The sequence below is a fragment of the Serinicoccus kebangsaanensis genome (genome assembly GCF_008919445.1).
GTDB classification, from domain to species: domain Bacteria; phylum Actinomycetota; class Actinomycetes; order Actinomycetales; family Dermatophilaceae; genus Ornithinicoccus; species Ornithinicoccus kebangsaanensis.
This window is the reverse complement of sequence record NZ_VSLG01000009.1, coordinates 1-113363: the sequence shown is the minus strand read 5'-3', so window position 1 is coordinate 113363 and position 113363 is coordinate 1. Positions and strand designations below refer to the sequence as shown.

The following is a 113363-nucleotide window of genomic DNA, read 5'->3' as shown; positions in this document are numbered from 1 at the left end:
GCAGCCGGATCGGGCTCCCCAGCTCGATCTGGCCGGCGTCGAAGGCCATCCGCGCCTCGGCGACGGAGCCGAAGCTGCGCAGGTGCTGCTCGCCGTCCTCGTCGACCAGGTAGGCCGAGCCGGCCTCGCCGCGGGAGCTCTCCGAGGTCAGGTGGAACAGGCCGATGATCATGTCCTGGGTGGGCATGGTCACCGGTCGACCGTCGGCCGGCTTGAGGATGTTGTTCGAGCTCAGCATGAGAATCCGCGCCTCGGCCTGGGCCTCGGCCGACAGCGGCACGTGGACCGCCATCTGGTCACCGTCGAAGTCGGCGTTGAAGGCGGTGCAGACCAGCGGGTGGATCTGGATCGCCTTGCCCTCGACCAGCTGCGGCTCGAACGCCTGGATGCCCAGACGGTGCAGGGTGGGTGCGCGGTTGAGCAGCACCGGGTGGTCGGTGATGACCTCCTCCAGCACGTCCCACACGACCGAGCGCCCACGCTCGACCATGCGCTTGGCGGACTTGATGTTCTGCGCGTGGTCCAGGTCGACCAGACGCTTCATCACGAACGGCTTGAACAGCTCCAGCGCCATCTGCTTGGGCAGGCCGCACTGGTGCAGGCGCAGCTGCGGGCCGACGACGATGACCGAACGGCCGGAGTAGTCGACGCGCTTGCCGAGCAGGTTCTGCCGGAAGCGGCCCTGCTTGCCCTTGAGCATGTCGGACAGCGACTTCAGCGGTCGGTTGCCCGGGCCGGTGACGGCGCGGCCGCGGCGGCCGTTGTCGAAGAGGCTGTCGACGGCCTCCTGCAGCATCCGCTTCTCGTTGTTGACGATGATCTCCGGCGCGCCCAGGTCCAGCAGCCGCTTGAGGCGGTTGTTGCGGTTGATGACGCGGCGGTAGAGGTCGTTCAGGTCGGACGTGGCGAACCGGCCACCGTCGAGCTGCACCATCGGGCGCAGGTCCGGCGGGATGACCGGCACGCAGTCGAGCACCATGCCGGCCGGCTCGTTCTTGGTCTGCAGGAAGCTGGTGACCACCTTGAGCCGCTTGATGGCACGGGTCTTGCGCTGACCCTTGCCGGTGGCGATGGTCTCGCGGAGGGACTCGGCCTCGGCGTCCAGGTCGAAGTTCTCCAGCCGCTTCTGCAGCGCGGCCGCGCCCATCCCACCCTCGAAGTACATGCCGAACCGGTCACGCATCTCGCGGTAGAGGATCTCGTCACCCTCCAGGTCCTGGACCTTGAGGTTCTTGAAGCGGTCCCAGACCTGCTCCAGGCGCTCCACCTGGGCGTCGGCCCGGCGGCGGATCTGGTTCATCTCGCGCTCGGCGCCGTCCTTGACCTTGCGCTTGGCGTCGGACTTGGCGCCCTCCGCCTCCAGCTCGGCGAGGTCGGTCTCGAGCTTCTTGGCCCGCTCCTCGACGTCGGCGTCGCGACGGTTCTCCAGCGCCTTCTTCTCGGTCTGGATCTGCGCCTCGAGGCTGGGGAGGTCCTGGTGACGGCCCTCCTCGTCGACGGAGGTGATCATGTAGGCCGCGAAGTAGATGACCTTCTCCAGGTCCTTCGGCGCCAGGTCGAGCAGGTAGCCCAGGCGCGAGGGAACGCCCTTGAAGTACCAGATGTGGGTGACCGGTGCGGCCAGCTCGATGTGGCCCATCCGCTCACGCCGCACACCGGCGCGGGTCACCTCGACGCCGCAGCGCTCGCAGATGATGCCCTTGAAGCGGACCCGCTTGTACTTGCCGCAGTAGCACTCCCAGTCCCGGGTCGGGCCGAAGATCTTCTCGCAGAAGAGGCCGTCCTTCTCGGGCTTGAGGGTGCGGTAGTTGATGGTCTCCGGCTTCTTGACCTCGCCGTGGGACCAGGCGCGGATGTCGTCGGCCGTGGCCAGGCCGATCCGCAGCTCGTCGAAGAAGTTGACGTCGAGCACGTGATTCCTTCTCTCGTGATCTCGTGAGAATCGTTAGATCTAGATGTGCGGTGGAGGGTGCGCCGGGTCGGCGCGTGCAGCGCCGACCCGGGGCGCAGACCTCAGACTTCTTCGACCGAGCTGGGCTCGCGCCGGCTCAGGTCGATGCCGAGCTCCTCGGCGGCGCGGAACACCTCGGTGTCCGACTCCCGCAGGTCGATCTGGCTGCCGTCGGAGGACAGGACCTCGACGTTCAGGCAGAGCGACTGCATCTCCTTGATGAGCACCTTGAAGGACTCGGGGATGCCAGGCTCCGGCACGTTGTCGCCCTTGACGATCGACTCGTAGACCTTGACCCGGCCGGTGACGTCGTCGGACTTGATGGTGAGCAGCTCCTGCAGCGCGTAGGCGGCGCCGTACGCCTCCAGGGCCCAGACCTCCATCTCACCGAACCGCTGACCGCCGAACTGGGCCTTACCGCCCAGCGGCTGCTGGGTGATCATCGAGTACGGACCGGTGCTGCGCGCGTGGATCTTGTCGTCCACGAGGTGGTGCAGCTTGAGGACGTACATGTAGCCCACCGAGATCTCGTCCGGGAAGGGCTCGCCCGAGCGACCGTCGAACAGCTTGGTCTTGCCGCTGGAGTCGATCAGCCGCTGCCCGTCGCGGGTGGGCGTCGTCGAGTCGAGCAGACCGGCGATCTCCTCCTCGCGGGCACCGTCGAAGACGGGGCTGGCCACCCGGGTGCGCGCCTCGGCGCTGCGGGCGTCCTGCGGGATGAGCTCGGCCCACTCGGGCTCGCCCTCGATCGCCCAGCCCTGCGCCGCGGCCCAGCCGAGGTGCAGCTCGAGGATCTGACCGATGTTCATCCGGCCCGGGACACCCAGCGGGTTGAGCACGACGTCGACCGGCGTGCCGTCCTCCAGGAAGGGCATGTCCTCCACCGGGAGGATCTTGGAGATGACGCCCTTGTTGCCGTGCCGGCCGGCGAGCTTGTCCCCGTCGGTGATCTTCCGCTTGTTCGCGACGTAGACGCGCACCAGCTGGTTGACACCCGGGGGCAGCTCGTCGCCCTCCTCGCGGTCGAACACCTTGACACCGATGACGGTGCCGGTCTCGCCGTGCGGGACCTTCATCGAGGTGTCCCGCACCTCACGGGCCTTCTCGCCGAAGATCGCGCGCAGCAGGCGCTCCTCCGGGGTCAGCTCGGTCTCGCCCTTGGGCGTCACCTTGCCGACCAGCAGGTCGCCGTCGCGGACCTCCGCGCCGATCCGGATGATGCCGCGCTCGTCGAGGTCGGCGAGCACGTCGTCGGAGACGTTCGGGATGTCCCGGGTGATCTCCTCCGGCCCGAGCTTGGTGTCGCGGGCGTCGATCTCGTGCTCCTCGATGTGGATCGAGGAGAGGACGTCGTCCTGGACCAGCCGCTGGGACAGGATGATGGCGTCCTCGTAGTTGTAGCCCTCCCAGGGCATGAACGCCACGAGCAGGTTGCGACCCAGGGCCATCTCGCCGCCGTCGGTCGCGGGACCGTCGGCGATGAGCTGCCCGGCGTCGACGTGGTCACCCACGTCCACCCGGACCTGCTGGTTGTAGCAGTTGCCCTGGTTAGACCGGGTGAACTTGTTGATCTTGTAGGACTGGTAGGTCCCGTCGTCGTTCGCGACCGTGACCAGGTCCGCGGACACCTCCTGGACGGCGCCGGCCTTGGCGGCCCGGACGACGTCGCCGGAGTCGAGCGCCGCACGGTGCTCCATCCCGGTGCCGACGAGCGGTGCCTCGGCGCGGACCAGCGGCACGGCCTGCCGCTGCATGTTGGCGCCCATCAGCGCACGGTTGGCGTCGTCGTGCTCGAGGAAGGGGATCATCGCGGTCGCCGCGGACACCATCTGGCGCGCGGAGACGTCCATGTAGTCCACCTCGGACGCGGGCACGTCGACGGCCTCGCCCTCGCGCGCCCGGACCAGAACGCGCTCGTCGAGGAAGGTGCCGTCGTCGTCCAGCTGCGCGTTGGCCTGGGCGATGACGAAGCGGTCCTCCTCACCGGCCGACAGGTAGTCGACGACATCGGTGACCTTGCCGTTCTTGACCCGGCGGTACGGCGTCTCGACGAACCCGAACGGGTTGATCCGGCCGTAGGACGCCAGCGAGCCGATGAGGCCGATGTTCGGCCCCTCGGGGGTCTCGATCGGGCACATCCGGCCGTAGTGGCTGGGGTGCACGTCGCGCACCTCCATGCCGGCGCGGTCACGGGACAGACCACCCGGGCCCAGCGCGGACAGACGACGCTTGTGCGTCAGCCCGGAGAGCGGGTTGTTCTGGTCCATGAACTGGCTCAGCTGGCTGGTGCCGAAGAACTCCTTGATGGAGGCCACGACGGGGCGGATGTTGATCAGCGTCTGCGGCGTGATCGCCTCGACGTCCTGGGTGGTCATCCGCTCGCGCACGACGCGCTCCATCCGGGACAGCCCGGTGCGCACCTGGTTCTGGATGAGCTCGCCGACGCTGCGCAGGCGACGGTTGCCGAAGTGGTCGATGTCGTCGACCTCGGCGGGGACGTCGCCGGTGGGGCTGGAGACGGTCTCCTCGCCGGCGTGGAGCGCGACGAGGTACTTGATCGTCGCGACGACGTCGTCGGTGCCGAGCACCGACTCCGACAGCGGCGCCTGCAGACCCAGCTTCTTGTTGATCTTGTACCGCCCGACCTTGGCCAGGTCGTACCGCTTGGGGTTGAAGTAGAGGTTGTTGAGCAGGGCCTCGGCCGCGTCGCGGGTCGGGGGCTCGCCCGGCCGCAGCTTGCGGTAGATGTCCAGCAGCGCCTCGTCCTGGTCGGTGGTGTGGTCCTTCTCCAGGGTGAGCCGGATCGACTCGTAGTCGCCGAACTCCTCGAGGATCTGGTCCGTCGTCCAGCCCAGCGCCTTGAGCAGGACGGTGACGCTCTGCTTGCGCTTGCGGTCGACCCGCACCCCGACCTGGTCCCGCTTGTCGATCTCGAACTCGAGCCAGGCCCCACGGCTGGGGATGACCTTCGCCGAGTAGATGTCCTTGTCGGACGTCTTGTCCAGGCTGCGCTCGAAGTACACGCCCGGGCTGCGGACCAGCTGGGAGACGACGACCCGCTCGGTGCCGTTGACGATGAAGGTGCCGCGCGGCGTCATCAGCGGGAAGTCGCCCATGAAGACGGTCTGGCTCTTGATCTCACCGGTGGAGTTGTTGATGAACTCCGCGGTGACGAAGAGCGGGGCGGAGTAGGTCATGTCCTTCTCCTGGCACTCCTCCACGGAGTACTTCTGCTCCTCGAACCGGTGGTCGCGGAAGCTGAGCGACATGGAGCCGGAGAAGTCCTCGATCGGCGAGATCTCCTCGAAGATCTCCTCCAGACCAGAGGTGTTGGGGATGTCGTCCCGGCCCTCGGCCTGGGCGTCGGCGACCCGCGCCTGCCAGGCCTCGTTGCCGAGCAGCCAGTCGAAGCTCTCGGTCTGGAGGGCGAGAAGATCGGGAACCTCGAGGGGCTCCCGGATCTTCGCAAAGCTCAGCCGGCCGGAGGGCGTCTGAGCGGTGGACACAGTCTTCTTCGCAGTGCGCGAGGCAGCCAAGGATGGTCCTTCCACGGGCCTAAGTGTGTGCGGCGGTCAGGCGTCGCCCGTCCTGCTCGCGGATGCAGCGCAAAGCGATGGTGCCTGGCGCATCGGCGGACCGGCCGGCGCACGCACCGATCTCTTCGGCGGGATCGAGGGCAGGTGTAGGGCAGCGCAAAGTACTACTCTACACGCCGCCGCCCCCATCGTCCAACTCGGCGGCCGAGGCTCGTCCAGCATCGATGGTGCGCCCTCGACGCCCCTTTCGTCAAGCACCGCACGCGTCACACGCGTGTCACGGCACCTCGGGGAGCACTCCCCGAGACGCACCGCGGGCGGGGCCGACGCACCAGTGGTGCGCGACCCCGCCCGCGACGGAGTGGAGCGGCCGGGACCCACGGCATACCCGTGGATCCCGCCGGGCTCACTTGAGCGTGACGGTGGCGCCAGCGCCCTCGAGCTGCTCCTTGGCCTTCTCGGCGGCCTCCTTGTCGACCTTCTCCAGGACCGGCTTCGGCGCACCGTCGACCAGGTCCTTGGCCTCCTTCAGGCCGAGGGAGGTCAGCGCGCGGACCTCCTTGATGACCTGGATCTTCTTGTCGCCGGCGGCCTCGAGGACGACGTCGAACTCGTCCTGCTCCTCGGCCGCGCCGGCCTCGCCACCGCCGCCGGCGGCGGGGGCTCCGGCGGCCGCGACGGCGACCGGGGCCGCCGCGGTGACCTCGAAGGTCTCCTCGAAGGCCTTGACGAACTCGGACAGCTCGATGAGGGTCATCTCCTTGAACTGGTCAAGGAGCTCCTCGGTGCTCAGCTTCGCCATGATGGGCGTTCCTTCCTGTTGTATGCCGTGAGTGGCGTTGGTGAATGCGCTGGGACGTGCGGCCGGGCGGCCCCACGCTCAGCTCTCGTCGCCACCCTCGGCGACGTCGGTGGTCGCCTCGGCGTCTGCCGCGGCGGGGGTGTCGGCGGTGTCGGCCGACGGGGCCTCGTCGGCAGCCGCCGACGTCGACCCGGAGAGCGGACCGCCCTGCTCCTCGACCTTGGCCCGCAGCCCCTCGACGACCCGAGCGGTCGACGACAGCGGAGCGGCGAACAGGCCGGCGGCCTTGGACAGGTTGCCCTTCATGGCACCCGCCAGCTTGGCCAGCAGGACCTCGCGGGACTCGAGGTCCGCGAGCTTGGTGATCTCGGCGGGGGTCAACGGCTTGCCGTCGAGCACCCCACCCTTGATGACCAGGGCCGGGTTGGCCTTGGCGAAGTCACGCAGACCCTTGGCCGCCTCGACCGGGTCACCGGTCACGAAGGCGATGGCCGTGGGGCCCTGCAGGTGCTCGTCGAGGCCGTCGATGCCGGCCTCGGCAGCAGCACGCCTGGTCAGCGTGTTCTTCACCACGGCGTAGGTGGCGTGCTCGCGCATGGAGGACCGCAGCTCGGTGATCTGGCTCACCCGCAGCCCGCGGTACTCCGTCAGCACGGCCCCACCGGAGCTGCGGAACTTCTCCGTCAGCTCGGCGATGGCAGCAACCTTCTCGGGCGTCGCCATACTGGCCTCCTTCACGTCGTGGTGCCGGCTACCCCCGGGCCCGGCACGACGAGAGCCCCGGCGCAGGCGCACCGGGGCTCGAAGGATCTGGGACGACTCACGCCGACCAGGTCTGGCTCGGATCACCTGCGCTGGCGCCCCGACGATGGTCGGAACCTTCGGCCGACGCCTCCGCGGTGCTCGCGCACCCCGGGCACGCCGACAACCGGCGGTCTTGGGTATGCCCCGATGCTACGGCATACCCCGGAGGTCACCCAAATCTCACGCCCCCTGGTCCGGTCGCGCCTCGTGGCCGGGCCGGCCGTCGGTGCGCTCCTCCTCCTTCATCCGCGCCTCGTGCAGGTGCCGTCTCCCCTGCGCGAGCTGCTGCCGCGCCCGTTCCTCCCAGGTCCGGAACCGGCTCCAGTAGCCGTCGTCGTACTCCTCGACGAGCTGGAAGGTCCACCTCCCCTGCAGCACGTTGCGCCCGAGCAGGTCCTCGCGGAGCTGGTCGGCGAGCTGCTCGTGGCCGGCCCGGTGCAGCTGGTCGATCGCCTCGCCCAGGGCCAGGTCGGCGCTCCCGGTGAGGCGGTGGAAGCCGTAGAGCAGACCCCGGGCGTGCTCCACCGTCTCCAGCGCCTCGCTCAGCTTGCCCAGGGCCTGCACGGTCGCGTCGTCCACCCCGGGCGGGGGCTGGTGCTCGGGGGCAGGCTGGTCCTGGCGCGCGTCGGGTGGCTGCATGTCTCGGCAGCCTAGGGGCGAGGATGGGGGTATGCCCGACGAGCCTGCCCCGCAGCGCATCTACCACCGCCTCGTGGAGCCGGACGCCGCGGCCGAGCGGGAGCTGGGAGGCCCGGAGCGGGTCGCCTCCGGCGGGCTCCGGCTGATCACGGCGGGAGCGCTGCAGAGCATCGGGGACCAGGTCGTCAATGCCAAGACCGTCCTGCCGTGGCTGCTCTCCGTGGTCGGCACCCCCGTCGCCCTGGTCGGCCTGCTGGTGCCCATCCGCGAGTCGGGCTCCATGCTGCCGCAGGCCGCCCTGACCCCGTGGGTGATGGCGCACCCGCGGCGCACGCGGGTATGGGTCGTTGGAGCGCTCGGTCAGGGGGTGGCGACGCTCGTGCTGGCGGCGGCTGCGCTCCTGCTCGAGGGAGTCCTGGCGGGAGTGGTCGTGCTGCTGGCCCTCGCGGCGTTCGCGCTGGCCCGCTGCCTGTGCTCGATGGCGGCCAAGGACGTGCAGGGGCGGACGCTGCCCAAGGGACAGCGCGGCCAGGTGACAGGTGCGGCGACGGCCGTCTCCGGGGTCGCTGCGCTCGGCATCGGCCTGGCGCTCGCGGTGCACGGACCGGACGTCCGGCCACCGGTGCTGGCCGCGCTGCTGGTCGGGGCGGCCACGATGTGGGGGTTTGCGGCCGTGGTCTACGCCGGGGTGCCCGAGCGTCCGCAGCCGCCGGCGCCCGAGCGCGGACCCTGGTGGTCCGAGACGCTCGCTCTGCTGCGCCAGGACCGGGACTTCCGGACCTTCGTCCTGGCCCGGGCGCTGCTGCTGGTCTCGGCGCTGTCACCACCGTTCCTGGTGACGCTCGCGGCGCGGGGCGGATCCGGCGACGGCGCGGCCGGCCTGCTCACCGGGCTCGGCGCCTTCGTCGTCGCGCAGGGGCTCGCCTCGGTCATCGGTGGCCGGATCGTCGGTCGGTGGGCCGACCGCTCCAGCCGACGGGTCATGTCCGTGGGGTCGCTGGTGGCCTCGGCCGTGGTGCTCGCGGTCGTCGTCGCGGTGGCCGCCCTGCCTGAGGGCTCCCCCGCGCTCACGTGGTCCCTGGTGACGGCATACCTGCTGATCAGCGTGGTCCACGTCGGTGTGCGGGTGGCCCGCAAGACCTATGTCGTCGACGTCGCGGAGGGTGATGAGCGGACCCGCTACGTGGCGGTGTCCAACACGGCGATGGGCGTGCTGCTGCTGCTCACCGGGGCCGTGAGCGCCGCCCTGGCGACGCTCGGGGCCGTGGCTGCCCTGCTCTTCCTCGCGGCACTGGGGCTGCTCGGTGCCGTGGTCTCGCGGCGGCTCCCCGAGGTCTCGCGCGGCTGAGCCGTCAGCAGGGGAACGACGCCGCCCCGGAGAGCCGACCACCCGCCCACCCCCCGACCGACCTGGGCAAGGTCATGCACCGGAGACGTCGTCGAGAGCCGTGCACGCGGTGCACAACCCTGCCCAGGCGCCCTCACCCCGCCCGCCGCGCCTCCGCACGGGCGATGGCGGCGAGGATGCGCTGACGGACCAGGTGCGGGCGCGCCAGATCGGCCCACCGGATGCGGACGACCTCGTAGCCGAGCGCGCGCAGTCGATCCTCACGGTCCTTCTCGGACAGCAGGTCGTCCAGCCCTGTGTACTTCCCGGAGCCGTCGAACTCCAGGAGCACCGGCCACCGGTCGAGCTTGAGGTCGGCATACCCGACGAGCACGTCACCGTCGCGCACGGCGAACTGCGGCGTGCACGGCCCCAGGCCGAGGAGCTGGACGAGCCACCTGCTCCGGCTCTCCCCCGCCGACTCGCTCCGCGCGTCTGCGGCCTCGACGACCTGGACCACGGAGGGCTGCCCGCGGCCGAAGCCCCTGCTCAGGGCATCGTCGATGTCGCGCTGGACCGCCGCCTGCGCCGACCCGCGCGTCACGATCGCGCGCCGGACGACCTCCGCGCCCTGACCCGCTGCCGCGGCATCGGCGAGCGCCGCGTCGTGGAGCACCCCGTCCAGGCAGACCACCCCGGCCGCCGGCCCGGACGTCGCGGCGACCTGCAGCGCGGCCAGGGCCGGGCGCACCACCAGCAGCCCGTCCTGCTCGGTGACCCAGGTCGGCGGCACCGGCGCGTGGACCCAGACGGCCCCCTCCCGTCGACCGCGCTGCCCGTCCAGGCGCGAGAGGTGGATGTCCTCGCCCCCGCCCTCGTAGGGGAGCCTCCACGCGGCGAGCGAGCTCTGGTGGCTCAACGCGTGGACCCGAGGATGTGCACCGTGCCGAGGGTGGGCCAGGCTGAACCCCACGGCGCGGGCACGCAGGGCACGTCGCTCCCACCGGGTGGTGGCTCGCAGGGCGCTGGCCAGCACCACGGCGTCCCGGCGGACGCGCACCACCACCTCGGTGCGGACCAGCCGCTCCACGGTCCGTCGGGAACAGCCCGCCCGGAGCAGCTGGCCGACGGCCCCCGCGCCGTCCTGGGCCTCGAGCAGCGCCACGACGTCCTGGTCCATGGGCCGAGTCTTGCTCTCCTGGGTCCTGCCTCGCTGAGGTTGTCCACAGCCTCGACCGACGGGTGGCCGACGTGAGGGTGCGCCTCCTGTCCCGCAGCACGACCTGGGCAAGGTTGTGCACCTGATGCGCCGTCGAGAGGCTCGCCTGCCGTGCGCAACCTTGCCCAGGTCGGGTGGCCCCGGGGGGACGACGGCTGAGCCGACGCCGGATGGAACGACGACGCCCCCGGAGAGCCGAGGCTCCCCGGGGGCGTCGCGACGTCAGCGGCCGGTCACTCGGCGGTGGCGGTCTCCAGGACGCTGCCGACACGGGCCGGGTCCATCGGGATGCCCGGACCCATCGTGGTCGACATCGTGGCCTTGGTGACGTAGCGGCCCTTGGAGCTGGCCGGCTTCAGCCGCAGGATCTCCTCGATCGCCGCCGCGTAGTTCGCCGCCAGGGTCGCCTCGTCGAAGGACGCCTTGCCGATGATGAAGTGGAGGTTGCTGTGCTTGTCCACCCGGAACTCGATCTTGCCGCCCTTGATGTCCGAGACGGCCTTGCCGGTGTCCATCGTGACGGTGCCGGTCTTGGGGTTCGGCATCAGGCCACGGGGGCCGAGCACCTTGCCCAGCCGGCCGACCTTGCCCATGAGGTCCGGGGTGGCGACGACAGCGTCGAAGTCGGTCCATCCGCCGGACACCTTCTCGATCATGTCGTCCGAGCCGACGTGGTCGGCCCCGGCGTCCAGGGCGGCCTGCGCCTTGTCGCCGTTGGCGAAGACGAGGACGCGGGCGGTCTTGCCGGTGCCGCCGGGCAGGTTGACCGTGCCACGGACCAGCTGGTCCGCCTTGCGCGGGTCGACGCCCAGCCGCAGGGCGACCTCGATGGTCGCGTCGTACTTCGTGGTGGACGTCTCCTTGGCCAGACGGATCGCCTCACGAGGGGTGTAGAACGAGCCCTCGGTGAGCTTCTCCGCTGCGGCGCGGTATGCCTTGCTGCGCTTCATGTGTCACTCCTTGGTGGTGATGGTGGAGCTGTGGTCGGACGGGCCAGCGCAGGCCCTGCCACAGGTGTCCCGGCCCGCGGGCCGGGAGGTCTCAGGCGGTGGTGATGCCCATCGAGCGGGCGGTGCCCGCGATGATGCGCTTGGCCATGTCGAGGTCGTGGGCGTTCAGGTCCGCCATCTTCATCTCGGCGATCTCGGTGAGCTGCGCATCGGTCAGCGTGCCGACCTTGGTCTTGTGCGGCTCGCCGGAACCCTTGCCGACGCCGGCGGCCTTCTTGATGAGCTCGGCGGCCGGCGGGGTCTTGGTGATGAAGGTGAACGAGCGGTCCTCGTAGACCGTGATCTCGACCGGGATGACATTGCCACGCTGGGACTCCGTCGCGGCGTTGTACGCCTTGACGAACTCCATGATGTTGACGCCGTGCTGACCCAGGGCGGGGCCGACGGGCGGGGCCGGGGTGGCGGCGCCGGCCTGGATCTGCAGCTTGATGAAGCCTGCGACCTTCTTCTTGGGGGGCATGTGCTCTCCTTGGTTCTGGGCCTACGCCATGGGCGATGACCCGGTTGCAGTGCCGGGACGGTGCCCCGGCGTGGGCGGACCGGACCGAGCGGTCCGGTCGGGTTCCTACAGCTTGGCGACCTGGTTGAAGCCCAGCTCGACAGGGGTCTCGCGGCCGAAGATGGAGACCAGGACCTTGAGCTTGTTGCTCTCGGGCAGGATCTCGGAGATGGTCGCGGGAAGGGTCTCGAACGGCCCCTCCATGACGGTCACCGACTCGCCGACCTCGAAGTCGACCTGCGGCTGGGCAGGGCGACCGCTGCCGAGGTCGGCACCATCGGTCGAGGACTCCCCGGACGCGGCCGCGGCGGCCGGGCTGGGGGTGTCGAAGACGGGCGCCAGCATCGAGACGACCTCGTCGATGGACAGCGGCACCGGCTGGTGCGCGTTGCCGACGAAGCCGGTCACGCCCGGCGTGTGCCGCACCGCACCCCAGGACTCGTCGGTGAGCTCCATCCGGACCAGCACGTAGCCGGGCATCCGCACCCGGCGGACCTGCTTGCGCTGACCGTTCTTGATCTCGGTCACCTCTTCCATGGGGACCTCCACCTCGAAGATGTAGTCCTCCATGTTGAGGCTCGTGATGCGGGTCTCCAGGTTGTGCTTGACCCGGTTCTCGTAGCCGGCGTAGGAGTGGACGACGAACCAGTCGCCGAACTTGCCGCGCAGCACGGAGGTGAACTCCTCCAGCGGGTCGACGGCCTCCTCGGCCTCCTCGGCCGGGGCGTCCTCGGTGCTCACCTGCTCGTCCTCGCCGTAGACGGCCTCCTCGGCGGGGTCGGCAGCGGGCTCGCCGTCGTGCCGCTCGGCGGCCTCCACGTCGGCGGCGCCGACGGACTGCTCAGCCGTGACCTCGTCGTAGTCAGGGGTCTGCTCGGACATGCCCTACTTCCTCAATGTCGTGTGTGCAGCACCGGGTCGGTGCCGCTGCCGAAACTGGCGGTCAGGCCCCGAAGACGAGGCCGACCAGCCACTGGAACAGCTGGTCCAGGCCGAAGACGAACGCCATCATCACGAGCACGAAGACGAAGACGACGATCGTGTAGGTGATGAGCTCGTTGCGCGTCGGCTGGACGACCTTGCGCAGCTCGGCCATGACCTGCTCGACGAAGGTCGCCGGGCGCCCCGACTGGCCGGGGCCAGCCTGGCTGCGAGCGACACCGTCGGTGTCGCGGGCGGGGTTCGCCACGGGTCGCCTTCCTGTTGCAGGTCTGGTGGTCGCGGCGGGCAGGCTGCCCGCCGGTCACGCAGGGCAAGAGGGACTCGAACCCCCAACCGCCGGTTTTGGAGACCGGTGCTCTACCAATTGAGCTATTGCCCTTCGAAGGCGGTCGCGGCGTCGGCTGCTGTTGGGAGGCAGGCTGGCGCACGGTGCGAACACCCGAAGGGTCAGTCTACGTGACGGCCGACAGGTTGGGCAAAGACGCCCGTGCCCGGACGGGGCCTGACGCCGCGTGAAGCGACGATGACATGATGGTCCCCGTGAGCGAGCAGACCCGCATCAGTGCCCGCATCGGCTCCATCGCCGAGTCCGCCACCCTGGCGGTCGACGCCAAGGCCAAGGCCCTCAAGGCCGAGGGGCGGCCGGTGATCGGCTTCGGGGCCGGTGAACCCGACTTCCCGACCCCGGACTACGTCGTGCAGGCCGCCGTCGAGGCCTGCGGCAACCCGGTGAACCACCGCTACTCCCCCGCAGGCGGTCTCCCGGACCTCAAGGCGGCGATCGTCGCCAAGACGCATCGCGACTCGGGGTATGCCATCGAGCCGGCGGACGTCCTGGTGACCAACGGCGGCAAGCAGGCGGTCTACAACACCTTCGCCGCCCTGCTGGACCCGGGCGACGAGGTGATCCTGCCCGCGCCGTACTGGACGACCTACCCGGAGGCGATCCGGCTCGCCGGCGGGACCCCGGTCGAGGTCTTCGCCGGCGCGGACACCGAGCACGGGGCATACCTCGTCACGGTGGACCAGCTCGAGGCCGCCCGCACCGAGCGGACCAAGGCGCTGCTCTTCTGCTCCCCGTCCAACCCCACGGGGGCCGTCTACCCGCCCGAGCAGGTCGAGGCGATCGGCCGGTGGGCGCTGGAGCACGGCATCTGGGTGGTCACCGACGAGATCTACGAGCACCTGCTCTACGACGGGGCGAAGGCGCCCTCGATGCCGGTCGTAGTGCCCGAGCTGGCCGACACCTGTGTGGTGCTGAACGGCGTCGCCAAGACCTACGCGATGACCGGGTGGCGGGTCGGCTGGATGGTCGGGCCGAAGGACCTGATCAAGGCCGCGACCAACCTGCAGAGCCACGCGACCTCCAACGTCGCCAACGTGTCGCAGCGGGCCGCGATCGCCGCGCTGGAGGGCTCCCTGGATGCGGTCGAGGAGATGAAGGTCGCCTTCGACCGGCGTCGCCGGCGGATCGTCGAGATGCTCGGCGCCATCGACGGCGTCCGGTGCCCGGTGCCGCAGGGCGCGTTCTACGCCTACCCCTCGGTCGAGGGGGTGCTCGGCCGGACCATCCGTGGCCGGACCCCGCAGACCTCGGTCGAGCTCGCCGCGCTCATCCTGGACGAGGTCGAGGTCGCGGTCGTCCCGGGCGAGGCCTTCGGGCCCAGCGGCTACCTGCGGCTCTCGTATGCCCTGGGTGACGACGACCTTAAGGAGGGCGTCGGTCGGATCCAGGCGCTGCTGGCCGAGGCCCGCTGACACGCTCCTCGACGCGGTCGCTCACGCAGACCGTGCGGCCGGTCGACGCAGACCGTGCGGCCGGTCGGCCCAAACCGTGCGGCCGGTCGACGCAGACCGTGCGGCCGGTCGACGCAGACCGTGCGGCCGGTCAGTCGGTGCCGAACTCCATCGCCGCCCAGTCCAGCGACTCCTCCTCGTCCTCGGTGGGGCCGACGCCGCCGGCGATGCGGTCCGCGCCGCCCGGCGTGAGCTCGCCCACGAGCGAGGTCGTCGCGAGGCCCAGGCGCGCGTGCTCCGCCGCGGCACCGTCGGCACCGGCAGCCAGACCCTGCGCCTCGGCGGCCGCGCCGACGCCCAGCAGGCCCATCGCGACGTACTGCTCCAGCCGGGACCGGGAGTCGGCGATGTCCAGGTTGCGCATCGTCAGCTGGCCGATCCGGTCGGTCGGGCCGAAGGCGGCGTTGGTCACCCGCTCCATGGACAGCTTGTCCGGGTGGTAGCTGAACGCCGGGCCGTCGGTCGCCACGATCGTGTAGTCCTCGCCGCGCCGCAGCCGCAGGGTCACCTCCCCGGTGACCGCCGAGGCCACCCAGCGCTGCAGCGACTCGCGGATCATCAGCGCCTGCGGGTCCAGCCAGCGCCCCTCGTACATCAGCCGACCCAGGGCCCGGCCCTGGGTGTGGTAGGCCGCGATGACGTCCTCGTTGTGGATCGCGTTGACCAGCCGCTCGTAGCCGATGTGCAGCAGAGCCATCCCCGGCGCCTCGTAGATGCCGCGCGACTTGGCCTCGATGATGCGGTTCTCGATCTCGTCCGCCATGCCCAGACCGTGGCGCCCGCCGATGGCGTTGGCCTCCATCACCAGCGCCACCGCATCGCCACCGAAGTCGTCGCCGTTGATCGCGACCGGGCGACCGTCCCGGTAGGACACGGTGACGTCCTCGACCTCGATCGGCACCTCCGGGTCCCAGAAGCGCGTCCCCATGATCGGCTCGACGATCTCCATGCCGACGTCGAGGTGCTCGAGCTTCTTCGCCTCGTGGGTCGCGCCCCAGATGTTGGCGTCGGTGGAGTATGCCTTCTCCTTGCTCGCGCGGTAGGGCAGGTCGCGCTCGGCCAGCCACTGGCTCATCTCGTCGCGCCCGCCGAGCTCGGAGACGAAGGCCTCGTCCAGCCACGGCTTGTAGATCCGCAGCTGGGGGTTGGCGAGCAGGCCGTAGCGGTAGAACCGCTCGATGTCGTTGCCCTTGTAGGTGGACCCGTCGCCCCAGATGTGGACGTCGTCCTCCTTCATCGCCCGGATGAGCATGGTGCCGGTGACGGCACGGCCCAGCGGCGTCGTGTTGAAGTAGGTGCGGCCGCCGGAGCGGATGTGGAAGGCGCCGCAGGCGAGCGCGACGAGGCCCTCCTCGACCAGCTCGGGGCGGCAGTCGACGAGCCGCGCCAGCTCGGCGCCGTACTCCTCCGCACGCCCCGGGACACCGTCGATGTCCGTCTCGTCGTACTGCCCGATGTGTGCCGTGTAGGTGCAGGGCACGGCGCCCTTCTCTCGCATCCACGCCACCGCGACGGAGGTGTCGAGGCCGCCCGAGAAGGCGATGCCGACGCGTTCACCGACAGGGATGCTGGTCAAGACCTTGGACATGATGACGAGTGTATGCGCTACCTTGCATAGATATGCAATCCGCAGGTCAGCGAGGCCTTTGCCCGGTGACGGTGCCGTGGTGAGATAGGGCATGACCACTCGCGGCCCGCAGGCCGTCCGGGACTGGGCCACCCAGGCCGGGCGTGCCCTGCTCGTCGGGTGGCGGCCGGACACGGTCAACCTGGTGCGGATGACCACCGCCGCGGTCCTGGCCTACGTCATCACCCGGGCGGTCACGGTCGGCCCCATCGACCTGACCTGCTCGCTGACCGCCATCCTCGTCACCCAGGCCAGCGCGACCGGGTCGCTGCGGATGGGCATGGTGCGCGTCGGCGCGGTGCTGACCGGCATCGGCGTGGCCCTGGTGGTCTCGATCTGGGTGGGCCTGACCTGGTGGTCCCTGGCCGTGGTCGTCTTCGCCTCCCTGCTCCTGGGCAGCCTCTTCCGCCTCGGTCCGCAGGCGCTGGAGACGCCGATCAGCGGGATGCTCATCCTCGGCGCCTCGCTGCAGAACACCGCCGCGGAGACGAGGGTGCTGACCACGCTCATCGGGGCAGGGGTGGGGATCGCCCTGCCGCTGCTCTGGCCCCCGGCCATCCCGGTGGGCCGCGCCGCGTCGTCCGTGCGGGACGTGGCCCGGCGCCTCGCCGAGGTCTTCAGCTCCTCGGCGACGGCCATCGACGAGGCGCCGGTCACGGCCGGGTCGGTGGCCGAGCACCTGCGCGCGGCGCGCGACGTCGAGGACGACCTGGGCCGGGCCGGCGAGCTCGTGGGTCAGGTCGGTGAGATGTGGCAGTGGAACACCCGGACCATCGGGCGCGCCGACGTCAGCCCGTTGCTGCGCTCCGGGCTGGACTCGCTGCAGGACTGCGCCGCGGCGACCCGGGCGCTCTTCGTCGCCCTGGGCCACGAGGTGCCTGACGAGCGTGGTGCCGGGCCGCAGGAGTTCTCCGACGAGGTGCGCGCGGCGGTCGCCGTCGTGCTCCGGGACGTCGGCTCCTGCATCGACTCCTTCGGGCAGCTGGTCGAGGCGGAGGTGTCCGGGGACCCGGAGCAGCGCCAGGCGTTGTTGGACGACAGCGTCGAGCTGCTCCGCGAGACCCGGGCGATCCTCACCGAGCTCATGCTGATGGAGTCCAGCAGGGACGACGGGTCCGACCAGTGGCTGCTGCGCGGCTCGATCCTGCGTGCGGTGGACCGGATCCTGCAGGTGCTCGACGCCCAGGCCCGCGCCGCGGCGCACGCCCGCTGGCGCACGGAGCAGGGTGCCCGCCCGCTCCCCGGCCCCACGATGTCGCAGGAGTTCGCGCCGCTGGACCGGGCCGTGCTGGCGTCCCTGCGTCGGGCCCGTGGTCGCCCGCGGCGCCCGGGACCCCGAGGGACAGGACCTACTCGTCGCCCCTGAGCTGGAAGCGGGTCAGCCGCCATCCCGCGGCCGCCACCCCGACCAGGAGCAGCACCGCGGAGGCGATGACGGCATACGTCAGCCCCATGTCCGCGACAGCGAGGTCCACGTCGGCGGCGGACTCGCCGAGCCGCTCGGCCACCGCCCGGACCGACACGAACCGGAAGCCGCCGAGGAACCGGCCGAGCAGCTGCTCGATGACCAGGACGTAGATCAGACCGGCGATCATGCCGTGCCGGGTCGCGGCGGCCAGCGCGGTGAACAGGGCGCAGTAGAGCACCGCTCCCCCACCGCCGGTGACCACCGCCACCACGGACCACCGGTCCGACAGTCCCCCGGCCAGGCTCGCCCCGAGCAGTCCGCCGATCGAGAGCAGCGCGGCGGAGCCGGCGGCGACGGCGAACTTGGACGCCGCCACGACGTACCGGCTCACCGGCGTCGAGAGCAGGTAGACCACCGAACCGTCGTCGATCTCCGGCCCCAGCACGCCGTTGGCGGCGAGCAGCGCCACCAGCGGCACCACCATCGCCAGGCCGACCTCGACGATCACCATGGTGGCGCTCACCGGCTCGCCGGTCACCGCCCGCAGCAGCGCCGCGAGACCGATCAGCAGGACGGGCAGGGCCAGCAGGATGACGCCGCGCCAGCCGCCGACGATGGCGCGCAGGGCGAGTCGCATGATCGTGAGGTTCATGACTGCACCAGGTAGGTGAACACCGACTCCAGGCTCTCGTCCGAGGGTGCGATCTCCCGCACCGTGATGCCGGCCCGGCGCGCCAGGACCGGCAGGGCATGGGTGAACTCACCGGTGTCGGTCACCTCGACGGTGATCGCGTCCCCGGTGCCGACCCGCCCCAGCGCGACGCTGCGGACGCCCGGCCGGGCCATCAGCGCCGCCGCGAGCGCCCGGTCGTCGGTGGACCGGACGAGGTAGTGGCTCGGCCGGTCCGTCATCAGCCGCCGGATGGCTCCGAAGTCCCCGCTCGCGGCGTGCCGCCCCGCGACGACGACCTCGATCTGGCGGGCGATCTGCTCGACCTCCTCCAGGATGTGGCTGGAGAAGAGCACGGTGCGGCCGGCCTCCCCCATCCGGGTCAGCAGGTCCATCAGGTGCATCCGCTGTCGGGGGTCGACGCCGTTGAAGGGCTCGTCCAGCAGCAGCACCTGCGGCTCGTGGACGAGGGCCGAGGCCAGCTTGGCGCGTTGCCGCATCCCCTTGGAGTAGGTGCTGATCGCGCGGTCCGCGGCGTCGGTCAGGTCGACCTCGGCGAGCGCCCGGGCGGTGGCGGCGCGGGTGTCGCGCAGCCGGTGCAGCTCGGCGCTGGCCTGCACGAACTGGCGCCCGGTGAGATAGGCGAAGCTCACCTCCCGCTCCGGGACCAGCCCCAGGTCCCGGTATGCCGTGACGTTGCGCCAGACCCGTTGCTCGCCCAGGCGGACCTCGCCGGAGGAGGGGGCCAGGAATCCCGCCATCATGGCGATCAGGGTGGACTTGCCGGCGCCGTTGGGGCCGAGCAGGCCGGTGACGCCCGGGCCGATCGTCATGGTGACGTCGTTGACGGCGACCACGTTGCCGTACCAGCGCGAGACGTCGGTCAGGGTCAGGTCGGTCATCACGCCCCCTTGCTGCGGTAGCGACGGATGAGCAGGAGCAGACCCACGGCCATCAGCGCGAGCGCGGTCGAGACGAGGAGCCACCCGGTGGCCACCGACTCCGGCGCGCTGGTGATCTGCGCGTCCGTGCCCCCCAGCACCGCGGTGACGGCGTCGACGAGCGCGAAGGGCGACAGCAGCGAGACCCAGTGCGCGGCGGTGTCCATGCCCTCGAAGAAGAGCGTCTCCTTCAGCGCCACGGTGACCCCCAGCCCGACCAGCAGCACCATGATCGTGCCGGCGATCGCCAGGCCCCGCCGCAGCGTCCAGGACGAGACCAGCGCGGCCACCGTCGCCACCAGCAGCGCGAGGACGACCGCCCCGGCCAGCGCCCAGGCGACGCGGGGCAGCTCCTCGGTGAAGGACGCACCGGCGGAGAGCCCACCGATGAAGAGCACCAGCAGCGGGGTGAGCACGAAGGCGAGGATGGCCAGCACGAGCGAGGCCCATCGGATGAGCGCGAAGGCGCTCGCCCCCAGCGGTCGGGCGAGGTAGAGGCTGATCACGCCGGAGCGCAGGTCCCGGCTGAACAGCACCGGCGCCTGCGCCGCCACGAACAGCACGACCAGGAACGAGCTGCCCGCGTTGTAGCTCGCGTAGTTGAGCAGCCCGGCGTCCAGCCCGATGAAGCTCATGATCCCCACCATGACGACCGCGGGGACCATGGTCATGCCGAGCAGGACGAAGGGCAGGATCTTGGCCTTGCCCGAGCGTCCGAAGCCGAAGACCGCGAGCACCCCCGAGGCGAGCAGCGACCCGGCGATGCCGGCGCTGCTCATCCGGGCACCGGCATACCGGCGGTAGCCGATGTCGTGGATCACCCCGGTGCGTTCGGCCGGTGCGCTCATGCCGGCACCTCCTCGCGGAAGACGTCCTCGAGCCGGCCGGTCTGCGCCTGCACCCGCACCAGGCCGACCCCGAGGTCCGCCGCGGTGTCGCGCACGACGTCGCGCAGCTGGTCGTGCGCCCGCGTGGCCGCCTCGCCGTCGGCGTCGTCGGGCAGCGTCACCGGGTCGATCTCGATGAGGCTGCCGCGCGGCCGGGAGACCAGGCCCCGGGCGGCCAGGGCCTCCCCCATCCGCTGCTGCGCGTCGGCCGCACCGATCACCTCGACCAGCACCACCCCGGTGTCGGCGAGGAAGGCCTGCGTCTCCTCCGAGCGCAGCAGCCGACCGGCGTCCAGGACGATCACGTGGTCGCTGACCCGCTCCAGCTCGCCGAGCAGGTGCGAGGTGACCAGGACCGGTATGCCGAAGTCGTGGCCGATCCGCTGGACCAGCGCCAGCATGTCGTCCCGGGCCGCCGGGTCCAGGCCGTTGGTGGGCTCGTCCAGCAGCACCAGCTGCGGGTCGTGGACGAGGGCCTGGGCCAGCTTGGCGCGCTGCTTCATGCCGGTGGAGTAGCCACCCATCAGGCGGTAGCGCTCCTCGGCCAGCCCCACGTGACGGAGCACGTCGGCGGCCCGCTCGCGCGCCGCGGCGGCCGGCAGCCCGGAGACCCTCCCCATGTGCACGACGAAGTCGATGCAGCGCATGTCCGGCGGCAGGCAGTCGTGCTCGGGCATGTAGCCCACCGCCCGTCGGATCGCCTCACCACCCGCGGTGATGTCGTGACCCAGCACGCTCCCGCTGCCGGAGGTCGGTGCCAGCAGGCCGAGCAGGAGCTTGATCAGCGTCGACTTGCCCGCACCGTTGGCACCGACCAGGCCGGTCACCCCGTCGGCGACGTCGACGGTGAGATCGGCCAGCGCCGGAGGCGCGCCGGAGCCGTAGCGCTTGGTCAGCCCTCGGGTCTGGATCACGGTCACAGGGCCGACTGTAGTGAGACGGTGCCGCCTCTCCCCAGGGGGATAACCCCCTGGTTAGGCTGGGTGGATGCCCGAGGGGACCCGCTCGCTGCTCGCGCTGCCCAAGGCCCACCTGCACCTGCACTTCACCGGCTCGATGCGGATCGAGACGGTCCGGGACCTGGCCGCCAAGCACCACCTGCGGCTGCCCCACGCCCTGACGACGCGGTGGCCGCCGGAGCTGTCCGGACGGGACGAGCGGGGGTGGTTCCGCTTCCAGCGGCTCTACGACGCCGCCCGCGCCGTCGTCCGGGACGAGGAGGACATGCGCCGCATCGTCCGGGAGGCCGCGGAGGACGACGCGGCCGAGGGGTCGCGCTGGCTCGAGATCCAGGTGGACCCGACGTCCTACGCCCCGTTCCTCGGGGGCCTGACACCGGCCCTGGAGATCGTGCTGGACGAGGCCCGCGCCGCCAGCGAGGCCACCGGCACCCAGGTCGCGGTCGTGGTCGCCGCCTCCCGGATGAAGCACCCGCTGGATGCCCGGGCCCTGGCCCGGCTGGCCGCCAGGCACGCCGGGGAGGGGGCCGGGGCGGTCGTCGGCTTCGGGCTCTCCAACGACGAACGCCGCGGCTGGACCGGCGACTTCGAGCCCGCCTTCCGGATCGCCGCGAAGGCCGGGCTGGCCAGCGTGCCGCACGCCGGCGAGCTGCTCGGCGCCGACCACGTCCAGGTCGCCCTGGACCACCTGCTCCCCGACCGGCTGGGTCACGGCATCCGCGCGGTGGAGGACGAGGCGGTGCTGGGGCGCGTCGTGGACGAGCAGGTGACCCTCGAGGTATGCCCCGGGAGCAACGTCGCGCTCGGCGTCTACCCGTCCCTGGCCGCGGTGCCGCTGCCGCGGCTGCTGGAGGTGGGCGCGAGGGTGGCACTGGGCGCCGACGACCCGTTGCTGTTCGGCAACCGGCTGGCCGACCAGTACGTCTCCGCCCGGGTCGACCACAGGTTGGACGACGCCGCCCTGGCCCACCTGGCGCGCAGCTCGATCGAGGGATCGACCGCACCGGCCGAGGTCAAGCGCGCCCTGCTGGGCGACGTCGACGGCTGGCTGCACGCCGTGCCGACCGGCTGACTACCCGGTCGAGAGCCGGGCATACCCCTCGGGCTCCTCGGTGCCGAGCGGCTGGGTGAGCGAGAAGGTGCCCCGCTCCCCCTGGTCCGGGTCGAAGGTGCCCACGCCGTAGTAGGTGGTGTCGGTCCACCGCACCTCCCCCTCGGTCTGCACCTCGACGTCGTCCCAGGAGAAGGCCCCGGCCAGCTCCGGGCCGGTGCACTGCGGTGGGTAGGACTCGGCGATGGGGCCGACGCAGAACTCGACCGGGGCGTCCGCGGAGGACTGCATGACGATCCCGGAGGCGAAGACCTCCTCACCTCCTCCGTCCGGCGAGCTCGACGGATCGGCGCCACCGGAGCCGTTCGTGTCGGTGCCGCAGGCGGCGAGCGCCAGGGCGGAGGCGACGAGCAGGGACAGCTGGACTGCGCGCATACCGTCATCGTCGCGCACGCCGGGGCGGGCCGCCCGCCGGGGGTGCCCGGTCCTAGATTGGGGGCGTGGACGCCGCCCCGACCGTGCTGCTCTATCCCCGCACGGTGCGCCCGGGTCGCGAGTGGCTCTTCGGCCGGGTGTCCCAGCTCGGCTTCACCCTCGGGCTGGTCATGCTGTGGGTCGCCCTCAGCCCGAGCCTGCTGCCGCGGACGTGGTGGATGACCACGGTCGGTGTCGGCTTCAGCATCGCCTACGGCTACCTGGTGGGCTCGCTCCTCGGGCGGGTGAGCGGGCTGCTCGCCCGGCTGATCGGCCTGCAGGTCCGGGTGAGCCCGCGGGCCGAGCGGGTGCTGACCGTGGCCTGGGACGTGCTGCTGGTCGGGGTCAGCGGGGTCGTGTGGTGGTGGAGCGTGCGCCAGCAGGCCAGCAACGCCGACCTCGTGGGGCTCGACACCGGTGGCAACGCCGGGATGGCCGTGGGGGTGGCGGGAGGTCTGGGGCTCGGTGTGCTGCTGGTCCTGGGCGTGCGGCTGGTGGGCTCGCTGTGGAAGCAGCTGGCACGGCTGGGCCGACGGTGGCTGCCGGGGGTGGTGGCCTCCACCGTCGCGGCGGTGCTGCTGCTCGTCGGCATCGTCTGGGTGAGCGAGGGGCTGGTCTACCGGCAGGCGGTCAACGCGGCGCTGGGGTCGGCCGCCCGGCTCAACGCCGAGACGCCGCAGGGGCGGGTGGCGCCCAGCCAGGCCGAGCGGTCGGGCAGCCCGCAGTCCACCCAGGCCTGGGCCGACCTGGGGCGGGACGGGCAGGCGATGGTCGCCGACGGTCCGCGGGCGGCGGACATCGCGCGGGTGACGGGGGCGCAGGCGCGTGAGCCGATCCGGCTGTATGCCGGGAAGCAGGACAACGACACGATCGAGGCGGCGGTGGCCGCGGTGATGAGGGAGATCGACCGCACCGCCGCCCTCGACCGCTCCGTGGTGCACGTCATCACCTCCACCGGGACCGGCTACGTGCAGGAGTGGTCGGTCGCGTCGCTGGAGTACCTCACCGGTGGGGACGTCGCCACCGTGTCCATGCAGTACTCCTTCTTCTCCTCCGCCCTGGCCTACGCCACGGACCGGGACTCTCCTCCCGAGGCGGGACGTGCGCTGTTCGAGGCGGTCGAGGCGCGGGTCGAGGCGCTGCCGGAGGGCCGGCGGCCGCGGGTCGTGGTGAGTGGGGAGTCCCTCGGGTCCTATGGCGGCCAGGGGGCCTTCTCCTCGGCGCAGGACATGCTCGACCGGGTGGACGGCGCGCTGTGGTCCGGCACCCCGTCGTTCACCCCGGTGTGGAGCGAGCTGACCGCGGGTCGTCAGCCGGGCTCACCGCAGATCGCCCCGGTGGTCGACAACGGGCGGCACGTGCGCTTCGTCACCCGCCCCGCGGAGCTGGGTCAGGACTTCTACGGCGGCCCCTACGTCGCCTGGGAGGAGCCGCGGGTGGTGTATGCCCAGCACGCCTCGGACCCCATCGTCTGGTGGGACCCGACCCTGCTGTGGCACGAGCCGGACTGGATGCGCGAGCGCGCCGGGCGCGACGTGCCGGCCGCCCTCACCTGGCAGCCCTGGGTGTCCTTCTGGCAGATCGGGATGGACATGCCGCTCTCGGTGTCGACGCCCGGCGGCCACGGGCACCACTACTTCCGCGAGATGGTGCCCTACTGGGCCGCCGTCCTCGGGCAGGACGACCTCCCGGCGTCCTACCTCGAGGCCGTCGCCGACGCCGTGGCCGCGGGGGTCCGCGAACGCTGAGTCGAGCCCGCCTAGAGGCTCAGGCCGACCAGCACCGGCTCGTTGACCAGGCGGATCCCGAAGGTCTGCTCGACCCCGTCACGGACCTCCCGGGCGAGGGTCACGACGTCCTGCGCCGTCGCCGCGCCGCGGTTGGTCAGCGCGAGGGTGTGCTTGGTCGAGAGCCCGGCGGGGCGGCCCGCCCGGGTGGCGTAGCCCTTGGTGAAGCCGGCGTGCTCGATGAGCCAGGCCGCAGAGGTCTTGACCAGCTCCTCGGTGTCCGTGGGATAGCTCGGGGGGATCGCCGACCGACGGTCCTGGCCGATGCTGTGCTCGGCCCTGGCGCGGACCTCCTGGAGCTGCTCGCGCGGCATGATCGGGTTCGTGAAGAACGACCCGCAGGACCAGGTGTCGTGGTCCTCCGGGTCGAGCACCATCCCGCGGCGCGCCCGCTGCTCCACCACCGCGGCCCGCGCCTGCGCCAACGGCACCCGCTCCCCCAGCTCGACCCCGAGCCCGTCGGCGAGCGCGGCATACCCGATCGGCTGGGAGAGCTCGGTGGGGCGCAGCGAGAAGGTGACGCTGAGCACGACGTGGCGCGGGGTCACCGCGCCCGGGGCGGCGCCCGCGCCGACCATCGACTCCTTGAGGACGGAGTGCCGGTAGGAGAAGTCGAGGTCGGCCGCGAACATCGTGCGGATCCGGCTCTCGACCCGGTCCCAGACCCGGACGCTGGCGATGGTCTGCGCGACCTCCTGGCCGTAGGCGCCGACGTTCTGGACCGGTGTCGCACCGGTCGCGCCCGGGATGCCGGAGAGCGCCTCGATGCCGGACCATCCCTGCTCGCACGCGTGGGCGACGACGTCGTCCCAGGTCTCGCCGGCCGCGATCGTGGCGCTCACCCCACCGCAGGCCGAGTCGTGCGGCACCTCGACCCCGCGGGTCCGGACCAGGACCACCGTCCCTGGGAAGCCCTCGTCGGCCACCACGAGGTTCGAGCCACCGCCGACGACGAGCAGCGGCTCCCCCGCGTCGTCGACCTCCCGGACGGCCTCGATCAGCTCGGCCTCGGTGGTCGCGGTGACCATCCGTCGCGGGGGTCCACCCACGCGCATGGTCGTCAGCTCGGCCAGCGGTCGCGCCGTGTCCGCCGTGGCCCCGTCGGCCGTCCCGGACGTCGGTCGGCTCACGCGTCGGTCCCCGCCCGCCGCACCACGGCCTGGCACCGACCGAGCACCTTCTCGCCGGCGCAGGTGGCCGTGAGCTGGAGGGTCTCGGTGCCGGCCTGCTCGTCGGTCTTGGTGACCTCGCCCTCGACCAGCACCTCGACGGAGCGGCCCTCGGGCACGACGACCATGCCGGTGAAGCGGGTCTGGCAGGACAGGACGCGGCCGGGGTCCCCGCCCACGTAGTCGGTGACCAGCTCCAGCGCTGCGCCCATCGTCCACATGCCGTGCGCGATGACGTCCGGCAGGCCCACCGACCGGGCGACCTCGGCGTCCCGGTGGATGGGGTTCTGGTCGCCGGAGGCGTCGGCATACGCCACCAGACGGTCGCGGTCGACGCTCACCGTGCGGCTCAGCCCGCTCACCGGCCCGCCCCCCGGACGACGATGGTCGAGGTCACCGTGGTGACCGGCTCGCCCGCGGTGTCCGCCAGCTCCACCCGGGTGGCGACCATGCCGTGACCGCCGGCCTCGCGCATGGTGTCCACGTGCAGCGTGCCGGTGAGCACGTCTCCGGCGACGATCGGCCGGTGGTGGGTGAAGCCCTCCTGGCCGTGGACGACGCGGGAGAAGTCGATGCCGGCGCCGGGGTCCTGCACCAGCTGGGCCTCGCACTGCTGGGCCAGCCGCACCGCGAAGGTCGGAGGAGCCACCACGTCCGCGTGCCCGAGCGCCCGAGCGGCCTCGGGGTCGCGGTGCGCCGCACCGGTGGCGCCGACGGCGTCGGCGAAGGCCGCGATCTGCTCGCGGGTGATGTCGTACGGTCCCGCCGGCGGGTAGGCCCGACCGGCGTAGTCAGGGTTGACGGGCATACCGCTCACCCTAGCGATCCGCGCCCCCATCCCGGACCAACGTCGGGTTAGCACAAGCTTCATCGGGAAGTATGCCGATGAGGGTTGTGCTATCCCGTGGTCACTCCCGTTGGGGCGGGGATGACGAAGGCCGCCACCCCTGGGGGTGACGGCCTGGTCGTGGCTGGCGGCGGTGCGTCAGCGGGTCTCGCGGTGCGCGGTGTGCTTGCCGCAGCGCGGGCAGAACTTCGCCATGTCGAGCCGGTCGGGGTTGTTCCGACGGTTCTTCTTGGTGATGTAGTTGCGCTCCTTGCACTCCGTGCACGCCATGGTGATCTTGGGGCGAACGTCGGTGGACTTAGCCACGGTGCAACCTGCTCTCGGGTGTGGATCTCTAGCTTCTGCGGTCCGTACCTGCGAGGTACGTGGTAGCGGAGGCGGGGCTCGATCCCGCGACCTCACGATTATGAGTCGTGCGCTCTAACCAGCTGAGCTACTCCGCCTCGCGGCGTCCGGCGAACCGGCTCACCAGAGCCCCCAAACGGAATCGAACCGTTGACCTTTTCCTTACCATGGAAACGCTCTACCGACTGAGCTATAGGGGCGGGCTGTGGGCCCTGCGCAACCGTGTGGCCCGCAGGCAGCGAGATGCAACTTTACACGAGGCCGTCGGACGATTCCAAAACGAGCAGGAGCCCTCCGGGGCGCGCTCAGCCCAGGTCCGTGACCTGCATGGACAGGTGCACCCTGGAGGCGTCCCGGTTGGTCACCGCGAAGGATCCCGGGCCCGGTGCCCCGGTGCCCCGGAGCACGATGACCGAGGGCAGCAGGATCGGCTTCGCGAAAGCCACGGTCACCTCGTACCGCTGCGGGAGCCGGCGCTGGAGCGCGGCCAGCACCTTGGCGTGCGTCCACATCCCGTGCGCGATCGCCCGGGGGAAGCCGAAGGCCTTGGCGGACAGGGCGGAGAGGTGGATCGGGTTGGCGTCCCCCGCCACCCTGGCGTAGGCGCGACCCTGGTCCGTGGGCACCCGCCACAGCGCGATCTGCCGGGCCGGCGACGCGTCGTCCCCGGCTCGGTCCCCGGCAACCGGCTCGGCGGCCCCGGGGTCCTCGGTCGCCGCCGACGTCCCCGGCGAGGTGTCACCGCGCACGAGATAGGTGCTGCGACCCTCCCAGACGACCTCGTCCCTCACCCGGGCCTCGCCGACGACGTCCACCGTGCTGCCCCTGCGGTGGGGCGCGAGGTTCTCGGCCCAGGACGAGAGCGTCAGCTCCTCGTCCACCCGCACCGGACGGTGCACCCGCATCTCGTTGGCGACGTGCACCATCCCGAGCATCGGGAAGGGGAAGTCGCGGGAGGCCATCAGCCGCACCTGGAGCGGGAAGGTGAGGACGTGCAGCCAGGTGGCGGGCACCGTGTCCTCGATCAGCCCGCCGGTGACCCGGCAGAAGTCGGCCAGCCTGGCGACGTCCTGCGTGACGCCGGTCAGCACCAGCCGTCGGCCGGGCAGCTCGCCACGCGCACCCGGGCGGCGCAGCCCGGTGGCCACGCCGGTGGCGAAGGCCGCGGCGATGCTGGGCGCCTCGGTGAGCAGCTCCACCTCGACGTCGGACGGGACATCCGGGGTGTCCGGTCGCGGTGACACGCTCATGCTCCGATCTGGCTCTGGCCGCAGACCCGCAGCACCTGTCCGGTGACGGCGGAGCTGGCCGGGTCCGCGAAGTAGCCGATCGTCTCCGCGACGTCGACCGGCCTGCCACCCTGCTGGAGGCTGTTGATCCGCCGGGCCACCTCACGCGTCGCCAGCGGCATCTTCCCGGTCATCTCGGTCTCGATGAAGCCAGGGGCGACGGCGTTGACGGTGATGCCCCGCCCGGTGAGCCGGGGATCGGCCCCCATCGCCCGGACCAGCCCGATGACGCCGGCCTTGGAGGCCGCGTAGTTGGCCTGGCCGCGGTTGCCGGCGATGCCCGAGGTGGAGGCGACCCCGATGATCCGGCCGCCCTCGTCGAGCCCGCCGGGGAGATCGGGGGTGAGCAGCTCCTCGTTCATCCGGATCTGCGCGGCCAGGTTGACCTCGAGGACGCTGCCCCAGCGCTCCTCGTCCGTGTTCGCGAGCAGCTTGTCCCGCGTGATGCCCGCGTTGTGCACGATGGCGTGGATCCGCGCGGCGTCACCGAAGCGCTGGGCCACGTGGCCGGCGATCCGGCGGCCGGCGTCGACCGCGGTGATGTCCAGCTGCAGCGCGGTGCCTCCGATGCTGTTGGCGACCTCGGCCAGGCCCTGTCCCCCGGCGGGCACGTCGACGGCGACCACGAGGGCGCCGTCCCGGGCGAAGGTCCGGGCGATGCCGGCCCCGATGCCGCGCCCGGCGCCGGTGACGACGACGATCCGACCCTCGAACGGTCGTGCGACCGTCTCCTCCGGGGTGGTGCCGGCGTGGCCGACGTGCAGGACCTGCCCGGACACGTATGCCGAGCGGCCCTCGAGCAGGAAGGACAGGGTGGAGGCCAGCTCCTGCGGTGAGGTGGGCTCGCCGGTGAGCAGGTCCACGCGGACCAGGTTGGCCGTGGCCCCGCCGCGCAGCTCCTTGCCCACGCTGCGGACGATCCCCTCCAGCGCCTGCTGGGTGGCGACGGCGGTGGGCGCCCCGGCGGTCTCGGGCTCGACCCCCAGCAGCACCACGCGGCCGGACGACTCGAGCCCTCTCATGGCCGGTCGGAGCAGCCCGCGCACCGTCTCCAGGTCCGAGATCGAGGTCGCGGCCGTGGCGTCGACGACCAGTGCCCCGATCGCGCTCGGGTAGCGCTCGGGGACCTCCCGGCTGCGCCCGTCGTCGTCGGTCTCGGTGACCCGGGTGTCGGGGGTGTCGACCAGCGCCTCCCGGCTGGGGACACCGAGCAGCTCGAGGGTATGCCCGGCGATCCGGCCCCCGCCGGCGGAGCCGAGGGCGACGGGCGCCGAGGGCAGCTCCCGTCCGCGCCGCAGGCGGGTGGGCTGAGGGACACCGAGCTGCCTGGCGAGGGGGTTCGTGGTCAGCATCTGCATCAGGTCTGCCATGTCAGCACCCTTCCACGACCGCCACCACGCCCTGACCACCGGCTGCGCAGATCGAGACCAGACCGCGTGAGCCCGGGCCGATCTCGTGCAGCATCTTGGCCAGCGAGGCGACGATGCGCCCACCGGTGGCGGCGAACGGGTGACCGGCCGCCAGCGAGGAGCCGTTGACGTTCAGCTTGCTCCGGTCGACCGACCCGAGCGGCGCGTCCAGGCCCAGCCGGTCGCGACAGAACTCCTCCGACTCCCAGGCAGCCATCGTGGCCAGCACCGTCGAGGCGAACGCCTCGTGGATCTCGAAGCGGTCGAAGTCCGCCAGGGTGAGCCCCTGACGGGCGAGCAGCCGGGGCACGGCATATGCCGGCGCCATGAGCAGGCCCTCCCCTCCGGAGACGTAGTCGACGGCGGCGACCTCGGCGTCCACGATGCGCGCCAGGGCGGGGAGCCGGTGCTCCGCCGCCCACTCGGGGGTGCCGAGCAGGACCAGGGCCGCCCCGTCGGACAGCGGAGTGGAGTTGCCGGCGGTCATGGTCGCCCCCTCGCCCTTGCCGAAGACGGGCGACAGCGAGGCCAGCTTCTCGACCGAGGTGTCGGGGCGCAGGCCCTCGTCGCGCGACAACCGCAGGAAGCCGGTGGCCAGGTCGTCGAAGAAGCCCTCGTCCCACGCCCGGGCCAGGTTGTGGTGGCTGGCGGCGGCGAGCTCGTCCTGGGCCTCGCGGCTGATGCCCCACTCCCGCGCGGTCACGGCCTGGTGCTCCCCCATGGACAGGCCGGTGCGCGGCTCGGCGTTGCGCGGCGTCTCGGGCGCGAGGTCACCGGGCCGGATGGCCGCCAACGCCTTGGCGCGGGCCATCGGGGTGCGGGCGCGGCTCGCGCCGAGCAGCGCCTTGCGCAGGCCCTCACCGACCGCGATCGGCGCGTCGCTCGCGGAGTCCACCCCGCCGGCGACGCCCGAGTCGATCTGGCCGAGCCGGATCTTGTTGGCGACCTGGATCACGGTCTCCAGGCCGGTCCCGCAGGCCTGCTGCAGGTCGTAGGCCGGGGTGCTGGCCGACAGGGCCGACCCGAGCACGGCCTCCCTCGTCAGGTTGAAGTCCCGGGCGTGCTTGAGCACCGCGCCGGCGGCGACCTCCCCCACGCGCTCACCGGCCAGGCCGAACCTGGCCACGAGCCCGTCCAGGGTCGCGGTGAGCATCGCCTGGTTGGAGGCATGGGCATAGGCACCACCGGCCTTGCCGAACGGGATGCGGTTGCCGCCGAGGATGACGGCATCGGTGAGCTGGTCTGGCATCGGGAGGTCTCCTGTGAGCGCGATCGCGAACTATCCGATACCGACTGTAGCCGATACACGACGTACGCGGTACTGTGGAGGGCATGACGATCAAGACCGAGCCTCGTCGGGGTCCTCGCGCCGGCCTCCGGGACGGGCGCGACGCCCGCTGGGAGGCGCACCGGACCAAGCGTCGTCGGCAGCTGGTGGAGGCCGCCCTCAAGGCGATCCGCCGGCACGGTGCCGGCGTCGGGATGGACGAGATCGCCGCGCAGGCCGGCACCAGCAAGACGGTGCTCTACCGCCACCTGGGCGACAAGGCCGGCCTCTACGGCGCGGTGGTCGAGGCCGTCGACGAGACGGTGCTGGGAGACCTCGGCGCCGCCTCGCAGCACGGCCCGGACGTCCTCACCAGGATCGGCGCGATGGTGCACTCCTACCTCTCGCTCGTGGAGCGCGACCCCGAGATCTACCGCTTCGTGATGACCCGGCCGTTGGAGACGACGGAGGGCGACCCCGACGACCCGGTGCACCGGATCACCGACCGCGTCAGCGAGCAGCTCACCGGCGCGATCCACGACCACCTCACCGAGACCGGCCGGTCCGACGAGGCGGCCCTGCTGGCCCCGGCCTGGGGACACGGCATCGTCGGCCTGGTCCGGGCCACCGCCGACCACTTCCTCACCAGCCCGACGAGCGTCAGCGTCGACGACGCCACGCACGCCGTGATCGAGCTGATCCGACCCGCACTCGCAGGAGAGAGCCCCTCATGACGACGTCCACCCAGCAGACCCACGTGCCCGAGCCGTCGACCGACGTGACCATGCCGGCGGCGGCCGCGCAGGAGGCCAGCGCGCCGCACTCGACCGAGCAGCTCAGCGATCTCGGCGACCGGCTGCGGGACGCCACGGGCGGCAGCTACGGCCCGGTGCGCGATCTCGCCCGCGCCACCGTCCCCACGGAGGTGATGGTCCGCGACGCCTCGCTCACCATGGCGCAGGCCCGCGAGTGGACCAACGAGGCCATGCGCAGCCTGGTGCGGTACGGCATGGCCGGCAGCGGCTTCCCGAAGACCGTCGGCGGCCTGGACGACGTGGGCCGGTCCTGCGTCGACTTCGAGATGACGGCCCACGGCGACCTGTCGCTCACGGTGAAGTCCGGGGTCCACTTCGGGCTCTACGGCGGTGCCGTGACCGCCCTCGGCAACGCGTGGCACCACGAGACCTTCCTCACCCCGAACCTCGCGCTGGAGCAGGTCGGCTGCTACGCCATGACCGAGTTCGGTCACGGGTCGGACGTGGCGTCGCTGGAGACCACGCATACCTATGACGCGGAGACCGACGAGATCGTCGTGCACTCCCCCACCCCGTCCGCCACCAAGACCTACATCGGCGCTGCGGCGCAGGACGCGCACGTCGCCGCGGTCTACGGCCAGCTGGTCGTCGGCGACGAGTCGCACGGCGTGCACGTCGTGCTCGTGCCCCTCCGGGACGCGGACGGGACACCGCTGCCGGGTGTGACGCTGGGTGACAACGGCGCCAAGGGTGGCCTGGCCGGCGTCGACAACGGCACCATCACCTTCGACCAGGTGCGGGTCCCGCGCAGCCACCTGCTCGACCGCTACGGCGGCATCGACGACGAGGGTCGCTACGTCTCCGACATCGACAGCGACAACAAGCGCTTCTTCACCATGCTGGGGACGCTGGTGCGGGGTCGGATCTGCGTGGCCGCGGGTGCCGCGACCGCCTCGCGGAAAGCGCTCTCGATCGCGACCCGGTATGCCCTGCGCCGGCGGCAGTTCAGCGCCCCGGGGCACGACGGGGACGTGGTGCTGCTCGACTACCTCGCGCACCAGCGCAAGCTGATCCCGGCCATCGCCACCGCCTACGCGCACCGGTTCGCCGTCAACGAGCTGGTCGAGCGGCTGCAGGAGCTGCACGAGATGCCGACCAAGGACCAGGAGGCGCAGCGCGAGCTGGAGACCCGGGCCGCCGGGCTGAAGGCGGTGATGACCAGGTTCGGCAACGACACCGTCCAAATGTGCCGCGAGGCGTGCGGCGGCGCGGGCTACATGGCCGAGAACGGCCTCACCGTGCTGCGGGGCGACGCGGACGTCTTCGCCACCTTCGAGGGTGACAACACGGTGCTGCTGCAACTGGTCGCCAAGGGCCTGCTGAGCGGCTACAAGGAGATGTGGGGCGACCTGGACATGCGCGGCATGGTGCAGTTCGCCGCGCGGGCCTTCGGCGGGCAGTTCGTCGAGGCCACGGCGGCCCGCCCGCTCGTCGAGCGGTTGCGCTCCGCCGCCGCCCGCAAGGGCGAGGACGAGACGCTGCTGGACCGCGGCTGGCACCTCGCGATGTTCGCCGACCGGGAGCGGCACGTGCTGGAGACGCTGGCCACCCGCCTGCGCCGCCGGGCCGACGACCAGGACTCCTTCGAGGCCTTCAACTCGGCCCAGGACCACGTGCTGCTGGCCGCCCGCACGCACATGGACCGCATCGTGCTGGAGGCCTTCGTGGCCGGCATCGAGGCGTGCGAGGACGAGGAGGTGCGGGGCCTGCTGGAGCAGCTGTGCACGCTGCATGCGCTGACCTCGATCGACGCGGACTCCGGCTGGTTCCAGGCGCACAACCGCATGTCCGCCGGGCGCGCGAAGGCCGTGGTGACCCAGATCAACAACCTCTGCACCGAGCTGGCGCCGCACGCGCTGGAGCTGGTGGAGGGCATGGGCATACCCGAGGCGTGGCTGAACTCGCAGATGCTGCTCGAGGAGACCGCCGCGACCTGGACCCCGGGCGTCGACGGCTGAGCCTCACGCGGGGCGTGCGGCGACGGCAGCGTGCCGGTCCCGGCGTGCCGTCACCGCAGACCGTTGGCCCACAGGTCCCGCAGCAGGGCGACCTCGGCCAGGTGGTGGATGGCCTCCCGGTTGATGTGCAGGACCAGGGTGAGCATCGGGGACTCCGCCCACGGGCCCTCCGCCGGCCCCACCGCCCGGCGCAGCCCCTCGTCGTCGAGCGCGCGCACCCCGTCCGACCAGGCGGCATACGCCGCGTCGAGCTGGTCCAGCGCCTGCTGGGCGGTCCCGGCGTAGTCCCACTGGAGGATGTCCGCCTCGGGTCCGCCGAAGTGGCTGTGCGCCCTGGCACCGAGGACCCCGACGATGACGTGCCCGAGCCGCCAGGCGATCGAGGTCACCGGTGCGGGCTCGGGCTCGGGGTGGGCCCAGTCCAGCTGCCACTCCCCACCGCCGGCGCGCGCCGTCACCGACGGCGGCGGCGTGTCCCCACGTCGCCGCGCGTTCCAGGTGCCGGGCACCGGCTCCCAGAGGTACTCCTCATGTCCTCGACCCGTGCCAGAGTGAGCGCATGACCGATCCCACGACCCGGGTGCTGCGCCTGCTCGGCCTCTTCCAGACGCGCGCCCTGTGGAGCTCGCAGGAGCTGGCGGACCGGCTCGGGGTGACCACCCGCAGCATCCGGCGGGACATCGAGCGGCTGCGTGAGCTCGGCTACCCGGTGCGGGCCAGCAGCGGGGTGGGTGGGGGCTACCAGCTCGGCTCCGGCGGGTCGCTGCCTCCGCTGCTGCTGGACGAGGACGAGGCGGTCGCGGTGGCGGTATGCCTGCGGCTGGCCGCAGGGGGCACGGTCGCCGGCGTGAGCGAGGCGGCCGTGCGCACGCTGGCCAAGCTCGACCAGGTGCTGCCCAGCCGGGCACGTGAGCAGGTAAGGGCGATCCACGACACGACCGTCACCGTCGGGACCGCCGCCGCGGTGGTCGACCCGGAGGTCCTCATGGCCGCGTCCCGCGCCTGCCGGGACCGGCTGCGGACGACGCTGCGCTACGTCGCCCGCGGGGGTGAGGAGTCGACCCGACGCGTCGAGCCGGCGGCCCTGGTGGCGGTGAGCCACCGGTGGTACCTCCTCGCCTTCGACCTGGACCGCGACGACTGGCGCAGCTTCCGGCTGGACCGGGTGCAGGGCCTCACCGTCGGCACCCTGCGCAGCGCGCCCCGGGAGGTCCCGGACCCTGCGGCATACATCACCCGGTCGGTGACCCGCTCGCCCTATCGCTGGGTCGCGACCGCCCACGTGCAGATGCCGGTGCGCGACCTCGCCGACCGGGTCTCCCCGCTGGCCGGGGAGGTCACCGAGCTCGAGGACGGGTGGTGCGAGCTGGTCACCGGCGGCGAGTCGCTGGACTACCTCGCGGCCGAGCTGGTGCTGCTCGGGTGCCCGGTGCGGGTGCTGGACCCGCCCGAGCTCATCGCGCACCTGGAGGAGGTGCGGCGACGGCTCGAGGCGGGCTGACCGGCACGGAGTCGCACTGGCCGACGGCTACGGCTACGGCAGCGCGAGGCGCAGCGAGGCGTAGGACACCAGCGCGAGGACGGCCAGCAGGGGCAGGCTCCACAGCGTCAGACCGAGCACGCCGGTCTCCGCGACCCAGCCCCAGAACCGGCCCCAGGCCTCGAGCCGGGTGACCAGCCAGACCCCGGCGAGGAGGAGCAGGGCGAGCAGGATCAGCCCGGTGGTCAGGACCATCGCGCCGAAGCGCTTGTAGATCGTGGCGCAGAAGAAGCCCACCTGGAAGAAGGCGAAGGACAGCACGAGGTAGACCAGGCCCGCTCCGGCCCAGCCCTCGTCCCAGACGCCCGGCACCTGGAAGAAGATGCTGCCGGTGCCGAAGCCGCCGGTGGCGCCCTCCAAAAGCCCGCCCAGGACGTAGATCACGGCCAACGCGGTGGAGGCGAGCAGCGCGGTGAGCATGGTGCCGAGGTAGAACTCGCGACGGGTCACGCTCAGCGCCTGGGAGAAGGGGAAGGTCAGCGTGAGCGACTGCACGCCCACGACGAGGAAGTACCACATCGGGGCCTGCGCCCCTCCGCCCACGATCCCCTCGACGGGGAGGAGGGCGAAGATCACCATGGTGATGAGGAGGGCGCCGCCCAGCACAAGCAGCGGCACCCAGAGGTAGGTCTGCTTGTTGACCAGCTGCAGGCGGACGACGGACAGGGTGCGGTTCATGGCACGAGCTCCTTGTGCTTCGGGGCGGACTCGGCGGCCCGTCGGGTGAGGCGGACGACCAGCTGCTGCAGGGACACGGGGGCGACGTCGAGGTCGGCCGCGACGAGCCGCTGCCGGTCCTGCTCGGAGAGCCCGCCCAGGACGGTGGCCGAGGTCACCCGCCCCAGGCTCTCGGTGTAAATCACCTCACGCCCGGCGACGAAGCCCTCCACCGCTGCCGAGTCACCGACGACGGCGGCGGCCCGGCCGCGCAGCGCGTCGGTGTCCTCGTCGAGCAGGATCTGCCCTTGCTCGATGACCAGGACCCGCTCCAGCAGCGGCGCGACCTCGTCGATGAGGTGGCTGGAGAGCACGACGGTCCGGGGGTGGTCGGCGTAGTCCTGCAGCAGCCGGTCGTAGAACAGCTGCCGCGCCACCGCGTCCAGGCCGAGGTAGGGCTCGTCGAAGAAGGTGATCTCGGCCCGGGACGCCAGCCCGATGATGACGCCGACGGCCGAGAGCTGGCCGCGGGAGAGCTTCTTGATCCGGCGGTCCACCGGCAGCGCGAACTCCTCGATGAGCTGGGTCGCGAAGTCGTCGTCCCAGCGGGGGAAGAAGAGTCTGGCCATCCGGAGGGCGTGCCGCCCGGTGGCGTCGTCCGGGTACTTCTGGCTCTCCCTGACGAAGCACATCCGGGAGAGGACGGACGGGTTCTCGAAGGGCGTCGCGCCGAAGACCCGGACCTGGCCGGAGGTGGCGAAGTTCTGGGCGGTCAGGATGGACATCGCCGTGGTCTTGCCCGCGCCGTTGCGCCCGAGCAGGCCGTAGATCGTGTCCTTCTCGATCGTGAAGGACACGTCGTCCAGCGCGGTCGTCTCCCGGTATCTCTTGGTGAGGTTCTGCACCTCGATGACCGAACTCATCAGCTCGGCTCCTTCCGTGTGGTCCCTGCGGTGCGCTCGGAGATGAGGCCGGCCACGTCGTCGGGACCGAGCCCCAGACGTCGCGCCTCGGCGAGGAGCGGATCGACGTAGGCGGCGGCGAAGGCCTGGCGTCGCCGGGCCAGCAGTGCGGCGCGGGCTCCGTCGGCGACGAACATCCCGACGCCGCGACGCTTGTAGAGCACCCCGTCGTCGACCAGCGCGTTGATGCCCTTGGCCGCCGTGGCCGGGTTGATCCGGTGGAAGGCCGCGAGCTCGTTGGTCGACGGAGCGCGCTCCTCCTCGGACAGGCTCCCGTCGATGATCGAGGCCTCGATGCCCTCCGCGATCTGCACGAAGATCGGCCGCCCGTCCTCGATCACGCTCGCACCTCCTCGTTGGTTAGTTACTCAAGTAGTGAACCACACAACTAAGGCACATGGCAAGGGAGCGCGTCTCAGTGCGCCCGGTCCACCCGCAGGTCGCGGAGCAGCGCCACCTCGGACAGGTGATGGATGACCTCGCGGTTGACGTGCAGCACCAGGGTCAGCATCGACCGCTCCGCCCACGGCCCGTCGGGCGAGCCGGTCGGTCGGCGGAGGGCCGGCTCGTCCAGACCCCGCACGCCGTCGGTCCAAGCGGCATACGCGGTGTCCAGCTGGTCCAGCGCCTCCGCGGCGCTCCCGGCATACCTCCACGTCTCCTCCGAGCAGGCGGGGCCGTCGAACAGGGCTGCGGCGCGCGAGCCCAGGACCTGCACGGTCAGATGAGCCAACCGCCACGCGATCGTGGTCACCGGCGCCGGGTCCGGCTCGGCGTGCGCAGGGTCGTAGTCGTCCAGCAACCACACGCCTCCTCCGACCCGGGCGTCCGCCGTGGGAGGGGAGACCGACTCCCGCGGCCGCACGCTCCATGCGCCGGCCACCGGCTCCCAGAGGTACTCCTCGTCGGTGAGCCCCTCGAGGCGAGGTCGGGCCTGCCCACGCCAGTGCCGGTCCAGCTGATCCGTCAGAGCCGTCGTCAACGCGTCCATGGCAGCAGCACAGCACAACGGGGCCGAAGCGGGAGGTCGGATGTGCAGGAACGGTGTGTCACATCGGTCGCCCTGGCGACGGATGTGACACACCGTTCCGCACCAGGAGGTGCGCGCCCGCTCAGCGGACGGCGAGCCCGGCGAGCACCGCGCTCAGGAGGATCACCAGGGCAGCGGCGGCGTGCGGCCGGCGCCACTGCTTGAGCACGATGAGCAGCTCGCGCAGGTAGGCGCCGGGCGCGAACTCCATCGGCACCACCACGCCCACGACGCGCAACGGCAACCGGTGGCGGGCGACGAGCAGGCGGGTCCGCGCGGCGTGGTAGGCGCTGGTCACCACCGCGTAGGGCGGGGCCGCCCCGCGCTGCTCGAGCAGCGCGGTCGAGAGCAGCAGGTTCTCCTCGGTCGTGGTCGCGCGGTCCTCGAGCACCACCGGCGCGGTCGGGTCCTCCCTCCGGACCCAGGACTCCATCGCGACCGCCTCCGCGGGTCGCCCCTTGCCACCCCGGCCGCCGGTGAGCACGAGCGCGGCGGCCGCGGCGGTCGGCACCGGAAGAGCGGCGAGCGCCGCGAGCCCGCCGCGCAGCCGTGCGGCGAGCTCCTCCCCCACCTCGCCGTCGGGCACCGGGGTGCCCAGCACGATGACGGCGCCCGATCCCGCCGCGGCCCGGCCGCGGGTCAGCCAGCGGCGGAGCACCAGCAGTCCCAGCATGACCAGACCCGGCCACGCCGCCAGCAGCAGCAGGCCCACCGCGACGGCTCGGGGCACCGGGCCGGTGCCGGAGCTGAGCAGGGCCAGCCCGACGACCGGCACGGCCAGCGTCACCAGGCCACCCACCGCCGCGCCCCGCGTGTCCGCGTCGCGACGTCCGCGCCGGAGCCGGTGCCCGGCATACGTGAGAAGCAGGCCGGGGAGGACCAGTCCGAGCAGCGCGACGGCGCCCGCACCGGCCCCCAGGAGGGTCGCGCTCAGCCGCGTGCCTCGGCCAGCACCGCGGCGAGCGCGTCGGTCACCTGCCGCAGCTCGTCCTCGGTGATCGTGAGCGGCGGGGCCAGCCGGATGGTGGAGCCGTGCGTGTCCTTGGCCAGCACACCCTTCTTCGCCAGCGCCTTGCACGCCTCCTTGCCGGTCATCAGGCTCGGGTCGATGTCGATGCCGGCCCACAGGCCGCGCACCCGGACCGCCTCCGCGCCGCTGCCGACCAGCCGGCCGAGCTCGTCGGCGAAGACGGTCTCCAGCTCCTTGGCGTGCGCCTGGTGCTCGCCGGTCGCGAGCATGTCCACGACCGCCTTGCCGACCGCGGCGGCGAGCGGGTTGCCGCCGAAGGTCGAGCCGTGCGTGCCCGGGGTGATGACATTCATGACCTCGGCATCCGCGGCGACCGCGGAGACCGGGACGATGCCGCCCCCCAGGGCCTTGCCGAGGGTGTACATGTCGGCCTCGACGCCCTCGTACTCGCAGGCGAGGGAGGTGCCGGTGCGACCCAGGCCGGACTGGATCTCGTCGGCGATCATCAGCACGTTCTTGCTCGTGCACAGCTCGCGCAGACCGGGCAGGAACCCCTCCTTGGGGATCATCACGCCCTGCTCGCCCTGGATCGGCTCGACCAGCACGGCGGCGGTGCTGTCGGTGATCGCGGCCTCGATCGCGGCGAGGTCGCCGTAGGGCACCGAGACGAAGCCGGGCGTGTAGGGACCGTAGTGGTCGTGCGCCTCGGGGTCGTCGGAGAAGGAGATGATCGTGGTCGTGCGGCCGTGGAAGTTGCCGTCCATGACGACGATCTCGGCCTGGCCCTCCGGCACGCCCTTGACCTGGTATGCCCACTTCCGGGCGATCTTCAGCGCCGTCTCGACCGCCTCGGCCCCGGTGTTCATCGGCAGGATCATGTCCTTGCCGACGAGCTGGGCCAGGGCCTCGCAGAAGGGCCCGAGCTGGTCGTTGTGGAACGCGCGCGAGGTGAGCGTGGACCGGTCCAGCTGGTCCTTGGCCGCCTGGACCAGCCCGGGGTGACGGTGCCCGAAGTTGAGGGCCGAGTAGCCCGAGAGCGCGTCGATGTAGGTGTTGCCCTCGACGTCCGTCACGTGGATGCCGTCGGCGTGCTCGACGACGACCGGCAGCGGGCTGTAGTTGTGGGCGGCGACCTTGTCCTCGAGGTCGATGTAGGCCTGGTTCGTGGACAGCTCAGTCATGCGGGTCATCCTAGGGGTGGGGAGGTCGGGTGGCGTGCGCCCGGTCGGCCAAACATGACCACACGACGCTGTGTAGCCATGCGTCCTTCAGCATACCTATGCAACGGGGGTGGTCAGGACATCTCCAGGGCGTCACCCGTCTGCTCGGGCAGCAGCAGGTATGCCGCGAGCGCCCCGACGACGAAGGCCGCCCCGAAGATGACGAACAGGACCGCGTTGCCCCAGGCGGCCAGGATCGCCGGCACCAGCAGCGGCGCCGCGATCGAGGCGATCCGCCCGAAGCCCGCCGCCGCCCCGGCTCCGCTGGCGCGCACGCTCGTGGGGTAGATCTCCGGGGTGACGGCATACAGCGCACCCCAGGCACCGAGGTTGAAGAACGACATGGCGCAGCCGGCCGCGATGATCTGCCACACCTCCCCCGAGATCCCGAAGAAGACGGCGGACACCGCGGACCCGAGGAGGAAGGTCGCCAGCGTCGCCCGGCGGCCCCAGACCTCCACCAGCACGGCGGCGACGGCATACCCCGGGAGCTGCGCGAGCGTGATGACCAGCGTGTACCCGAACGAGCGCACCAGGTCGAAGCCCTGGGCGTAGAGCAGGGTGGGCAGCCAGATGAAGGCGCCGTAGTAGGAGAAGTTGACGCAGAACCACACCAGCCAGATGCCGGCGGTGCGGACGCGATAGGCCGCGGACCACAGCGCACCGGGGGTCTTTGCCGGGGCGGCCGGCAACGGCCGGCTCTGCTCGTGCGGCAGCCCGGCGGACTCCTCGAACGACCGCACCACCTGCTCCGCCTCGTCCTCCCGGCCGCGACGCTCCAGGAACAGCGGCGACTCGGGCATCCCCCACCGGATGACGACGGCATACACCGCCGGGATCAGCCCCACGGCGAAGGCCCAGCGCCAGCCGGCGTCCGAGGTCGGCACGACGAAGTAGCCGATGAGGGCGGCGAGGATCCAGCCCACCGCCCAGAAGGACTCCAGGATCACCACCAGGCGGCCGCGGATCCTGGTGGGCGACAGCTCGCTCACCAGGGTCGAGGCGACGGGCAGCTCGGCACCCAGCCCGATGCCCACGAGGAAGCGGAGCACGAGGAGCACGGCCAGACCGTTGACCAGCGCCGAGGCACCGGTCGCCAGGCCGTAGACGAGCAGGGTCAGGGCGAAGACGGTGCGCCGGCCGTAGCGGTCGGCCAGCATCCCGCCGAAGGTCGCCCCGAGTGCCATGCCCACGAACCCGATCGACAGCAGCCAGGACTGCTCCGTGGGCGTGAGCTCCCACTGGGTGGCGATGGCCAGACCGACGAACGAGATCAGGCCGACGTCCATCGCGTCCAGCGCCCACCCCGCGCCCGAGCCCAGCAGGACCCGGGTGTGCTGGCGGGTGTAGGGCAGCCGCCCCATCCGCTCCGGTCGCGTGGGCAGCCTCTGGTCGGTCACGGTGCTGGCCATGGGCACCGATGGTATGCCCAGGGCGCCGCCGCTACCGCGGCGACGGGCGTCGGCAGCTCAGCGCCGGACCACCTTCACGTCGCCGGCCCATCGTGCGTAGTCGTAGGGCCCACCGTGCTCGTTCCAGTCGGCACCGAACTCGACCTCGAGCCCCACCCGCCCGGACGTGAAGTGACCCACCTCCGGCGCCGGGACCGTGAAGGGGACACGGTGCGGGGAGCCGTCGCACACGAAGCCGGGGTCGACCGGGGAGTTGAGGTAGTCCACGTGGAACTGGGAGGTGGTGCTGCCCTGGCTGGCGTCGACCGTCACGCTGGCGGGATCCCACACGGTCCGGCAGCGCAGCTCGAGGGTCACCCGGAGGCTGCCGTCACCCTGGAGGACGACCGGCCAGATCGGACGCACCTTGACCGCGGGCCGCAGCCACACCTGCTGGGTCCTGGTGACCTCGACCGCCGTCCCGCCCGCGCGGTGCCCGGTCAGCGTGGCGGTGGCGGTGCTCCAGCCGGGCGACCGGTCGTACATGGGGTAGGCGGTGCGCTGCAGCGTCCCGTCGCAGGTCAGCGAGCCGAAGGTCTCGGTCCAGGTGTCCTCGCCCTGGGCCCAGGTCCAGGTGATCTGGGCGTCGAGGACTCCCGGGTCGCACCGGTAGCTGACGGGGACGTCCACGAAGTCCATGAAGCCGAGGTCGGCCACCCCGGCGATGTTCACCTGCACGCGTGGCGGTGCGGCGGAGACCGGTGGCCCCAGGACCAGCCCGCCGAGGACGATGGCCATCGCGACGATCGAACGGATCATGGCACGCATGGTGATCCCTGCCTTCACGCACATCCGGGTGCGTCGCCCACCGGCGCACTGCGCTTCTCAGAGTAGACCTGCGCGGGACTTCCGACAAGATGTCGTTGACCGGTCGGACGGGCGCGCTCCCCGGCTAGCGCGGCAGGGTGGCGAGCAGGGCCAGGAGCCGGTCGACGGAGTCGGCGGGCAGCGCGTCGCTGCCACCCAGCGCGGTGCGCACGTAGATGCCGTCGCTCACCCGGAGCACGAGCAGCGCCAGGTCGGGGTCGCCGAGCGCCTGGGTCAGGGCGGCGAGGAAGTGGTCGTCGAGCCGGGCCAGTGCCTCCCGTGCCGCATGGTGCTCGTCCAGCTGCCCGAGCTTGAGCAGCGCGAGGTAGGTCCGGTCGAAGGGTTGGTTGGCCGCGACCGACTCGCGCAGGAAGACCTCCAGGACGTCGGGCAGGGAAGACAGCCGCCGCTCCTCCTCCGCCGCGAAGACCTCGAGCCGCTCGGCCAGCCCTTGCACGAGGGCGTCCTTGGACCCGAAGTGGTAGAGCAGCCCGCCCTTGGAGACGCCCGCCTCGTCGGCCGTGGCGGCCAGCGTCCCCGCTCGCTCCCCGTGCTCGATGACGAGGTCCTCGAAGGCGTCGAGCAGGCGGGACCGCGTCTGTTCACCCTTGGCCATGGGCCCCATCCTAGCGGTTGAAACTAAACCGTCCAGACGGTATAGTTTCTGCGGTGACGACCACTCCTCTCCTGACGCGCGACGCGGCACCCCGGGCCACCCGCCGTGACTGGGCCGGCCTGGCCGTGCTCATGCTGCCCGTGCTCCTCATCTCGATCGACACCACGGTGCTCAACTTCGCCCTGCCGCAGATCGCGCAGGTTCTCTCCCCCTCCGCCGCCCAGCAGCTGTGGCTGATCGACGCCTACCCGTTGGTGCTGGCGACGCTGCTGGTGACGATGGGGACGGTCGGGGACCGGGTCGGCCGGCGCCGCATCCTGCTCGTCGGCGCGACCGGTTTCGCCGGGGTCTCGGCCCTGGCCGCGTTCGCCCCGACCGCCGAGCTGCTCCTCCTGGCCCGGGTGGGCCTGGGGATCTTCGGTGCCACCCTCATGCCGGCCACCCTGTCGCTGCTCCGCTCGATGTTCCTGGACCGGACCCAGCGCCGGCTCGCCATCGCGATCTGGGCCACCGCCTTCTCCGTCGGCTCGGCCCTGGGCCCGGTGGTGGGCGGCGTCCTGCTGGCGCACTTCCACTGGGGCGCGGTCTTCCTCGTGGCCGTCCCGATCCTGGTGCCCCTGCTCGTCCTCGGCCCGTTCCTCATCCGCGAGTCCCGGGACCCGGCGCCCGGCCAAATCGACGTGGTCGGCATGGCGCTGTCCATGGTGGCTCTGGGCGGCATCGCCTGGGCGGTCAAGCACGTGGCGGTGGACGGCGTGGACGCGGTCGCCCTCGCCGTCCTCGTGGCTGCCGTGCTCGCCGGTGCGGGTTTCGTCCGCCGCATGCGCCGGGCGGTCGACCCGATGCTGGATGTCCACCTCTTCGCGGTCCCGGCCTTCTCCGGCGCCCTGGCGGTCAACCTGCTGAGCATCGTCGCGCTGACCGGCTTCCTCTTCTTCGTCACCCAGCACCTGCAGCTGGTCGAGGGTATGCCCGCGCTCGAGGCCTCGCTCGTGCTCGTCCCCGGGGTGGTCGCCATGATCGCCGCCGGGCTGCTCGTGGTGCGGGTGGTGAGGCACGTGCGGCCGGCCCTCGCGGTCGTGGGCGGCCTGTCCTTCTCGTTCGCCGCCTACGCGCTGCTCGCCGCGTCCGGAGCCACCATCACGGTCCCGCACATCGCGCTCGCCTTCGCCCTGCTCGGTCTGGGCATCGGCGCCGCCGAGACGATCTCGAACGACCAGATCCTCACCGCCGTCCCTCCGGCGAAGGCCGGCGCGGCCTCCGCGGTGAGCGAGACGGCATACGAGTTCGGTGCCGTCCTCGGCACCACCGTGCTGGGCGGACTGCTCACCGCGGTCTACCGGTCCTCGCTCGTCATCCCTGCCGGCACCGACCCGGGCTCGGCCACGGCCGCGCGGGAGACCCTGGGCGGCGCCGTCGCCGCGGCGGAGCGGACCGGGGACCCGGCGCTGCTCGAGGCGGCCCGCACCGCCTTCGACGCGGGCGTCGGGGTCACGAGCACGGCGGGTGCGGTGCTCGTGGCGGCGGCCGCGCTGACCGCCTGGGTCACGCTCCGGCACGCCGAGCGCTGACCGCACCGTCGCCCTCCGCCGGCCTCCTTCTCGGCACCTCCCCCACCCTCGCCCGAATTCGACCGTGCTTTTCGTCGCCATGGCGACGAAAAGCACGGTCGAATTCCAGCGGTCGGCACTGTGCACCTGTCGTCGGTGCCCCCCGGGGGCGCGCCCGGCGTCGCCGCTCAGCCCTCCAGCACCGCGCGCAGACGCTCCAGGTCGGCCTCCACGGCCGCGACGTCACGGTGGAAGTCCTCGTCGGAGACGTCCCGCTGGCGCACCGTGAACACCACCTCGGCACCCTCGGGGTGGGGCAGCACCCGCATCGGGTTCAGCACCGTCTCACCGGAGGGCAGCGTGACCTCGTGGTCCAGCACGCCGAGGCCGTTGCGCGGCGCGAAGCGGACCCGGACCCGCCCCATGGGCGAGTGCACGACCACGGAACCGCCTTCGTCCACGACCTCGCCCTCCGCCAGACCGGCCGCCCAGGCAGGGAGATGCTGCGGGTCGGCGGCATAGTCGTAGACCGCCGCCGGGTCGCGCCCGATCGTCGTGCCGACGTGGACGCTGGGCATCAGCGGTAGTTGGTGAACTGCAGCGCGACGTCGAGGTCCTTCTCCTTGAGCAGCCGCTGCACGGCCTGCAGGTCGTCCCGCGACTTCGACGTCACCCGCAGCTCGTCCCCCTGGATCTGGGCCTTGACGCCTTTCGGTCCCTCGTCCCGGATGATCTTGCCGATCTTCTTGGCGTTCTCGGAGGAGATCCCGCTCTTGAGGGCGGCCTCGAGCCGGAACTCCTTGCCCGAGGCATACGGCTCACCGTCGTGCGTGTAGTCCAGGTGCTTCAGGGAGACGCCTCGCTTGACCAGCTTGGTCTGCAGCACGTCGAGCACCGCCTTGCAGCGCTCCTCGCTGTTGGCGGCCATCGAGATGCTCTCGCCGGACAGCTCCACCCGGGCCCCGACGCCGCGGAAGTCGTAGCGGTTGCCGATCTCCTTGGCGGCCTGGTTGACGGCGTTCGCGACCTCCTGGTGATCGACCTTGCTGACGATGTCGAAGGACGAGTCGGCCATGGGCATACCTCCTGTGTCGTGGTCGGTGGCGGCCCTCTCGCGGGTTCGGACCACCGGGGGTGTGACTGTTAGCATGTCACCCGCGCTTCGCGCACTGGCAGGTTGTCCGAGCGGCCAATGGAAGCGGACTGTAAATCCGTCGGCGTATGCCTACGCAGGTTCGAATCCTGCACCTGCCACCCACCGAGAACGGGCACCGGGAGACCGGTGCCCGTTCTGCTGTCCGCCCCGTCCGTGCAACAGGGGCGTCGGGACCGACATAGTGCAGGTGACGGGCCAGCAGGGTCCGCCCATGCACCGCAGGAGGAGCGATGCCGCTACGCCTCGCCGGTGACGAGCCGGACACGGGAAGCCCGGGGGATCCCCGGGACACCACCTGGTTCGACGCCTTCTTCGCCCAGCACGCGACGCAGGTCCACCGGTACTTCGTGCGACGCGCTCCTGCCAGCGACGTCGAGGACCTCGCCGCCGAGGTCTTCGCGACCGCGTGGCGGCGCCGGGAGAAGATCCCCGCCGGGTTCGAGCTCCCGTGGCTCTACCGCACCTCCGCCTACGTCCTGGCCAACCATCGGCGCAGACCCACGCTGACCCTCCTCTCCGACTACCAGGAGGACGGGAGGCAGCACGTGCGCAGCGTCGACCCGGCCGACCTGGTCATGGCGGACGACGAGGTGCGCCGGGCCATGAGCCGCCTCAGCACGCGGGACCGGTCGATCCTCATGCTGCACGCCTGGGAGGGGTTGGACGGCAACGGCCTGGCCCAGGCGCTCGGCCTCACCCGGGGCGGCGCGGCCGCCGCCCTCTCCCGTGCCCGCGCCCGGCTGCGCGAGGCGTGGGAGCACGACCACTGACCTGGCCCGGCACCGCCCCGGCCACCACGACGCCCACCGCTCCCGAAGGAGACCGATCATGGTCCAGCACGACGACGAGGCCCTGCACCGGCTGCAGCGCAGCGACCCGGCGACGGGATCGCACCCCGACCTCGGTCGGCTGCGCTCCCTCATCGCGCACCGGGCACCGGCGAGCCAGCGCGGCGACTCGACCGCACAGGTCGACGACCTGCTGCGCGACCCGGTGATCCGGGCACCCTGGGTGGCCGCGGCCTGCATCGCCGCGCTCGCCATCGGCGCGGGAGGGTATGTCCTCGGGGCCCAGCGATCGACCGACACCCTCCTCGTCGCGGACCAGGGCGGGCTGCTCGCGCCGGCCGGTGGCGGCGTCGAGGCCGGTGTGAGCGCAGAGATGGGCGCCTCCGCCTCGGTGGAGAGCTCGGGCAGCGAGTCGGCCCCGGAGCCCTACGACCCCGGTCCGGTGCGCCTGGTCCCCGGGCCCGACCTCTCCGACGAGCGGTCCACCGGCCAGGTCCGGGTGCTGCGCAGCGACGAGGACCCGGCAGCCTTCGTGGAGGCGTGGGCAGGGGCGCTGGACCTGCAGGGCGTGCCGATCCCGAACGACGTGGAGTTCCTCCCCGAGGGCGAGGGCATCGCCGACGCGGAGACAGGGCGCTTCATCATCGCGACGAACGAGGGCGGAGGGCTGCAGCTGACCTACTCCGACTTCTTCTCCTCCTCCGAGTGCGGCGACACGCTCACCATGATCGAGGCCGACGAGGAGTTCTTCACCGAGTTCTGGCAGGAGACGTTCGGCGCCGACACCCCGCTGCCGTCCGCGGCCGACTGCACCGAGCTGACCGGCCCCCGCCCCACGCAGGAGGAGGCCCGCACGGCAGCCGTCGACTTCCTCACCCGGGCCGGGCTGTCCCTCGAGGGCTACACCTTCCGGGTGGACGAGATGGACCCGTCGTCCACGGAGGTCTACGTCGAGGGAGCTCCCCCCGGTGGCGCCTACGGACCCCTGCACCTGTTCGTCCGCGTCGGCCCGTCCGGCGTCGTCCTGGACGCCAACGCCGGCATCGGCGAGATGGTCTCGATCGGGGACTACCCCGTGATCTCACCGGTCGAGGCCGTGCAGCGCTACCAGGACGACGTGTTCTCGATGCACTACGGCGTCCAGCTCCCGGAGGACCTCGAGGAGGACACCTCGGGCAGCGGGGTGCGGTTCATCGAGCCCGACCTGCCGCCGACCCCGGAGATCGAGGACGGCATGAGGCTCCCGCTGCTGCTCAAGGACAAGGAGGTCACCGGTGCCAAGCTCGTGCAGGCCAGCATCTACACCGAGGCCGGCAGCATGGAGGTCCCGACCTGGAGGCTCACGACCGCCGACGGGATGAGCTATCCGGTGATGGCGGTGGCCGACGAGGCGATCGACTGGATCTCCTGGGAGTGACCCGGCAGGTGGGACGATGGCGGGCGTGACCCCCGCCGTCGTCCCCCTCCAGCTCCCCGACCCCCCGGCCCTGGTGCTGCGCGGCCAGCGCTTCGACGCCGGCCGACCCGCGGTGATGGCGATCGTCAACCGCACGCGTGACTCCTTCTGGTCCGGGAACCGGCACGCCACCCTCGAGGACGCGCTGACGACGCTGCGGACCGCGGTGGCCGAGGGGGCCGACATCGTGGACGTGGGTGGGGTCCGGGCCGGCCAGGAGGGTGAGTCGGTCGACGCCGCCGAGGAGATCGACCGGGTCCTCCCCTTCCTGGAGGCGGCCCGCCGCGCATACCCGGACCTGGTGCTGTCGCTGGACACCTGGCGCAGCGAGGTGGCGCGGGCGGCGGACGGGCTCGTGGACCTGGTCAACGACACCTGGGCCGGTCACGACCCCGAGCTGGTGCGGACCGCGGCGCGGATCGGGGCGGGAGTCGTGGTCTCGCACACCGGTGGGCTCCCGCCGCGCACCGACCCGGTCTCGGTGCGGTATGCCGACGCCGAGGGGGACGACGAGCTCGCCGTGGTCCGCGACGTCGTGGCCGTGCTCGCGCGGGGCGCGCAGGTGGCGGTGGACGCCGGTGTGCCGGCCGAGCGGGTGCTGGTGGACCCGACCCTGGACTTCGGCAAGACGACCCGGCACTCGCTGACGACGCTGAGGCACACCGCCGACGTGGCGGCGCTGGGCCACCCCGTGCTGCAGGCGCTGTCCCGCAAGGACTTCGTCGGCGAGACCCTCGACCTCGAGGCGGACGACCGGTTGGAGGGCACCCTCGCCGCGACCGCCGTGGCCGCCTGGCTCGGGACGGCGGTGTTCCGCGCCCACGACGTGCGCGCGACCCGCCGGGTGGTGGACATGGTGGCGAGCATCCGGGGCGCACGGCCACCCGCGCGGGCGGTGCGCGGCGAGCCCGTCGAGCGCTGACGGCCTCACGGCTGGGCGAGGTTGGGCTGGGTCAGAGGCGCTCGATGCCGGGCTGGCTGCCCCGGGCCATCTGCTCCAGCCGGGAGATCCGCTGGTCCATCGGCGGGTGGGTGGCGAACATCTTGGTGACGTCACGGGCGCGGAACGGGTTGGCGATCATCATGTGGCTGGCGTTGACCACCTGCCGCTCGGGCGCCAGCGGGGCGCGGGCGGTGCCCGCCTCCAGCTTGCGCAGCGCGGAAGCCAGCGCGAGCGGGTCACCCGTGAGCTGGGCCCCGTCCTCGTCCGCGTCGTACTCCCGCGTCCTGCTGATCGCCAGCTGCACCACGGTCGCGGCGAACGGCGCCAGCAGCGCCATGGCGAGCATGGCCAGCGGGTTGCCGCCGTTCTCCCGGCTCCCGCCGAAGAAGAGCGCCATCTGGGCGACCGAGGTGATGACGCCGGCGATGCCGGCCGCGATCGAGCTGGTCAGGATGTCGCGGTTGTAGACGTGCATCAGCTCGTGACCGAGGACACCGCGCAGCTCCCGCTCGTCGAGCAGGTGGAGTATGCCCTCGGTGCAGCACACCGCGGCGTTGTCCGGGTTGCGGCCGGTGGCGAAGGCGTTGGGCGCCGCGGTCGGGCTGACGTAGAGGCGCGGCATCGGCTTGCCCGCCTGCTCGGACAGCTCCTCGACGATGCGGTACATCGCCGGCTGCTGCTCGCGGGTGACCGGCCGGGCGCGCATGGCACGGATCGCCAGCTTGTCCGAGTTCCAGTAGCTGTAGGCGGTCGTCGCCAGCCCGAAGACGGCGAAGATCCAGATCCAGTTGCCGCCGAGCAGGGCTCCCATCCCGAGGAAGATCGCCCAGATGGCGCCGAAGAGGAACGTCGTCTTCAGCCCGTTGTAGTGCTTGTGCATGCCAGGTCAACGACGGGGTGTCGGGCCGGTGTTCCCGAGGTATGCCTGTCGGACCCCTAGACACGATGGACCGATGACTCACACCCACGACCTCGAGGCACGTCTCGCACGGCTCGAAGGGCTGCAGGAGGTCCAGTCGTTCACGGCGCACTGGACGGCCAACCTCTCGGTAGAGCTGGCGGCGGGTAGCACGCGGGCCACGGCCCGCGTCGCCGATCTCGAGCAGCCACGCCGGCCTGGGTGACTGGGAGGTACCCAGTGGCCCACTCCGGTCGGCATACGGGGCCTGATCGGGCGCACAACTGGGCCACTCGGCGCGCAGGTGCAGGCGCCGTAGGTCAGATGGTGCCGAGCGGCACGATGCTGCCCAGGACCAGCAGGGCGGTGAGCAGCCCGACGAGGACCCACAGGCGCACGTCGACCGCGGGCCCCGTCGTCGCCTCGACGGTGGTCCGGACGTCGGTGTCGCCCCCAGCGCCCGCGGCGGCCGCCGGTCCCTCCCCCTGCGGCGACCCCTCGGAGGAGGCCAGCACGACCAGCCAGCGCAGGTAGACCGCGATGCCCAGCGCCACGTTGAGCGCCGCGACGACGGCGAGCCACCACGTCTCGTCGCCCAGCACCGGCCGCAGCGCCACCACCTTGGCCACCACGCCCGCGACCGCCGGGGGCAGCCCCGCCAGGGTCAGCAGCGCCAGTCCCAGCGGGACGGCGAGCAGCGGGCGCGCCCGCAGCAGCCCGCGGTGCGCCGCCAGGGCGGTGGCCGCTGCCGGACCGGCGGGGTCCTCGACCGGTCCGTGGCGGACGGTCCCCGCCACCGCGACCACCACGACGAAGGCGAGCAACGTGGCCACGAGGTAGACCACGAGATAGGACCCCGCCGCGCTGGCCGCCCTCGACGACAGGGTCGCCAGCGGGAGCAGCACCCAGCCCGCCTGGGCGACGGTGGACCAGGCCAGCAGCCGGACCGCGTCCTGCTGGGTGAGCGCCACGAGGTTCCCCACGGTCATGGAGGCCGCGGCGAGCAGCGCGATCGCCAGGAGCGTCGTCCCCTCCACCGTGCCGAGCGCGCGGACCACGACGACCAGGCCGCCGAGCGCGGCCACCTTCGACACGGTCGCGAGGTAGGTCGTCACCGGCAGCGGCGCGGCGGCATACGTGATCGGGGTCCAGGCGTGGAACGGCACGGCGGACACCTTGAAGGCCAACCCGGCGACCAGCAGCACCGCGGCGAGGACGAGCAGCTCGGGGTGGTCCACGGATGCCGCGCCGGCGAACCGGGTGCTGCCCGTCGCCGCCGCCCAGAAGCCGGCACCCAGGGCGAGCAGCCCGAAGGAGACCAGGGACGTGGTCAGCAGCGCCACCGCCCCGTCGACCGCGCGCGCCCTGCGTGGGGCGGCCCAGGTGGTCCGCACGAGCGCCACCAGCACCACGGTGGGGAGGGTAGCGAGCTCGAGCGAGACGAGGAGCGAGCCCAGGTCGCCCGCGGCCGGGACCGCCACCACGCCGGCGGTGGCGGTCAGCAGCAGCGCGGTGACGACGGGCGCCCGCCCGGTGGGCTCCACCCCTCCCCCGGAGCCGGCGGCGGACCACTCCGGCCACGCCAGCACGAGCACCACCAGAGCCCCGAGCAGGGCGCCGAGCTGCAGCATCGAGGTCAGGTCGTCGGCGGCGTAGGCGCACCAGCCGTCGGGCAGGCACAGCCCCTGTCTCGTGTCCCCCGCCGGCTGCCACACCCCGGGAAGGGCCGCGGCCGCGCCCCCCAGCAGGCCGGCCGCCCCGAGCCAGAGGTGCGGCGAGCGCCGGCCGGGCACCGCGACATCGACCAGGAGCACGAGCACGGCGGCCAGCACGGGCGCCAGGACGGGCAGCACCGCCACCAGGTCGAGCTGGAGCCTCACCGGACCAGCACCCCCTCGACGAACGGCGCGGTGATCGACAGCAGCAGCGTCGGCACCAGGCCGAGCAGCAGCACCAGCACCCCGAGCAGCCGCAGTGCGGTCCGCTCGGTCAGGACGGCGTCGGGTATGCGGGGTTCGAGGCGCTCCCCGAACCACACCTCGCGCAGCACCCGGACGGTGTAGGCGACGGCCAGCGCGCCACCGACCGCGGCCACCACCGCGAACCCGCGGAACCACCCGTCGGGCCGGTCGGGCGAGGGCGACCAGGCCGCCAGCACCGAGCCGATCTCGCCCCAGAAGCCGGCCAGGCCGGGCAGGCCGCTGGAGGCGGCCATCCCGACGACGAGCGCGAGCCCCAGGTGCGGCGTCACCTCGCGCAGCGCGGCGTGGCCGTGCGACAGGTCCGCACCGCCCCACCTGTGCTTGAGCCCGCCGACCACGACGAAGAGCAGCGCCGAGATGAGTCCGTGCGCGACGTTGCCGAAGAGCGCGGCCTGCAGCCCGGCCTGCGTCCCGGACGCGATCCCCAGGACGACGAAGCCCAGGTGGGCGATCGAGGACCAGGCGATGAGCCGCTTGAGGTCCCGCTCCACCAGACACACCAGCGACGCCCAGACGATGCCGGTGACACCGAGTCCGGCCAGCAGCGGCGCCCAGGCGGTGAACCCCTCGGGCACCACGGGGACGACCAGCCGGACCATGCCGTAGGTGCCGAGCTTGAGCAGCACCGCCGCCAGCAGCACCGACCCGGCGGTGGGGGCGGTGGCGTGCACCCACGGCAGCCAGGTGTGCAGCGGGAAGACCGGCACCTTGAGCGCGAAGCCGACCAGCAGGGCGGCGGCGACGGCGAGCTGTGAGCTCCTGCCCAGGGCGCTGCCGCCCTGGGCGGCCCACACCTGCAGGTCGGTGCTGCCGGTGGCGGTGGCGACCGCGAGGATGCCGAGCAGCACCAGCGAGGAGCCGACGACGGTGACCAGCAGGAAGCGCACGGCGGCGCCGTCGCGGTCGCTGGTCGGGTCGCCGTAGCGGGAGATGAGGATCCACATGGGGACCAGCACCAGCTCGAAGCCGACGAAGAAGAGCAGGGCGTCGCCGGCCAGGAAGGCCAGCAGGGCACCGAGGAGCACCAGCTGCAGGCAGGCGTGATAGGTCGCCAGGCCCGGGACGTCGATCCCCTTCACCACCGGGATCGGCGCGGTCGGGTCGCTGTCCTCCAGGTCGACCGCGACGGTCCGGACCTCGCGGTCGGGGTGCAGGTGGAGCGCGGTGGCGACGACGCCCACCACGGCGGTGAGCAGGAGCAGCGGGACCGACAGCCCGTCCGGGCGCAGGCTGAACCACACGCCGAGGCTGGGGATCCAGCTCATCTCGACGACCGGCCGGTCGACGGCGACCCCGGCGACCCCGATCGCGCTCACCGTGGCTGCGACCAGCGACGTCCGGTGGACGACCCGGTGACCCGGACGTGTCGGCCACTGCCCGACGACGAGCAGCATCGCCGCCGCCAGCAGCAACGGTGCCAGGGCGAGCGCATACCACCAGGCACCCAGGTCGGGGACCAGGGCGAGCAGGTCCGCACGCACCCCGCTCACGGCACCATCACCCCGATCCCGGCCAGCACGACCACACCGGCCAGCACCAGCGCCAGGGCAGGCGTGGCACGACGCGGGCTGGTCAGGTCACCCACGCGGCCGAGCAGGCGGGCCCCCACCCCGGCGCCCCGCACCCAGGCGTCCAGGACCTGGTCGTCGAACCACGCGACCGCCCGCGCCAGGGCCAGCACCGGGGTGGCGACCAGGGCGCGGTAGGCGGTGTCGGCGTAGAGCCCCCGCTCGGCGGCCAGGCTCGCCGCGGCGGGGATGCGGGCGGCGGCGTCGCGGGTGCGCACACCACCGGCCGCCAGCCGCACCAGCAGCGCGCTCACCGCCATGAGCAGCAGCGTCGCGAGCGTCAGCTGCAGGTCGAGGTGCACCTGGGGTCCCCAGACCGGCAGCAGCAGGACGAGCCCGCCCAGCACCGTCATCAGCATGAGGAAGGACGTGCCCATCCGGGCCGAGGAGCTGATCGCGGCCTCGGCCCGCTCGACCCCCTCCGCCTCCTGCACGATCTGCGGCTCGTCGAAGAAGTCGTCGATCCGGTCGACCGGTCCGGGGTGGTATGCCGCGGCATGGCCCTGGATCGCGGTCGGCCGGTTGAGCACCAGCCAGGCGCGCATGCAGTATGCCGCGGTCAACGGCGCCGAGGCGCCGACCGAGGCGAGCACGAGCACCGATGCCATCCCCCCGGCACCCGCGGACCCGGCCTCGGCCGTGCCGAGGATCAGCTCCTTGGAGAAGAAGCCGACGAACGGCGGGACACCGGCGAGCGCCAGCAGCCCCCAGCCGAAGCGGTGCCGCAGCACGCGGTAGCGCCGCGCCCCGGAGGTGACCACGGCCATCGCGGTGCCCCCGACCAGGACACCGAGCCACCCCGTCGTGAGGAAGAGCAGCGCCTTGAACCACGCGTGCGCGACCAGGTGCTGCAGGGCAGCGTCCGGGCCGGTGACGGTGGTCGCGGCGGCGAGCACCGCCAGCATCAGCGCGACCTGGCTCACCGTGGACCAGGCGAGCAGCCGCTTGAGGTCGGCCTGCGCGAAGGCGAGGACCGCGGCGCCGATCATCGTCACGCACGCGAGCACGGCCAGCAGGGTCCTGGCGGTGCCCGACAGGACGAGCAGGTCGAAGAGCTGGGCGAGGACCACCGTGCCTGCGGCGACCATGGTGGCGGCATGGATGAGGGCGGAGGCGGGGGTGGGGCCCTCCATCGCGTCGGGGAGCCAGTCCTGGAAGGGGAAGAGTGCGGACTTGCCCGCGACGCCGACGACGAGCAGGCACAGCGCTGTGGTCAGCGTGGGTGAGGCCCCGACGTCGGACCAGTGCGCCACCACCTCGGTCGTGCGGGTGGTGCCGGCGCCGGTCGCCAGCGCGACGATCCCGAGGACGAAGCCGATGTCCGCGGTGCGGGTGACCAGGAGCGCCTTGCCGGCGGCTCGCGCCGCTGCGGAGCGGGTCGACTGGTGCCCGATCAGCAGGTAGGAGCACCAGCCCATCACCTCCCACCCGACCAGCGTGAGCAGCAGGTCGTCGGAGTGGACCACCAGCAGCATGGCCGCGGTGAACAGCGAGACCGTCGCGGCGAAGGGTCGGTAGCGCGGGTCGTACCAGAGGTACCACCGGGCATACCCCTGGACCACGAGCGCCACGGCGGCGACGGTCACCGCGACCAGCGCCGTCGGCCAGCTGACGAGCAGCCGCAGTGGCGCCTCCAGCTCGCCGAGAGCCAGCCCGCCGATGGTGCCGAGCTCGCGTTCGGAGCCCCGGATCTGGGTGAGGGTGTAGAGCTGCCACAGGGTGGCGACGACGGCCGTCAGGGCGCCGCCGACCCCCACCCACGCCCCCAACCGGTTGGAGCGCCCGGTGAGACCCAGCCCCGCCAGCGCGGCCAGCAGGGTCGCCAGGATGGCCCAGTGCGCCGGACCGCCCCACAGGTCGAGCATCGGCAGGTCGGGCAGCGGCACGTCCGGGAGCTGCAGGTCGGACCAGTCGAGATCGGGCAGGTCAGGCACGGTCGCCCACCTCCCCGCCACGCGGCCGGTCGTCCAGCTCGGCGTGCAGGTCGACGTGCCCGCGCGCACGGTAGAGCGCAAGCAGGACCGCGAGGGCGACCACGACCTCGGCCGCGGCGATGGTGATGACGAAGAGGGTCAGCACGGCCGGGCCGGCGTCGCCGCCGGCGCCCGTCTGGGCGACCGTCACCAGCAGCAGCCCGGCGGCGCCGAGCAGCAGCTCGACCCCGATCAGCACCAGCACGGCGTGGCGGCGGGCCAGGATGCCGTAGGCGCCGAGTCCGGCGAGCAGCGCGACGAGCAGGTAGGGCAGCGCGGGACGGATCACGAGGCGTCTCCCTGGACCGCCTCGATCTCCGGCGGGGTGTCGGGTCGCTGGCTCGGGTCGTCCTGGCCGCCCACCGGGGCGCGGGCCACCGCCACCGCCGCCACCAGGGCGATGAGCAGGAGCACCGACAGCAGCTCGAAGGGCCACACGTCCGTGCCGAAGATGGTGGCGGCCACCTGCTCGTTGCTCGCCCCGTCCACCGGCACGCTGCGCCACCCGAAGGCGGACAGCAGGGCACCTCCGAGCACCACGGTGGTGCCGGCGCCCACCAGCCCTGCCGCCACCCGCTGCGGCACCGTCGTGACGACCGGCACGCCCCCGGAGCGGGTCAGCATGAGGGCGAAGAGCACCAGCACGACCACGGCGCCGACGTAGACGAGCAGCTGCACGAGCGCGACGAGCTCGGCGCCCAGCACGAGGTAGCACCCGGCCAGCCCGCCGAGGGTCACCACCAGCCAGAGGGCGGCGTGCAGCACCTGCCGGGAGGTGACCGAGAGCAGCGCCGACCCCGCGGTCACCAGGGCCACGGCGCAGAAGAGGACGTCCAGGCCGCTCACCCCTTCTCCTCCGCCGTGGGCAGGGCGCTCTCCGGCACCGAGGCCATGAACGTGCCGAGCCGCTCCTTGTCGTGGAGCAGGTTGCGGATGTCGCCCTCGGCGTAGGCGAAGTCGGGCGCCCAGAAGAGCGCGTCGAACGGGCATACCTCGATGCAGATCCCGCAGTACATGCAGAGCGAGAAGTCGATGTCGAACCGGTCGAGCACGTTGTGCGAGCGCTCCCGGCCGCCCTCGGTCTGCGCCGGCAGGGTCTCCTTGTGCGAGTCGATGGTGATGCACCAGTCCGGGCACTCGCGGGCGCAGAGCATGCACGAGGTGCAGTTCTCCTCCAGCAGCGCGATGACGCCACGGCTGCGCTCGGGGAGCGTGGGCTCGGTATGCGGGTACTGGGCCGTGTGCGCCCGCCGGGTCAGGGTGCGTGCGGTGGTGCCCAGGCCACGCAGCAGCCCCCGGACGCCGCTCATCCGAGGACCACCACGCCGGCGCCGGTGATCGCCAGCTGGACCAGCGCGAGCGGCAGCAGCACCAGCCAGGCGAAGCGCTGCAGCTGGTCCTCCCGCACCCGCGGCCAGGCCACCCGCAGCCAGAGGAAGCCGACCGCCACCGCGGTGGCCTTGAGCAGCGTCCACAGCACGCCGACGACCCCTCCGCCGGCGTCGTCCCAGGGTCCGCGCCATCCTCCGAGGAAGAGCACGGTGAACAGCAGCGCCATGAGGACCATCCCGGCATACTCCGCGAGCAGGAAGAACGCGAAGCGCAGCCCGGTGTACTCGGTCAGGGGGCCGAAGACGATCTCGGAGTCCGCGACGGGCGCGTCGAAGGGGGTCCGCTGCAGCTCGGCCACGCTGGCGGCGAGGAAGACCGCGGCGGCGGGAGCCTGCCAGACGAGCCACCACCACGACCACTCCTGCACGATCCCGGTGAGCGACAGGGTGCCGGCCGCCATCGCCACGCTCGCGGCGGCCAGGACCAGCGGCAGCTCGTAGGACACCAGCTGTGCCCCTGCCCGGAGACCGCCCAGCAGGGAGTACTTGTTGCCCGACCCCCAGCCGGCCATCAGCGTGCCGATGACGCCGACGCTGGTGACGGCGAGCACGAGGAGCAGGCTGGCCGGGACGTCGACGGCGACCCAGGTCGCGGCGACGGGGATCGCGGACAGCGCCACCAGGTAGGGGACGAGGGCGACCGCCGGGGCGAGGCGGAAGACCGGCCGGTCGGCCGCGGCCGGCGTCACGTCCTCCTTCTGGGCGAACTTGATGCCGTCCGCGACCAGCTGGCCCAGCCCGTGCGGCCCGGCCTCCATCGGCCCGAGCCGCCCCTGCATGTGCCCCATCAGCTTGTGCTCGAGCTGCCCGAGGGCCAACGGCAGCGTGAGGAAGGCCGCCAGCACGCAGGCGGCCTTCAACCCGGCCTCGAGGGCCCACGGGAGTTCGGCGAGCATCGCAGCCACCCTAACGACTGGCCCGGGCGACCCGTGGGAGCCGCACCGCAACCCGACCGGCCGCACGGTCTGCGCGCACCGACCGCACGGTCTGCGCGCACCGACCGCACGGTCTGCGTGCACCGGCCGCACGGTTTGCGCGCACAGTGTGCGGTCGGTCGACACAGACTGCGCGGTCGTCGGTCGACGCAAAGTGTGCGGCCGGTCGGGGTATGACGTCAGGCCGCTTGCGTATGACGTCACAATGGTGTCATAGTGATGTCATGGAACTTCAGCCTTACCTCACCGCGGTGGCCGACGACCTTGGCCGGGCGACGGCTCTGGCCGACGAGCCGACGCAGGACGTCGTGCGACGAATCGCCCCCGCGATCGAGCCGGCGGTCCGCCTGGCGATCGTCCAGGCCCTGTCCGACGCCGCGGCCACCATCACCTCCCAGCTGGAGGAGTCGGTCGTCACGCTGCGGATGGACGGCCGCGACCCCGTGCTCGAGATCCGGCCGCTGGGCGGCGAGGTCGACGCCACCGCCCCGGCCGCCGCACCCGAGGCGGAGGCCGGTCCTGACGACGACGGCGACGGGACGCTGGCGCGCGTGTCGTTGCGTCTGCCCGACCCGCTGAAGCAGAGCGCGGAGCGCAGTGCGGCGGACGCCGGACAGTCGCTCAACACCTGGATCGTCCAGACCATCCGGGCCGCGACCCGGACCACCAGCACCACCGACCGCGACCGCCGAGCCACCCACCACCGTTCCCGCCGGGTCACCGGCTGGGCCTGAGAGGACTGCACATGGACACCACGACCCAGACCACGCACACCTACACCTTCACCGAGGACGACCTGGTCGCCCTCGAGGTGAAGAACCACAGCGGCGACATCGCCACCTTCTTCGACGCGCCGGACGGCACGGCCGAGGTGACCCTCTCCTGCCCACGTCCGGTGGACTTCGAGCCGGTCACCGCGGTCTCGCAGCGCGGCCGCGTCCTCGTCGACATCCCGGCGCTCATCGGCCCGGACGGTGGCGGGCGAGGCTTCTCGCTGTCGATCGGGGCCTTCTCGATCGGCACCGGCCACGAGCCGGTCCACGTCGAGGTCCATCTGCCGCGGGGCACCGAGCTCAAGGCCAGCACCAAGAACGGCGACGTCGTCCTGCAGGGCGTCGGCGGGACCGCCGCCGTCCGCTCCGGCTCGGGCGACCTGTCGATCGAGGAGGTCGGCGCCCTGCGCGCGGCGACCGGGTCCGGCGACGTCCGGGTCGGGCAGCTCGCCGCGGGCTCGGTCACGAGCGGGTCCGGCGACATCGTCGTGGACCGGTCCACCGGCCCCGACCCGCTCGAGGTCCGGTCCGGCAGCGGGGACATCTCCATCGCCGAGAGCCACCAGGACACCACCATCGCCACCGGGAGCGGGGACGTCGAGGTCGGCCACGCCCGCGGCGAGCTCGCGGTGCGCACCGGCACCGGTGACGTCCAGGTGCGGGTGCCCCGAGGCATACCCGTCTGGCTCGACCTGTCCAGCGGCATCGGCGAGGTGCGCCGCGACATCGACGGCGTGGGTGCCCCGGAGGACGACCAGGACTTCCTGCGGGTGAGCGTCCGCACCGGCACCGGAGACATCGCCGTCCAGCACTGAGCACCGGCAGGATGGAGGTATGCAGATCCTCCCCCTGACCCTGGACCACGCCGATGCCGCGGCTCGCCTCTGGTCCGCGTGCGGCCTCACCCGGCCGTGGAACGACCCGCACGCGGACTTCCGGATGGCGGTGTCCGGTGCCTCGTCCCAGGTCCTGGGTGCCGTCGCCGACGACACGGTCGTCGGCACGGTGATGGTGGGGCACGAGGGTCATCGCGGGTGGATCTACTACCTCGCCATCGCGCCGACGCACCGGGGCTCGGGCCTCGGGAAGGCCCTGGTCGAGGCCGCCGAGCGGTGGGTGGAGAGCCAGGGCATACCCAAGGTGATGCTCATGATCAGGGCGGAGAACGACGCGGTGCGCCGCTTCTACGAGCGGCTCGGCTACGTCGACCAGGGCGTCTCCGTCCTCGGCCGGTTCCTCGACGAGGACCTCCAGCGGATGCGTCAGGGGTCAGGCTGAGCCCTGTCGCCACGTGGTCCCCAGGACGGGTCGGGCACGCCCGGCGGGAGCAGCCGCTTGCGTGGGCGACGACCCTTCGGCGGAGCGTCGCCCGAGCCCTCCCCCGGCTCCTTGGCCCCGGGCCACGGCTTCGACGCCCGCGCGCCGAGGACGAAGGTCTTGCGCAGCGGGGACCCCTCGAAGCCCTCCGGCAGGAGCAGCGGACGCAGCCCGAGGCCGGTGCCGTCGTCGAAGCCACGGAAGTCGACGCCGAACATCTCGTGCGTCTCCCGCTCGTGCCAGGCCGCCCCGGCGAACAGGTCCGTGACCGAGTCGAGCGTGCCGCCGTCCGGAACGCGGGTCCGCAGCAGCAGCCGTCGCAGCCCTCCGGGGCCACGACCGCGCACGTCCAGCAGGTGACAGAGGACATCGATCCCCGGCGGCAGCTCGGGCTCGGACTCCTCCTCCTGCTCCTCGCTCTCGTCCACGCCGGAGAGCCAGTCGAAGAAGGCATACCCCTCGTCCCGGGCGTCGCGCAGGGCGTCGTGCCACCCGTCGGCGGCGAGGCGACGGGTCTCCAGGACCGAGGTCGGGCTGGTCATCCCCCGAGCCTAGCCCGCCACCGGGAGGCACGACCGGCGCCGCGGGGCATGGCTAGGCCCGGATGGTCACCGGGGTCCCCAGCGGGAGCCCCACCTGCTCCACCAGCCGGACGATCTCCTCGTTGGCCATCCTGATGCAGCCCGAGCTGACATCGGTGCCGATGAGATCGGGCTCGTTGGTCCCGTGGATCCCGATCACCCCTTCACCCCCGCGGAAGTCCATGACCACGTCGGAGTAGCCCGACAGCCCGTAGGCGTACGGCCCGTAGATCCCGTCCGGCTCCGGCGGCTGCAGCAGCTCGGTGACGAAGTAGTCGCCACCGGGGGTCGGCCGGTCCGCCCGCCCCACCCCGACCGGCGTGCGGGTGACCTCGGCGCCGGCGTCGGTCACGACGATCTCGTGCCCGGCGAGGTCGACGTCGATGCGGAAGCTGTGCCCGCTGAGCGAGACCTCGTTCGAGCGGACCCATCCTGTGCTGCCGTTGGGCCGCACGGGCAGCTGCACCTGGGTCCAGACCCTGCCGGTCTGCAGCGCCAGGAGCACCAGCTGGCCGGTGACCCGTTCGGTGCGGTCCAGCACCATCTCCGGCTCCCGGGCCTCGCCCACCGCGTCCATGTCGTCCGGCTCGGCGAACACCGGCAGCTGATCCACGACGGCGGTCGCGACCACCGTCGCGGGCCCCTCCGCCGTCGCGGTGGGGTCGTCCTGGTCCGTCTCCTGCGCACCGTCGCCGGCGCCCTCCTCCGACCCGGTGGCTCCCGCACCGTCACCGTCGGTGGTCGCCCCTTGCTGCGCGGTGTCCTCCTCCGAGCACGCCGCCAGGGCGCCGACGAGCGAGCCGGCCATCGCGGCCTGCAGGACGGCGCGACGTCGCGGTCTCGGGGCGGAGGTCATGACGCAGAGGGTAGCCCGTGAGTCTGGCCGTGCTCGGGAGTGGAGGGCAGGTGTGACGAATGGCCCCACCGGTGCATGTACGGGGTGTGGACTCATCCATGGGACGCCTGCCAGTCGGGTCGGCACACCGGGTCCGCCGTCCGGAACGACAGACACCGAGCATGAGGAGACATCGTGCGTAGATCCATAGCAGCCTTCGGGGCGGGAGCCCTCGCGTGCGGGTTCGCCGTGACCGCACCGCTGATGAGCACCGCGGCAGACCTTGAGGTGACCAGCACCGCGGACGGCACCGAGGAGGGCAGCCTGCGCGCGGCCATCATCGAGGCCAACGGCAACGGCGAGGCGGACACCGTCATCCTCGACGGCAGCTCCACCTACACCCTCGACCTGGCCGGCGCCGGAGAGGACGAGGCCGCGACCGGCGACCTCGACGTCACCAGCGACATCACCATCGACGGTCAGGGCGCCTCCATCGACGCCTCGGCGCTCGGTGACCGTGGGTTCCACGTCGCCAGCGGCGCCACCCTCACCCTGCTGAACGTGACCATCACCGGCGGCACCGCCGTCGACGAGCCGTCCGCCGAGGGCGGCGGCTCAGGTGGTGCGGTGCTCAACCAGGGCTCGCTCAGCGCCGACACGGTCGAGCTGAGCGGCAACAACGCGACCCGCGCCGGTGGCGCCATCGAGGGTTCCGAGGGATCCACCACCTCCCTGACCGGCGTCACCCTGTCGGGCAACAGCACCGGCGACGCCCCCGGCAACGGCGGCGGGCTGCACCTCACCGGCGCGGCCGACGCCGACATCACCGGCTCGAGCGTCACCGACAACACCGCCAGCCTCGAGGGCGGCGGCCTGTGGAACGGCTCGGGCACCATGACCGTCACCGACACCGTGGTCTCGGGCAACACCGCCTCGGGTGCCGAGGCGGACGACGGTGGCGGCGGGCTCTTCAACAACGGCGGCACCCTGGTCGTCAGCGGCTCCGAGGTGACCGGCAACACCGCCGACGGCGAGGCCGGCTCCGGCGGTGGCATCCTTACCCTGGGCGGCTCGCTCGAGGTGTCCGACTCCGCGGTGGACAGCAACACCAGCGTCCGCGCCGGCGGCGGCATCGAGGCGACCGAGGGCAGCTCGACGGTCATCACCGGCGGCACCCTCTGGCAGAACAGCACCGGCGACGCCCCGGGCAACGGCGGCGGCCTGCACCTCACCGGTGCCGGCACGGTGGACGTCACCGGCACCGTCGTGGCCGACAACACGGCCGGCGCCGAGGGCGGTGGGCTGTGGAACTCCGCCGACGGCACCATGACCGTCACCGACGCCACGGTCAGCTCCAACACCGCATCCGGTGCCGAGGCGGACCAGGGCGGCGGCGGCCTGTTCAACGACGGTGGCGACCTGAGCGTCACCACGAGCACCGTCAGCGAGAACGTCGCCGACGGTGAGGCCGGCTCCGGCGGTGGGCTGCTGAACAACGGTGGCTCGCTCACCGTCGCGGGCAGCGACGTCATGGACAACACCGCGCCCCGTGCAGGCGGCGGCATCGAGGCCACCGTCGACGGGAGCGAGACCACCGTCACGGGCAGCCGGCTCTCCGGCAACTCCACCGGCGCCAACCCCGGCAACGGCGGCGCCCTGCACCTGACCGGCGCCGGCACCGTCACGGTGGACACCTCCACCGTGACCGGCAACTCCGCGTCCAACCAGGGCGGCGGGCTGTGGAACTCGGCCACCGGCACGATGACGGTCAGCGCCACCACGCTGAACGACAACAGCACGGACGGCATGGGCGGTGGCCTCTACAACGACGGCGGCACGCTCGAGGTGAGCAACAGCACCGTCAGCTCCAACGACGCGGCCGAGGGTGGTGGCGTGTCCAGCGTCTCCGGCACGGTGACGCTGGTGCACACCACGGTGGCGCTGAACTCCAGCGGCCTGGCCGGGGCGATCGAGATCGGCAACTCCGTGGTCGCCGCCAACAACGGGGCCGACGGCACCGACGCCGTGACCAGCGCCGGCGGCAGCGTCGTCGGCGACACCATCACGGCCGGCGACGACGACCTCGGCGGCGTGAGCGACCCGGGCCTGGGTGACCTGGCCGACAACGGTGGCCCGACGCTGACCCACGCACCCCTCGAGGGCAGCGTGGTGATCGACGCCGGTGTGGAGGCCAACGCCCTCGATGTCGACCAGCGCGGCGCCGACCGACCGGTCGGAGCGGCCGCCGACAGCGGCTCGGTGGAGGCCGGCGAGTTCGACGACGGTGACGACGACGATGACGACGACGGCTCGATGCCGCCGGCGTCCCCGGCCGACCCGGTCGAGTCCGACCCGACGTTCACCGGCTGAGACCACCAGCTCGAGTGAACCGGTGAGCCCGTGCGGCGCGAAGGCCAGGTCCTGCTGGACCACTCCTTCGCGCCGCACCGGGCCTGTAGTCTGACCGCGATGCCCTCGACGACGGACGGTCCCGACCTGCAGCTGCTGCAGCAACGGGATCCGGATGCCTGGGAGGCGTTGTACCGGCAGACCTATCCGATGATGCGCGGGTATGCCGCACGGCGTGCCCCCGCCGGAGCCGACCCGGACGACCTGGTCTCGGAGGCGATGGCGAGAGCACTCGACCGGATCGACACCTTCGAGGACCGCGGGGTGCGGATCCAGGCGTGGCTGTTCGGGGTGCTGCGCCACGTCGTGCTGGAGCACGTCCGCAGCTCCTCCCGGTCGCAGGCGGCCGATCTGGACACCCGCGCGGACCAGGGACGGGGACCGTTGCAGACCGTGCTGCACGAGGAGGAGTCGGCTGCCGTCCGGGCCGGCTTCGCCCGGCTCAGCGACGACGACCAGGAGGTGCTCTGGTTCCGCGTGGTCGCCGGGCTGACCGCCGCCGAGACCGCCACCCTCGTCGGTCGGCGCGAGGGCGCCGTCCGGCAGGCCCAGTCCAGAGCACTGACGCGACTACGCACGACGATGCAGGAGGTGCACCCGTGAACGACGACGAGCTCGAGCTCTCGATCGCCGAGGCGCTCACCCCTGCCCCGGTGGAGCCACCGGAGGACCGGATCGCCGCACTGCGTCAGCGCGCAGAGCTGGCCCGCGCCGAGCGCGCTCACGCCGGCCACGGCCACGAGCAGGAGAGGGCAGCGGATCCGACGGGCGCGCGGCTGCGCAGCGTCGACACGGACGTCTCCCCGGCACCACGACGTGCTCGTCCTGCCGGGTCCGGCACCGGCACCCGGTGGTGGATGGCCGGCGCCGTCGCCGCCTCGCTCGCGCTCGGTGCCGTCATCGGCGGCACCGCCCTCGACGGCGACCCCGAGGACGAGGTGCTCGCCCGGGGGGTCCCGGAGTTCGAGGCCACCCTGGACTCCGACGGGGCGGTGGTCGCGGTCGAGGGGTCGCTCGCCCCGGAGGGCCGCATCGTCCGACTGCGCTCGGACACCCTTCCCGACCTCCCCGTCGGTGAGTACTACGAGTTGTGGTTCCTCGCGCCGGGTGACGGCCCGGACGGCCTGGACCGCATCTCCGGGGGCACCTTCCATCCTTCCTACGACGGCAGCGGCACCGACGTGGTGCTGCACGCGGCGGTCGACCCCGAGCTCTACCCGACCCTCGAGATCACCCGCGAGCTGCCGGACGGCGACCCGCAGCCCTCCGACGACGTGGTGCTCCGCGGTGAGGTCAGCCTGCTCGCCGAGGACGGACGCTAGCTCCCGTCCCGGTCCGGCCCGGCCGTGGACCCGGATGCAACTTCTCGTCGCCCGCCACCGACAGACCTCCTGACCCCATCACCGACGACGAAGGAGACACCACATGCGACGCGTGACACGGATGCTGCCGCTGGCTCTCGCCGGCGCCATCGCGCTCTCGGCGTGCGACGGCCAGACCGCGGAGTTCGAGGACTCGGACACCTCGGCCGCCCAGCAGGAGAGCCAGGGCCAGGACGAGGGTGCCGAGGAGGGCGGCACCGAGGAGGACACGCAGTCGGACGTCGAGGCCGACTCCGCGGCGGCCGCCGGGGTGGACCTCAGCGACGTGGCAGAGCCGCTGGCCACCGCGACCATCCCCGCGACCGTCGAAGGGGACCCGGACGCGGCCATGCAGGTGGCCCTGCACGGCCTGGTCCGGGACGGTGACGTCGTCGTCGGCACCTTCTCCTTCGAGGTCGACAGCGATGCGTCCGGCGCCCAGCCCCGTTGGATCTACCACTACCTCGGCGACCAGTCGTGGCAGCCGCACTTCATCGACACGGTCAACCTCACCCGCCACGACGTGGTGTCGTCCTCGGGCAAGAAGGCGGCCACGGACTCGCAGTCCTTCAAGTTCCTGCCCGGGCAGACGGCCTACGCCTACGCGGTCTTCGCCGCCCCGCCGGAGGACGTCACGACGGTGACGCTCAGCCTGGTCGAAGGGGCACCCACCGCAGAGGTGGAGCTCCAGTGAGCCGGGTGGCCGCGGCGACGTTGGCGGCCGCGCTGCTCGCGCCGTTGCCCGCCCAGGAGGCAGGCGACTCGGTCGCGGACGCCCTGGACCTGGTCACCCCGGACCTGCTCGCCCAGAGCGTCACCGCGCTCGATCCTCAGGTCGTGCAGCTCGAGGAGAACATCACTCCCGTCGAGTCGCGCTCGACGGACGGGGAGGAGACCGTGATCTCGCTCGCCTCCGACGTGCTCTTCGACTTCGGCGAGGCCGAGGTCTCCGGCGCCGCCGAGGCCAAGATCGCCGATCTCGTCGCCGACGTCCCGGACGGCGCCGTCGTGCAGGTGCACGGGCATACCGACAGCATCGGTGGGCCACAGGACAACCAGGAGCTGTCCGAGCGGCGGGCCGACACGGTGGCCGAGATCGTGAGCGGCTCCCGCCCCGACCTGCAGCTCGAGGTCGAGGGGTTCGGCGAGGACGAGCCGGTCGCACCCAACGAGGAGGGCGGGGAGGACAACCCGGAGGGTCGGGCGCTGAACCGCCGGGTGGAGATCCGCTTCGACGGCTGAGGAGGTAGGCCCGGCGCACCCGGCGCGATAGCCTCCACAGCATGAGTGAGGCCAGAGCTGCGGTATCCGCGGCAGTGCTGGCCGGGGATGCCCTCACCTCCCGCAGCCTGATCCGGGACGCGACTCCCGTCCACGGCGACGACCTGCTCCAGGACCTGGCCGGGTTGGCCGCCGATGGGTCGCCTTTGGCGACCGAGCTGCTCCTGGAGCAGCTGGACGGCTCCGGGCTGGTGCGACGGTTCGTGCGCAGCTCGCTGCTCGACGCCTCGGCCGTGGACGACGTCTGTCAGGACGCCCTCATCTCGGTCGCGAGCTCGATCCGTTCGTTCCGCGGCACGGCCCAGGTGTCGACCTGGGTGCACAGCATCGTCCGGCGTCGGGTGGTGGACCACCTGCGGCGGCAGCGGGCCACGGCTCCCCTGCCGCCGGAGCAGGAGGGCCCGGCCCAGCGGATGAGCTCGATGCTGGCGACCCGCGCCACGGTGCGGGACGCCCTGGCCTCGCTCCCCGACCTCTACCGCGAGCCGGTGACGCTGCGCGACGTCGAGGGTCTGCCCTATGCGGAGATCGCCGCTCGGCTGGACCGCAACGTGGGCACCGTCAAGGCGCAGATCGCTCGGGGCCGGGCGATGGTGGCCGGCGCGCTGGACCCGTCGGAGTGGACCAGCCGGTGACGTCGGCAGCGGGGCGGGTCTCGGCGGGGCGCTACGTCCTGGACGAGGTCATCGGCGTCGGCTCCTTCGCCACCGTCCACCGGGCGACCGACGACCGGCTGGACGCGTCCGTCGTCGTGAAGATCCTCGCGGAGAACCACAGCCTCAACCCCGAGGTCCGCGAGCGCTTCATCGCCGAGGGACGGGCCCTGCGTCGGGTGCGGAGCCCGCACGTGGTCACGGTCTTCGACATCGGTGAGAGCGAGCGGCAGCAGCCCTTCCACGTCCTGGAGTATGCCGACCGCGGCACGTTGGCGGAGCGGGTCGCGGCACTGCGCAGCGGCGGCTGGACGGCCAGCCGGCAGGACGTGCTGACGGTGGCGCGCTCCCTGGCCGCCGCGCTGGAGGCCGTGCACCAGGCCCGGCTGGTGCACCGCGACCTGAGCCCGGCCAACGTCCTGCTGCGCTCGGCACCGCCGCGGGATCCCGGGCACGAGGACTCCTCCCTGGTGCAGCAGGACGAGCAGCTCCTCGTGGCCGACCTCGGCATGTGCAAGGACCTGGCGCTGAACTCCGGTCTCACCGTCGCCGGCGGCACGAGCGGGTACCGGGCACCGGAGATGCTCTCCGGCCCCTCGGTCATCGACGCCCGGGCCGACCTGTGGTCCCTCTCCGCCCTCCTGGCCTGGCTCGTCGACGGTGCCGATCTGCCCTCCGAGCTGCACCAGGCCCTGGCCCGGGGGATGGCGGAGGACCCGCAGGACCGGCCGGAGGACGTGGCCGCCTGGCTCGCGACCATCGAGGCCGCACTCGCCCCACGTCCCTCCGCCTCCCCGACGTCGACGACCGCCGCGGCCTCGGCGCCCGCGACCCCGACGCCCGCGGCCGGGCCGGCACGGGCTCGACGTCCTCGGGCCGTCGCCGCCGTGCTCCTCGCCGTCCTCCTCCTCGTCGGCGGACTCGCCCTCGGTCGGTTCACCGCCGGACCTCCCGACGCGACGCAGACGGCGCGGCTCGCCATCAGCGGCCCGGACGCGGTCGCGGTGGGCGAGCAGGCGGAGTTCACCCTGCGCTCCAGCGGCGTGGCGTCGTGGACCTGGGGGCTGCCTGGAGGTCGGTATGTCGTCGATGCCACCTCGGTGACGTTGCGGCCCACCGGACCGGGCCGGGCCACGGTCACCGTCCACGCCACGGATGCCGACGGGACCGAGCTGCGGGCGCAGCACCGGTTCGAGGTCCGGACCGACGAGCCGTAGAGATGGGCGCAGGGCGCGTGCAACTTTGTGGGCCGACCGGCCGACAGACCACACGAATGCCTACCCCACGAACCAGGAGAGACCAGATGACAGCGCACCAGCACCGCATCGTCGTGGCGATCGCCCTCGCCGGGACGCTGAGCCTCGCCGCCTGCGCCGGCGACGATCCCGCGACGTTCGAGCAGGTGGAGAACGGCCCGACGGCCGAGGAGGGCGGCGACCCGGTCGCGGAGTCGGCCGAGCCGACGGAGGAGCCGGAGGTGGCCGACGAGGAGACCACGGCACCGCCGGAGCCGGCACAGCCGCAGACCGTCGAGCTCGACGAGTCGCGCACCGTCAGCGAGGACGACACCGCCTTCTCGGTCACCGTGCACGACGTGTCGGTGCACGACTACTACGTGGAGGCCGAGGTCACCATCGTCAACGACTCCGACCGACAGCTGGCCACCTGGTACGGCGGCAACGCCTCCTCGCCGCGGCTGTACGACGACCAGGGCCGGGAGTACACCTTCCAGCCCCAGCCCGGCGGCGACGGGAGCACCTTGCTGCTCGAGGGTCGCGAGGGCGTGGACGCGGTGTTCGTCTTCGCCGGCCGGGTGGACCCCGAGACGACGGGGCTGACGCTCGACCTGCAGGAGTTGGGCGGACCGTGGTCGCAGCTCACCTTCGAGGTGCCGCTGGGTGGTTCCCGATGAACCGCCCGCTGCAGGTGGTGGCCGTGATGGCGTGCCTCGCCGGCGTGGGTCTGCCCACGGCGGCCGCGGTGGACGCGCCCGTCCCCGAGGACTACGTGCCCCCGAGGTCCAGCGCCGAGGTCTACTCCGCGTGGGACGCCCCGCTCACCTCGACGACCTTCTTCTACTCCGACCCGGAGCAGGTCGAGCCGGAGGTGCTGGAGGAGGCTGTCGGCGCCGAGCAGGACGGGGAGGAGACGGTGGCCACGCTGTCGGACCGTTTCCTCTTCGACTTCGGCTCGGCGCAGCTCAGGCCGACCGCCGAGCAGAGCCTCGACACGCTCGCGGCCCTGCTGCAGGAGACCGAGGGCGAGATCACCGTGATCGGCCACACCGACTCCCTCGGCACCGACGAGATCAACGGACCCCTCTCCGAGGAGCGCGCCCAGGCAGTCGCCGACTACCTGTCGACCGCCGGCGTCGAGGCCGGGCGGCTCGAGACCCAAGGCCTGGGCTCCACCGAGCCGGTGGCGGACAACACCCGTCCGGACGGCAGCGACAACCCCGCGGGGCGCCAGCAGAACCGTCGGGTCGAGGTGCGGTACGACGGCGGCTGAGCGCCGCCCTGCGCCCTCAGTCCTGCGCGGGCGGGGCGACCAGGTCGCGCGTCACCTCACCCGCGGTCACCGGCCGGTCGGCATACCGTGAGCCCGACCGGCTGCGTGCCTGCCCCGGGGTCTCGGCCGCGATCTGCTCCTGCAGCGTCACGATGCCGTGCAGCAGCGCCTCCGGCCGCGGCGGGCAGCCGGGCACGTAGACGTCCACCGGGATGAGCTGGTCGACGCCCTTGGTGACGCAGTAGGAGTCCCAGTAGGGGCCGCCGGAGTTCGAGCAGGCGCCGAAGGAGATGACGTACTTCGGCTCCGGCATCTGGTCGTAGAGCCGGCGGATCGCGGGGGCCATCTTGTCGGTCACGGTGCCGGAGACGACCATCAGGTCGGACTGCCGCGGCCCCGGCGCGAACGGGATGACCCCGAGCCGGATGAAGTCGTGCCGCGCCATCGAGGCGCTGATGAACTCGATCGCGCAGCAGGCCAGCCCGAAGTTGAAGACCCACAGCGAGTACCTCCTGCCCCAGTTGAGGACGACCTGCACCGCGCGGGGCGCCTTCTCGACCGGTGCACCGATGCGTGGCGTCGGGAGACTGGTGGTATGCCCCGGCTCGGGCTGTGTCGGCGCGCTCACCTCACCACCACCGCAGCAGTCCGCGCCGCCACACGTGCAGCAGCGCGATGACGAGGACACCGATGAAGATGGCCATCTCGACCAGGCTGGCGACGCCGAGATCGGTGCGGATCACCAGCGTCCAGGGGAAGAGGTAGACCGCGTCGACGGCGAAGACCACGTAGAGCAGGGCATACACGAGGTAGCGCACGCTGCCCTGCTCCCAGCCGCTGCCCACCGGGTCGACACCGGACTCGTAGGTGGTGACCTTCGCGGGCGTGGGGTCGCTCGGTGCCAGCACACGGCGGGCGCCGAAGGCGGTCGCGACCAGGGCCACGCCCAGCAGCGTGACCAGCGCGACGACGAGGTAGTCCGACATCGCCGCCACCCTAGCCGGGGCCGGCCGCCAGGTGCTGGAGGCCCGCCTCGACGATCGTCAGCGCCCGCATCTGGTCCACGGCCTCGCTGCTGCGGGTCTGCACCACCAGCACCATCCCCTCCGGCGCCGCACCGTCCGGGTCCGCTGAGCCCCCCGTGGTCTCGACGTAGAAGGAGGTCGCCAGCACGCCCGGGACCGACCCTCCCTTGAAGGCCTGGTAGGCGACCCCGTCCGGCGGGGTGAGGCCCGGGTTCACCGCCAGGATCTCGCGGACGGGCGCGGCCGGCTCGGACGTTGCCTGCTGCTGCAGACGGGCGTGCAGGGAGCAGATCTCGGCACCGGTGAGGAACCAGTCGACCCCGCTCTCCCACACGGGGACGGTGACCGCGGCCGGCGGCACGTCGAGCTCCTCGGGCAGGTCCGCCAGGATCGCCTCCCGCCGCTCCGGGACCACCGCTTCGGCCCAGCGGTCGCGCACCTCGCTGTCCACCTGCCAGCCCAGCTGGAAGAGCTGCCGCGTCGTCGCCACCGGCATGATCCGCGTCGGGTCCATCCCGGCGGCGACGGCCGCCGCACGCAGCCCACGCTGCCCCACCGCCTCGATGAGCAGGTCGGTGGCGGTGTTGTCGCTGATCGAGATCATCAGCTCGGCGGCCTCGCGCACGGTGACCGTGGACCCGTCCTCGCGGTCCTGCAGCACCCCTGACGGCAGGCTCTTGACCTCGGGGGTGATCGTCAGCTCCTGCTCCCAGGCGAGCTGCCCCTCCTCCGCGGCGGCGCCGACCGCGGAGAGCACGAGGAGCTTGATGACCGAGCCGCTGGGGAAGGCCGCGTCCGCGGGGTCGATGCCCGAGGTGGTGTGGCTCACCTCGCACCCGCCGTCGACGACCTGCCCCACGACGACCTGGCTCTGCCCGCCCAGCTCGACCAGGGCGGCGTCGAGGTCGGCCCAGGAGGAGATCGTCGGCGCCTCCCCCGAGGTGTCCGGCTGGAAGAGCAGGGTGCCGACCCGGTCGTCGTCGTCCAGGCCCAGGGTCATGACCAGCGGCTGCTCCGCGGAGTGCAGGGTCAGGGAGGCGGACCGTCCGACTCCGGTGCTCTGGCTCGCGGCGGTCACGGTGTAGGGGCCCGAGGAACGCAGCCCGGCGAAGATGGCGCCGAGCTGGATGACCGAGACCTGCTCGAGGAAGGTCGGGGCGAAGCGCTCCATGGAGTCCTCGGCGGCCGGCCCCTCGGCGTCCTCCTCGAGCAGCCCCAGCACCCACCCGGTCTGGTCGAGCAGTGCGGGGTCGGTGATGGCCTGGGCCGGATCGACCTCGGTCGGCGTCTGGTCCTCGTCCTGCGGAGAGGTCGCCGCCGTGGTGGCCGCCGCCTCGGGCGCCTCGGTCTGCAGCACCAGGGGTGGCGTGGTGGTCATGGCCATGTCGTCGTCGTACTCCTGGGTGCAGGCGGCTGCGGTCACGAGGAGGGCACCGGCCAGCGCGCCACCGACCACCTTCCGCATCGCGTCACCTCCGTCGTGCCTGGCACCATCTCAGCACGCCGCCGTGCGCAGCGCCTCGGCGGCCTGGACGGCATACCCTCCGCCGAAGAGCAGGACGTGCACCAGCAGCGGGACGCTCTGGAAGGCCGGCACCCGTAGCTCCCACCCGTCGGCCAGCGGGAGGTCCTCGGTGTAGGCCGCGAAGGCCCGTCCGCTGAAGCCGCCGAAGAGCTGCATCATCGCGAGATCGACCTCGCGGTGGGCGTAGTGCGCGCACGGGTCGATGAGCCAGCTGCGACCGCGCTCGTCGACCAGCCGATTGCCCGCCCACAGGTCGCCGTGCACCAGGGTCGGTGCCTCGACCGGCCCGAGGTGCTCGGCGGTGAGCCGCTCGGCGTCGGCCAGGCTGCTGGCGTCGAGCTGTCCCCGCTGCACGCACTCCCGGGTGAGCGGGACGACCCGGCGCTCCAGCCACGACTCGGCCAGGCTGTCGCAGGGCGTCAGGTCGACCGGACAGTCGCCCAGGTATGCCGTGGGCTCGCCGTCGATCGAGCCGTAGCGCTCTCCCGTGGTCCGGTGCAGGGCCGCCAGCTCCCGCCCGAACGCCTCCTCCGAGGCGGCCGTGCGGTGGCCACCCGACTCGACCCGGTCGATCGTGATCCCCTCGTCGGACACCTCCCGCACAGCGGGCACCCGCGCCCCGGCGGCGGCGAGCGCCCGCAGCCCCAGCGCCTCGCGGTCGAAGAACAACGGCGGCGCACCTGCGCGGCTCTTGCTGAAGGCCTCGCTCATCCCCCCACCCTCGCAGCCCCCGCCGGATTTCGACCTCTCGAATCGTCGCCATGGCGAACAAAGGCGCAGTCGAAATCGAGGTCCCCCGGAGACGCCCCGAGTTCGACCTCTCGAATCGTCGCCATGGCGAACAAAGGCGGAGTCGAAAACGAGGGGTCGGCCTGAGAGGCTGGGCACCATGCACATCATGACGGTCTGCCTGGGCAACATCTGCCGCTCACCCGCCGCCGAGGCGGTCCTGCTCGCCCGGCTCGAGGAGGCGGGGGTCGATGACGTGACCGTCAGCTCGGCCGGGACCGCGGACTACCACGTCGGCGAGCGCCCGCACCCGCGGTCGATGGCCGAGGGCGAGAGCCGGGGGTATGCCTTCACCACCCGCGGGGCGCAGTTCGAGCCGGACGACTTCGACACCGCAGACCTCGTCGTGGTCATGGACTCCGCCAACGAGGAGGACGTGCTCGCGCTGGCCCGCACGCCCGAGGACGAGGCCAAGGTGGTGCGGCTCGGTGCGTTCGGCAGCGACGGGGACGCCCGCGACGTGCCGGACCCGTGGGGACAGGCCGAGGAGGCCTACGTGGCGATGTACGACCAGATCGAGGACGCCGTCAGCGGCTTGGTCGCGGCCATCGACGAGGACCGCGTCGGCGAGGTCGTCGCCGCCCAGCGCGCCGCACGGTGAGCACGGGGTCAGGGCGCCAGCCCGACCTCGCCGCGCATCCAGTCGACGACCTGCCGGGACAGGTCGTGGTCCAGCGCCTGCTCCGACCGGCGGATCAGCGTGGGTCGGCCGCGCAGGTGCTGCCAGCCGTCGGGGCCGACGTAGGACCCGGGCGGCAACGGCTGGGTGAGCGCGAGGAGCACCGCGGCCGCTCCCTGGGTGGCTGTCATCGCCAGCGGCCGGCTGACCGCGGTGACCAGCCGGTCGACCTGCGCGTTCCCGCTGGCGTTCTGCAGGTTGGTGACCACCCAACCGGGGTGCGCGAGCTGCAGCTCGGTGCCGGTCGGCATACGTGTCGCCAGATCCAGGCCCCAGAGCATCGCGGTGAGCTTGGCCCGGGAGTATGCCCGGGGCAGGGTCCACCGGGTCCGGCGGAAGTGCGGGTCGTCGAGGTCGATCCGGCCGCCGGTGTGCGCGTGCGAGGTGACGAGCACCACCCGCTCGTGCACGACCGGGAGCAGCGACTCCACGAGCAGCATCGGCGCGAGGGCGTTGACGCCGAGCAGCAGCTCGAACCCGTCTGCGGTCTCCTGCCGCCGCGGCGACACCACGCCGGCCACGTTGACCAGGTCCGCCGTCCCACTCCCGAGCAACCCCGTGATCTCCCTCGCCGCCCTGCGCACCGAGCCGAGGTCGGCCAGGTCCAGGTCGACGAGCGTGACGGCGTCCGCCCCGTCGTCGGCGCGGGTCTCGCGGAGCAACCGGGCACGCACCCCCTCGGCCTTGGCCCGGTTGCGCGCCGGCAGCACCAGTCGCGCACCCCACCGGGCAAGGTGCAGGGCGACCTCCCGCCCGATCCCGTCGCTCGCGCCGGTGACCACCACGGTGCGACCGCGCAGATCCGGTGTCCTGGCGTGCTCCCACCCGAGCACCCCGCCCGCACGCTCCGCCGCTGCCTCCGTCATGGACACCGAGTGTGCCAGCGGCCCGGCTCGTCGTGGACGGAAGGGCACCTCCCGACGGCTACCCTGTCCGCATGACGGTGACCTTGGATCCCGCCGACGACCGCGCCTCCTTCACGGCCGCCGTGGCCGAGATGCCGATCAGCAGCCCGCTCCAGGGCTGGGGGTACGGCGAGGCCCGCAAGGTGCTCGGCCAGGAGCCGCTGCGCTACTACGTCCGCCGCGGCGGTGAGGTGGTGGGTGCGCTGCAGTTGCTGCGCAAGCGGCTGGTGCCCGGGGTCAGCACGCTCTACGCCCCCCGCGGTCCGGCCCTCACCGACCTCGAGCTGCTCCCCGACGTCGCGGCGGCGATCAAGGACGTCGCCCGCCGCACCGACCACTACCTCACCATCGAGCCACCGGAGCCGATCTTCGCCGGGCACAGCTCGACCCAGGACGACCTGCTCGCCGAGCAGGCGCAGATCCCGGACCGGCGTGGACCCTTCCGGCGGGCCAGGACCGAGCAGCCCGAGCACACCATCCTCATCGACACCAGCCCGGATCCGGAGGCGATCTTCGCGGGCCTGCACAAGATGGCCCGGCGCAACGTGCGCACCGCGGAGCGGATGGGCGTCGAGGCCGGGCGGGACGACAACTTCGAGGACTTCTGGGAGATCTTCACCGCCACCAACGAGCGGTCCAACCTCGGCGCCTTCCCCCGCGGCTACTACGAGGCGTTGCGCCGCGAGGCCGACCAGGACGGGGGCGAGGCATACCTCATCCTGTCCCGGCACGAGGGCAAGGCGCTCGCCGGAGGCTTCTACATCGGTCTGGGCGACACCACCTGCTACCTCTACGGCGGCTCGGTGCGTGACGAGCGCCCGCCGACCGACGGCGACAAGCGCAAGGACGCCAAGGCACCCGATGCCTTCTACTGGGCCTCGATCAAGGATGCCCACGAGCACGGCTACGCCACCCTCGACCTCTGGGGCATCCCCCGGCTGCTGGACGAGAAGAAGCACTCCTTCGGTGTCTACCGGATGAAGCTCAAGTTCGGCGCCGACCGCTACTGGTTCCCGGCCTACGACCTGCCCCTGAGCCCGCTGAGCCCGGCCCTGCGCCGCGCCCTGCGGCTGCGGCGGTCCTACCTCAACTACCGCAGCTTCGGCACCACCGACGACGTGCTCTGACCCGGAACCCTCGGCGCTGCCGTGCGATGCTGGTCCGATGCACGACGAGGCACGCGAGCAGCTGCGGGCCAAGGAGTCCGACCTGGTGGCGCAGATGGACCAGCTGACGCGCCCGATGCAGGAGCAGGGCGCCATCTCCTTCGGCAAGCGGGTCGGTGACGGCACGGCGATGGCGGTCGACCGGCTGACGGCGGTGACGGCGCACGACAACCTGCAGACCTCCCTGGACCAGGTGCGGGCCGCGCTGCGCGCCATCGACGACGGCAGCTACGGCCGGTGCAGCGTGTGCGGCGACACCATCCCTGCCCCGCGCCTGGAGGCACGGCCGTGGTCCACGACGTGCCTCCGCCACGGCTGACGGGACCGGGGTAGCCCGTCCCTCGGTGCCTTTAGGGGAGAGTAGCCTTGTCTATTGACATGTCTTCTACTCCCCTGCACCAGCTCGAGCGCGTCGTCATCCGGTTCGCCGGCGACTCCGGCGACGGTATGCAGCTGACCGGCGACCGCTTCACCTCCGACACCGCCGCCCTGGGCAACGACCTGTCGACGCTGCCGAACTTCCCGGCCGAGATCCGCGCCCCGCAGGGCACCCTGCCCGGCGTGAGCTCCTTCCAGGTGCACTTCGCCGACCACGAGATCGCCACGCCCGGCGACGCCCCGGACGTGCTCGTCGCGATGAACCCGGCCGCGCTCAAGGCCAACCTCCCGGACCTGCCGCGCGGCGCGACGGTGATCGCCAACTCCGACGAGTTCACCAAGCGCAACCTGGCCAAGGTCGGGTATGCCGGCAGCCCGCTGGAGGACGACTCGCTCGCCGACGCCGGCTACCACGTGCACGCCCTGCCGCTGACCTCGATGACCGTGGAGGCGCTGGCCGAGTTCGACTCGCTCACCCGCAAGGAGAAGGAGCGGGCCAAGAACATGCTGGCCCTGGGCCTGCTGTCCTGGCTCTACTCCCGCGACACCGAGTCCACCGAGGCCTTCCTGCGGGCGAAGTTCTCCGGCGCCCCGGAGATCCTCGACGCCAACCTCACCGCGCTGCGCACCGGCCACGCCTACGGCGAGACCACCGAGGACTTCGCCGTGCGCTACCAGGTCGCGCCGGCACCGATGGCGCCCGGCACCTACCGCACCATCACCGGCAACCAGGCGCTGGCGCTCGGCCTGGTCGCGGCGGCATACCGCACCGGGCTGCCGCTGGTGCTCGGGTCCTACCCGATCACCCCGGCCTCCGACGTCCTGCACCAGCTGTCCGCGCTCAAGGCGCACGGCGTCACCACCCTGCAGGCCGAGGACGAGATCGCGGCGGTCGGCATGGCCCTGGGCGCGAGCTTCGGCGGCTCGCTCGGTGTCACCACGACCTCCGGCCCCGGCCTGGCCCTCAAGAGCGAGACCATCGGCCTCGCCGTGGCCACCGAGCTGCCGCTGCTGGTCATCGACATCCAGCGTGGAGGCCCCTCGACCGGTCTGCCCACCAAGACCGAGCAGGCCGACCTGTTGCAGGCCCTGCACGGGCGCAACGGCGAGTCCCCCGTCGCGGTCGTGGCCGCCGCCTCCCCCACCGACTGCTTCGACGCGGCGCTGGAGGCGACGCGCATCGCCACGACCTACCGCACGCCCGTCATCCTGCTGTCGGACGGCTACCTGGGCAACGGGTCCGAGCCGTGGCAGATCCCCGGCGCCGCCGGCCTGCCCGACCTCACCGTCACGCACACGACCGAGCCGAACGCCACCGACGACGACGGCCAGCCCGTGTTCCACCCCTACCTGCGGGACCCGGAGACCCTCGCCCGCCCCTGGGCGGTGCCCGGCACACCCGGCCTGGAGCACCGGATCGGCGGCATCGAGAAGGCCGACGTCACCGGCAACATCTCCTACGACCCCGCCAACCACGACAGGATGGTGCGGCTGCGGCAGCGCAAGATCGAGGCGATCGCCGACTCCATCCCGCCCCTGGACGTGGACGACCCGAGCGGCCAGGCACGGGTGCTCGTGCTCGGCTGGGGCTCCACCTACGGACCCATCGCGGCCGCCACCCGGCTGGTCCGCGCCACCGGGGCCAAGGTCGCCCGGGCCCACCTGCGCCACCTCAACCCGCTCCCGGCCGACCTGGGTGACGTGCTGCGCCGGTACGACCGCGTGGTCCTGCCGGAGATGAACCTCGGTCAGCTCGCCCTCCTGCTGCGCGGGCGCTATCTCGTCGACGTGCGCAGCCACACGGCCGTGCGCGGCCTGCCGTTCACCGCCGGCGAGCTGGCCCAGGTGATCCACGAGAACCTCATGGAGGTCCGGTCCGAGGAGGTGTCCGCATGAGCACGGATCTGGGTATGCCCGTGACCGGGACCTCCGGGGTCCCCGCCGTCGCCGACGGCGTGACGCAGACCAAGAAGGACTTCACCTCCGACCAGGAGGTGCGCTGGTGCCCCGGCTGCGGCGACTACGCCGTCCTCGCCGCGACGCAGAGCTTCCTGCCGGACCTGGGTCTGCGGCGGGAGAACATCGTCTTCATCTCCGGCATCGGCTGCTCCAGCCGGTTCCCCTACTACCTCGACACCTACGGCATGCACTCCATCCACGGCCGTGCGCCGGCGATCGCCACCGGCCTGGCGACCGCGCGGGAGGACCTGTCCGTGTGGGTGGTCACCGGTGACGGCGACGCCCTGTCCATCGGTGGCAACCACCTGATCCACGCGATGCGGCGCAACGTCAACCTGACGATCCTGCTCTTCAACAACAAGATCTACGGGCTCACCAAGGGTCAGTACTCCCCCACCTCCGACGTCGGGGCGGTCACCAAGTCGACGCCTGCCGGCTCGGTCGACCACCCGTTCAACCCGGTCTCCCTGGCCCTCGGGTCCGAAGCCACCTTCGTGGCCCGCACCATGGACTCCGACCGCAAGCACCTGACCGAGGTGCTCCGCGCGGCCGCCGACCACCGGGGCACCTCGCTGGTGGAGATCTACCAGAACTGCCCGATCTTCAACGACGGCGCCTTCCAGCTGCTCAAGGACCGGGACGAGGCCACCGGGCGGGTGGCCCACCTGCGGGCGGGCGAGCCGGTCCGGATCGGCGCCGAGGGCAGCGACGAGGCCAAGGTCGTCGCGCGCGATGCCGACGGGAGGCTGCAGGTCGTGCCCGAGCACGAGGTGCCGGACGGGCATACCGTCGTGGTGCACGACCCGTCCGACCCCGACCCCACCCCCGCCTTCGCCCTCTCCCGGCTCGACGACCCGAGCATGCAGACGGTGCCCATGGGCATCTTCCGCCAGGTCGATCGGCCGACCTACGACGACAGCGTGCGCGAGCAGGTGGCGGCGGCGACGGCGGGCAGCCGGCGGACGGACGCCTCGCTCGACATCCTGCTGCGCGGCCGCGACACCTGGACCGTCGACGGCACCCGCCCTGGGCAGGTGGAGCAGACGCTCGACGGCGAGACGACCGAGGGGCCGACCCCGGCCGCGGGAGACGCCCTCGTGGACGAGGGCGACGAGGTGCTCGAGGGCCCGCAGGAGTGACCGACGAGCAGGCGCTGCGGCAGCAGCGCGGCACCGCCTACGGCTTCCTCGCCTATCTCCTCTGGGGCATCTTCCCGCTCTACTTCGCGACCCTCCGCCCGGCCGGGCCGTGGGAGATCGTCGCGCACCGGATCCTGTGGACGCTGGTGCTCTGCGGGATCATCCTGCTCATCCGGCGCGACCTGCGGTGGATGGTGGCGCTCGCACGCACACCCCGGCGGCTGCTCGGGGTCGCGCTCGCCGGCGGGTTGATCGCGACCAACTGGGGCATCTACACCTATGCCGTCCTCAGCGGTCACGTGACCGAGGCCGCCCTCGGATACTTCCTCAACCCGCTGGTCACGGTGGCCCTGGGGGTGGTGATCCTGCGGGAGCGGTTGCGTCGGCTGCAGTGGATCGCCGTCGGCATCGGCATCGTCGCCGCCGTCTACCTGACGGTCGACTACGGCTCGCCGCCGTGGATCAGCCTGGCCCTGGCCTGCTCGTTCGCCCTCTACAGCCTGCTGAAGAACCGGCTCGGCGTCTCGCTCAGCGCGCTGCGCTCGCTCATGGGCGAGACGCTGGCGATCCTGCCGGTGGCGGTGCTCATCCTGGTCTGGCTGTCCCGGACCGACGCGACCACCTGGGGCGGGCACGGCACCGTGCACACGGCGCTGCTCATGTCGACCGGCATCGCGACCGCCGTGCCCCTGCTGCTCTTCGCCGCGGCCGCGAGCCGGGTCCCGCTGTCGACCGTGGGCCTGCTGCAGTTCCTCACCCCCTTCCTGCAGCTGCTCTGCGGCGTGCTGCTCCTGGGCGAGCAGGTGCCCGCCTCCCGCTGGGTGGGGTTCGCGCTCGTCTGGCTGGCGCTCGTGGTGCTCTCCACCGACATGGTGCAGCAGGTGCGCCGCAGCCGCCGCGCTCGGGCGCTGAGCCGTCGGCAGGAGGGCGGGCCCGGGGCCGAGCCCCGGCCGCGCTCGGGCTCCGCCCCGGACTCCGACCTCACCGACCCGGCCCCCCTCTGACCGAGCGTCGCTTGTGGTTGCCTGACCCCCGACCGAGCGTCGCCTGTGGTTGCCTGAAGAACCACAAGCGACGCCCGGTCCACCAGAAAACAACCACAAGCGACGCCCGGTCCACCAGAAAACAACCACAAGCGACGCCCGGTCCACCAGAAAGCAACCACAAGCGACGCCCGGTGGAGGATGCACGACGTGCATTTTTGCACGGTGTGCAACTTCGGCGTAGAGTGACGGCGTGACCGAGACCTCCCCCGGCCGGCGCGAGCTGAACCGGGCGCGCACCCACGAGGCGATCGTGGCTGCCCTGCGGTCCCTGGTGGCCGAGCTGCCCGCCGAGCTCATCACCGTCGAGCAGGTCGCCGAGCGGGCAGGGGTCTCCCGGCGCACGTTCTTCAACTACTTCGGCAGCATCCCGGTCGCCCTCAGCGCGGTCTTCGCCGAGCACGCGGCCGGCATGATCGCGGGGCTCGACGCGGAGCAGATCCGCACCGACCCGGTGACCGCGCTGCGGCGCCTGGTGCAGGAGGACGGCATACCCCCGGACTTCCTGGGCTGGCTCTCCGACCTCAACTGCCACGGGCAGGGCACGGACGGACGGATGCTGCTGGAGCGGACGGTCTGGGCGGAGATGGCCGCCTGGCTGCGCGAGCAGCTGCACACGCTCCTCCCGGACGCCGACCCGCTCTTCGTCTCCACCCTGTCCTCCGGCGTCATGAGCTGCTTCCAGGCGGCCGAGGAGGCGTGGACCGAGGACCCCGACCGGCCCGAGCCGCTGTCCGACGCCGACATCGAGGCCTTCCACCGTCACCTGGACCGAGCCCTGGGGCTGCTGGCCTCCGGCTGGCGCTCCCCCCACGTCTGATCCACCCGAAAGGACCCTCCGTGGCCACTCTCCTGCACCGCCTGGGCCGCTGGTGCGCCCGTCACCGGCTCACCGTCGTCGCCGTCTGGGCGGCCGTGCTGGCGCTCACCGTGACCGGCATGCTGACCCTCGCCAAGCCGCTGTCCAACGAGTTCTCCATCCCCGGCAGCCGGTTCGAGCAGGTGCTCGAGACGCTCCAGGAGGAGATCCCCGAGGCTGCGGGGACGACCGGCACGGTCGTCTTCCGCAGCGACGACACCTTCACCCAGCAGCAGCGGGACGCCGTCGCGGACGCCGTCCAGGAGTGGGAGGACCTGGACGGCGTCACCTCCACCGACCCGTTCGAGGCCCAGTCCGAGCTGGACTCGGCTCCTGAGGAGATCGCCGACGGCCGGGAGGAGCTGGCCGACGGACGGACCCAGCTCGAGGACGGTCGCGAGCAGCTCGAGCAGGGTCGGGCCGACCTGGAGCAGGCCCGGGAGGAGCTCCAGGCCGGTCGGGAGCAGCTGGAGGCCGGCCAGGCCGAGCTGGACGCGCAGGCGGCACCCCTGGACGAGGCGCAGGCCGAGCTCGACGCCCAGCTGGAGCAGCTGGAGCAGGGCGTGGCCGCCGGTCAGGTCCCGCCGGCCGCCGAGGAGCAGGCCCGGGCCGAGATCGCCGCGGGACAGCAGCAGATCGACGCCGGTCGCGAGCAGCTGGCTGCCGCCCAGGCCGAGATCGACGCGAACGCCGAGCAGCTCGAGGCGGGCGAGGCCGAGATCGCCGAGGGCGAGACGCAGCTGGAGAAGAACGCGGCCGAGCTCGAGGATGCCGAGGCCGAGCTCGCCCAGGGCGAGGAGGACCTGGCCGCCGCCGAGCGGATGGCCGAGCTCAGCGACGGCTTCCGGGTCGTCAACACCGAGGGCACGGTGGCGCTCACCCAGGTGTCCGTGGCCGACGCCGAGGGCTTCATCCCGCCGGAGACGACCGAGGCCATCCAGCAGATCGGCAACGAGCTCGAGGGGTCGGGCCTGACCGTCGACTTCTCCAAGGAGATCACCGACGACCTGTCCAGCCTGCTCGGCCCGGGTGAGGTCGTCGGACTGGTGATCGCGGCGATCGTGCTGCTCGTCATGCTCGGCAGCCTGATCGCCGCCGGGCTGCCCATCCTCATGGCGCTCGTCGGCGTGGGCGTGGGCCTGACCGGCGCCCTGGCGTTGTCCTCCTGGGTCGACATGCAGTCGATCACCCCGGTGCTCGCCCTCATGCTGGGGCTGGCGGTCGGCATCGACTACTCCCTCTTCCTCATCAACCGGCACCGGCAGCAGCTGCGCCACGGTATGCCCGTCCGCGACTCGTTGGCGCTCGCCGTGGGCACCTCCGGCAACGCCGTCACCTTCGCCGGGCTGACGGTCATCATCGCTCTCGTGGCGCTGACCCTGACCGGCATCCCCTTCCTCGGGGTGATGGGCCTGGTCGCGGCGGCGACCGTGGCCATCGCCGTGCTGGTCGCGATCACCCTGACGCCGGCGATGCTCTCGCTCATGGGCGACCGGGTGCTCCCCCGGCGTGAGCGCGAGGGCGGCAAGCGCGGTCGCCACGAGGAGAGCGCCGAGACAGACGCGCTCGACGACGACGCCTCACGGGGCTGGGCGGCACGGGTGCAGCGGCACCCCTGGCTGGCCGTGGTCGGCGTGCTCGCCGTCGTGGGGGCGCTGGCCTGGCCGACCCTGGACCTGCGTCTCGGGCTTCCTGACGGCAGCAGCGAGCCGGCCGGCTCCACGGCATACACCACCTATGACACCGTGCGCGAGGAGTTCGGTGCCGGGGCGAACGGGCCCATCCTCGTCGTCGCCGAGCTGGACGAGCCGCTCGCCGAGGGCGACACGGCACTGTTCGACGCGCAGGCCGACCTGGCCGAGGAGCTCGTGGACGTGGACGGGGTGGAGCAGGTGCTCCCCGCCGGGGTCAACGACGCCCGCGACGTGCTGGCGTTCCGGGTCCAGCCCGAGGGCGGCCCGGCGGAGGCGTCCACCGAGGCGCTCGTCGACCGTCTCGGTCCGGCCGTCGAGCAGATCGGGCAGGACCAGGGCGCGACCCTGGGGCTGACCGGCCAGACCGTCGCCAACATCGACATCTCCGAGCAGCTCGCCGACGCGCTCCCGATCTACCTCGTCGTCGTGGTGGGGCTCTCGCTGGTCCTGCTGCTGCTGGTCTTCCGCTCGCTGCTGGTGCCGCTGCTCGCCACGGGCGGGTTCCTGCTCAGCGTCGGCGCGGCCTTCGGCGCCGTCGTCGGGGTCTACCAGCTGGGCTTCGCCTCGAGCTTCTTCGGGGTCAACGAGGCCGGACCGATCCTGTCCTTCCTGCCCATCCTGCTGATCGGGATCCTGTTCGGCCTGGCGATGGACTACCAGCTCTTCCTGGTCTCCGCCATGCGCGAGGAGAGGGTGCACGGCAAGGACGCCCGGACCGCGGTGGTCACCGGCTTCAACCACAGCGCGCGCGTGGTCACCGCCGCCGCGATCATCATGGTCTCCGTCTTCGCCGGCTTCGTGTGGGCGCACCTGACGATGGTGCGGCCGATCGGGCTGGGGCTGGCGGTCGGTGTCCTGGTCGACGCCTTCCTGGTCCGGATGACCCTGACCCCGGCGGTGCTGTCCCTGCTCGGTGAGCGCGCCTGGTGGCTGCCACGGTGGCTGGACCGGATCCTGCCCGACGTCGACGTCGAGGGCGCCAGCCTGGAGCGGAGCCTGGGCATCACCCACGAGCCGGAGGGTGAGCAGGCGGACGACGCAGCGTCAGCGGAGGAGGCCTCGCCGGGGGCGGCGGATCACCAGACGGAGTCGTCGGTCAGCCGCTGACCGGCGGCCTCCAGCAGCGTCCGGGCGCCGGCACGCGCGATGTGGTCACCCTCGGTGATCTGCAGCGCGAGCCGGCGCCCGTCGCGCTGGTAGACCACGATCCCGACACCGCCGGCCGCGCCGACGATGTAGGCGGTCCGGTCCGGTAGTGCCCGCAGCCCGACGCCACCCCACCGCATCGGGTCCAGCTCCTGCACGTCCGCCCCGACCACCTGGTCCACCGGCACCCTGCTGATCACCCAGGGCAGCACCCGCGAACGCACCCGCAGACCACCCTCGTCCACCTCGACCCGGATCGCCGACCACAGCAGCGCCAGCCCGCCGGCCACCAGCCCGGTCAGCAGGACGACGAGCAGCAGGGCCACGCTCTCCCCCACCAGTCCCACGACCACCGCCACGCCCGCCAGGACGACGAGCAGCCCCCAGCCCAGGACCTGCAGGGTCCGGGAGGACACGTCCGAGCTCCACGGCTCCACCGGGCCGCTCGCCCGCGCGGGACGCACCCGGGAGCGTTCCGGGACGAGGTCGGCCAGCTCCTCCGTGCTCGGGAGCCGGCGGCCGTGCACGGCATACCCCACGACCCCGGCGAGCAGCGCCCCGGCGATCGCCAGCAGCGGCCACCACTCGCGCACCCCCTCGGGACCGTCGAGCCCGACCCGCCAGGTCGTCACCAGCCAGAGCAGCGCCGCCCCCCACCCCACGGCGGCGACGGCCGCGAGGACCCACCGGCACCAGCTGGGCGGCACGACGCGGCGGGCGATCGCGACGAACGCCGCGACCACCGTGCAGATCACCGGCGTGGCGAGGACCCCGGAGAGGAAGCCGGGTCCGCTGGCGAAGGCGTCCGGCACCCGCCCCGACCAGTGGGTGGGGACCCGGTCGGGGGTCGGCAGCACGCTCAGGCTCACCAGCAGCACAGCCAGCGGCAGCATGGCCCACAGTCCGGCCAGCATGCGTCGCACCCTGACGTCTCCTTCGCGCTCGTCGGAGCCCCAGCGTATGCGGTCCTGCCGTTTCGCGACCCGTCGCCGAGCCGACGCGAACGATTCACCCGGGCGTCTCCCACCTGGCCGCCTCACCCGCCTACGTTCGATGCGACGGCGCGACTCGTCCCGAGCGGCGCCAGGGGTCACCAGAAACGCATGGAGGATCGACGTGTCCACTCCCACCACCACCCGACGCAGCCTGCTGCCGCTGCTCGCCGCGCACCCGGGCGGCCGCAGCGCCGCGACCTGCCACTACCGCTGCGGCGACGCCTGTTTCCAGCCGGTGCCCAACACCAGCGACAACACCTACTTCGGCGACGTCGTCCAGACGGTGGTCCGACGCCGCTCGGTGCTGGCCGGTGGGACGGCGGCGCTGGCCGGCGTCGCCTGGGCGGCCCCGCCGCAGGCCGCGGCAGCGGCGGAGCTGCCGGTCACCGCCGGTGGGCGTGGCTTCCCGTCGATCAGCCCGACGCCGGCCGACGTGGACGACCTCGTGGTGCCCTCCGGCTTCACCTGGTCACCGGTGATCTCCTGGGGGGACCCGGTCGAGCCGGGGGCACCCCGCTTCGACGTGGACCAGCAGTCGGTCGAGGCGCAGAAGGGCCAGGCCGGCTACAACGCGGACTACCTGACCCTCCGCCAGGACGGCACGCGAGGGTGGAGGTCACGGCGCGGCGTCATCGTCTTCAACAACGAGTACACCAACCCCGAGATGATGTTCCCCGACTGGAGCGGCTCGGTCACCGCCGAGCAGGCCGAGATCGAGATGGCGGCCCACGGCATGACCGTGGTCGAGGTGCGCCGCAAGAACGACCGGTCCCCGTGGGTCTACCGCAAGCGGGGCACCCGCAACCGACGGATCCACGCGTGGACCACCTTCGCCGTCGACGGCCCCGCCGCTGGGGCGGAGTGGATGCGCACCGGGGCGGACCGGCAGGGTCGACGCGTGCTCGGCACGCTGAACAACTGCGCCGGCGGCGACACCCCCTGGGGGACCGTGCTGTCCGGCGAGGAGAACTTCAACCAGTACTTCAACTCCACCGACGCGCCGGACCCCGACGGCAAGCTGGCCCGCTACGGCATCACCTCCGGAGGTCGCGGGTGGGAGCAGGCCGACCAGCGTTTCTCGGTCGTCGACGAGCCGAACGAGGTCAACCGCTTCGGGTGGATCGTCGAGGTCGATCCGGACGACCCGGGGTCCACGCCGGTCAAGCACACGGCGCTGGGACGGTTCAAGCACGAGGGCGCCACGATCCGGCTCGCGCAGGACGGGCGGGCGGTGGCCTACATGGGTGACGACGAGCGCTTCGACTACGTCTACAAGTTCGTCTCGCGCCGCCGCTACCGGGAGGGCGACAAGCGTCGGAACCTGCGGCTGCTCGCGGACGGAGACCTCTACGTCGCCCGGTTCACCGGCGACGGCTTCCAGGACGGCGTCTACGACGGCAGCGGTGAGTGGCTGCCGCTGGTGGTGGACGGCGAGTCGCACGTGCCGGGTATGTCGGTGGCCGAGGTGTGCACCTGGACCCGGTTGGCCGCGGACCAGGTCGGGCCGACCAAGATGGACCGCCCGGAGGACGTCCAGCCGGATCCGCACACGGGCAGGGTCTACGTCGCGCTCACCAACAACACCGCCCGCACCCCTGGTCAGATCGACGAGCCCAACCCTCGGGGCAACAACAAGCACGGCCACGTCATCGAGTGGCGCGAGGACGGGGACGACGCGGCGGCCCTGCGCTTCCGCTGGCGGATCGTCATGATCGCCGGGGACCCCTCCGACCCCACCACCTACTTCGACGGGACCGACCGGCGCGAGGTCACCCCGATCAGCTGCCCGGACAACGTGGCCTTCGACGGCGAGCCGGGGCACCTGTGGATCTCCACCGACGGGGCGCCGGGCACCCTGGGCACCTGCGACGGCCTGTTCCGGATGCCGACGAAGGGGCGCGACCGGGGCCTGGTGCAGCAGTTCCTGTCGGTGCCCACGGGCGCCGAGTGCTGCGGGCCGGTGATCTCCTGGAAGGACCGGTCGGTGCTGGTCAGCGTGCAGCATCCGGGAGAGGGCGGCCAGAGCGGCTACCCCTACCTCGGCGACAGCGTCCCCCGCCCCGGCGTGGCCCACGTCTACCCGGGCAAGGGCAAGCGCTGAGGCGACGGCATACCTCGGCCGCACCTCGTCCCACCCCTCCCCCCGCACCCCTCCCCCTGGGACTGACCACGGCATAGCACAACCGTCATCGGGAAGTTCGCCGATGACGGTTGTGCTAACCCGACGTTGGTCCCGAGGTGGTGGTTCGGTCCCGCGGGGGTGGTTCGGTCCCGAGGCGGGTGGGATGGGGCCGGGTGGGTGGGCCGGGGTGGGTTGGTCAGCGGGAGCGGTCGGCGACGCCGTCGACGAGGGCCCGCAGCGCCGCGACGGCGGGGGCGGGCGGCAGGTCGTCGAGCAGCGCCCGGGCCTGCGCGGCCACGCGCGCGGTGTGGCCGCGGGCCTCGTCCATCGCCGGGTGGGCGCGCAGCAGCGTCAGGGCCTCGGCGAGCTCGTCCGGGTCGTCGATCGGTCCGCGGGTGAGCTCCAGCAGCCGGGCGTCGGCAGGGTCGCTGCTGCCCCGGGCATACAGCACCGGGAGCGTGGCCTTGCCCTCCCGCAGGTCGGTGCCCGGCGTCTTGCCGGAGGCCTCGGCCTCAGAGGCCACGTCCAGCAGGTCGTCGGCCAGCTGGAAGACGACACCGATTTTCTCGCCGTAGGCGGTGAGCGTGCGGACCGCCGCCTCGTCGCAGCCACCGAACATCGCGCCGTAGCGGGCGGCGGTGGCGATGAGCGCGCCGGTCTTGTCGGCCAGGATCGACAGGTATGCCGCGACCGCGTCGCCGCTGCCGAGGTGGGCGTCCGCCTGCCGGTCGTCGCGGATCTGCCCGGCGCACAGCCGGATGAAGGTGTCGGCCTGGATCTTCACCGCCTCCGGGCCGAGCCCGGCGACGACCGAGGAGGCGGTGCCGAAGAGCAGGTCGCCGACCAGGATCGCGGTGGAGTTGCCGTAGCGGGCGTTGGCGCTCTCGACACCGCGCCGCAGGTCGGCCTCGTCCATGACGTCGTCGTGGTAGAGCGAGGCGAGGTGGGTCAGCTCCACGGCGACCGCCGCGTCCACCACCTGCTCGTCCCACCCGGTGCCGACCTCGCTGGCCAGCAGCGTCAGCAGCGGGCGGAAGCCCTTGCCTCCCGCCCGGGCGAGGTGATGGGCGGCCTCGGCGATGAACGGGTCGTCGTGGTCGACGACCTGCTCGAGCCGTCCGGCCACCCCGGCCAGGCCGGCCTCGAGGCGTGCGGTCAGCTCCTCGTCGGCGCCCGGGATGCTGGCCGGGCTCACCGCAGGAACGCCGCGGTGCTCTGCGCGAGGTCGAGGACCGGGGAGGGCATGATGCCGAGGGCGAGGGTCATCGCGACCCCCACGAGGATCGCCACCGAGGTCATCCAGGAGGGTCGGACGACGACGGTGTCGCCCGCCTCGTCGCCGAGCCACATCTGCACCACCAGGGTGAAGTAGATGTAGGCCGTGACCGCGCTGGCGAGGACGCCGATGACGGCCAGCCACGCCCAGCCCTGACTCACGGCGGCGGAGAAGACCGCGAACTTGCCGGTGAATCCGGAGGTGAGCGGGATGCCCGCGAGGGCCATGAGCAGGAAGGTGAAGCAGGCGGCGATCCACGGCGAGCGACGGCCCAGCCCGGCCCACTGGTCGACGAGGGTGGCCTCGGTGCCGGCGCTGCGGACCAGGGCCACGATCGCGAAGGCCGGGATGGTCATGAAGCCGTATGTCGCGAGGTAGAACATCGTGCTGGAGACGCCCGCGACGTCCAGCGCGACGACACCGGTGAGGATGAACCCCGCGTGGGCGATCGAGGAGTAGGCCAGGATCCGCTTGACGTCGGTCTGCACGATCGACAGCAGCGCGCCGACGACCATGGACAGCGCGGCGACCACGGCGATCACCGGCTGCCACTCCAGACGGGCCCCCTCGACCGCGACGTAGAGCACCCGCAGCATGGCGCCGAAGGCCGCGACCTTGGTGCAGGCGGCCATGAAGCCGGTCACCGGCGTCGGCGCTCCCTGGTAGACGTCGGGCGTCCACGCGTGGAACGGGACGGCGCCGACCTTGAACAGCAGGCCGACGGCGACCAGCAGCACGCCCGGGACGAGCAGGCCGTCCATGCCCACGCCAGAGGTGATCGCGGCGGCGATGTCCGCGAACCGCATGGAGCCGGCGTAGCCGTAGAGCAGCACGGCGCCGAAGAGGTAGAAGGCCGAGGAGAAGCTGCCGAGGAGGAAGTACTTGAGCGAGGCCTCCTGGGACAGCAGCCGCCGGCGGCGGGCCAGCCCCGAGAGGACGTAGAGCGGCAGCGACAGGATCTCCAGCGCCACGAAGAGCAGCAGCAGGTCGTTGGCGGCGACGAAGAGCATCATGCCGCCGACCGACATCAGGGTGAGCGGGTAGATCTCGGTCGTCGTCGCCCCCACCTTGGTCGCCAGCGTCTCCTCCGCCGAGCCCGGCGTCGAGACCCCGGACTGGGTGAAGGCGTCGGGCTGGTCTCCCCCGAAGCGCTCGCTCATCGCGAGCAGGCCGAGGATCGAGAGCACGAGCACCAGGCCCTGCAGGGTCAGCGCCACGCCGTCGAGCGCGACGGTGTCGGCGGCGGTGAGGCCCTGGTTGTCCTGGCCCAGCAGGATGAGCGCGACCAGCGCCAGCACCAGCGTCGCGACCGAGAGAGGCACCTGCACGGCATACCTCGTGCGCCGGGAGGCGAAGCCCTCCACCGTGACCCCGACCAGGCCGCCGACGAAGACGATGATCATCGGCAGCAGCGCCACGTAGTTGATCTCGGGCGCGACGAACATGGAGCCACCCATCAGTGGTCACTCCCCTCGGTCGAGTGGTTGGCAGAGGTATCCACGACCGTGGCCGGGTCGCTGACGCCGACGGTCTGCATGCTCTGCTCGACGGCGGGCTCGAGCAGGTCCAGCACCGGCTTGGGGTAGAACCCGAGGACCAGGAAGGCCGCGATGATCGGGGCGACCACCCACTTCTCCCGGCCGCTCATGTCGGTGATGCCCTCGAGCTCGGGTCCCTCGGGCTTCGGGCCGGTGGCGACCTTCTGGTACATCACCAGGATGTAGACGGCGGCCAGGATCACGCCCAGCGCGGAGATGATCCCGAGCCACGGGTGCCGCTGGAAGGTGCCGACGATGACCAGGAACTCGCTGACGAAGGAGTTCAGACCGGGCAGCGCCAGGCCGGAGAGCCCGGACACGAGCAGCGCCCCGGCGACCAGCGGGGTGACGCGTTGCCAGCCGCCGAAGTCGCGCAGGTCCCGCGAGCCGCGCCGGGCGATGAGCATCCCCGCGACGAGGAAGAGCCCCGCCGTGGTGAAGCCGTGGTTGACCATGTAGAGCGTCGCACCGGTCTGGCTGACCGTGGTGAACGCGAAGATGCCCAGCACGATGAAGCCGAAGTGGCTGATCGAGGTGTAGCTGATCAGCCGCAGCATGTCCGTCTGCCCGATGGCCAGGAAGGCTCCGACGAACAGCGAGATCAGGGCCAGGGTGAGGATCGCCGGGGTGGCCCACCGGCTGGCCTCGGGGAAGAGCGCCAGGCAGAAGCGGATCATCCCGTAGGTGCCGACCTTGTCCAGCACGCCGACCAGCAGGACGGACGTGGCGGGACGGGCCTGCTCGGCGGCCAGCGGCAACCAGGTGTGCACCGGCCACATCGGCGCCTTGATCGCGAACGCGACGAAGAAGCCGAGGAAGAGCCAGCGGCCCGCCTCCACCGACAGGTCCAGCCCGGTGAGGTTGGACAGCAGGAAGCCGTCGGTGCCGCGCGGCCCGGCCAGGTAGACCCCGATCACCGCGACCAGCATGATCAGCCCGCCCGCGAGCGAGTAGAGCAGGAAGGTGGTGGCCGCCTTCGCTCGGCGGGTGCCGCCGAAGACCCCGATCAGGAAGTAGACCGGGATGAGCATCGCCTCGAAGAAGACGTAGAACAGGAAGACGTCGATCGCGGCGAAGACGCCGATCATCATCGAGGACAGGGCCAGCATCAACGCGAAGTAGGTGTGCTGACGGCGCCCCACGGCGGGCACGTCGTCCCAGGCGGCGATCATGCAGATCGGGACCAGGACCAGCCCGAGCAGGATCATCGACAGCGAGATGCCGTCGACGCCGAGGGCGTAGGAGACGCCGAACTGCGGGATCCAGGAGTAGACCTCGGTGAGCTGGAACTGCCCCTCGCCGGTGCCGCCGAAGCGGAACTGGGTGGCGGCCCCGATGCCGACCGCCAGGGTCAGCAGCGCGGTCCCGAGGGCCACCGGACGGACCAGCCCGGTGCCCTTGGGCAGCAGGGACACCGCGAGGGCGCCGACGAGCGGCAGCACGAGCAGGGTGGTCAACCAGGGAAAGTTCATCACTGCATCACCCAGACTGCGCCGAGGATCGCGACGACGCCCAGGAGCATCGTCAGGGCATAGGAGCGGACGAAACCGTTCTGCGCGCGGCGCAGCATGCCGGAGACGGCGTTCAGGCCGCCGGTGGTGCCTCCGGTGACTCCGCCCTCCACGAGGGTGGCGTCGGCGTCGACCGCGGTGCGGGCCAGCGCCATCGTCGGGCCGGTGAAGATCGCGTCGTTGACGTCGTCCTGGAACAGGTCTCGGCGCGCCGCCACGGTGACCAGGCTCGCCTCGGGAGCGGTCTCCGGGACGTCGCGACGGGCATACATCATCCACGCCAGGCCGGCGCCGACCACCATGAGCACGAAGGCGGAGATCTGGATCGCGAGCACCGGGATGAGCGGCTCACCGTGCTCGGCGTGGCCGAAGACCGGCTCCAGCCAGCCGGTGATGATCCCGGTCGGGTAGAGCACGGCGCCGAGGACCAGCGACCCCAGCGCGAGCACCATCATCGGCACGGTCATCACCAGCGGCGACTCGTGCGGGTGCGCGTCGTCGTGCCACCGCGCCGTGCCGAAGAAGGTCATGAAGAACAGCCGCGACATGTAGAACGCGGTGATCCCGGCACCCAGCAGCGCGACACCGCCGAAGACCCAGCCCTGCCAGCCCTCCATCGTGAAGGCGGTCTCGATGATGTAGTCCTTGGAGAACCACCCGGCGGTGAACGGGAAGCCGATGATCGCCAGCCAGCCGGCCGCGAAGGTCACGAAGGTGATCTTGATGTCGGTGCGCAGCGCGCCGAACCGGCGCATGTCGACCCGGTTGTCCATGGCGTGCATGACCGACCCGGCGCCGAGGAACATGTTGGCCTTGAAGAAGCCGTGCGTGACCAGGTGGAAGATCGCGTAGAGGTAACCGACCGGGCCGAGGCCGACGGCCAGCATCATGTAGCCGATCTGGGACATCGTCGAGGCGGCGAGGGCCTTCTTGATGTCGTCCTTGGCGCAGCCGACGATCGCGCCGTAGAGCAGCGTGAGCGCGCCGACGATCGCGACCACCAGGCGGGCGTCCGGGGTGAGGTCGTAGATCGCCTGGCTCCGGGCGATGAGGTAGACACCGGCGGTGACCATGGTCGCCGCGTGGATCAGCGCCGAGACCGGGGTCGGGCCGGCCATCGCGTCGCCCAGCCAGCTCTGCAGCGGGAACTGCGCCGACTTGCCGCAGGCGCCGAGCAGCAACGCCAGGCCGATCAGCGTCAGGGTCAGGTCGCCCGCTCCCCCGGCGTTGCCGTGCACGGTGGCGAAGTCGAGAGCACCGAAGGTGGCCAGCATGATCGCCATCGCCGTGATCAGCCCGACGTCACCGACCCGGTTGACCACGAACGCCTTGTTGGCGGCGGCGGCATACTCCGGGTTCCAGTTCCAGAAGCCGATGAGCAGGTAGGACGCCAGGCCGACGCCCTCCCACCCGACGAACAGCAGCAGGTAGGAGTCGGCGAGGACGAGGATGAGCATCGCCGCGACGAAGAGGTTGAGGTAGGCGAAGAACCGCCGCTTGTCCGGGTCGTGCTCCATGTAGCCCAGGGAGTAGACGTGGATCAGGCTGCCGACGAAGGTGATGAGCATGACGAAGGCCAGCGACAGCGGGTCCAGCAGCAGCCCCGCGGTCAGCGACAGGTCACCGACGCTCACCCAGTCCCACAGCGGCACCGTCAGCGCGCGCTCCTCCGCGGGCAGCCCGGTCAGCTGGACGATGACCGCGACACCGACGGCGAAGCTGGCCCAGGACAGCAGGGTCGCCAGGGCCGGGCCCCAGCTGTTGGTCATCCGCCCGCCGAGCAGCAGCAGGGCGGCGCCGGCCAGCGGCAGCGCGATCATCAGCCAGCCGAGGCCGGCGATGCCCTCCGCCTGGGTGGCGTGGGTCGCGCCGAGACCGCCCGGGTCGTCGGCGAGGGCCAGGCTGACCGAGGCCAGACCATGACTCAGGTCGTGCACAGACACGAGCGCTCCTCTACAGCTTCAACAGGTTGGCGTCGTCGACCGAGGCCGAGCGTCGCGCACGGAAGATGGACATGATGATCGCCAGTCCGACGACGACCTCGGAGGCGGCGACCACCATGACGAACAGGGCGTAGACCTGCCCGTCGAGGGTGCCGTGCATGCGGGCGAAGGTGACCAGCGCCAGGTTGCAGGCGTTGAGCATCAGCTCGATGCCCATGAAGACGATGATGGTGTTGCGCCGGGTCAGGACCGTGATCGCGCCCAGGGCGAAGAGGATCACCGACAGATAGATGTATGCCTCGAGCCCCATCAGTGCTCACCCCTCCCGGTCGACGTGGTGCCGGCGGCGCCGTCACCCGGGTCGTCGGCGTCGTCGGCGTCCAGGTCGTGGCCCTGCTGGTCGACGGCGGCGTTCTCCCCCGTGGGCAGGTCCTCCGGCGCCAGGTCCCCCGGCGGTTGTCCGTCCGGGCGAGCCGTGGCGCCGGCGAGGCGGTACTCGGTCGGGCTGGTGACCTGTCCGCGGGCGACCAGCACCCGCGGCACCGACTCCTCGACCGGGCTGCCGTCCGGCGCGAGGGCCGGGGTGTCCGCGGCGTTGTGCCGGGCATACACCCCCGGGTTGGGCTTGCCGGACAGCCACTGACCGGAGCGCAGCTTCTCCCGGGACACCTCGCGCTGGGTGCGGCGCGGGGTGAGGCGCTCCCGGTGGGCCAGCACCATCGCGCCCATCACCGCGATGACCAGCAGCGCACCGAGCGTCTCGAAGGTCAGGACCTGGCGCTCGAAGATCTCCCGGGCCAGCGCCGTCACGCTGCCCTCGGACTGGACCGCCTCGAGGCCGACCGCGTCCGGCCAGGACACCCGTGCCAGCCCGATGGCCGCGGCGGCGACGAAGAGGGCGCCCAGCAGGAAGGCCCACAGGCGCTGCCCGCGCAGCGTCTCCACCGTCGAGTCGGACGCGTCGACACCGACCAGCATGACGACGAAGAGGAAGAGCATCATCACGGCGCCGGAGTAGACGAAGACCTGGATGATGCCGACGAACTCCGCGCGCTGCACGATGTAGATGACGCCGAGGCTGATCATCGTCGTCGCCATCGCCATGGCGGCGTGCACGGCCTTGCGGGCGAAGAGCAGACCGAGGGCCCCCGCGACGGCCACCACGGCCAGCAACCAGAACAGACCGACCTCCATCCCGTCGATCCGGTCAGGGGTCATGAGCCGACCTCCGCGTCGGCCTCACGCTCGGCGTCCCGCGCCTCCACGTAGTCCTGCTGGCCCTGGGTCGAGCCGGTGACCTTGCCCTGGTAGTAGTCGCGCTCCTCCATGCCCTCGGCCATCGGGAACGGCGGGGTCAGCATGTCCGGACGCAACGGCGCGAGCAGCTGGTGCTTCTCGTAGATCAGCGGGGCCCGCTCGGAGTCGGCGAGCTCGTACTCGTTGGTCATCGTCAGGGCTCGCGTCGGGCAGGCCTCGATGCACAGTCCGCAGAAGATGCAGCGCAGGTAGTTGATCTGGTAGACGCGGCCGTAGCGCTCGCCGGGGCTGAACCGCGCCTCGTCCGTGTTGTCCGCGCCCTCGACGTAGATCGCGTCCGCCGGGCAGGCCCAGGCGCACAGCTCGCACCCCACGCACTTCTCCAGGCCGTCCGGGTGCCGGTTGAGCTGGTGCCGGCCGTGGTAGCGGGTCGCGGTCGGGCGCTTCTCCTCGGGGTACTCCTGGGTCGGGACCTTCCGGAACATGGTCGCGAAGGTGACCCCGAAGCCGGCGACGGGCGCGAACAGCTGCCCCAGGACCCCGGGCTCCTTCTTGCCCCCTGCCGGGTCGACGTCGCCGCGCCGCGCGGGCGACGCGGGCTCGTCCCGGCGGGCGGGCTCGTGGGCGTTCTCAGGCTCGGTGTGGTCAGCCACGGCGCTCCTTGTCGTCGTCGTTCGGGCTGGTGCTGTCGTCGCCGTCGGTGGGGCCGGCCGGCACCGTCACCGGGCGGGCCTGCTCCACGGCGGGCTGCGGCTCGACCAGGCGCTGGCCGGGCATCGGCGGGACGGGATATCCGTCGGCGAAGGGGTCGATCTCCTCGGGCACCTCGCGGGCCTCCTCGCGCGCGGCGAGGCGACGCTGGGCATACCGGTCCCAGACCAGGATCCCGGCGAGCACGAAGACGCCGATCCCGCCCAGGGTGAGGACGGTGACCCACCGGCCGTCGCCGAAGTAGCCCTCCTGGGCGGACCGGATGAGCATCACGGCGACGACCCACACCAGCGACAGCGGGATGAGGATCTTCCACCCCAGCGCCATGAACTGGTCGTAGCGCACCCGCGGGAGCGACCCACGCACCCAGACGTAGAAGAAGATGAAGCTCCACATCTTCAGGGTGAACCAGAGCAGGCCCCACCAGCCCTGGTCCAGCGCGCCGTCGAAGACCACGTTGAGCGGCCAGGGCGCGTGCCAGCCGCCCATGAACAGGGTGGTCGCGAGCGCCGAGACGGTGAACATGTTGATGTACTCACCGAGGAAGAACATCCCGAACTTCATCGAGGAGTACTCGGTGTGGAACCCACCGCCGAGCTCGCCCTCACCCTCGGCGAGGTCGAAGGGCAGCCGGTTGGTCTCCCCGATCATGGTGATGACGTAGACGACGAAGCTGAAGAACAGCGGCACGACGTACCACAGCGGGATCCCCAGGACGGTGCTCTGCTGCTGCGCCTCCACGATCTGGCTGGTGGACATCGACCCGGCGTAGAGGAAGACCGCCACGAGGGACAGACCCATCGCGATCTCGTAGGAGATCACCTGGGCGGTCGAGCGCAGCCCGCCGAGCAGCGGGTAGGTCGAGCCCGAGGACCAACCGGCCAGCACGAAGCCGTAGGCCGAGACACCGGCGACCGCGAGCACCAGGAGCACCGCGACCGGGGTGTCGGTGAGCTGCAGCGGCGTGGTGTGGCCGAACATCTCCACGTCGCCGCCCATCGGGATGATGGCGAAGGAGACGAAGGCGAGCGAGGCGACGATCAGCGGCGCCGCGTAGAACATCAGCTTGTCCGCGCCCTTGGGCGTGACGTCTTCCTTGAAGAACAGCTTGATGCCGTCGGCGGCGGTCTGCAGGATGCCCAGCGGGCCGATCCGGTTCGGGCCCGGCCGCTGCTGCATCTGACCGATGACGCGCCGCTCGAACCAGATGACCAGCACCACGGAGATCATCACGTAGGTGAACAGCATCGAGGACTTGATCAGCGACAACCACCAGGGGGTGTCGCTGAAGTCGGCGGCCGGAAGGTCCTCGGTGAGCAGCGGGACGCTGGCCGCGATCTCGGGGTATGCCGTCAGCAGGCTCATGCCTCACCTCGCGGGGTCGGGGCCGGGGAACCGGTGAGCCGGACCACGTCGCCGGCGCCGACGCCGAGCGTCGGGCGGACGGTGGAGCCGACCTGGTTGGCGGGCACCCAGACGACGCCGTCCGGCATCGGGGTGAGGGCTGCCGGGAGCTCGATCCGGCCGAGGTCGGTGGAGACCTGGACCGGGTCGCCGTCGGTCACCCCGAGGTCGCCCGCCGTCCCGGCGGAGATGCGTGCCACCGGGGCGTGCCTGGTCCCGGCCAGGAAGGGCTCGCCGTCCTGCAGCCGGCCGGCGTCCAGCACCTGGTGCCAGGTCGCCAGCACCGCCTCGCCGGCGCCCACGGTGGCCGGGCCGACGGCGGCGAGCTCGGGGGCTGCCGGGCGGGTGCCGGACCAGTCGCTGAGCGCCTGGATCTCGGCCCGCACCGCCGGGACCGTGCCGGTGCCCAGGCTCGCGCCCATGGCGGTGGCGAGCCGGTCCAGCACGACGTGGTCCGAGCTGGCGCCGGAGTCCAGCGTCCGGTCGAACGGCCGGGGTCGGCCCTCCCAGTTGAGGAAGGAGCCGGACTTCTCCTGGTGCGGGGCCACCGGGAGGATGACGTCGGCGAACTCGTGGACCGCGCTCTCGCGGATCTCCAGCGAGACGACGAACGCGCGCGCCAGGGCGCGGCGGGCCAGCTCGGGGTCGGGCAGGTCGTCGATCTCGACGCCGCCGACGACGAGCCCGGCGAGCTCGCCCGCTGCGGCGGCCTCCAGGATCGCGGTGGCGTCGCGTCCAGCAGCGGCCGGGAGCGCGGCGGCGTCCAGGCCCCAGCGCTCCGCGACCTCGTCCCGCGCCCCGTCGTCGGCGACCGGCCGGCCGCCGGGCAGCAGGCCGGGCAGGGTCCCCATCTCGACCCCTCCTCGCTCACCGGCGCGCCGCGGGACCCAGGCCAGCCGGGCCCCGGTGGCCTCCGCGAGGCGGACGGCGGCGGAGAGGGCACCTGGCACGGTGGCCAGGCGCTCCCCGACGAGGATCACGGCGTCCGCGCCCAGCGCGTCCGACGCGGCGTGGAAGCTGTCCTGGGCCAGCGGGGCGGTCGCCCCGTCGACCTGCTCCGGCGAGCCCTGGCCGCGCCGCTCGGTCAGCGCCTGCAGCACCTCGGCCTCCGTCCCCGGAGCGGCCGCCAGCAGGGTCCCGGCGAGCTTCTCCAGGCCCCGTGTCGCGAACGGCGCGACGGAGTAGATCTGGGTGGCGTTCTTGCGCATGGCCTTGCGCAGCCGGAGGAAGACCATCGCGGCCTCCTCCTCGGCCTCCAGACCGACGAGCAGCACCGACGGCGCCTTCTCCAGGTCGCCGTAGCTGACGTCCCGGGTGCCCACGACGGTGGACGACAGGAAGTCGCTCTCCTCGGCGCTGTGCGGCCGGGCGCGGTGGTCCACGTCGTGGGTCCCGAGCGCCACCCGTGCGAACTTGGCGTAGGCATACAGGTCCTCGACGCTGCCGCGGCCGCCGGGGAGCACGCCGACACCGCCGGCGGCGCGTGCCTGCGCCAGGCCCGCCGCCGCCGCGGCGTAGGCGTCCCGCCAGGAGGAGACGGCATACTCACCGTCGGCGCCGCGCACGACCGGGTCGTGCAACCGGTCCGGGAGGGTGGGGTAGGCGAAGGCCCAGCGACCCTTGTCGCAGTTCCACTCCTCGTTGACCTCGGGGTCGTTGAGCGCCATCCGACGCAGGACGGTGCCGCGGCGGTGGTCGGTGCGGATGGCGCAGCCACCGGCGCAGTGCTCGCAGACGCTCTCGGTGGAGACCAGGTCGAACGGCCGCGACCGGAAGCGGTAGGCCGCACCGGTGAGCGCCCCGACCGGGCAGATCTGGACGGTGTTGCCGGAGAAGTAGCTCTCGAACGGCTTCTCCTCGTAGATCCCGACCTGCTGCAGCGCGCCGCGCTCGATGAGCGCGATGAACGGGTCGCCGGCGATCTGGTCGGAGAACCGGGTGCACCGGGCGCACAGCACGCACCGCTCACGGTCCAGGAGCACCTGGCTGGAGATGTTGACCGGCTTGGGGAAGGTGCGCTTGATGTCCTCGAAGCGGGAGGTGGGCCGACCGTCCGACATCGCCTGGTTCTGCAGCGGGCACTCACCACCCTTGTCGCAGACCGGGCAGTCCAGCGGGTGGTTGACGAGCAGCAGCTCCATCACGCCCTGCTGCGCCTTGTCCGCGACCTCGGAGGTGTGCTGGGTCTTGACCACCATGCCTGGCGAGACCGCGATGGTGCAGGACGCCTGCGGCTTCGGCATCGGCTTGAGGTTGCCCTCGCGGTCCGGCGTGGCCACGTCGACGAGGCACTGGCGGCAGGCACCCACCGGCTCGAGCAGCGGGTGGTCGCAGAAGCGCGGGACGTGGATGCCCACCTGCTCGGCAGCGCGGATGACCAGGGTGCCCTCCGGCACGGAGAGCTCGACACCGTCGATGGTCACCTCGACCATCGTCACGTCGGTCTCGATCGCGGCGGTGTCCTGCGCCGGACTGTCGGTCTTGACGCTCATACGGGCTGGCTCTCCTTCGCGAAGAGGGTGTTGCGCTCGGGCGGGAAGAGCTCGCGCCACGGGGTGTGCATCCCCTGCTCGAACTCCTCGCGGAAGTACTTGATCCCGGAGGTCACCGGGCTGGTGGCGCCGTCACCGAGGGCGCAGAAGCTGCGGCCCAGGATGTTGTCGCAGATGTCGTCCAGCTTCTCGATATCGCCCTCGCGTCCCTGGCCGGCCTCGAGCCGCGCCAGGATCTGCTTGAGCCAGAAGGTGCCCTCCCGGCAGGGCGTGCACTTGCCGCACGACTCGTGCGCGTAGAAGTCGATCCACCGGGAGACGGCGCGCACCACGGAGACCGTCTCGTCGAAGATCTGCAGCGCGCGGGTGCCCAGCATCGAGCCCTCGGCGGCGACCGACTCGAAGTCGAGCGGGACGTCGAGGTGGGCGTCGGTGAAGATCGGCGTCGAGGAGCCTCCCGGCGTCCAGAACTTCAGCTTGCGGCCACCCCGCATGCCCCCGGCCATGTCGATCAGCTCGCGCAGGGTGATCCCGAGCGGCGCTTCGTACTGGCCCGGGCGCTCCACGTGGCCGGACAGGCTGAACAGGCCGAAGCCCTGCGACTTCTCGGTGCCCATGCCCGCGAACCAGTCCGCGCCGTGCAGCACGATCGGCGGCACCGAGGCGATCGACTCGACGTTGTTGACCACGGTCGGACGGGCATACAGACCGGCGACCGCGGGGAACGGCGGCTTGAGGCGCGGCTGTCCGCGACGGCCCTCCAGCGAGTCCAGCAGCGCCGTCTCCTCGCCGCAGATGTATGCCCCCGCGCCCGCGTGCACGGTGATGTCCAGGTCGAAACCGGTGCCGAGGACGTCCTTGCCGAGGTAGCCCGCGGCGTACGCCTCCTCGACCGCACGCATGAGGCGACGGTAGACGTGCACGACCTCGCCGCGCAGGTAGATGAAGGCGTGGTTGCAGCCGATCGCGAACGAGGTGATGATCATGCCCTCGATGAGGAAGTGCGGCGCCGCCATCATCAACGGGGTGTCCTTGCAGGTGCCAGGCTCGGACTCGTCGGCGTTGACCACGAGGTAGCGGGGGCCGCCGTCCGGCGGGGGGAGGAAGCCCCACTTCATCCCGGTGGGGAAGCCCGCGCCGCCGCGGCCGCGCAGACCCGAGTCCTTGGCGGCGCTCACCAGGTCGGCGGCATCCATGTCCAGCGCGGCACGCAGCGCCTGGTAGCCCTCGTGCTGCTCGTAGGTCTCCAGCGTCCAGGACCGCTCGACGTCCCAGAAGGCCGACAGGATCGGGGTAAGCTGCGTGCTCACGCGTCGTCTCCCTTGGTCGTCTCGTCCACGTCCTTGACGCCCTCGGAGGTGGGGATCTCGTCGGGTTCGTTGGCGTCGGTGTTCACCGAGTCGTGCTTGCCGGCCGCGAGGCCGCCCGCCTGGCCCTCGGGGGTGGGCGCGGTGTCGGTGCCGCTGTCCGGCCGCGGCGCGGTCCAGCCCTTCTCCCTGGCCAGGACGGTGCCGCGCAGCGAGGGCTCGCCCGCGCCCGGTCCCTCGTCGGCCAGGCCGTCGGGGAAGCCGGCCAGCACCCGGGACACCTGCTTGAAGCTGCACACCCGGGACGGACCGCGGGTGGGGGTCACCGGCTCGCCGGCACGCAGCCGGTCGACCAGCGCGGTGGTGCTCTCGGGGGTCTGGTCGTCGAAGAACTCCCAGTTGACCATCACCACCGGGGCGAAGTCGCAGGCCGCGTTGCACTCGACCCGCTCGAGGGTGATCTTGCCGTCCTCGGTGGTCTCGTCGTGCCCCACCCCGAGGTGCTCGCTCACCTCGTCGAAGATCTGGTCCCCGCCCATGATGGCGCAGAGGGTGTTGGTGCACACGCCCACGGTGTACTCGCCGTTGGGGTGCCGCTTGTACTGCGTGTAGAAGGTCGCCACGCCGCTCACCTCGGCCGTGGTGAGGTCCAGCAGCTCGGCGCACAGCTGCACGCCGCGGCCGGTGACGTAGCCGTCCACGGACTGCACCAGGTGCAGCATCGGCAGCAGCGCCGAGCGCTTCTGCGGGTAGCGGGCGATGATCAGCTCGCTGTCCGCGACGAGCTGGGCCCGGACGTCCTCCGGGTATGCCTCGTCCGAGGCGTGCAGCGGCGTGTGGTGGTGCAGCGGGCCGTGGTCGTCGTGACCCGCGACGCTGTGGTGCACGCGCCGCTCGGTCGCCTCCTCCAGCTGGCTGCGCATGTCCTCCTGCTCGTGCGCGTGCGGGTCCTCTGTTCGCGCACCCACGGTCGCTCCGATCCTCGCTCCGCTTCGATTCTCACTCCCGGGCGCGCTCATCGGTCCACTCCTCCCATCACCGGGTCGATCGAGGCGACCGCGACGATCACGTCGGCGACCAGGCTGCCCTCGGACATCGCCGAGGCCGCCTGCAGGTTGTTGAAGCTGGGGTCGCGGAAGTGCACGCGGTAGGGGCGGGTGCCACCGTCGGACACGGCGTGCACCCCGAGCTCGCCCTTGGGCGACTCCACCGCGGCATACGCCTGCCCGGGCGGGACCCGGAAGCCTTCGGTGACCAGCTTGAAGTGGTGGATCAGCGACTCCATCGACTCGCCCATGATGGTGCGGATGTGGTCCAGGCTGTTGCCCTGACCGTCGGCGCCGACCGACATCTGGGCCGGCCAGGCGATCTTCTTGTCCGCGACCATGACCGGGTCACCCTGGCTCGCGCGCAGCCGCGCGATCGCCTGCTCGGCGATCCGGATCGACTGCCAGATCTCGTCCAGCCGGATGCAGATCCGGCTGTAGGCGTCCATCTCGCGGCGGGTGATGACGTCGAAGTCGTAGGTCTCGTAGCCGCAGTACGGCTGGGCTTTGCGCAGGTCGTGCGGCAGGCCGGTGGACCGCAGGATCGGGCCGGTCACGCCCAGCGCCATGCAGTTGGCGAGGGAGAGATAGCCGACGTCCACGGTGCGACCCTTGAGGACCGGGCTCTCCAGCAGCAGCTTCTCCAGCTCACCGATCCCGCGGCGCAGGGCGGGCAGCTCCTCCTCCAGCTGGTCCAGGTGCTCGGGCAGGACGTCCTGGGCCACCCCGCCGGGCCGCACGTAGGCGTTGTTCATCCGCAGGCCGGAGACGGCCTCGAAGAAGCGCAGGGTCCGCTCCCGCTCGCGGAAGCCGATCGTCATGACGGTCGTCGCACCGAGCTCCATGCCGCCGGTGGCCAGGGCGATGAGGTGGGAACCGATGCGGTTCAGCTCCATCATCAGCACCCGGATGTCGCTGGCGCGCTGCGGGATCTGGTCGGTGATGCCGAGCAGCTTCTCGATCGACAGGCAGTAGGCGGTCTCGTTGAAGATCGGGGTGAGGTAGTCCATCCGGGTGCAGAAGGTGGTGCCCTGGACCCAGGTCCGGAACTCCATGTTCTTCTCGATCCCGGTGTGGAGGTAGCCGATCCCCGCGCGCGCCTCGCGCACCGTCTCCCCGTCCAGCTCGAGGATCAGCCGGAGCACGCCGTGCGTCGACGGGTGCTGCGGCCCCATGTTGACCACGATCCGCTCGGCACCCAGGGTCGCCACGTCCTTGGCGATGTCGTCCCAGTCACCGCCACCGGCGGTGTAGACCGCGCCGCCGTCGACCGAGTCGGAGGTCGGGCCACCCTCGGCATACAGGTCGGTCGGAGTGTCCTCCAGGTAGTCGGCACCCTGGTCGGGCTTGGTGTGCTCGTGCGTGGTCGCCATCAGGTGTAGCTCCTCCGCTGGTCGGGGGCCGGGATGGTGGCCCCCTTGTACTCGACCGGTATACCGCCGAGCGGGTAGTCCTTGCGTTGCGGGTGCCCGGGCCAGTCGTCCGGCATGAGGATGCGGGTCAGCCCGGGGTGGCCCTCGAAGACGATGCCGAACATGTCCCAGGTCTCGCGCTCGTGCCAGTCGTTGGCCGGGTAGACACCCACGATCGAGGGGATGCGCGGGTCCCCGTCCGGGCAGGTGACGTCGATCCGCACACGGCGCACGCCGTGGGTGATGGACTGGAAGTGGTAGACCGCGTGCAGCTCGGCACCGGTCTGCTCCGGCCAGTGGACCCCCGAGACACCGGTGCAGACCTCGAACCGCAGCCGCGGGTCGTCCCGCAGCGGTCGCACCAGCGCCAGCAGGTGGTCGCGGTGGACGTGCAGGGTGAGCTCGCCACGGTCGACGACCACCCGCTCCAGCCCGTCCGCGAAGGCCCGCGGCGCGGCCGCCTCGAGCGCGTCGACGACCTCGTCGAAGTAGGAGCCGTAGGGCCGCTCCGCGGCGCCGGGGAAGAGCACCGGGGCGTCGAGCCCGCCGTAGCCGGAGGTGTCCCCTCCGAGCGAGCCGCCGAACATCCCCTGCTTCCGGGCCATGGTGACCGGGTCGCCCGGCCCGTGCACCGCCGGGACCGAGCCGCCGGCGCTCTCCTGCGCCGTCGTGGTGTCGACGTTCTGGCCCTCGCTACGGGACGGTGCGTTGGCCTCGTCCTGGGTCGTCGTCTGCGCCGGTGGCTGCTTGTCCGGCGTCTCCGGACCGGTGCTGACCTTGTCCCCCTCGCTCACGCCAACAGCCCCTTCATCTCGTGGGTCGGCATCGCCTTCAGCGCAGCGGCCTCGGCCGCCCGGGCCGCGGCCTCACGGTTGACGGAGAACTTGAACTCGCGGATCTGCTTGTGCAGCTCGAGCACCGCGTTGAGCAACATCTCCGGTCGCGGCGGACAGCCGGGCAGGTAGACGTCGACGGGCACGATGTGGTCCACGCCCTGGACGATCGCGTAGTTGTTGAACATGCCGCCGGAGCTGGCGCAGACACCCATGGAGATGACCCACTTGGGGTTGGGCATCTGGTCGTAGACCTGCCGCACGACCGGCGCCATCTTCTGCGACACCCGGCCGGCGACGATCATCAGGTCGGCCTGCCGCGGGGTGGCCGCGAAGCGCTCCATGCCGAAGCGGGCGATGTCGTAGTCGGGGGTGCCGACGGCCATCATCTCGATGGCGCAGCAGGCCAGCCCGAAGGTCGCCGGCCAGACGGAGTACTGCCGCAGCTGACCGGCCAGTCCCTCGACCGTGGTCAGCATGATCCCACCGGGGATCTTGTCCTCGAGACCCATCGTCAACTCACCACTCTCTTGAACGTCAGTCCCATTCCAGTCCGCCCCTGCTCCACTCGTAGACGAAGGGCACCGAGACGACGACGAGGAAGAGCAGCATCGCCAGCACCGAGAACAACCCCACCTGGTCGAACGCCACGGCGAAGGGGTAGAGGAAGAGCACCTCGACGTCGAAGACGATGAACAGCATCGCCGTCAGGTAGTACTTCACCGGCACCCGGCCGCCCTCGTGCGCCTGGGGCGTCGGCTGGATGCCGCACTCGTAGGCCTCGGCCTTGGCCCGGTTGTAGGTCGTCCGGCCGAGCAGCGCCCCACCGAAGACGGACCCGAAGGCGAAGAGGAGGCCGAAGAAGAGGAAGAAGACGACGGGCAGATACGGGTGGTAGTCCATGTCCTGCGTCAGCACTCCTTTCGGGACAGGCCCAGCAGTGGGCTCGCCGGGGCGTCGCGCTTACTTATCCTAGGGTCAACGGGGTGGTTCATGCGGCAGGGGTCATCCTGCTGAGCGCGTTGATCACCCTGTCGTCCAGCCCGCCGCCGCGTTCCTGCGGCAGGTTGGCCATGATCTTGAGCAGCAGCCGCATGAGCGAGCGGCGGGGCAGGCCGTACTTCACGGCGAGCCTCATGATCTCCGGCTTGCCGATGAGCGTGGCGAAACCCCGGCCCAGCGTGTAGTAGCCGCCGAGGGCGTCCTTCATGGCCGAGGTGTAGCCGCGCAGGACCGCCTCGCGCTCCCCCGCCGTGGCTCGTGCAAGGGCCGCGCTGATCACCTCGGCACCGTGCCGACCGGCCTCCATCGCCTCGGCGATGCCCTCGCCGTTGAACGGGTTGACCATGCCGCCGGCGTCACCGACGAGCAGCATCCCCCGGTCGTAGAGCGGCTGCCGGTTGAAGCACATCGGCAGCGCGGCACCGCGGATGGCGCCCTGGCGGGTGTCCTCGGAGAACCCCCAGCCCTCGGGCATCGTGTCGATCCAGCGGCGCATCACGTCGCGGTAGTCGAAGGTGCCGAAGGCGTCCGAGGTGTCCAGGATGCCCAGCCCGACGTTCGCCGTGCCGTCACCGAGCGGGAAGATCCAGCCGTAGCCCGGCATCAGCTCGTCCCGGTTGCCCTCTGCATCCTTGGTCCACAGCTCCAGCCAGGACTCGAGGTAGGCGTCGTCGTGCCGCGGCGTCTCGTAGTAGGCCCGCACCGCCACCCCCATGGGACGGTCGTCCCGCTTGGGGCGGTCCATGGCGAGCGACAGCCTGCTGGAGTTGCCGTCCGCCGCCACCACGACCTGGGCGCGGAACTCCCGTCGCTCACCGGTGGCCCGGCCGTCGGGTCCCATCACCTTGGCCCGGACGCCGCAGATGTGACCGCGCTCGTCCAGCACCGGGGACTGGACGTTGATGCCCTCCAGCAGGGTGGCGCCGCGGGAGGCGGCGTGCCGGGCGAGGATCTCGTCGAGGTCCTGCCGGGTGCGGACCAGTCCGTAGGGCGGGAAGGTGGCGTTGCCCGGCCAGTCCAGCTCGAGCCGCATGCCCCCGCCGACGATCCGCAGCCCCTTGGTCCGGTGCCAGCCGTCGGCCTCGTCGATCGGCACGCCGAGGTGGATCAGCTCGCGGACCGCCCGTGGGGTGAGCCCGTCCCCGCAGATCTTGTCGCGCGGGAAGGTGGACTTCTCCAGCAGCAGGACGTCGAGCCCGTGACCGGCGAGGTAGGCGGCAGTGCTCGAGCCTCCCGGCCCTGCGCCGACGACGATCACGTCGGCTGTCTCGACCTGCTCACTCACGGTGGTTGACGCCTCGCTTGTGACAACGTTCACGAACTCGCCGCAGTCTAGGCCGCAGCCTTCGCCAGATCGGCACAGGGACGCCTCAGAGCAAATAGGTCATGGACATCACCCCATATCCGTAGGCATTCCCAGACACCGTCGCGCCCGGCCCCCTAGACTGACCCCGTGGATGGCGGCGCACTGGGTGAGCCCGATCGGTCGGGTCACGCGCCGCGCGGCCCAGAACCACGATTCGTCGGCGTACAACGCCAGGCACTGGTCACCGGGCTCACGGCCGTCGCCGAGGAACTGCGTGCCGGGGGGCCATCGCGCTGGGTGTCGCTCGAGGCCCCCTCCGGATGGGGCAAGACCCGCATCGCGCGCGAGCTGTATGCCGCGCTCGCGGCGAGCCAGTCCCCGCCCCACTACTGGCCGCCGCACATCACCGTCGACAGCGCGGTCAACGCTGCCGAGGTCTCGGCCCGGCGCAAGAAGGTCAACCCCGAGGTCACCCATGAGCCCGGGAGCCTGCCCGGATACCTCTGGTGGGGCATCAGCTGTTCGTCGCGGCACGGCGTCGCCTCCATCGCCCTGGCCCAGGACATCGGCGTTCTCGAGGCGCACGGCCCCTACCTCGACGACGCCTGGCGGCGGCTGCCGCGCACCGGCACGGGCACGGACGACGCCCGCGCGTTCGCGCTCGCCGCAGCCGACGAGGGGGCGATGCACCTGGCCGACACGGTGGTGCAGGAAGCATTCGGCGCTGCGGTGCCGGGGCTGGGACTCGTGCGCTGGGTGGGCGAGTGGGCGTGGAACAAGGGGCGTGACCGCAGCGAGCGTCGTACCCGGCTCGAGGGCGCCGAGGCGGTCACCCCCCGGCACGACGACATCGGCGACCAGGTGGTGTCGATGCTCACCCGGCTCGCGCGCCCGGAGCTGCCGGCCGTGCTCGTGGTCGAGGACCTCCACGACGCCGACCCGCTGCTCGTCGACGTGCTGGGCCGGCTCGTGGCCTCCGACCGCGCGGTGCTGGTCATCTCGACGGGCTGGCCCGGCCACCTCAGCGAGAGCCCCGAGGTCGTCGCGGCGTGGGACGACCTGGGCGATCACCTGGTGCGGGTCTCGAGCGAGGACGACACACCGCTCCCCTCACCCTTCCCGGCGGACGCGAGCCTCGCCCCGCTGCGCGAGGAGGACCTGTCGACCATCCTGCGGCACTACTACCCCCAGGTGGACGACGAGACCGAACGGCTCGTCCGGGAGCGCTACGCCAACCCCCTCGCCCTCGAGCTGTTCTGCCAGATCGACCGGGTCCGGCGCCGCTTCGGCGAGCGGGAGCTGCGCCTCACGGCCGCCGACATCGACCACCTGCCCGCCACCGTGCGTGGCCTCTACCGCCAGCACTGGATCGAGCTGCCCGAGTCGGTGCGCCACGCGCTCGCGGTCGCGACCCTCGGCATACCCGTCGTGCTCGAACCTGCCACCGGCCGCTCGCCGCTGTGGAACCAGGACCTCATGGTCGAGGCCCTGCGGGCACTGGAGCTGCCGGACGCCGCGGAGGTCGCCGACTCCCTGGAGACCGCCTCGACGTCGTATGCCTGGGCTCGCGCCGTGACCGACACGCTGCGCCGGTTCTCCGAGCCGGACCAGCTCCAGGTCGCCGTCGAGGATCACCGTACCTACCTCTTCGAGGACGAGATCCGGGTCGTGAAGAACCACCTGGCCACGCGGCTCGTGGGCCGGATCTCGACCCAGCCCGACCTCGAGCAACGAGAGCACGCCGCCCGGCTGCTGCTGGCCCTGGCGGCTGAGGGCTTCGTCGACGACCCCGCCGTGATCGCCTCGGCGACCTTGACCTTGCTCGGCCTGCTGCGTGAGGACCCGCGCGAGCTACGTGAGCGGATCAGGCTCGCTGAGCACGCTCTCAGCCGTCTCGATCCCGTGTCGGACGACGGCGTCTCACTGCGCCGAGACCTCGGTCAGGCGCAGCGCCTGCTCGGACGCCGGGCCGACGCCGAAGTCACCCTCGTCTCGCTCATCGCCGATCTCGAACGAGACCGTGCCGCCCGCGACCCAGACCTGCTCGACGCCCGCTACCAGTACTTCGCCAGCCTGGGCGACGGGCGCCTGGGACAACACCATCACGAGCTGGAAGAGCTCGAACGCGACACCGCGACGGTCTTCGGCGAGGGCGACCGGCGGACCCTGCGAGCGGCCAACGTCGCAGCGATCGCCCTGAGCGAGCTGGGGCGCGTCGACGAGGCCGTCCAGACCAGTCGCGACCTGGCGCGGCGGGCGGAGGCGGCCCTCGGCAGCGACGACGAGGCGACGTTGCTGCTCCAGGCGAATCTCGGCTACACCCTCCGCGACGCCGGAGCCCGCGACGAGGCACGCACGCTCTCCGAGCACGTCCTGCAGCGTCGCGTGCGCGTACTGGGTCCGCTGCACCCCGACACCCTGTGGAGCCGCCGGCACGTGGTGTCCTATGCGATCTCGGACGGCCGGTTCACCGAGGCCGCCGAGTCATACCAAGCGCTGTGTCTCGAGGTGGACGACGGGGTCGGTCCGTTGCACCCCGAGGCGAGATGGGCACTCGACGGGTATGCCGACCTGCTGGCCACAATAGGGCGAGGCGAGGAGGCGCTCCGGACCCGCGACGAGCTGGTCCGGCGCAGCGAGCTGGGCGCGGGCCGGGAGGGGCTAGATACGCTTGTGGCACGCCGTGATCGGGCGGCGCTCCTGGCAACTCAGGGGAGGGTCGACCAGGCACTGCACGACTACGAGGGCGTGATCGCCGACATGACGCGTGCCCTGGGACCCCACGACGCGCTCACCCTCGATGTCCGCCGGGCGGTCGCCCGACTCGTGGACGACACCGAGGGTCCGCACGTGGCAGCACCCAGACTGCGGGTCATCGCCGAGGAGGCCGCTGCGGCGCTGGGGCGAGGTCACTGGCTGACGGCTCGGGCGACACGGGAGGCCGCCACGAGTGTGGCCCACACCGAGGGCCCGGACGCCGCCGCCACGATGCTGCAACAGCTGCTCGACGACCAGCGCGAGGCTGGCAGCGCCGACCTTGCCGGCGTGGCGTCCACGGTGGCAGATCTCGCCTGGACGCACCGCTGGGGCGGTCGGCACGACGTGGCCCTCGCCGTCGTCGAGGCAGAGGTCGCACGGCTCACGCCGGTGCTGGGCGCCACGTCCTCCTCGGTCACCCAGCTGCGCGGCGAGCGTGCCATGGCGCTGCACGGCGCCGGACGGACCGATGAGGCGGTTGCGGCGTTCAACGACGCACTCCGCGACCTCCGCGACGTGCGCAGCCACGCCGATCCGCAGGTGCTGTGGCTGCAGACGTCGCTGGGCGAGGTGCTCAGCGAGTCGGGGCGCACGGCCGAGGCGGTGGCACTGTTGCAGCAGACCTACGCCGCCGCTGACGCCGCGCTCGGTGCTGCACACCAGTCCACGCTCCGCGCCGGGATCCAGCTCATGTGGGCGATGCAGCGCGCGTCGGAACCGGGCCCAGAGTCCTTTGCCCTCGGGATGCGCCTGGTCGGTCCCGTACGCGCCACCTACGGCCCGCGCAGCCCTCTCTACACGTCCGTCCTCACCGCGCTGGCCAACAGCGCCGCCGCCGCGGTCGAGAGCGGGGACGAGGTCGAGAGAGCAGCAGCAGTCCTCACCCCGGTGGTGCCCTACCTCGAGGAGTATGTCTCCCTCGTCCAGGCCGACCCGTCCTCGCGTCCCTACGACTCGGGATATGCCCACCTTCGGCTCGGGTACGCGCACTTCGTCACCGGCGATCCACGGTGCCTCGAGGACTTCGCCCTCGCCATACCCGGACTCGAGCAGGCGCCAGAAGGTGACACCACCCAGCTCGAAGCGTGCAGACAGCTTCTGGAGATCGCCCGTGGCGTTTACGGGTCGGACTGAAACCAGGGCATCAGACGTCAGCCGGGCGCCACGGCGTGATGGATCGCGACGACCCCGCCGGTCAGGTTGCGCCAGCGCACGCGCTCCCACCCGGCCTCCCGCACCCGCTCGGCGAGGGCCTGCTGGGCCGGCCAGGCGCGGATGGACTCGGCGAGGTAGACGTAGGAGTCCGGGTTGGAGCTCACCCGGCGGGCGACCTTCGGCAGCGCCCGCATGAGGTAGTTGCGGTAGATCGTGGAGAAGACGGGCACCACTGGCTGGCTGAACTCGCAGACGACCAACCGCCCTCCCGGGCGGACCACCCGCAGGAACTCCCGCAGGGCGGTGCCGACGTCGGCGACGTTGCGCAGCCCGAAGCTCATGGTCACCACGTCGAAGGCGTCGTCGGCGAAGGGGAGCCGCATCGCGTCGGCCGCGGTGAACGGCATGTCAGGACGGCGCCGGTAGCCCTCGGCGAGCATCCCGTAGGAGAAGTCGGCGGGCACGACCAGCACGCCGCGATCGGCATACGGCTCGCTGGAGGTGCCGGTGCCGGCGGCGACGTCGAGCACCCGCTCGCCATCCTCCACGTCCGCCGCCCGGAGCACCGCCCGCCGCCACAGGTGGTCCATCCCCCCGCTGAGCACCGTGTTGGTGAGGTCGTACCTGCGCGCGACCGCGTCGAACATCCGGGCCACCTCGCGCGGCTGCTTGTCGAGGTCGGCTCGTGTCGGGCTCATGCACGTCATCCTCGCATCACGTCCTACAGTGGTCGGCTGTGGCCGTGACCTGCTCCGTTCCCCGATTGCGCGCCCGCACCCTCGCGGTCGACGCCCCCGGCGACCTGCTGACGCGCGTCCCCGACGAGATCGACCCGCGGGACGTCGTCGCCTGGCTGCGCGAGGGGGACGGCCTGGTCGGGTGGGGCAGGGTCGCCGGCGTCAGCACCACCGGGCCGGACCGCTTCGCCGACGCGGAGCGGTGGTGGACCGACGTGCGCTCCCGCGCCGAGGTCGAGGACGAGGTGCGGCTCCCGGGCACCGGTCTGGTGACCTTCGGGTCCTTCACCTTCTCCCCCGACTCCGAGGACGCCAGCGTGCTGACCGTCCCTCGTGTCGTCATCGGGCGACGGGACGGCCTGGCGTGGATCACCCAGGTGGTCGAGGAGGACGAGGCGTGGCCCACCGAGCACCCGGCCGAGCTCCTCGGCCGGAGCAACGCGGACATCGAGGTCCTCGACCCGCTGGTCGAGGCCGACGGGGCCGTGTCCGCCACCGCGTGGCCCGAGGTCGTGGCCCGCGCGGTCGGACGCATCGACCGCGGCGAGGTGGACAAGGTGGTCCTCGCCCGCGACGTGCTGGTGCGCCACCGGGAGGGGCAGGTGGTGCGGCTCGCCCCCGTGCTCGAGCGCCTGGAGAAGAGGTATGCCGCCACCTGGACCTTCGCGGTCGCCGGCCTGGTGGGCGCCACGCCCGAGATGCTGGTCCGCCTGCAGGGCGGTCGGGTGCGCTCCCGGGTGCTGGCCGGGACCATCCGCCGGCCGAACGGCATACCCGCGCCGGAGAACGTCGACGCCCCGGGCTCGTCGGTCGACCCGGCGCACCCCGTCGACCCGCGGCTCCGGCTGGTCAGCAGCGTCAAGGACGTCGACGAGCACGACTTCGCGGTGCGCTCGGTGGCCGAGGCCCTCGCCCCGCACTGCAGCGACCTGGTCGTGCCCGAGGCTCCCTACGTGCTGGAGCTCCCCGACGTCTACCACCTGGCCAGCGACCTCACCGGGACGATGCACAGCGAGGCGACGTCGCTGCGACTGGCGGCGGCGCTGCACCCCTCGGCCGCGGTCTGCGGGACGCCGACGGCTGCGGCCGCCCGGGTGATCGGCGACCTGGAGGGCATGGACCGCGGTCGGTATGCCGGCCCCGTCGGCTGGATGGACGGCTCCGGCGACGGCGACTGGGGCATCGCGCTGCGCTGCGGGGAGCTGGCCGACGACCGGCACTCGATGCGCCTCTTCGCGGGGGGCGGCATCGTGGCCGCCTCGGACCCCGCCGCCGAGCTGGCCGAGACCGAGGTCAAGCTCACCGCCATGCGGCACGCGCTGGGCCTCGACGGGCACTGAGCCCCCAGAGTCCCCGAAGTGGACATAGCTTTCTGGGGAGCGGGTCCCACTTTCCTGTGTCCACTTCGTCAGGGGGAGGTGGCGATCCAGTAGCGGCGCTTGGCGGTGCCGCCCCCGGGCGGGACCCGCACGTCCTCGAGCACCCCGCCGCACCGCTCGATCACCGTGGCGGAGGCGAGGTTGTCGTCGTCGCAGGTCACCAGGACCGGGTCCACGCCGAGCCCCCGGAGCCGGGCGACCGACTGCCGCAGGATCTCGGTGGCGTGGCCGCGCCCCCGGTGCTGCGGGGCGACGGCATACCCGACGTGCCCGCCGACCTCGCGCAGGAAGGGCGTCAGCTCGTGCCGGATTGAGACCCGTCCGACCGGTGTGCCGTCGACCTCGGCCACGAGGAAGTCGGCCCGGACCCGGCCCTCCGGCAGCCCCTCACCGGCGGCCTCCCGCTCGATCTGCGCCAGGACCTGCGCCCAGCTGCCGTCGGCGAGCAGGAAGTCGAAACCCTCCGCGGCCAGCTGCTCGTGCAGGCCGCGCAGGGCTCGCTCGTCCTGGGACGTCGGCGGGCGCAGCGTGAGCATCACCCCAGGGTGAGGGCAGAGCGCCCGGGGCGGCCAGCGCTTTTCTCCCGCATGACCGGGGAGAGCACGAGCAGCAGCCCGAGGAAGCCGACCACGAGGAAGAGGGCCCGGTCCAGCCCGACGGCCTCGGCCAGCACCCCGATGGTGGGCGCACCGAAGAGGAACGCGCCGTAGGCGATGGTGGAGACCGAGGTGATCGCCCGGTTCCCCCGCCCGGGCACCTCCCCCGCGGCCGAGATCGCCGCGGGGAAGATGGTGGCCACGCCCAGCCCCCACAGCAGTCCCCCGGCCAGTGCCAGCACCAGCGAGCTGGTCAGCGTCACCAGCAGGATCGCCGCCGCCGCGAGCAGGCCGCCCACCCGGATCACGGTGGCCCGGCCGAAGCGGTCGATGGCCGGCCCTCCGGCGAGCCGCCCGATCGTCATCGTCAGGTTGAAGGCGGTCAGCGCCAACGCGCCGAAGGCGGCCGGTGCCCCGTGCACGTCGACCAGCAGCAGGGCCAGCCAGTCGTTGGCCGAGCCCTCGGCCAGGGCTCCGGCCAGGCAGATCACCCCGATGCCGATCTCGGCACGGGTGATGCCGCGGCGGGCGACCGGCTCCTCCTGGTCCTGCCCAGGCTCCTGCTGGGTGACCTCCGGCACGAACCTCATCGCCCCCCAGACACCGGCGGCCGCCGCCACCGCGGCCAGCACGGGCAGCTGCCCGAGACCGATCCCGAGCCACGCCGCGAGCGCCCCGGAGCCCGCCCCGAGCACGGCCCCACCGGAGAAGGCGGCGTGGAAGTAGGGCATGAGCGAGCGTCCCCGCGCCTGCTCGACGTGCGTCCCCTGGATGTTCATCGCGACGTCCCACACGCCGACGTTCATCCCGGTGAGCACCAGGATGCCGAGCACGACCGGCACCGACGGCGCCACCGCGACGGCGCCCCAGCCGAGACAGGCGAGCAGCACCGTGGCCAGCACCACCCGGCGCGATCCCCACCGGTCGACCAGCCGCCCGGTGAACGGCATGGCGAGCAGCGAGCCCAGACCCATCCCCATGAGCACCAGACCGAGCTGCGCCTTGTCCGCGCCCAGGTGGTCGCGCACGGCGGGCACGCGGGCCAGTGCCTGACCCATGACATACCCGGAGCTGGCGAAGACCACCAGCACCGCGGCCACCGAACCGCGCACGTCCCGTTGCACCGGATCTCCTCGCACTCGACCTCGAAAATCCCCCGACGCACCAGCCTAATGGGGGTGCAGGTCTCACTCTCGACTCGTGCGGGTTGGTGGGAGGCTTGTGGCCGAGCCGTCGG

General features: G+C 72.1%; 106 protein-coding genes and 4 tRNA genes (1 of these 110 running past the window's edge). 37 read left to right on the top strand and 73 right to left on the bottom strand.

Features of this window, described 5'->3' with window-relative positions; all coding sequences use genetic code 11:
* From FXF60_RS10920 to FXF60_RS10900, 5 genes are all read right to left on the bottom strand, one after another.
* A protein-coding gene (locus tag FXF60_RS10920) for a DNA-directed RNA polymerase subunit beta' (protein ID WP_151525999.1) crosses the window boundary here: on the bottom strand, positions 1-1912 show its 5' end (the start). Its footprint begins 2015 nt before the window's first position; only the first 1912 of its 3927 coding nucleotides appear in the window; its start codon is at positions 1910-1912; its stop codon lies off the left edge, out of view.
* Positions 1913-2013: 101 nt separating this feature from the next.
* On the bottom strand, positions 2014-5487 hold the full coding sequence (gene rpoB, locus FXF60_RS10915; RefSeq protein WP_151526037.1) for a DNA-directed RNA polymerase subunit beta: 3474 nt from the start codon (positions 5485-5487) through the stop codon (positions 2014-2016).
* 406 nt (positions 5488-5893) lie between these two features.
* Complete coding sequence (gene rplL / locus FXF60_RS10910) at positions 5894-6289, bottom strand: 50S ribosomal protein L7/L12 (protein WP_151525998.1); 396 nt, start codon at positions 6287-6289, stop codon at positions 5894-5896.
* A 78-nt stretch (positions 6290-6367) separates the two neighbouring features.
* Entirely contained in the window at positions 6368-7012 is a 645-nt protein-coding gene (gene rplJ, locus FXF60_RS10905) for a 50S ribosomal protein L10 (RefSeq protein ID WP_151525997.1), read from the bottom strand.
* 261 nt (positions 7013-7273) lie between these two features.
* Positions 7274-7732, bottom strand: coding sequence for a hypothetical protein (locus FXF60_RS10900; protein WP_151525996.1), 459 nt, complete (start codon positions 7730-7732; stop codon positions 7274-7276).
* Between the two features lie 31 nt (positions 7733-7763).
* On the opposite strand from FXF60_RS10900, the gene FXF60_RS10895 reads away from it, so the two are divergent.
* Positions 7764-9080, top strand: a complete 1317-nt coding sequence (locus FXF60_RS10895; protein ID WP_151525995.1) for an MFS transporter — start codon at positions 7764-7766, stop codon at positions 9078-9080.
* 133 nt (positions 9081-9213) lie between these two features.
* On the opposite strand, the gene FXF60_RS10890 is transcribed toward FXF60_RS10895, so the two are convergent.
* From FXF60_RS10890 to FXF60_RS10865, 6 genes are all read right to left on the bottom strand, one after another.
* On the bottom strand, positions 9214-10239 hold the full coding sequence (locus tag FXF60_RS10890) for a hypothetical protein (protein WP_151525994.1): 1026 nt from the start codon (positions 10237-10239) through the stop codon (positions 9214-9216).
* Positions 10240-10511: 272 nt separating this feature from the next.
* A complete protein-coding gene (gene rplA, locus FXF60_RS10885) occupies positions 10512-11228 on the bottom strand; it encodes a 50S ribosomal protein L1 (RefSeq protein WP_151525993.1) in 717 nt (238 codons plus the stop codon).
* 91 nt (positions 11229-11319) lie between these two features.
* On the bottom strand, positions 11320-11748 hold the full coding sequence (gene rplK, locus FXF60_RS10880; RefSeq protein WP_151525992.1) for a 50S ribosomal protein L11: 429 nt from the start codon (positions 11746-11748) through the stop codon (positions 11320-11322).
* A 105-nt stretch (positions 11749-11853) separates the two neighbouring features.
* Positions 11854-12669 carry a transcription termination/antitermination protein NusG gene (gene nusG / locus FXF60_RS10875; RefSeq protein WP_151525991.1) on the bottom strand — a complete coding sequence of 272 codons (816 nt, stop codon included), beginning with the start codon at positions 12667-12669 and terminating at the stop codon, positions 11854-11856.
* Positions 12670-12730: 61 nt separating this feature from the next.
* The gene (gene secE / locus FXF60_RS16840; RefSeq protein WP_238335813.1) at positions 12731-12976 is read right to left on the bottom strand and encodes a preprotein translocase subunit SecE; all 246 of its coding nucleotides are present in this window, start codon (positions 12974-12976) and stop codon (positions 12731-12733) included.
* 59 nt (positions 12977-13035) lie between these two features.
* Positions 13036-13108 (bottom strand) — tRNA-Trp (locus tag FXF60_RS10865).
* Positions 13109-13260: 152 nt separating this feature from the next.
* Here FXF60_RS10865 and FXF60_RS10860 point away from each other — a divergent pair.
* Complete coding sequence (locus FXF60_RS10860; protein ID WP_238335820.1) at positions 13261-14487, top strand: pyridoxal phosphate-dependent aminotransferase; 1227 nt, start codon at positions 13261-13263, stop codon at positions 14485-14487.
* 130 nt (positions 14488-14617) lie between these two features.
* Here FXF60_RS10860 and argG read toward each other — a convergent pair whose 3' ends face one another.
* Positions 14618-16114 carry an argininosuccinate synthase gene (gene argG / locus FXF60_RS10855; protein WP_151525989.1) on the bottom strand — a complete coding sequence of 499 codons (1497 nt, stop codon included), beginning with the start codon at positions 16112-16114 and terminating at the stop codon, positions 14618-14620.
* Positions 16115-16205: 91 nt separating this feature from the next.
* Between argG and FXF60_RS10850 the strand changes: the two genes are divergently transcribed.
* The gene (locus tag FXF60_RS10850) at positions 16206-17519 is read left to right on the top strand and encodes an FUSC family protein (RefSeq protein ID WP_151525988.1); all 1314 of its coding nucleotides are present in this window, start codon (positions 16206-16208) and stop codon (positions 17517-17519) included.
* On the opposite strand, the gene FXF60_RS16555 is transcribed toward FXF60_RS10850, so the two are convergent.
* From FXF60_RS16555 to FXF60_RS10830, 4 genes are read right to left on the bottom strand one after another with little or no spacing between them, the layout of a single operon-like run.
* The gene (locus FXF60_RS16555; RefSeq protein ID WP_192796703.1) at positions 17503-18213 is read right to left on the bottom strand and encodes an ABC transporter permease; all 711 of its coding nucleotides are present in this window, start codon (positions 18211-18213) and stop codon (positions 17503-17505) included. The genes FXF60_RS10850 and FXF60_RS16555 overlap by 17 nt on opposite strands.
* Positions 18210-19133 carry an ABC transporter ATP-binding protein gene (locus FXF60_RS10840; protein WP_151525987.1) on the bottom strand — a complete coding sequence of 308 codons (924 nt, stop codon included), beginning with the start codon at positions 19131-19133 and terminating at the stop codon, positions 18210-18212. The genes FXF60_RS16555 and FXF60_RS10840 overlap by 4 nt, the downstream gene beginning before the upstream one ends.
* Positions 19133-20020, bottom strand: a complete 888-nt coding sequence (locus FXF60_RS10835) for a hypothetical protein (RefSeq protein ID WP_151525986.1) — start codon at positions 20018-20020, stop codon at positions 19133-19135. The genes FXF60_RS10840 and FXF60_RS10835 overlap by 1 nt, the downstream gene beginning before the upstream one ends.
* Positions 20017-20979, bottom strand: a complete 963-nt coding sequence (locus FXF60_RS10830; protein ID WP_151525985.1) for an ABC transporter ATP-binding protein — start codon at positions 20977-20979, stop codon at positions 20017-20019. The genes FXF60_RS10835 and FXF60_RS10830 overlap by 4 nt, the downstream gene beginning before the upstream one ends.
* A gap of 67 nt (positions 20980-21046) precedes the next feature.
* Here FXF60_RS10830 and FXF60_RS10825 point away from each other — a divergent pair, with 67 nt between their 5' ends.
* The gene (locus FXF60_RS10825; protein ID WP_151525984.1) at positions 21047-22090 is read left to right on the top strand and encodes an adenosine deaminase; all 1044 of its coding nucleotides are present in this window, start codon (positions 21047-21049) and stop codon (positions 22088-22090) included.
* Here the strand turns inward: FXF60_RS10825 and FXF60_RS10820 are convergent, their stop codons facing one another.
* Positions 22091-22504 (bottom strand): hypothetical protein, encoded by a 414-nt coding sequence (locus FXF60_RS10820; protein WP_151525983.1) that lies wholly within the window; start codon positions 22502-22504, stop codon positions 22091-22093.
* Positions 22505-22569: 65 nt separating this feature from the next.
* Between FXF60_RS10820 and FXF60_RS10815 the strand changes: the two genes are divergently transcribed.
* The gene (locus FXF60_RS10815; RefSeq protein WP_151525982.1) at positions 22570-24291 is read left to right on the top strand and encodes an alpha/beta hydrolase; all 1722 of its coding nucleotides are present in this window, start codon (positions 22570-22572) and stop codon (positions 24289-24291) included.
* An 11-nt stretch (positions 24292-24302) separates the two neighbouring features.
* Here the strand turns inward: FXF60_RS10815 and FXF60_RS10810 are convergent, their stop codons facing one another.
* The 9 genes from FXF60_RS10810 to FXF60_RS10770 all read right to left on the bottom strand — a co-directional run bounded on the left by FXF60_RS10810 (position 24303) and on the right by FXF60_RS10770 (position 30638).
* Entirely contained in the window at positions 24303-25385 is a 1083-nt protein-coding gene (locus FXF60_RS10810; protein WP_238335819.1) for a UDP-N-acetylmuramate dehydrogenase, read from the bottom strand.
* 71 nt (positions 25386-25456) lie between these two features.
* Positions 25457-25861 carry a MaoC/PaaZ C-terminal domain-containing protein gene (locus FXF60_RS10805; RefSeq protein WP_151525980.1) on the bottom strand — a complete coding sequence of 135 codons (405 nt, stop codon included), beginning with the start codon at positions 25859-25861 and terminating at the stop codon, positions 25457-25459.
* Positions 25858-26307: an FAS1-like dehydratase domain-containing protein gene (locus FXF60_RS10800; protein WP_151525979.1), complete on the bottom strand. Its 450-nt coding sequence runs from the start codon at positions 26305-26307 to the stop codon at positions 25858-25860. Before FXF60_RS10800 ends, FXF60_RS10805 begins: the two co-directional genes overlap by 4 nt.
* 177 nt (positions 26308-26484) lie before the next feature.
* Entirely contained in the window at positions 26485-26652 is a 168-nt protein-coding gene (gene rpmG / locus FXF60_RS10795) for a 50S ribosomal protein L33 (RefSeq protein ID WP_010148718.1), read from the bottom strand.
* Between the two features lie 60 nt (positions 26653-26712).
* Positions 26713-26789 (bottom strand) — tRNA-Met (locus tag FXF60_RS10790).
* A 29-nt stretch (positions 26790-26818) separates the two neighbouring features.
* Positions 26819-26891: transfer RNA gene (locus tag FXF60_RS10785), tRNA-Thr, on the bottom strand.
* 105 nt (positions 26892-26996) lie between these two features.
* Positions 26997-27941: a MaoC/PaaZ C-terminal domain-containing protein gene (locus FXF60_RS10780; protein ID WP_151525978.1), complete on the bottom strand. Its 945-nt coding sequence runs from the start codon at positions 27939-27941 to the stop codon at positions 26997-26999.
* Positions 27938-29350: a 3-oxoacyl-ACP reductase gene (locus tag FXF60_RS10775; RefSeq protein WP_151525977.1), complete on the bottom strand. Its 1413-nt coding sequence runs from the start codon at positions 29348-29350 to the stop codon at positions 27938-27940. Before FXF60_RS10775 ends, FXF60_RS10780 begins: the two co-directional genes overlap by 4 nt.
* Position 29351: 1 nt before the next feature.
* On the bottom strand, positions 29352-30638 hold the full coding sequence (locus FXF60_RS10770) for an acetyl-CoA C-acetyltransferase (RefSeq protein WP_151525976.1): 1287 nt from the start codon (positions 30636-30638) through the stop codon (positions 29352-29354).
* 83 nt (positions 30639-30721) lie between these two features.
* On the opposite strand from FXF60_RS10770, the gene FXF60_RS10765 reads away from it, so the two are divergent.
* A complete protein-coding gene (locus FXF60_RS10765) occupies positions 30722-31390 on the top strand; it encodes a TetR/AcrR family transcriptional regulator (RefSeq protein WP_151525975.1) in 669 nt (222 codons plus the stop codon).
* Positions 31387-33429, top strand: a complete 2043-nt coding sequence (locus tag FXF60_RS10760; RefSeq protein WP_151525974.1) for an acyl-CoA dehydrogenase family protein — start codon at positions 31387-31389, stop codon at positions 33427-33429. Before FXF60_RS10765 ends, FXF60_RS10760 begins: the two co-directional genes overlap by 4 nt.
* Before the next feature lie 50 nt (positions 33430-33479).
* Here the strand turns inward: FXF60_RS10760 and FXF60_RS10755 are convergent, their stop codons facing one another.
* The gene (locus tag FXF60_RS10755; protein WP_151525973.1) at positions 33480-33938 is read right to left on the bottom strand and encodes a DinB family protein; all 459 of its coding nucleotides are present in this window, start codon (positions 33936-33938) and stop codon (positions 33480-33482) included.
* A gap of 50 nt (positions 33939-33988) precedes the next feature.
* On the opposite strand from FXF60_RS10755, the gene FXF60_RS10750 reads away from it, so the two are divergent.
* A complete protein-coding gene (locus tag FXF60_RS10750) occupies positions 33989-34930 on the top strand; it encodes a helix-turn-helix transcriptional regulator (protein WP_151525972.1) in 942 nt (313 codons plus the stop codon).
* A 33-nt stretch (positions 34931-34963) separates the two neighbouring features.
* On the opposite strand, the gene FXF60_RS10745 is transcribed toward FXF60_RS10750, so the two are convergent.
* The 9 genes from FXF60_RS10745 to FXF60_RS10705 all read right to left on the bottom strand — a co-directional run bounded on the left by FXF60_RS10745 (position 34964) and on the right by FXF60_RS10705 (position 42682).
* On the bottom strand, positions 34964-35647 hold the full coding sequence (locus tag FXF60_RS10745; protein ID WP_151525971.1) for a hypothetical protein: 684 nt from the start codon (positions 35645-35647) through the stop codon (positions 34964-34966).
* Positions 35644-36549, bottom strand: a complete 906-nt coding sequence (locus FXF60_RS10740; protein ID WP_151525970.1) for an ABC transporter ATP-binding protein — start codon at positions 36547-36549, stop codon at positions 35644-35646. Before FXF60_RS10740 ends, FXF60_RS10745 begins: the two co-directional genes overlap by 4 nt.
* Positions 36549-36929 carry a GntR family transcriptional regulator gene (locus FXF60_RS10735; RefSeq protein WP_151525969.1) on the bottom strand — a complete coding sequence of 127 codons (381 nt, stop codon included), beginning with the start codon at positions 36927-36929 and terminating at the stop codon, positions 36549-36551. The genes FXF60_RS10740 and FXF60_RS10735 overlap by 1 nt, the downstream gene beginning before the upstream one ends.
* Positions 36930-37003: 74 nt before the next feature.
* Positions 37004-37579, bottom strand: a complete 576-nt coding sequence (locus tag FXF60_RS10730) for a DinB family protein (protein ID WP_151525968.1) — start codon at positions 37577-37579, stop codon at positions 37004-37006.
* Positions 37580-37700: 121 nt separating this feature from the next.
* Positions 37701-38405, bottom strand: a complete 705-nt coding sequence (locus FXF60_RS10725; protein WP_151525967.1) for a YdcF family protein — start codon at positions 38403-38405, stop codon at positions 37701-37703.
* 143 nt (positions 38406-38548) lie between these two features.
* Complete coding sequence (gene rocD / locus FXF60_RS10720) at positions 38549-39769, bottom strand: ornithine--oxo-acid transaminase (protein ID WP_151525966.1); 1221 nt, start codon at positions 39767-39769, stop codon at positions 38549-38551.
* A gap of 113 nt (positions 39770-39882) precedes the next feature.
* Positions 39883-41220, bottom strand: coding sequence for an MFS transporter (locus FXF60_RS10715; RefSeq protein WP_192796702.1), 1338 nt, complete (start codon positions 41218-41220; stop codon positions 39883-39885).
* Between the two features lie 57 nt (positions 41221-41277).
* A complete protein-coding gene (locus tag FXF60_RS10710) occupies positions 41278-42018 on the bottom strand; it encodes a hypothetical protein (RefSeq protein WP_151525965.1) in 741 nt (246 codons plus the stop codon).
* A gap of 133 nt (positions 42019-42151) precedes the next feature.
* Complete coding sequence (locus FXF60_RS10705; protein ID WP_192796701.1) at positions 42152-42682, bottom strand: TetR/AcrR family transcriptional regulator; 531 nt, start codon at positions 42680-42682, stop codon at positions 42152-42154.
* A 53-nt stretch (positions 42683-42735) separates the two neighbouring features.
* Between FXF60_RS10705 and FXF60_RS10700 the strand changes: the two genes are divergently transcribed.
* Positions 42736-44253 (top strand): MFS transporter, encoded by a 1518-nt coding sequence (locus FXF60_RS10700; protein ID WP_238335812.1) that lies wholly within the window; start codon positions 42736-42738, stop codon positions 44251-44253.
* A 167-nt stretch (positions 44254-44420) separates the two neighbouring features.
* Here FXF60_RS10700 and FXF60_RS10695 read toward each other — a convergent pair whose 3' ends face one another.
* Positions 44421-44810, bottom strand: a complete 390-nt coding sequence (locus FXF60_RS10695) for an SRPBCC family protein (RefSeq protein ID WP_151525963.1) — start codon at positions 44808-44810, stop codon at positions 44421-44423.
* Positions 44810-45307, bottom strand: a complete 498-nt coding sequence (locus FXF60_RS10690) for a YajQ family cyclic di-GMP-binding protein (RefSeq protein ID WP_151525962.1) — start codon at positions 45305-45307, stop codon at positions 44810-44812. Before FXF60_RS10690 ends, FXF60_RS10695 begins: the two co-directional genes overlap by 1 nt.
* Before the next feature lie 96 nt (positions 45308-45403).
* Here FXF60_RS10690 and FXF60_RS10685 point away from each other — a divergent pair.
* From FXF60_RS10685 to folP, 4 genes are all read left to right on the top strand, one after another.
* Positions 45404-45486 (top strand) — tRNA-Tyr (locus FXF60_RS10685).
* A 132-nt stretch (positions 45487-45618) separates the two neighbouring features.
* Positions 45619-46158: an RNA polymerase sigma factor gene (locus FXF60_RS10680; protein WP_151525961.1), complete on the top strand. Its 540-nt coding sequence runs from the start codon at positions 45619-45621 to the stop codon at positions 46156-46158.
* Between the two features lie 58 nt (positions 46159-46216).
* Positions 46217-47593, top strand: a complete 1377-nt coding sequence (locus FXF60_RS10675) for a hypothetical protein (RefSeq protein WP_151525960.1) — start codon at positions 46217-46219, stop codon at positions 47591-47593.
* 16 nt (positions 47594-47609) lie between these two features.
* Positions 47610-48554 (top strand): dihydropteroate synthase, encoded by a 945-nt coding sequence (folP, locus tag FXF60_RS10670; RefSeq protein WP_151525959.1) that lies wholly within the window; start codon positions 47610-47612, stop codon positions 48552-48554.
* 31 nt (positions 48555-48585) lie between these two features.
* Here folP and htpX read toward each other — a convergent pair whose 3' ends face one another.
* Positions 48586-49455 carry a zinc metalloprotease HtpX gene (gene htpX / locus FXF60_RS10665; RefSeq protein ID WP_151525958.1) on the bottom strand — a complete coding sequence of 290 codons (870 nt, stop codon included), beginning with the start codon at positions 49453-49455 and terminating at the stop codon, positions 48586-48588.
* A 73-nt stretch (positions 49456-49528) separates the two neighbouring features.
* Here htpX and FXF60_RS16550 point away from each other — a divergent pair, with 73 nt between their 5' ends.
* On the top strand, positions 49529-49699 hold the full coding sequence (locus FXF60_RS16550; protein ID WP_192796700.1) for a hypothetical protein: 171 nt from the start codon (positions 49529-49531) through the stop codon (positions 49697-49699).
* Positions 49700-49793: 94 nt separating this feature from the next.
* Here the strand turns inward: FXF60_RS16550 and FXF60_RS10660 are convergent, their stop codons facing one another.
* From FXF60_RS10660 to FXF60_RS10630, 7 genes are read right to left on the bottom strand one after another with little or no spacing between them, the layout of a single operon-like run.
* Positions 49794-51353, bottom strand: a complete 1560-nt coding sequence (locus FXF60_RS10660) for a proton-conducting transporter transmembrane domain-containing protein (RefSeq protein ID WP_151525957.1) — start codon at positions 51351-51353, stop codon at positions 49794-49796.
* Positions 51350-52945, bottom strand: a complete 1596-nt coding sequence (locus tag FXF60_RS10655) for a complex I subunit 4 family protein (RefSeq protein WP_238335811.1) — start codon at positions 52943-52945, stop codon at positions 51350-51352. The genes FXF60_RS10660 and FXF60_RS10655 overlap by 4 nt, the downstream gene beginning before the upstream one ends.
* The gene (locus FXF60_RS10650; RefSeq protein ID WP_238335810.1) at positions 52942-54957 is read right to left on the bottom strand and encodes an NADH-quinone oxidoreductase subunit 5 family protein; all 2016 of its coding nucleotides are present in this window, start codon (positions 54955-54957) and stop codon (positions 52942-52944) included. The genes FXF60_RS10655 and FXF60_RS10650 overlap by 4 nt, the downstream gene beginning before the upstream one ends.
* The gene (gene nuoK, locus FXF60_RS10645; RefSeq protein ID WP_151525956.1) at positions 54950-55285 is read right to left on the bottom strand and encodes an NADH-quinone oxidoreductase subunit NuoK; all 336 of its coding nucleotides are present in this window, start codon (positions 55283-55285) and stop codon (positions 54950-54952) included. Before nuoK (FXF60_RS10645) ends, FXF60_RS10650 begins: the two co-directional genes overlap by 8 nt.
* Entirely contained in the window at positions 55282-55842 is a 561-nt protein-coding gene (locus FXF60_RS10640; protein WP_151525955.1) for an NADH-quinone oxidoreductase subunit J family protein, read from the bottom strand. Before FXF60_RS10640 ends, nuoK (FXF60_RS10645) begins: the two co-directional genes overlap by 4 nt.
* The gene (locus tag FXF60_RS10635; protein WP_151525954.1) at positions 55839-56306 is read right to left on the bottom strand and encodes a NuoI/complex I 23 kDa subunit family protein; all 468 of its coding nucleotides are present in this window, start codon (positions 56304-56306) and stop codon (positions 55839-55841) included. The genes FXF60_RS10640 and FXF60_RS10635 overlap by 4 nt, the downstream gene beginning before the upstream one ends.
* Positions 56303-57283, bottom strand: a complete 981-nt coding sequence (locus tag FXF60_RS10630; protein WP_151525953.1) for a complex I subunit 1/NuoH family protein — start codon at positions 57281-57283, stop codon at positions 56303-56305. The genes FXF60_RS10635 and FXF60_RS10630 overlap by 4 nt, the downstream gene beginning before the upstream one ends.
* Before the next feature lie 263 nt (positions 57284-57546).
* On the opposite strand from FXF60_RS10630, the gene FXF60_RS10625 reads away from it, so the two are divergent.
* From FXF60_RS10625 to FXF60_RS10615, 3 genes are read left to right on the top strand one after another with little or no spacing between them, the layout of a single operon-like run.
* A complete protein-coding gene (locus tag FXF60_RS10625; RefSeq protein WP_151525952.1) occupies positions 57547-58056 on the top strand; it encodes a toxin-antitoxin system HicB family antitoxin in 510 nt (169 codons plus the stop codon).
* Between the two features lie 11 nt (positions 58057-58067).
* Complete coding sequence (locus FXF60_RS10620) at positions 58068-58910, top strand: DUF4097 family beta strand repeat-containing protein (protein ID WP_151525951.1); 843 nt, start codon at positions 58068-58070, stop codon at positions 58908-58910.
* Positions 58911-58929: 19 nt separating this feature from the next.
* The gene (locus FXF60_RS10615) at positions 58930-59373 is read left to right on the top strand and encodes a GNAT family acetyltransferase (protein ID WP_151525950.1); all 444 of its coding nucleotides are present in this window, start codon (positions 58930-58932) and stop codon (positions 59371-59373) included.
* On the opposite strand, the gene FXF60_RS10610 is transcribed toward FXF60_RS10615, so the two are convergent.
* Together FXF60_RS10610 and FXF60_RS10605 are read right to left on the bottom strand one after the other, a co-directional pair.
* Complete coding sequence (locus tag FXF60_RS10610) at positions 59358-59954, bottom strand: NADH-quinone oxidoreductase subunit C (RefSeq protein ID WP_151525949.1); 597 nt, start codon at positions 59952-59954, stop codon at positions 59358-59360. The genes FXF60_RS10615 and FXF60_RS10610 overlap by 16 nt on opposite strands.
* 52 nt (positions 59955-60006) lie before the next feature.
* On the bottom strand, positions 60007-60849 hold the full coding sequence (locus FXF60_RS10605) for a L,D-transpeptidase (RefSeq protein ID WP_151525948.1): 843 nt from the start codon (positions 60847-60849) through the stop codon (positions 60007-60009).
* Positions 60850-61023: 174 nt separating this feature from the next.
* Between FXF60_RS10605 and FXF60_RS16545 the strand changes: the two genes are divergently transcribed.
* The 9 genes from FXF60_RS16545 to FXF60_RS10565 all read left to right on the top strand — a co-directional run bounded on the left by FXF60_RS16545 (position 61024) and on the right by FXF60_RS10565 (position 69040).
* Positions 61024-63198 (top strand): choice-of-anchor Q domain-containing protein, encoded by a 2175-nt coding sequence (locus FXF60_RS16545; protein ID WP_192796699.1) that lies wholly within the window; start codon positions 61024-61026, stop codon positions 63196-63198.
* A gap of 99 nt (positions 63199-63297) precedes the next feature.
* Positions 63298-63840, top strand: a complete 543-nt coding sequence (locus FXF60_RS10595) for an RNA polymerase sigma factor (protein ID WP_192796698.1) — start codon at positions 63298-63300, stop codon at positions 63838-63840.
* Entirely contained in the window at positions 63837-64559 is a 723-nt protein-coding gene (locus FXF60_RS10590; RefSeq protein WP_192796697.1) for an anti-sigma factor, read from the top strand. Before FXF60_RS10595 ends, FXF60_RS10590 begins: the two co-directional genes overlap by 4 nt.
* 103 nt (positions 64560-64662) lie before the next feature.
* Positions 64663-65292 (top strand): hypothetical protein, encoded by a 630-nt coding sequence (locus tag FXF60_RS16540; protein ID WP_192796696.1) that lies wholly within the window; start codon positions 64663-64665, stop codon positions 65290-65292.
* Positions 65289-65840, top strand: a complete 552-nt coding sequence (locus FXF60_RS10585; protein WP_192796695.1) for an OmpA family protein — start codon at positions 65289-65291, stop codon at positions 65838-65840. The genes FXF60_RS16540 and FXF60_RS10585 overlap by 4 nt, the downstream gene beginning before the upstream one ends.
* 41 nt (positions 65841-65881) lie before the next feature.
* Positions 65882-66514 carry an RNA polymerase sigma factor gene (locus FXF60_RS10580; protein WP_151525944.1) on the top strand — a complete coding sequence of 211 codons (633 nt, stop codon included), beginning with the start codon at positions 65882-65884 and terminating at the stop codon, positions 66512-66514.
* Positions 66511-67749, top strand: coding sequence for a protein kinase domain-containing protein (locus FXF60_RS10575; protein ID WP_151525943.1), 1239 nt, complete (start codon positions 66511-66513; stop codon positions 67747-67749). Before FXF60_RS10580 ends, FXF60_RS10575 begins: the two co-directional genes overlap by 4 nt.
* A gap of 86 nt (positions 67750-67835) precedes the next feature.
* Complete coding sequence (locus FXF60_RS10570) at positions 67836-68444, top strand: hypothetical protein (RefSeq protein ID WP_151525942.1); 609 nt, start codon at positions 67836-67838, stop codon at positions 68442-68444.
* Positions 68441-69040, top strand: a complete 600-nt coding sequence (locus tag FXF60_RS10565) for an OmpA family protein (RefSeq protein ID WP_151525941.1) — start codon at positions 68441-68443, stop codon at positions 69038-69040. Before FXF60_RS10570 ends, FXF60_RS10565 begins: the two co-directional genes overlap by 4 nt.
* Positions 69041-69056: 16 nt before the next feature.
* On the opposite strand, the gene FXF60_RS10560 is transcribed toward FXF60_RS10565, so the two are convergent.
* The 4 genes from FXF60_RS10560 to FXF60_RS10545 are packed head-to-tail and all read right to left on the bottom strand — an operon-like array spanning position 69057 to position 72301.
* The gene (locus FXF60_RS10560; RefSeq protein WP_202879613.1) at positions 69057-69668 is read right to left on the bottom strand and encodes an NADH-quinone oxidoreductase subunit B; all 612 of its coding nucleotides are present in this window, start codon (positions 69666-69668) and stop codon (positions 69057-69059) included.
* Position 69669: 1 nt separating this feature from the next.
* A complete protein-coding gene (locus tag FXF60_RS10555; RefSeq protein WP_151525940.1) occupies positions 69670-70026 on the bottom strand; it encodes an NADH-quinone oxidoreductase subunit A in 357 nt (118 codons plus the stop codon).
* A gap of 10 nt (positions 70027-70036) precedes the next feature.
* The gene (locus FXF60_RS10550; RefSeq protein ID WP_151525939.1) at positions 70037-71530 is read right to left on the bottom strand and encodes a serine hydrolase; all 1494 of its coding nucleotides are present in this window, start codon (positions 71528-71530) and stop codon (positions 70037-70039) included.
* Between the two features lie 30 nt (positions 71531-71560).
* A complete protein-coding gene (locus FXF60_RS10545; protein ID WP_151525938.1) occupies positions 71561-72301 on the bottom strand; it encodes a fructosamine kinase family protein in 741 nt (246 codons plus the stop codon).
* A 178-nt stretch (positions 72302-72479) separates the two neighbouring features.
* Between FXF60_RS10545 and FXF60_RS10540 the strand changes: the two genes are divergently transcribed.
* Positions 72480-72980 (top strand): low molecular weight protein-tyrosine-phosphatase, encoded by a 501-nt coding sequence (locus tag FXF60_RS10540; RefSeq protein WP_151525937.1) that lies wholly within the window; start codon positions 72480-72482, stop codon positions 72978-72980.
* 8 nt (positions 72981-72988) lie between these two features.
* On the opposite strand, the gene FXF60_RS10535 is transcribed toward FXF60_RS10540, so the two are convergent.
* Positions 72989-73924, bottom strand: a complete 936-nt coding sequence (locus FXF60_RS10535) for an SDR family NAD(P)-dependent oxidoreductase (RefSeq protein WP_151525936.1) — start codon at positions 73922-73924, stop codon at positions 72989-72991.
* Between the two features lie 71 nt (positions 73925-73995).
* On the opposite strand from FXF60_RS10535, the gene FXF60_RS10530 reads away from it, so the two are divergent.
* The 7 genes from FXF60_RS10530 to FXF60_RS10500 all read left to right on the top strand — a co-directional run bounded on the left by FXF60_RS10530 (position 73996) and on the right by FXF60_RS10500 (position 83308).
* Complete coding sequence (locus FXF60_RS10530; protein ID WP_151525935.1) at positions 73996-75090, top strand: lipid II:glycine glycyltransferase FemX; 1095 nt, start codon at positions 73996-73998, stop codon at positions 75088-75090.
* 37 nt (positions 75091-75127) lie between these two features.
* Positions 75128-75448 (top strand): TraR/DksA family transcriptional regulator, encoded by a 321-nt coding sequence (locus FXF60_RS10525; RefSeq protein ID WP_151525934.1) that lies wholly within the window; start codon positions 75128-75130, stop codon positions 75446-75448.
* A gap of 59 nt (positions 75449-75507) precedes the next feature.
* Positions 75508-77403 (top strand): 2-oxoacid:acceptor oxidoreductase subunit alpha, encoded by a 1896-nt coding sequence (locus FXF60_RS10520; protein WP_151525933.1) that lies wholly within the window; start codon positions 75508-75510, stop codon positions 77401-77403.
* Positions 77400-78605, top strand: coding sequence for a 2-oxoacid:ferredoxin oxidoreductase subunit beta (locus FXF60_RS10515; protein WP_151525932.1), 1206 nt, complete (start codon positions 77400-77402; stop codon positions 78603-78605). Before FXF60_RS10520 ends, FXF60_RS10515 begins: the two co-directional genes overlap by 4 nt.
* Positions 78602-79609, top strand: a complete 1008-nt coding sequence (rarD, locus tag FXF60_RS10510) for an EamA family transporter RarD (RefSeq protein ID WP_151525931.1) — start codon at positions 78602-78604, stop codon at positions 79607-79609. Before FXF60_RS10515 ends, rarD begins: the two co-directional genes overlap by 4 nt.
* Positions 79610-79841: 232 nt before the next feature.
* Positions 79842-80468, top strand: coding sequence for a TetR/AcrR family transcriptional regulator (locus FXF60_RS10505; RefSeq protein ID WP_151525930.1), 627 nt, complete (start codon positions 79842-79844; stop codon positions 80466-80468).
* Positions 80469-80488: 20 nt separating this feature from the next.
* A complete protein-coding gene (locus FXF60_RS10500) occupies positions 80489-83308 on the top strand; it encodes an MMPL family transporter (RefSeq protein WP_151525929.1) in 2820 nt (939 codons plus the stop codon).
* On the opposite strand, the gene FXF60_RS10495 is transcribed toward FXF60_RS10500, so the two are convergent.
* Positions 83278-84261 carry a hypothetical protein gene (locus tag FXF60_RS10495; protein ID WP_151525928.1) on the bottom strand — a complete coding sequence of 328 codons (984 nt, stop codon included), beginning with the start codon at positions 84259-84261 and terminating at the stop codon, positions 83278-83280. The two genes, FXF60_RS10500 and FXF60_RS10495, sit on opposite strands and share 31 nt — an antisense overlap.
* 202 nt (positions 84262-84463) lie before the next feature.
* On the opposite strand from FXF60_RS10495, the gene FXF60_RS10490 reads away from it, so the two are divergent.
* A complete protein-coding gene (locus FXF60_RS10490) occupies positions 84464-86443 on the top strand; it encodes a PhoX family protein (RefSeq protein ID WP_238335809.1) in 1980 nt (659 codons plus the stop codon).
* A 217-nt stretch (positions 86444-86660) separates the two neighbouring features.
* Here the strand turns inward: FXF60_RS10490 and FXF60_RS10485 are convergent, their stop codons facing one another.
* From FXF60_RS10485 to FXF60_RS10410, 16 genes are all read right to left on the bottom strand, one after another.
* Entirely contained in the window at positions 86661-87659 is a 999-nt protein-coding gene (locus FXF60_RS10485) for a polyprenyl synthetase family protein (RefSeq protein WP_151525926.1), read from the bottom strand.
* Entirely contained in the window at positions 87656-89197 is a 1542-nt protein-coding gene (gene nuoN / locus FXF60_RS10480) for an NADH-quinone oxidoreductase subunit NuoN (protein ID WP_151525925.1), read from the bottom strand. Before nuoN ends, FXF60_RS10485 begins: the two co-directional genes overlap by 4 nt.
* Entirely contained in the window at positions 89197-90750 is a 1554-nt protein-coding gene (locus FXF60_RS10475) for an NADH-quinone oxidoreductase subunit M (protein WP_192796694.1), read from the bottom strand. The genes nuoN and FXF60_RS10475 overlap by 1 nt, the downstream gene beginning before the upstream one ends.
* Entirely contained in the window at positions 90750-92726 is a 1977-nt protein-coding gene (nuoL, locus tag FXF60_RS10470; RefSeq protein ID WP_151526030.1) for an NADH-quinone oxidoreductase subunit L, read from the bottom strand. Before nuoL ends, FXF60_RS10475 begins: the two co-directional genes overlap by 1 nt.
* A gap of 16 nt (positions 92727-92742) precedes the next feature.
* The gene (gene nuoK, locus FXF60_RS10465; RefSeq protein WP_151525924.1) at positions 92743-93042 is read right to left on the bottom strand and encodes an NADH-quinone oxidoreductase subunit NuoK; all 300 of its coding nucleotides are present in this window, start codon (positions 93040-93042) and stop codon (positions 92743-92745) included.
* Positions 93042-93950 (bottom strand): NADH-quinone oxidoreductase subunit J, encoded by a 909-nt coding sequence (locus FXF60_RS10460; protein WP_151525923.1) that lies wholly within the window; start codon positions 93948-93950, stop codon positions 93042-93044. The genes nuoK (FXF60_RS10465) and FXF60_RS10460 overlap by 1 nt, the downstream gene beginning before the upstream one ends.
* Entirely contained in the window at positions 93947-94642 is a 696-nt protein-coding gene (gene nuoI, locus FXF60_RS10455) for an NADH-quinone oxidoreductase subunit NuoI (RefSeq protein WP_151525922.1), read from the bottom strand. The genes FXF60_RS10460 and nuoI overlap by 4 nt, the downstream gene beginning before the upstream one ends.
* Complete coding sequence (nuoH, locus tag FXF60_RS10450) at positions 94635-96065, bottom strand: NADH-quinone oxidoreductase subunit NuoH (protein ID WP_151525921.1); 1431 nt, start codon at positions 96063-96065, stop codon at positions 94635-94637. The genes nuoI and nuoH overlap by 8 nt, the downstream gene beginning before the upstream one ends.
* Positions 96062-98596 (bottom strand): NADH-quinone oxidoreductase subunit G, encoded by a 2535-nt coding sequence (locus FXF60_RS10445; RefSeq protein ID WP_151525920.1) that lies wholly within the window; start codon positions 98594-98596, stop codon positions 96062-96064. The genes nuoH and FXF60_RS10445 overlap by 4 nt, the downstream gene beginning before the upstream one ends.
* Positions 98593-99906: an NADH-quinone oxidoreductase subunit NuoF gene (nuoF, locus tag FXF60_RS10440; RefSeq protein WP_151525919.1), complete on the bottom strand. Its 1314-nt coding sequence runs from the start codon at positions 99904-99906 to the stop codon at positions 98593-98595. Before nuoF ends, FXF60_RS10445 begins: the two co-directional genes overlap by 4 nt.
* The gene (nuoE, locus tag FXF60_RS10435) at positions 99903-100871 is read right to left on the bottom strand and encodes an NADH-quinone oxidoreductase subunit NuoE (RefSeq protein ID WP_238335808.1); all 969 of its coding nucleotides are present in this window, start codon (positions 100869-100871) and stop codon (positions 99903-99905) included. Before nuoE ends, nuoF begins: the two co-directional genes overlap by 4 nt.
* Positions 100872-100918: 47 nt before the next feature.
* Complete coding sequence (locus tag FXF60_RS10430) at positions 100919-102322, bottom strand: NADH-quinone oxidoreductase subunit D (RefSeq protein WP_151525918.1); 1404 nt, start codon at positions 102320-102322, stop codon at positions 100919-100921.
* Positions 102322-103155 carry an NADH-quinone oxidoreductase subunit C gene (locus FXF60_RS10425; RefSeq protein WP_437440859.1) on the bottom strand — a complete coding sequence of 278 codons (834 nt, stop codon included), beginning with the start codon at positions 103153-103155 and terminating at the stop codon, positions 102322-102324. The genes FXF60_RS10430 and FXF60_RS10425 overlap by 1 nt, the downstream gene beginning before the upstream one ends.
* Entirely contained in the window at positions 103152-103706 is a 555-nt protein-coding gene (locus FXF60_RS10420) for an NADH-quinone oxidoreductase subunit B (RefSeq protein ID WP_151526027.1), read from the bottom strand. Before FXF60_RS10420 ends, FXF60_RS10425 begins: the two co-directional genes overlap by 4 nt.
* 25 nt (positions 103707-103731) lie before the next feature.
* Positions 103732-104097: an NADH-quinone oxidoreductase subunit A gene (locus tag FXF60_RS10415; RefSeq protein ID WP_151525917.1), complete on the bottom strand. Its 366-nt coding sequence runs from the start codon at positions 104095-104097 to the stop codon at positions 103732-103734.
* Between the two features lie 88 nt (positions 104098-104185).
* Positions 104186-105481: a geranylgeranyl reductase family protein gene (locus FXF60_RS10410; RefSeq protein ID WP_151525916.1), complete on the bottom strand. Its 1296-nt coding sequence runs from the start codon at positions 105479-105481 to the stop codon at positions 104186-104188.
* Between the two features lie 168 nt (positions 105482-105649).
* Here FXF60_RS10410 and FXF60_RS10405 point away from each other — a divergent pair, with 168 nt between their 5' ends.
* On the top strand, positions 105650-109393 hold the full coding sequence (locus FXF60_RS10405) for a tetratricopeptide repeat protein (protein WP_151525915.1): 3744 nt from the start codon (positions 105650-105652) through the stop codon (positions 109391-109393).
* Between the two features lie 17 nt (positions 109394-109410).
* Here FXF60_RS10405 and FXF60_RS10400 read toward each other — a convergent pair whose 3' ends face one another.
* Entirely contained in the window at positions 109411-110112 is a 702-nt protein-coding gene (locus FXF60_RS10400) for a demethylmenaquinone methyltransferase (protein WP_151525914.1), read from the bottom strand.
* A gap of 44 nt (positions 110113-110156) precedes the next feature.
* On the opposite strand from FXF60_RS10400, the gene FXF60_RS10395 reads away from it, so the two are divergent.
* Positions 110157-111491, top strand: a complete 1335-nt coding sequence (locus FXF60_RS10395; protein WP_151525913.1) for an isochorismate synthase — start codon at positions 110157-110159, stop codon at positions 111489-111491.
* A 68-nt stretch (positions 111492-111559) separates the two neighbouring features.
* Here FXF60_RS10395 and FXF60_RS10390 read toward each other — a convergent pair whose 3' ends face one another.
* On the bottom strand, positions 111560-112066 hold the full coding sequence (locus FXF60_RS10390) for a GNAT family N-acetyltransferase (RefSeq protein ID WP_151525912.1): 507 nt from the start codon (positions 112064-112066) through the stop codon (positions 111560-111562).
* Positions 112066-113250, bottom strand: a complete 1185-nt coding sequence (locus FXF60_RS10385; protein WP_151525911.1) for an MFS transporter — start codon at positions 113248-113250, stop codon at positions 112066-112068. The genes FXF60_RS10390 and FXF60_RS10385 overlap by 1 nt, the downstream gene beginning before the upstream one ends.
* Positions 113251-113363: the final 113 nt, after the last annotated feature.

Excerpts from the sequence above, each read along its gene's own strand:
- rplL (WP_151525998.1), bottom strand. The coding sequence starts at position 6,289 with ATGGCGAAGCTGAGCACCGAGGAGCTCCTTGACCAGTTCAAGGAGATG.
- rplJ (WP_151525997.1), bottom strand. The coding sequence starts at position 7,012 with ATGGCGACGCCCGAGAAGGTTGCTGCCATCGCCGAGCTGACGGAGAAG.
- FXF60_RS10900 (WP_151525996.1), bottom strand. The coding sequence starts at position 7,732 with ATGCAGCCACCCGACGCGCGCCAGGACCAGCCTGCCCCCGAGCACCAG.
- FXF60_RS10895 (WP_151525995.1), top strand. The coding sequence starts at position 7,764 with ATGCCCGACGAGCCTGCCCCGCAGCGCATCTACCACCGCCTCGTGGAG.
- FXF60_RS10890 (WP_151525994.1), bottom strand. The coding sequence starts at position 10,239 with ATGGACCAGGACGTCGTGGCGCTGCTCGAGGCCCAGGACGGCGCGGGG.
- rplA (WP_151525993.1), bottom strand. The coding sequence starts at position 11,228 with ATGAAGCGCAGCAAGGCATACCGCGCCGCAGCGGAGAAGCTCACCGAG.
- rplK (WP_151525992.1), bottom strand. The coding sequence starts at position 11,748 with ATGCCCCCCAAGAAGAAGGTCGCAGGCTTCATCAAGCTGCAGATCCAG.
- nusG (WP_151525991.1), bottom strand. The coding sequence starts at position 12,669 with ATGTCCGAGCAGACCCCTGACTACGACGAGGTCACGGCTGAGCAGTCC.
- FXF60_RS10860 (WP_238335820.1), top strand. The coding sequence starts at position 13,261 with ATGGTCCCCGTGAGCGAGCAGACCCGCATCAGTGCCCGCATCGGCTCC.
- argG (WP_151525989.1), bottom strand. The coding sequence starts at position 16,114 with ATGTCCAAGGTCTTGACCAGCATCCCTGTCGGTGAACGCGTCGGCATC.
- FXF60_RS10850 (WP_151525988.1), top strand. The coding sequence starts at position 16,206 with ATGACCACTCGCGGCCCGCAGGCCGTCCGGGACTGGGCCACCCAGGCC.
- FXF60_RS16555 (WP_192796703.1), bottom strand. The coding sequence starts at position 18,213 with ATGAACCTCACGATCATGCGACTCGCCCTGCGCGCCATCGTCGGCGGC.
- FXF60_RS10840 (WP_151525987.1), bottom strand. The coding sequence starts at position 19,133 with ATGACCGACCTGACCCTGACCGACGTCTCGCGCTGGTACGGCAACGTG.
- FXF60_RS10835 (WP_151525986.1), bottom strand. The coding sequence starts at position 20,020 with ATGAGCGCACCGGCCGAACGCACCGGGGTGATCCACGACATCGGCTAC.
- FXF60_RS10825 (WP_151525984.1), top strand. The coding sequence starts at position 21,047 with ATGCCCGAGGGGACCCGCTCGCTGCTCGCGCTGCCCAAGGCCCACCTG.
- FXF60_RS10820 (WP_151525983.1), bottom strand. The coding sequence starts at position 22,504 with ATGCGCGCAGTCCAGCTGTCCCTGCTCGTCGCCTCCGCCCTGGCGCTC.
- FXF60_RS10810 (WP_238335819.1), bottom strand. The coding sequence starts at position 25,385 with ATGCGCGTGGGTGGACCCCCGCGACGGATGGTCACCGCGACCACCGAG.
- FXF60_RS10800 (WP_151525979.1), bottom strand. The coding sequence starts at position 26,307 with ATGCCCGTCAACCCTGACTACGCCGGTCGGGCCTACCCGCCGGCGGGA.
- FXF60_RS10780 (WP_151525978.1), bottom strand. The coding sequence starts at position 27,941 with ATGAGCGTGTCACCGCGACCGGACACCCCGGATGTCCCGTCCGACGTC.
- FXF60_RS10775 (WP_151525977.1), bottom strand. The coding sequence starts at position 29,350 with ATGGCAGACCTGATGCAGATGCTGACCACGAACCCCCTCGCCAGGCAG.
- FXF60_RS10770 (WP_151525976.1), bottom strand. The coding sequence starts at position 30,638 with ATGCCAGACCAGCTCACCGATGCCGTCATCCTCGGCGGCAACCGCATC.
- FXF60_RS10765 (WP_151525975.1), top strand. The coding sequence starts at position 30,722 with ATGACGATCAAGACCGAGCCTCGTCGGGGTCCTCGCGCCGGCCTCCGG.
- FXF60_RS10760 (WP_151525974.1), top strand. The coding sequence starts at position 31,387 with ATGACGACGTCCACCCAGCAGACCCACGTGCCCGAGCCGTCGACCGAC.
- FXF60_RS10750 (WP_151525972.1), top strand. The coding sequence starts at position 33,989 with ATGACCGATCCCACGACCCGGGTGCTGCGCCTGCTCGGCCTCTTCCAG.
- FXF60_RS10745 (WP_151525971.1), bottom strand. The coding sequence starts at position 35,647 with ATGAACCGCACCCTGTCCGTCGTCCGCCTGCAGCTGGTCAACAAGCAG.
- FXF60_RS10740 (WP_151525970.1), bottom strand. The coding sequence starts at position 36,549 with ATGAGTTCGGTCATCGAGGTGCAGAACCTCACCAAGAGATACCGGGAG.
- FXF60_RS10730 (WP_151525968.1), bottom strand. The coding sequence starts at position 37,579 with ATGGACGCGTTGACGACGGCTCTGACGGATCAGCTGGACCGGCACTGG.
- rocD (WP_151525966.1), bottom strand. The coding sequence starts at position 39,769 with ATGACTGAGCTGTCCACGAACCAGGCCTACATCGACCTCGAGGACAAG.
- FXF60_RS10715 (WP_192796702.1), bottom strand. The coding sequence starts at position 41,220 with ATGGCCAGCACCGTGACCGACCAGAGGCTGCCCACGCGACCGGAGCGG.
- FXF60_RS10710 (WP_151525965.1), bottom strand. The coding sequence starts at position 42,018 with ATGATCCGTTCGATCGTCGCGATGGCCATCGTCCTCGGCGGGCTGGTC.
- FXF60_RS10705 (WP_192796701.1), bottom strand. The coding sequence starts at position 42,682 with ATGGCCAAGGGTGAACAGACGCGGTCCCGCCTGCTCGACGCCTTCGAG.
- FXF60_RS10695 (WP_151525963.1), bottom strand. The coding sequence starts at position 44,810 with ATGCCCAGCGTCCACGTCGGCACGACGATCGGGCGCGACCCGGCGGCG.
- FXF60_RS10690 (WP_151525962.1), bottom strand. The coding sequence starts at position 45,307 with ATGGCCGACTCGTCCTTCGACATCGTCAGCAAGGTCGATCACCAGGAG.
- FXF60_RS10680 (WP_151525961.1), top strand. The coding sequence starts at position 45,619 with ATGCCGCTACGCCTCGCCGGTGACGAGCCGGACACGGGAAGCCCGGGG.
- FXF60_RS10675 (WP_151525960.1), top strand. The coding sequence starts at position 46,217 with ATGGTCCAGCACGACGACGAGGCCCTGCACCGGCTGCAGCGCAGCGAC.
- folP (WP_151525959.1), top strand. The coding sequence starts at position 47,610 with ATGGCGGGCGTGACCCCCGCCGTCGTCCCCCTCCAGCTCCCCGACCCC.
- htpX (WP_151525958.1), bottom strand. The coding sequence starts at position 49,455 with ATGCACAAGCACTACAACGGGCTGAAGACGACGTTCCTCTTCGGCGCC.
- FXF60_RS16550 (WP_192796700.1), top strand. The coding sequence starts at position 49,529 with ATGACTCACACCCACGACCTCGAGGCACGTCTCGCACGGCTCGAAGGG.
- FXF60_RS10635 (WP_151525954.1), bottom strand. The coding sequence starts at position 56,306 with ATGAGCGGCGTCCGGGGGCTGCTGCGTGGCCTGGGCACCACCGCACGC.
- FXF60_RS10630 (WP_151525953.1), bottom strand. The coding sequence starts at position 57,283 with ATGCTCGCCGAACTCCCGTGGGCCCTCGAGGCCGGGTTGAAGGCCGCC.
- FXF60_RS10625 (WP_151525952.1), top strand. The coding sequence starts at position 57,547 with ATGGAACTTCAGCCTTACCTCACCGCGGTGGCCGACGACCTTGGCCGG.
- FXF60_RS10620 (WP_151525951.1), top strand. The coding sequence starts at position 58,068 with ATGGACACCACGACCCAGACCACGCACACCTACACCTTCACCGAGGAC.
- FXF60_RS10615 (WP_151525950.1), top strand. The coding sequence starts at position 58,930 with ATGCAGATCCTCCCCCTGACCCTGGACCACGCCGATGCCGCGGCTCGC.
- FXF60_RS10610 (WP_151525949.1), bottom strand. The coding sequence starts at position 59,954 with ATGACCAGCCCGACCTCGGTCCTGGAGACCCGTCGCCTCGCCGCCGAC.
- FXF60_RS10605 (WP_151525948.1), bottom strand. The coding sequence starts at position 60,849 with ATGACCTCCGCCCCGAGACCGCGACGTCGCGCCGTCCTGCAGGCCGCG.
- FXF60_RS10595 (WP_192796698.1), top strand. The coding sequence starts at position 63,298 with ATGCCCTCGACGACGGACGGTCCCGACCTGCAGCTGCTGCAGCAACGG.
- FXF60_RS16540 (WP_192796696.1), top strand. The coding sequence starts at position 64,663 with ATGCGACGCGTGACACGGATGCTGCCGCTGGCTCTCGCCGGCGCCATC.
- FXF60_RS10580 (WP_151525944.1), top strand. The coding sequence starts at position 65,882 with ATGAGTGAGGCCAGAGCTGCGGTATCCGCGGCAGTGCTGGCCGGGGAT.
- FXF60_RS10570 (WP_151525942.1), top strand. The coding sequence starts at position 67,836 with ATGACAGCGCACCAGCACCGCATCGTCGTGGCGATCGCCCTCGCCGGG.
- FXF60_RS10565 (WP_151525941.1), top strand. The coding sequence starts at position 68,441 with ATGAACCGCCCGCTGCAGGTGGTGGCCGTGATGGCGTGCCTCGCCGGC.
- FXF60_RS10555 (WP_151525940.1), bottom strand. The coding sequence starts at position 70,026 with ATGTCGGACTACCTCGTCGTCGCGCTGGTCACGCTGCTGGGCGTGGCC.
- FXF60_RS10550 (WP_151525939.1), bottom strand. The coding sequence starts at position 71,530 with ATGCGGAAGGTGGTCGGTGGCGCGCTGGCCGGTGCCCTCCTCGTGACC.
- FXF60_RS10545 (WP_151525938.1), bottom strand. The coding sequence starts at position 72,301 with ATGAGCGAGGCCTTCAGCAAGAGCCGCGCAGGTGCGCCGCCGTTGTTC.
- FXF60_RS10540 (WP_151525937.1), top strand. The coding sequence starts at position 72,480 with ATGCACATCATGACGGTCTGCCTGGGCAACATCTGCCGCTCACCCGCC.
- FXF60_RS10535 (WP_151525936.1), bottom strand. The coding sequence starts at position 73,924 with ATGACGGAGGCAGCGGCGGAGCGTGCGGGCGGGGTGCTCGGGTGGGAG.
- FXF60_RS10530 (WP_151525935.1), top strand. The coding sequence starts at position 73,996 with ATGACGGTGACCTTGGATCCCGCCGACGACCGCGCCTCCTTCACGGCC.
- FXF60_RS10525 (WP_151525934.1), top strand. The coding sequence starts at position 75,128 with ATGCACGACGAGGCACGCGAGCAGCTGCGGGCCAAGGAGTCCGACCTG.
- FXF60_RS10520 (WP_151525933.1), top strand. The coding sequence starts at position 75,508 with ATGTCTTCTACTCCCCTGCACCAGCTCGAGCGCGTCGTCATCCGGTTC.
- FXF60_RS10515 (WP_151525932.1), top strand. The coding sequence starts at position 77,400 with ATGAGCACGGATCTGGGTATGCCCGTGACCGGGACCTCCGGGGTCCCC.
- FXF60_RS10495 (WP_151525928.1), bottom strand. The coding sequence starts at position 84,261 with ATGCTGGCCGGACTGTGGGCCATGCTGCCGCTGGCTGTGCTGCTGGTG.
- nuoN (WP_151525925.1), bottom strand. The coding sequence starts at position 89,197 with ATGGGTGGCTCCATGTTCGTCGCGCCCGAGATCAACTACGTGGCGCTG.
- FXF60_RS10475 (WP_192796694.1), bottom strand. The coding sequence starts at position 90,750 with ATGAACTTTCCCTGGTTGACCACCCTGCTCGTGCTGCCGCTCGTCGGC.
- nuoK (WP_151525924.1), bottom strand. The coding sequence starts at position 93,042 with ATGGGGCTCGAGGCATACATCTATCTGTCGGTGATCCTCTTCGCCCTG.
- FXF60_RS10460 (WP_151525923.1), bottom strand. The coding sequence starts at position 93,950 with ATGACCCCTGACCGGATCGACGGGATGGAGGTCGGTCTGTTCTGGTTG.
- nuoH (WP_151525921.1), bottom strand. The coding sequence starts at position 96,065 with ATGAGCCTGCTGACGGCATACCCCGAGATCGCGGCCAGCGTCCCGCTG.
- FXF60_RS10445 (WP_151525920.1), bottom strand. The coding sequence starts at position 98,596 with ATGAGCGTCAAGACCGACAGTCCGGCGCAGGACACCGCCGCGATCGAG.
- FXF60_RS10430 (WP_151525918.1), bottom strand. The coding sequence starts at position 102,322 with ATGGCGACCACGCACGAGCACACCAAGCCCGACCAGGGTGCCGACTAC.
- FXF60_RS10420 (WP_151526027.1), bottom strand. The coding sequence starts at position 103,706 with ATGGGTCTCGAGGACAAGATCCCCGGTGGGATCATGCTGACCACGGTC.
- FXF60_RS10415 (WP_151525917.1), bottom strand. The coding sequence starts at position 104,097 with ATGGACTACCACCCGTATCTGCCCGTCGTCTTCTTCCTCTTCTTCGGC.
- FXF60_RS10400 (WP_151525914.1), bottom strand. The coding sequence starts at position 110,112 with ATGAGCCCGACACGAGCCGACCTCGACAAGCAGCCGCGCGAGGTGGCC.
- FXF60_RS10390 (WP_151525912.1), bottom strand. The coding sequence starts at position 112,066 with ATGCTCACGCTGCGCCCGCCGACGTCCCAGGACGAGCGAGCCCTGCGC.